The sequence below is a fragment of the Yinghuangia aomiensis genome, assembly GCF_039542225.1.
GTDB classification, from domain to species: domain Bacteria; phylum Actinomycetota; class Actinomycetes; order Streptomycetales; family Streptomycetaceae; genus Yinghuangia; species Yinghuangia aomiensis.
Genome location: NZ_BAABHS010000001.1, coordinates 345,729 through 461,071 on the forward strand (window position 1 = coordinate 345,729; position 115,343 = coordinate 461,071).

The window sequence follows — 115,343 nt, forward strand, 5'->3', positions numbered from 1 at the left end:
GACGTCCGGGGTCGCCTCGGAGACCCGCTCGAACGTCGGCGCGAACTGGCGGCACGGACCGCACCACGCGGCCCAGAAGTCGATCACGGTCAAGCCGTCACCGCTGACCACCTCGTCGAAGTTCTCCTTGGTCAGTTCGACCGTCGCCATGTTCCTCTCCGTCCTGCGTCAGTGGGTACGGCTGTGCAACGAATCAAGCGCCCGAAGCATTCCGCACTCCGGTCCGGCGTCGCCGACCGGGGCAATCCGGAGCCTTCCGGGCGGGCCCCGCAGGCGCCCCCACCAGCCTGCCCGCTGCCGGGGCGCCGAACCCGGAATCCCGGGGGAAGGCGGCGTCACGCCTGTCACTCGAGCCCCATAGGCTGTGGGCTCATCCGTCCAAGCTCGTGCGTTCCGCAGCCGAGGAGTCCCGCCATGCGCTACACCCGCCGCAGCGTCGTCAGCCTCACACCCGCCGAACCCGGGTGGGACATCGAGGTCGTCCGGACCGGCGAGGAAGCCGTGCTGTGCCCCGTCATCGCGTGGGCCGTGGTCGTCGTCGACGCGCAGCCCGACGGCACCGCCGAGACCGCCGTGGAACCCGCGTTCGTCTACGACGGCGCGGTTTTCACCCCCGCGGAGTTCGCCCACTCGGTCGGCGAACTCGAGTACCAGCTCATCGAGCCGGAAGACTGACCTGCTCCGCCCGGTCGGCGGGCGGCGGCGGATCACCGCCCTCGCCGAACCGGGCCAGCGCGATCGCCCCCGCCACCGCAAGCAGGAACCCCGCGACCGCCACCGGCACGAAACCCGCGCGGCTGCGGTCGCCGAGGAAGACGATCCCCGCCGCGGCCGGCAGCACCGTCTCGCCGACCACCAGCGCCGCCGCGACCGCCGTCACCGCACCGCCCTGCAACGCCGTCGCATACATGAGCATCGTGACCGCTCCGGCCAGCAGCACCGTCCACGCCGCCGGATCACGCCACAGGTCGGCGATCGCCACGGTCGTGACGATCCGGCCGGCAAGCGCGATCAGCCCGAAGCCCAAGCCCGACGCCAGACCGAGCAGCCGCGAACGCCACGGCTCGGGACGGCGCGCCGCCCACATGCCGAACAGGCCGATGACGGCGACCGCGCCGAGCAGCGCGTACCGGAACGCGTCCGACGTCTCCGACGGGCCCTCGCGCCCCGCGCTCAAGCCCAGCAGCGCCAGACCCGCGCAGACCGCACCCACCGCCGTCCACTCGCGGCGGCCCAGCGCCACGCCCAGTACGGGCACCGCGATCACCGCCGTCACCGCGAGGTTCGCCGCCTGCGCCGCCTCCACGGCGAACACCGGCAGCTCCGCGAGCGCGACGAGCTGCGCCGCGAAACCGACCAGGTCCAACGCCGTTCCGGCCACGAACGGCCACGTCTTGAACACCCGCACCAGCAGCCGCGGGTCGAGCCCCGCCGCGGGACCGGCCGCCTCGGTGCGCCGGGTGCCGAGCGCCTGCAGAACGGTGGCCACGCCGTAGCAGACGGCGGCGACGGCGGCGGCGACGAGCGAGACGACCATGCCGCCACCGTACGGCCGCACCAGGGCGGCCACCGGCCGGGACACGTCCCGGCCGCACCCTCACGCCTTCGTGCGGCCCCGGCCGCGCCGGCCCACCAACTGCGCCGCGAGCACGGCCAGCACCGACACGATGAGCATCGCCGAACCGATGACGTTGATCTGCGGGGGAGTACCGCGCTGCGACGCACCCCAGACGAACATCGGAAAGGTGACGGTGTCGGGGCCGGCGTTGAAGTTCGTGATGATGAAGTCGTCGAAGGAGAGGGCGAACGCGAGCATCGCGCCCGCGGCGATGCCGGGTGCGGCCAGGGGGAGCGTCACACGGAGGAACACCTGGACGGGGGAGGCGTAGAGGTCTCGCGCGGCCTCCTCGACGTTCGCGTCCATGCCGAGCACGCGCGCTTTGACGGCGGTGATCACGAAACTCACGCAGAAGGTGATGTGCGCGATGAGGATCGTGGTGAAGCCCGCGTCCATGCCCATGCCCAGGAACAGCATGCCGATGGACGCGGCCATCACGATCTCCGGCATCGCCATCGGCAGGAAGATCAGCGAATTGACCGGGCCACGCGCCCGGAACCGGTAGCGGGCCAGCGCGAACGCCGCCAACGTGCCGAGGACCGTGGCGCCGAGGGTCGCCAGCACGGCGATCTTCAGACTGAGCGTGACCGAGTCGCACATCCCGGCGACCCCGCACGGATCGGTCCACGCGTCCGTGGAAAAGCTCGACCACTCGTAGTTGTAGCGGCCCTTCGGCTTGTTGAAGGAGAAGGCGACCACCACGACGTTCGGCGCGAGCATGTAGACGAGCGTGCCGAGGCCGGCGACGACCACGAGATTGCGCTTGAGCCAGGACCAGACGGCCGTCAAACGAGGTCCTCCGTCCCGGCGCGGCGGATGTAGACGGTGACGATCGCCAGGATGACCGCCATCAGGACGAACGAAAGCGCGGCCGCGGTCGGATAGTCGTGGACCTTCAGGTAGCGCGCCTGGATGACGTTGCCGATCATCGTCTCCTGCGGCGCGCCCAGCAGCTGCGCGTTGATGTAGTCGCCGGACGCCGGGATGAACGTCAGCAGCGTGCCCGCCACCACGCCCGGCATCGACAGCGGCAGCGTGACGCGGCGGAAGACCGCGGCGGGGCTCGCGTACAGGTCCCGCGCGGCCTCGTGCAGGCGCGGGTCGATGCGCTCGAGCGAGGCGTACAGCGGCAGGATCATGAACGGGAGGAAGTTGTACGTCAGTCCGGTCACCACCGCGAGCGGGGTCGCCAGGACGCGGTCGCCCTCGGTCAGGCCGAGCGTCGCGGTCAGGTTGGTGATGTGCAGGTCGTTGAGGTAGCCGACCACCGCGCCGTTGTCCGACAGGATCGTCTTCCAGGCGAGCGTGCGGACCAGGAAGCTCGTGAAGAACGGGGCGATGACGAGGACCAGCAGGACGTTGCGCCAGCGTCCGGCGCGGAAGGCGATCGTGTAGGCGAGCGGGTAGGCCAGGATCAGGCACAGGACCGTCGCGCTGCCGGCGTAGTAGAGCGAGCGCAGGAAGTGCTCGTCGTACTCGGAGAGCGCGTCGGAGAACGTCGACCACGACCACGTGACGCCGAACCCCGTCTCCAGGGAGCCGGACGACACCGACATCTTCGCCTGGTAGTAGACCGGGACAAGGAAGAACAGCACCAGCCACGCGATGCCGGGCAGCAGCAATAGGTAGGGGGCGCGCCGGATTTCGCGCCAGAAGGCGTGCAAGGCCCGGCGGAAGGGGGAGGCCGGGCTGGGCTTGGGCTTGGGCGTGGTCCCGGGTTCCGGTCGGGCTTCGGAATGGGCGGCCGCGGTCACCGGAGGGGCTCCGGGGCGGGTTCTTCGGCCGGCGCCTCGGCCGTTGCCGGGCTTGCTTCCGCCGCGTCCGCGGTGTCCGCGGTATCGAGGCCGAAGCCGTGCTTGGGATCCCAGTGGAGGAGGACCGGGTCGCCCACGCGCGGGCGGTAGTCGTCGCGGTTCTGGGCGAAGACGACCAGCTCGGGGCCTTGGTGGGTGCGGACGCGGTACTCGGTGGAGACGCCGATGAAGCCCGCTTCGGTGACGATGCCGGGCATGCGGTTGCGTCCTGCGGACACGGCGCGGATCTCGTCGTCGGAACCGGCCTCGGCCATGGTGATCTTCTCGGGGCGGATGCCCATGACGAAGGTGTCGCGGGTGGCGGTGCTGCGTTCGGCGGGCAGGGTCATGCGGCCGCCGAAGACGTCGAGCTGGAGATGGCCGCCGCGCCGTCCGGTGACGCGGGCCGGCAGCAGGTTGGACTGGCCGAGGAAGTTCGCCACGAAGGCGGTGCGGGGGGACTCGTACAGCTCTTCGGGGGAGCCGAGTTGTTCGATCATGCCGTCGTTCATGACCGCAATGGTGTCGGCCATGGTCATGGCTTCTTCCTGGTCGTGGGTGACGTGCACGAACGTGATGCCCACCTCGGTCTGGATGCGCTTCAGCTCGAGCTGCATCTGGCGGCGCAGCTTGAGGTCGAGCGCGCCGAGGGGCTCGTCCAGGAGGAGGACCTGCGGGCGGTTGATGAGCGCGCGGGCCAGGGCGACGCGCTGCTGCTGGCCGCCGGAGAGCTGCGCGGGCTTGCGGTCCGACAGGTGGCCGAGTTGGACGAGGCCGAGCATCTCCTTGACCGGTCCGGCGACGTCCTTGCGGCCTTTGCGGCGGAGGCCGAAGGCGACGTTCTCGGCGACGGTGAGGTGCGGGAAGAGCGCGTAGCTCTGGAAGACGGTGTTCACGGGGCGCTTGTGGGGCGGGAGCGCGGTGATGTCCTCGCCGCCCAGGCGGACGCGGCCGGAGGTCGGCTTCTCGAGTCCGGCGATCATGCGCAGGGTCGTGGTCTTGCCGCAGCCGGAGGCGCCGAGGAGGGCGAAGAAGGATCCGGCGGGGATCTCCAGGTCGAGGGGGTGGACGGCGGTGAATTTGTTGAAGGCTTTGTGGAGGGAGAGGAGTTCGACGCTGCCGGGGGCGTTGCCGGGGGTCTCATCGGGGGCGTCGCCCGGCGTGCCGGAGCCGTCCGGGCCGGGGGACTTGAGTGGCGTGGTGTCGTCCATGGCCGGTCACGCGCCTGTGAGTTTGGCGAACGCGGCCTCGTAGCGGCTTTCCTCGTCTTCGGTGAGGGCGCGGACGGCGTGGCCCTTCGCGGTGACTTCGGGTGTCGGAAGGACGAGCGGGTTGTTCGCCATGTCGGGGGATATTTTGAGGAGTTCGTCGCGGATGCCGGACACCGGCGAGATGTAGTTGATGGAGGCGACGAGCTGGGCGGCGACGGGCGGCTGGTAGTAGAAGTCGACCAGCCTCTCGGCGTTGTCCTTGTGCTGGGCCTTGATGGGGATGAGCAGTTCGTCGGTGGACGAGGCGTAGCCGTGGTCGGGGATGACGAACTCGACCTCGGGGTGCTCGGCTTTGATCTGGACGAGGTCGCCGGACCAGGCGAGGCAGGCGGCGATGTCGCCGGAGCCCAGCTCCTGCGCGTAGTCGTTGCCGGTGAAGCGGCGGATCTGCTGTTTGTCGACGGCCTTCTGGACTTTGTCGATCGCCGCGTTGAAGTCGTCGTCGGTGAACTTCTCCGGGGACTTGCCCATCGCGAGGAGCACCATGCCGATGGTGTCGCGCATTTCGGTGAGCAGCGAGACCTTGCCCTTGAGCTTCTCGTTGGTCAGCAGGTCTTCGACGGATGTGGGGCGGAAGCCGTCGGTGGCCTTGGCGTTGTAGGCGATCAACGTGGAGAGTTCGGCCCACGGGTAGGCGAATTCGCGTTGCGGGTCCCAGGAGTTGCCGCGGAAGCGCGCGTCGAGGTTCCGGGCGGCGTTGGGGACGTTGGCGGGGTTGTATTTCTGGACGTAGCCGAGCCGGACCATTTTGGCGGCGAGCCAGTTGGTGAGGACGATCAGGTCGCGCTTGGTGTCCTTGCCCTTGGCGAGCTGGGGCTGGATCTTGGCGAAGAACTCGTTGTTGTCGTTGATGTCTTCGGTGTACTTGACCTTGAGGCCGGTCTGCTGCGTGAAGGTTTCGAGGGTGGGGTGCTTGGACTTGTCCTTGTCGTCGACGTCGATGTAGAGGGGCCAGTTCGAGAAGACGACGTCGGCGTCGCTGCCGCCCCCGCTGTCACCGCAGGCGGCGGCGAAGGTGCCGGTGGCGGCGAGGAGTCCGGTGGCGGCGGTGCCGCGCAGGAGGCTTCGGCGGGAGAGCGCGCCGCGGCCGGAGGTGAGGGACCGGACGGCGGCGGCTCTGGTGGGCGGGGAGAGGCGGGAGAGGAAGGAGTGCACGTGGAGCCTCCTGGCGGATGGCAGGGGGGAGGGGGCCCTAAGGAGCTGCGGCGAACGGGCGTCGGAGGGAGTGACGGGCACACACGCGGGCGTTCACGCACGCAGGCAAGCGCACAAGCAGAAAGACGCCGGATTCGGTGCCGAAAACGCGATTGCGGTACCGGTTCCGCTTGGGCATGAACGATTCCGGCACGAGATCGCGCGAGCAATGGACATCTTGTCAATTTCGGACACAGAAATTGACGGTGTGTCAGAAACCCGTGCGTGTCGCGGACTTGATGGGCGGACACGTCCGGGATGTCCACCCTAGGGGATCGGCCCGGTCGGTTGGCGTGCGCACTGCCTCCTCGCGAGGCCAAGCGCACGAACGCCGCAGCCTGCGCACTGCTACTTGCGAGACCGCGCGGCGTCCCGCAAAGCCTCCGCGAGTCCGGTGAGGAAGCGGGCGTGGGCGTCGGGGCTCGGTGGGAGCTCCGGGTTCCACGGGAGGAGCCGGGTGCGGCCGGCGAGGGCGGGGTCCGTCGGGCCGGCGTGGGCGCGGGCGTCGGTCAGGACGATGTCCGGCTGCCAGGAGACGACTTCGTCCCATGTGGCGGTGTGCCAGTTGATGCCGGGGCCGTCGGGTGGTTCCGGCAAGGTGGCGCCGAGGGCGCGCAGGGCGGTGAGGTCGGACCAGGTGTGCGGGCGGGCGACGTAGACCTGGTCCGGGCCCGCGGATGAGACCGCGGTGATGCGTATGTCCGCGGCGGATGCCGCGGTGGCGCGGAACAGGCTTTCGGCCTCGTCGAGTTCGTGTGCCGATTCGGACCGCGCGGGTGCGCCGAGGGCGTGGGCGAGTTCGGCGAAGCGCTCCCGGATTCCGGCGAGGCCGCGGTCGGCGGCCACGGACAGTGCCACCACCGGGACGTGCTCTTCGAGGTGCTTGGCCGCCTCGGGGGCGATCGCGTAGACCGCGCTGCCGCCGTACGTGACCGCGACCAGCAGGTCCGGCTCGGCGGCCAGCAGCGTGCCGACGTCGAGCCCGGCCCCGGCGCCGAGGTACGGCACGTCGCCCATCGGAAGACGGCCGGTCTTCGCCGGATCCGCCTGTGTCTCGTCGTCGTGCGGGGATCCGAAGACGCCTGCCGGGCGGATCCCGTGGTCCCACAGTGCCGCGCCGGCCTGCACGTAGGTGACGACGCGCCGCGGGCGCTCTGGCGCGCTCGCCAACTGTGCGCGGTCGTCGAGGAATTCCCACGGTGTCCGGTCATGCGGGTGGCTCATGCTTCCCCCGATGCTCGTCCGGCGGTTTGTCCGGTATCGGTCTCCGGCCAGTCTCGGGGGTGTGCCGGGCTCGCGGCCAGCGGCTTTGTGGCCGTTGCGCCGGCGCGCGCAAAACGGCCGAAGCCGGGGTGGGTGGGGATGAACCTTCGTCAGCCGCGGGCGAGTTCGGCGACGATGGCGTCGTTGAACGGCGGCCACGCCTCGATCGCCCACGGGCCGAAGTCGCGGTCGGCCAGGGCCACGGTTGCGGCGCGGGCCTCGGGGTCGACCCACAGGAAGGTGCCGGCCTGTCCGAAGTGGCCGAAAGTCGCGGGGGAGTTGGTGGCGCCCGTCCAGTGCGGCGACTTGGTGCCGCGGATCTCGACGCCGAGGCCCCAGTTGTTGGGACGCTGCAGCCCGTAGCCGGGGACCACGCCGTCCAGGCCGGGGAACTGCACGGTCGCCGCCTCGGCGACGGTCTCCGGCGCGAGCAGCTTGGGGGCCATCAGCTCGGCGGCGAACTTCGCCAGGTCGGCGATGGTGGAGACACCGCCCGCGGCAGGCGACCCGTCGAGGCTGCTGTCCGCCATGCCGAGCGGGCGGAAGACCGCCTCGTTCAGGTAGACGCCGAACGGGATCGCGCAGGCCTGCTCGACGTGCCGGGCCAGGACCTCGAAGCCCGCGTTCGAGTAGATGCGGCGCTGTCCGGGGCGGGCCATGACCCGCTCGTGGTCGAAGGCGTAGCCGGCGGTGTGCGCCAGGAGGTGGCGGACCGTCGCGCCCTCGGGCCCCGCGGGCTCGTCCAGCTCGATGCCGCCTTCCTCGACCGCGACCAGCACGGCGTACGCGGTCAGCGGCTTGGTCACCGACGCCAGCGGGAACCGGTGCCCGGCCGGTCCGTGGACGCCCGCCACGCTCCCGTCGGCCCGGACCACCGCCGCGGCGGCATGGGGGACGGGCCAGGACTCGATCACGCGCAGGCTTTCCACGGGACGAGCTTATGCGAGCACGCCGGGGCGCCCGTCACACGTCCAGGCGCGGCAGCACGGTGGCCATCAGGCCGTCGATCTCGGCCGCGCAGGCGAGGTAGTCCTCGACCTCGCCGCCGCCGGGGTCGACGACGTCCTCCCACGCCGGATCGAGCGGCACGGTGTCCAGGGACAGCCCGGCGACGCGCTCGGCGAGCGGTGCGGGGCCGTCGGCGAGGTCCCGGGCGAGCCGGTGCAGCGTCGCGGTCTTGGCGGCCGCTTCCGGATGGTTGCGGCGGATGTACGTGACGTGCTCGCAGGCCAGCGCCACGACGACGGCGGCCTCGGCGAGGTGCTCCGCGGTCAGCTGCGTGCTGCGGTGCGCGTCCGCGGTGATGGCGAGCGTTTCGAGGGCGCGCCGGGTCCGCCAGCTGACCGGCTGCCCTTCGATGACGAACGTGCCCGCGGTGCGGACCGGCCGCGCCGGGTAGGCGCGCGCGGCCAGGACGCCGGCGATCACCGAGCGGGTGGCGTTCCCGGTGCAGATGAACAGCAGCGGCGCGGCATCGGCGGGTGCGGGCGCGGGCGAGCCGTCGGCCGGACGTTCGGACATGTCCGCAGGGTAGCGGGGCGGCCGTGCGGCATGGTGAACGGGCGTTCGAAGCGCTCGGCTGTGCGGACGCGAGGGGTGCGGCTGCGGAGGCCCGTGCGGCGAATGCGCCGTCCGGCTCACTTCCAGTTCTTGTCCTCCAGCAGGCAGGCGTTGCTGCCGTCGCAATAGGGCTGGTTGCCGCTGTGTCCGCAGCGGCACAGGGCCGCGCGGGTTTCGTGCGTGTGCTTGCCGTCGGGCGTGCGCAGCACCAGGTGGCCGCGTATCACCAGCGGGCCGCCGGGCACCGCGGTGATCGTCGTCGGGTGCTGCGGGTCCTCGGGGGCGCCGCCGGTGACCGTGTAGTGCAGTGCGCCGCTCGGGCACCGCGACACGACTTCGGCGATCTCCTCCGGGGACGCGCCGTCCGGGTCCACCCAGGGCCTTCGGCCGGTGTCGAACACCGGGGGCAGGCCGCGGACGCACTCGCCGGAGTGCAGGCAGCGGTGCGCGTCGAACGTCACCGTGACGTTCTTGCCTTCGTAGACCTTGGCGGGGGTGTCGGTCATGTCCGTGCCTCCGTGCTTTCGTGCTCGGAGCGAGGTTGTCCCGATGTATCCCGTTACCCGGGGGGCCCGCGGTAAACCGGGCCGGCGGGACGGGCGGCCGGAGCGGCGGGCGGCCGCGCTTGACCTTGGTCGCGAGGACGGCCACGATGCAGGAATCTGACGTTCCGTCAGATATCTCGAGAACGTGGAGGCGATGTCCGTGCTGAACCCCGAACCGCTGGCCGGACGTGTCGCCGTCGTCACCGGGGGCGGCGCCGGTATCGGCGGCGGCGTGTCGCGGCTGCTCGCGCAGGCGGGCGCCCTGGTCGTGATCAACGACATCGAGGCGGAATACGCGGAAGCCGCCGCGAAGGACATCACCGAAGCGGGCGGGCAGGCCATCGTCGTCGTCGGCGACATCCGCGAGCCGGAGACCGTCGTGCGGCTCCGCGACGCGGCGCTCGGCGCGGCCGGCGGCCGGATCGACGTGCTGGTCAACAACGTGGGCGACTACCGTCCGTCGTCGGTCTTCCTGCGCAGCACGGAAGAGGACTGGGCGGCTTCCCACGCGATCAACTTCGAGCACGTGCTGCGCGTGACGCACGCGATCCTGCCGACCATGGTCGAGCAGGGCTCGGGCAGCATCGTCAACGTCTCGACGGTCGAGGCGATCCGCGGGATCCCGGGATGCCCGGTGTATTCGGCGTACAACGCGGCGGTCATCGCGTTCACCAAGAGCCTCGCCGTGGACGTGGCCCGCAAGGGCGTGCGCGTCAACGCGATCGCCCCCGACATGGCGGACACCCTGCAGACCCCCGCCGAGGCGATGCTGCGCGGCCGCGACCCGAAGCTGATCGGCTCGTGGATCCCGCTCGCCCGGTTCGGGCAGCCGGAGGACTACGCACGTGTCGTGCTGTTCCTCGCCTCCGACGACTCCGGGTTCGTCACCGGGCACCTGATCCCCGTGGACGGCGGCACCATCGCGGCGAGCGGCTGGCACGGCAAGGCCAACGGCAAGGGCTGGACCAACCTGCCCGACCAGGCCTGACCGCCCCCGCACCGCCGGGACGTTTTCCGCGGGCTCGCGCGACCGCTGGTGCGGTTTGCGCGAGCCCGCGGTATTTCCGGGCCCGCCGGGGAACCACCCGCACGAGTTCGATCGTCAGGCGGGGAAACCGGGCGGCAGGGGGCGGGCGGTATGGCGCGGCGGCAGGCGTACGGGACTCCGAGACGCAGATCGTGGGCGGCGCTCGGCGCGCTGCTCGTGCTGGTCGAAGGCGTCGGCATCGGAGCGTGGATCGCGGTCCGTGAGGACGACCGGGCGGAGGTGCCGTGGCTGCTCGGCGTCTCCTGCGCGGTCGGCGGCGCCGCGGCGGTGGCGGCCTGGTGGCGGCTCACCCGGGGCGGGCGGACGGCGCAGCCGCCGTGGGACCGCCTCGGCTACGCACGCACCTCGGTCCTGCACACCCTCGGCCGGATGGATCCGGTGCGGCTCGGCGACCACGTCGCGGAGCTGTGCGCGCGCGACGGCGTGCGCGAGGTGGAGACGTCGCGGGTGGCCGGCGACGCGCGCTCGGTCGACGTGCTGGGCACGCTGGCGGACGGCACGCGCGTGGTAGTGCGCTGCCGCACCGAATCGCACGCCTCGACGGTGTCGGGGGCCGTGGTGGAACGGTTCGGGGCGGTCGCGGCCTATGCGGGGCGGACCCTCGTGCTGGCGTCCACCGCGGGCTCGTTCTCGCCGAAGGCCCGCGCGCTGGCCGGCCGCGTGCAGTTGGTCGACCAGCGGGCGCTGGCGCGGTGGCAGGTCGACGGCGAGGTACCCGCGGGGTTGGCGGCACCCGCCCCCGTGCCCGAGCCGGGCAAGGCGCGGAAGCCGGGACGCAGCCCGGCATCCTGACGCCGCGTACTGCGGTCGGGCCGCCGCGGGATTGCGCCGGCCTGGCGGCGTCAGCCGCAGCAGCCTCCGCCGCAGCACCCGCCGCCCCCGGCCGGCCGCGGCGCGGGCGCCGGAGCGGATCCGGAACCGCCGCGGGCGATCCCGACCGCGGACAGCAGCTTCACGGTGTCGTCGTGCCCCGCGGGGCAGGCCGCGGGCGCGGAGGACTCGGCCATCGGCCGGTTGACGGCGAACGTGTCGCCGCAGGCACGGCAGCGGAACTCGTAGGTGGGCATGAGGGAAGAGTAGCGAGCGGGCCCCGCTACAGTGCCACCAACCGGTCGGCCGACCTCACCGCCGAGTTCGAAGCGGACCTCGCCGACATCCGGCGGCTCGTCGAAGCGGTCGCCCGCCGCGACGCCTGACCGAGCGCCCGACCGCGACGACCTGCCGCGACGCACCGTCCGCGTCCGATCACCGCGAGCCCTGGTGCAAAGTCCCGCACGGTACTAGTTTCCTGGCATACCCGAGGGCCCACCGCCCTTGTGCGGCAGGGCTCTTCGTCGTGCGCGCCGAGGAGGACACGTGGTGTACCAACGGCCCGGAACGGCCGGCAGCGTCATCGACTTCCAGGACAGGTACGACAACTTCATCGGCGGCAAACACGTACCGCCCGTGCTCGGACAGTACTTCGCCGACGTCTCGCCGGTCACCGGGCAGCCCTACTGCGACGTCGCCCGCTCCACCGCCGAAGACGTCGAACTCGCCCTCGACGCCGCGCACGCCGCGGCCGACGGCTGGGGACGCACCAGCGCCGCGGAACGCTCCCGCGTCCTGCTGCGCATCGCCGACCGCATCGAGGAGAACCTGGAACGCCTCGCCGTGGCCGAGACCTGGGACAACGGCAAGCCGGTGCGCGAATCGCTCGCCGCCGACCTGCCCCTGGCCGTCGACCATTTCCGCTACTTCGCGGGCGTGATCCGCGGCCAGGAAGGCTCGATCGCGCAGATCGACGACGACACCGTCGCCTACCACTTCCACGAGCCGCTCGGCGTCGTCGGCCAGATCATCCCGTGGAACTTCCCGCTGCTGATGGCCACGTGGAAGCTCGCCCCGGCGCTCGCCGCGGGCAACTGCGTGGTCATCAAGCCCGCCGAGCAGACGCCCGTCACGATCCTGCTCCTCATGGACCTGATCGCGGACCTGCTGCCGCCCGGCGTCGTCAACGTCGTCAACGGCTTCGGATTCGAGGCCGGGAAGCCGCTGGCGAGCAGCAAGCGGGTCGCGAAGATCGCGTTCACCGGCGAGACCACCACCGGCCGCCTGATCATGCAGTACGCCAGCAACAACATCATTCCGGTGACGCTGGAACTGGGCGGGAAGAGCCCCAACATCTTCTGCGCCGACGTCCTCGCGGCCGACGACGACTACCTCGACAAAGCCGTCGAAGGCTTCGTGATGTTCGCGCTCAACCAGGGCGAAGTCTGCACCTGCCCGTCGCGGGCGCTCGTCCACGAGTCGATCTACGACGCGTTCATGGAGCGCGCGCTGGCCCGGACCGCGGCGATCGTGCAGGGCGATCCGCTGGACCCGGCCACCATGGTCGGCGCCCAGGCGTCCAACGACCAGCTCGAGAAGATCCTGTCCTACCTGGACATCGGGCGGCAGGAAGGCGCCGAGGTGCTGGCCGGCGGCAGCCGCAAGATCGTGCCCGGGCTGGAGGACGGTTACTACGTCGAGCCGACCGTGTTCAAGGGCACCAACGACATGCGGATCTTCCAGGAGGAGATCTTCGGGCCGGTGGTGTCCGTGGCCACCTTCCGCGACGACGCCGAGGCGCTGCGCATCGCCAACGACACCCTGTACGGGCTCGGCGCCGGGGTGTGGACGCGCGACGCGACACGTGCGTACCGCATGGGGCGCGAGATCAAGGCCGGACGCGTGTGGACGAACTGCTACCACGCCTACCCCGCGCATGCCGCGTTCGGCGGCTACAAGGCCTCCGGCATCGGCCGTGAAACGCACCGCATGATGCTCGACCACTACCAGCAGACCAAGAACCTGCTCGTCAGCTACAGCCCGAAGAAGCTGGGCTTCTTCTAAGCGCCGGGATCACGCGCACGGACCCGTCGGAGAGAGGGGCAGGGATGCCGGAGAAAGTCGCGATCACCCCGGAGGCCGCCGCGCTCGTCGGCGAACTCGTGGCGCAGCACGGGCCGCTGATGTTCCATCAGAGCGGCGGGTGCTGCGACGGGTCGTCGCCGATGTGCTACCCGCGCGGCGAGTTCCTGGTCTCGGACGCCGACGTGTACCTGGGCGAGGTCGCCGGGACGCCGTTCTACATCAGCGCCGCCCAGTACGCGTACTGGCGGCACACCCATCTGACCGTGGACGTGGTGCCCGGCCGCGGCGGCGGGTTCTCCGTCGAGGCGCCGACCGGATTGCGGTTCCTCATCCGGTCGCGCGTGTTCTCCGACGCGGAAGCCGCCGAACTGGCGGAGGAACCGGTCCGCACCGGACCGGCCGGGTGACCGAGGTCACAGAAATGGAGGAAAACGCCCCTTCCGGGCGGCGCCGCGGGTCCTCGCGACGCCGTCCGGCGCGTCCGCGGGCGGACCCTACTGCCGTGTGGCGGAACGTTTCTGACGGTCGTTCATGGATTCCGTCAAATAACCGCATACGTGGTCGCAGGGGTCGGGGAAATGCCGGATTTGCTGCGGTTCGTACGTGACGGTTCGGAGGTTGTCAACCTCTTGTCGGGCTCCACCGGGCGGGGTTAGAAACCCCTCACGGAAGAAAGGAGCCGAACCATGGCTGAACCCGTCATCGTCGAGGCGGTGCGCACTCCCGTCGGCAAGCGCGGCGGCGCGCTGTCGGCCCTGCACCCCACCGAGCTGCTCGGCCAGACCTTCCGCGAGCTGCTGGCCCGCTCCGGCGCCCAGGACGACATCGTCGAGCAGGTCGTCGGCGGCTGCGTCACGCAGGCCGGCGAGCAGAGCACCAACGTGACCCGGAACGCATGGCTGGCCGCCGGGCTGCCGTACGACACCGCGTCCACCACCGTCGACGCGCAGTGCGGCTCCGGGCAGCAGGCCGCGCACCTGCTCGCCGGGCTGATCGCGGGCGGCGTCCTGGACGTCGGCATCTCGTGCGGCGTCGAGTCGATGAGCCGGGTGCCGCTCGGCACGTCGTCGGCGGCCGGCGACGGCAGCCCGTACCCGGCGACGTGGGACATCGACCTGCCGAGCCAGTACGAGGCCGCGGAGCGCATCGCCCGCAAGTACGGCATCTCGCGCGAGGCCGCCGACGGCCTCGGCCTGCTGTCCCAGGAGCGTGCCCGCCAGGCGTGGAACAACCACCGCTTCAAGCACGAGACGTTCGGCGTCAAGGTGCCCGCCGGCGACGACGCGTGGCACCTGATCGAGGAGGACGAGGGCGTCCGCGACACGTCCTACGAGGCGCTCGCCGCGCTCCGGCCGATCCTCCCCGGCGGCATCCACACCGCCGGGACCGCGTCGCAGGTGTCCGACGGCGCGGCCGCGATCCTGTGGGCGTCGAAGAAGTCCGCCGTCGCGCTGGGCATGCGGCCGCGCGCCCGGATCGTCGCGCAGGCGCTGGTCGGCTCGGACCCGTCGCTCAACCTGGACGGCTCGATCGCGGCGACCCGGGCGGTGCTCGGGCGTGCCGGGATGAGCCTGGACGACATCGACGTGGTCGAGGTGAACGAGGCGTTCGCTTCGGTGGTGCTGGCGTGGACCCGCACGTTCGCCGCGGACATGTCGAAGGTCAACGTCAACGGCGGGTCGATCGCGCTCGGCCACCCGGTGGGCGCCACCGGCGCCCGGCTGATCACCTCGGCGCTGTCCGAATTGGAGCGCACCGACAAGGAGTTCGCCCTGATCGCGATGTGCGGCGGGGGCGGCCAGGCGTCGGGGACGATCATCCAGCGGCTCTAGGGTGGTCGCCGGACGGGGCCGACGGAACGGAGCACGCAGCTGAACGGCGGTTCGGACACGGGCACCCCGGGGGCGGGGTGCCCGTGTCCGTTGGGCTCTCAGGCCGCCGCGTAGCGGACCGGGTCGTCCGCGTTGGCCGCGCCCGCCTGGCCGCGCTTGACCAGGTGGCGCAGGTGCGCGGCGGCTTCGCTCAGCGCGATCTGCCGGTTGTGCACGCTCAGTTGCTCCCACGGCCGGTTCCAGTCCATGCCGACCGCGATCTCCCACAGGGTGAGCGGGGCGGCGACCAGCCGGGCGTGCAGCGTGGCGAGGCGCGTCTCGTGGAACGCCTTGATCTCGTCGACGCGGGCCGCGGCGTCGGCGAACCCGTGCTTGTGCGCGGGCAGGACGCCGGTGATCGGCATGGCCGCGACGCGCGACAGCGAGGCGAGGAAGTCGCCGAGCGGGTCGGCTTCCTCGGTGTCCTCGTAGAGGCCGATGTGCGGGGTGATGCCGGGCAGCAGGTGGTCGCCGGACAGCAGGCGGCCCGCGCGGGTGCCGATCTCCTCTTCGAGGTGCAGGCACACGTGGCCGGGGGTGTGGCCCGGCGTCCAGACGATGCGCACGTCGCGCCCGGCGACGTCGGCGAGTTCGCCGTGCACCAGGTTCCGGTCCGGGGTCGCCAGGGTGAAGCGCGGCTTGACGACCGACGAGGGGGAGCGCGAGCCGACCAGCTCGTCGACCGCGTCCTGCGGCGCTCCGGCGGCCTGCAGCACGGCGACGTGGTGGTCGATCCACCGGTTCCGCGGCGCGGTGTTGATGAGGTTGACGTGTGCCGCGTCGGCCTCGTGCATCGCGACCCAGGCGCCGGACGCCTCGACGACCTTGTAGGTCAGGCCGTGGTGGTCGGGGTGGTTGTGCGTCGCGATGACGCCGTGCACGTCGGCGAGCGAGGTGCCGAGCGAGGCGAGCCCGGAGGTGAGCGCGGTCAGCGAGGCCGGGTCGTCCCAGCCGGCGTCGACGAGCACCGGGCCGTTGGCGCTCTCCAGGACGTAGACCAGGGTGTAGCCGAGCGGGTTGTCCGGGATCGGGACGGGGATCGTCCATACGCCCCCGCCGAGGTCGGTCGCCACACCTTCCGGGGTTGACGTCTTGTCAGGTTCCGTTGCCGTCATGGTGGTCCTCCCCGGATCGGTGCGCGCGCAGGTCGCGCCCTGGTGCTGTCGGGCCGGTCTCGCACGTGTCATTCGGCGATGACGGGCTCCTTCGCCACCATAGAGCACCGTCTCGGCAATATAATTGACTTGGTCTAGCAGTTTGCCGCGCGATCCGCCACTCGCGTTTCTTGGGACTCCGGGTGAGACTCCAGTCTCATTCGGGCCGGGATTCCGTTGTTCCCCGGCAGCTCAACTGATATCTGTTCTACAGATCGGCACGATCGCGCGGCGCCGGACTCGCCGCGGGAGAGACAGCCACCGAGGAGGACCAGTGACGGACGTCCTGGAGTACGGCCAACTGTTCATCGACGGGCGCCTCGTCGACCCGGCGGGGTCGGACGTGATCGAGGTCGTCTCGCCGCACACCGAGCAGGTCATCGGGCGCGTCCCGCACGCCGCCAAGGCCGACGTCGACGCGGCCGTCGCCGCCGCGCGCCGCGCCTTCGACCACGGCCCCTGGCCGCGCATGGCGCTCGAGGAGCGCCTGGAGATCGTCGGCCGCATCAAGGACGCGTTCATGACGCGCTACGACGAGATCGCGCGGCTGATCAGCTCCGAGAACGGCTCGCCGTACTCGTGGAGCATCTTCGCCCAGTCGATGGGCGCCGGCATGCTCTACGACTCGGCCATCAACGCGGCCCGGAACTTCGCCTTCGAGGAGCGCCGCGCGGGCGTCCTCAACCCGCTGGTGATCCGCCGCGAGCCGGTCGGCGTGGTGGCGGCCGTCGTGCCGTGGAACGTGCCGCAGTTCGTCACCGCGGCCAAGCTCGGCCCGGCGTTCGCCGCGGGCTGCACGGTGGTCCTCAAGCCGTCCCCGGAAACCCCGCTGGACGCCTACATCCTCGCCGAGATCTGCCAGGAGGCCGGCCTCCCGGACGGCGTCCTCAACATCGTCCCGGCGGACCGCGAGGTCAGCGAATACCTGGTCGGACACCCGGACATCGACAAGGTCGCGTTCACCGGCTCGGTCAACGCCGGCAAGCGCATCATGGAGGTCGCGGCCCGCAACCTCACCCGGGTGACCCTCGAACTCGGCGGCAAGTCCGCGGCGATCATCCTGCCGGACGCCGACCTGGAGCACACCGTCGCGGGCCTGATGCCCAACGCGTTCATGAACAACGGCCAGGCGTGCGTGTCGCAGACCCGCATCCTGGTGCCGGAGTCCCGGTACGGCGAGATCTCCGAGCGCCTCGCCGCGTGGGTGTCCGAACTCGTGGTCGGCGACCCGCTCGACCCCGCCACCCAGGTCGGCCCGCTGGTCGCCGACCGGCAGCGGCAGCGCTCCCTCGACTACATCCGCATCGGCCAGGAGGAAGGCGCGAAGGTCCTGGTCGGCGGCGGCCGTCCGGAATCGCAGCCGACCGGCTGGTACGTCGAGCCGACGCTGTTCGGCGGCGTCGACAACTCGATGCGGGTCGCCCGCGAGGAGATCTTCGGCCCGGTCGTGTGCCTGATCCCCTACGGCGACGAGGCGGACGCGGTGAAGATCGCCAACGACTCGGAGTACGGGCTGTCCGGCAGCGTCTGGACCGAGGACGTCGAACGCGGCCTCGGCATCGCCCGGCAGGTGCGCACCGGCACCTACTCGGTGAACACTTACGGCGTCGACTTCAACGGCCCCTTCGGCGGGTTCAAGAACTCCGGCATCGGCCGCGAGTTCGGCCCGGAAGGCCTGGCCGCGTACGTCGAGCACAAGTCGATCGCGCTGCCCAAGGAAAGCTGACGCGGACCGGCGGCGCGGCGCCCCGCAAGGCGGCGCCGCGCCCCGGCCGCACGGCAGGCGAGACCCGCACGGAACCACGAAAGGTGAAATCCCCCATGGCCGAGGGCAAGTGGCGCGTCGAGGTCGACCGGAGCGTATGCATCGGGTCGGGCATGTGCATCGGCAGCGCGCCGGACGACTTCACGCTGGACGCCGCACGGCAGTCGCATGCGCGCCTGGAGATCCTGGACGCCTCAGACGCGATCATGGAGGCGGCGGAGAGCTGCCCGGTCGAGGCGATCAGCATCGTGAACGCGGAGACGGGGGAGACGCTGTTCCCGCCGGAGTGACCGGAAGCGGAGCGGGCTGAGGCGGCACGCCGGCGCGGACCGGCGGCCGCGGCCCCGTCGCGTGGCCGCGCCGCCCCGCCTCCCCGCCGTGACCCCCAGTCGACACGTGTCACCACCCGGGTCCCGGCGGCGCGTCCGATGATCATGAAGTGCCGGCGTCGGCCTCGTCCTCCGGCTCCGGGACCAGCCGCGCGACCGTCTCGATGTCCAGCTTGACCTGCGCGATCGACGCGCGGCCGTTGAGCCACGAGATCAGCGACGAGTGCCAGGTGTGCGTGATGACCCGCACCACCGCGAGTTCCTCGGCGCTCGGCTCGGTGCTCGCGTCCTCGTGCATCGCCTCGAGGATCATCTGCGTGGTGATCCGGCCCACGCCGTCGACCTCGGCGGAGACCGAGCGGTCGGCGAACTGCATCGCGCGCATCATCGCCTCGGTCAGGTGCGGCTCGCGCTGCATGCCGCGGAACGCCCGCAGCAGCGTGTCCACGACGCGTTCGCGCGGCGGCAGGCCCTTGTTGGGCTTGCGCCGCAGCTGCCCGCCCAGCTGCTCGAGCTGGTCGTACATCGTGGCCACCAGCAGGTGCACCTTGGACGGGAAGTACCGGTAGAGCGTGCCGAGGGCCACCTCGGACATCTCGGCCACCTCGCGCATCTGCACGGCGTCGTAGCCGCCCTGCGCCGCGAGCCGCGTCGTGGCCCGCAGAATCCTGCGTCTCCGGGCCTCCTGGCGCTCGGTCAGCGGGGTCCCCGCGGCCTTCGTGTACGTCGTCATCTTCCGCCCGTCTGTCGTCGTCCTGGGCATGCCGGACACTGCTCTTCACCTGACTGCACTTCAGATACGGCCCCGCGGTGTGTTACGGGTCACCCGGGGGCCTGTGTGACCGGTGCCCGGCGGTATCTTGCAGTCTCCGACGGGCCAATCCGCGTTGAATACTGAAACTCGTTCTAGATTACGCGACTACTATGCTCCGCCAAGAGCGTCGAAGGGGGCCATTCGTGATACGGGAGACCGTGGAGCCCGCAGGACTCGCGGACCCCGGCGCGCCTTCCGCCGCGGACACCCCCGCGGAACGGCCGCTCCGAATCGCTCTTCTGGCGTACCGCGGCGACCCGTTCTGCGGCGGCCAGGGCGTGTACGTCCGGCACCTGTCGCGTGAACTGGCCAAGCTCGGCCACCATGTCGAGGTCATCACCGGCCCGCCCTACGCCGTCGTCGACGACGTGCCCGGCAACCCGGTCAAGCTCACCAAGCTGCCCAGCCTCGACCTCTACCGCGACCCCGACCCGTTCCGGCTGCCCAAGCCGCGGGAGTACCGCGACTGGATCGACGTCCTCGAAGTCGGCGGCATGCTCACCGCGGGCTTCCCCGAGCCGCTCACCTTCTCGCTCCGCGCCGCACGCCACCTCAAGGCCCGCCGCCACGAGTTCGACGTCGTGCACGACAACCAGACCCTCGGCTACGGCCAGCTCGCGCTGCCCCGCCTGGGCTTCCCGCTGGTCACCACGATCCACCACCCGATCACCGTGGACCGCGGCCTGGAACTCGCCGAGGCCGCCACGCTGCGCCGTAAGATCACGCTGCGCCGCTGGTACGGCTTCACGACCATGCAGAAGCGCGTCTCGGTGCGCCTGCCCGAGGTCGTCACCGTCTCCGGCTCGTCGAAGACCGAGATCGTCGAACACCTCGGCGTCGCACCCGACCGGATCCACGTGATCCACGTCGGCGCGGACACCGACCTGTTCTCGCCGAGCGACGCCGTGGCCAAGGTGCCCGGCCGCATCGTCACCACGGCCAGCGCCGACGTCCCGCTGAAGGGCCTCATCTACTTGGTGGAGGCCCTCGCCAAGCTGCGCACCGAGCGCGACGCCGAACTCGTCGTGGTCGGCAGGCCCAAGGCCGACGGCCCGGTCCTCAAAGCGATCGAACGGCTGGGCCTGACCGCCTCGGTGCGGTTCGTCAGCGACATCAGCGACGCCGAACTCGTCGACCTGATCCGCAGCGCCGAGGTCGCGTGCGTGCCGTCGCTGTACGAAGGCTTCTCGCTGCCCGCCGCCGAAGCCATGAGCTGCGGCACCGCCCTGGTCGCGAGCACCGGCGGGGCGATACCCGAGGTCGCCGGACCGGACGGGGAGACCTGCCTGGCGGTGCCGCCGGGCGATGCCGAAGCCCTGCGCAAGGCCATCGGCCGAGTGCTCGACGAGCCCGAACTGCGCGCCCGGCTCGGCCGCAACGGCCGGGCCCGGGTGCTGGAGCGCTTCACCTGGCGCAACGCGGCGGTCCGCACCGCCGAGCGGTACCGCGCCGCCGTCGACGCGGCCGCGACCGGTGCGGCGAAGGCGGCCGCCCCGCGGGTCGCGGGGCCGAGAAAGCCCGCCTGACCCGGAGCCCGGCGGCGCGAAGCCGCTCCGGCGCATCGGCCTACCCTGATCCCGACGGCCCGCCCGGACCCCGATCCGCTGTTATTCCGCAGTACCCGGCACCACAGACGCAGTACCGCACAGGAGACGGAGCCGCCGACTTGCTCACCGTGGATTTCTCACGCTTCCCGCTGGCGCCGGGAGACCGGGTCCTCGACCTGGGCGCCGGCGGCGGCCGTCACTCGTTCGAAGCGTTCCGGCGCGGTGCCGACGTGGTCGCGCTGGACCGCAACGAGAAGGACGTCCGCGAGGTCAACGCGCTGTTCGCGGCCATGGCCGAGGCCGGCGAGGCCCCGGAGACAGCGTCCGCGGTCGCGGTGACCGGCGACGCCCTCGCGCTGCCGTTCCCGGACGCCAGCTTCGACAAGGTCATCATCTCCGAGGTGCTCGAGCACATCCCCGACGACAAAGGGGTGCTGGCGGAGATCCACCGGGTGCTCAAGCCGGGCGGGCTGGCCGCGATGACCGTGCCGCGGTACGGGCCGGAGAAGGTGTGCTGGGCGCTGTCCGACGCGTACCACGAGGTCGAGGGCGGGCACATCCGCATCTACCGCGGGCACGAACTCGTGGAGCGCATCGAGGCCGCCGGATTCGAGCCCTACGGGCAGCACTTCACGCACGCGCTGCACTCGCCGTACTGGTGGATCAAGTGCGCGGTGGGCGTCGACAACGACAAGGCGCTGCCGGTGCGCGCGTACCACAAGCTGCTGGTGTGGGACATCATGAAGGCGCCCAAGGCCACCCGCTGGGCCGAGAAGGCGCTGAACCCGCTGATCGGCAAGAGCCTCGTCGTGTACGCGGTCAAGCCGCGCTCCGTCGTCGGAGCGGCGGCATGACGCGCCGCGGGGCCCACGGGGGCGCGGGTCGGGAGTCGCTCGAACTCCTGGCTCTGGACGGGGTCCTGGACGTCGGTCAGATCGCCCGGACGATCGACGGGATCGCCGCGGTCCAGCGGCCGGACGGGTCGATCCCGTGGTTCGTCGGCGGCCACCTGGATCCGTGGGACCACACCGAGGCGGCCATGGCGCTCGACCTCGCGGGCCGTCACGACCTGGCCGAACGGGCTTACCGCTGGCTGGCGTCGCGGCAGAACCCGGACGGTTCCTGGTACGCCGCGTACACCGACGGCGTGGTCACCGACCACAACAAGGAAGCGAACTTCACCGCCTACCTCGCGGTCGGCCTGTGGCACCACCATCTCCTCACCGGCGACGAGGAGTTCCTCGTCCGCATGTGGCCGCACCTGAAGTCGGCGACGCAGTTCATCCTCGACCTTCAGGCGCCCGGCGGCGAGATCCGGTGGAAGCGCGAGGCCGACGGCACCGCGGTGAACGACGCGCTGCTGACCGGCTCGGCGAGCATGTACCAGGCGCTGCGCTGCGCGCTGGCGGTCGCCGACCACCTCGGGGAGCCGCAGCCGGACTGGGAGTTGGCCACCGGGCGCCTCGGCCACGCGGTCGTCGCGCACCCGGAGCGGTTCCTCGACAAGAACCGCTACTCGATGGACTGGTACTACCCGATCCTGGGCACCGCGCTGCGCGGGCCCGCCGCGGAGGCGCGCATCGCCGAGCACTGGGACACCTTCGTGGTGCCCGGCCTGGGTGCCCGGTGCGTCTCGGACCGGCCGTGGGTGACCGGTGCGGAGAGCTGCGAACTCGCCATCGCCCTGTGGGCGTTGGGGCAGAGCGACCGCGCGGTCGAGATCGTGTCGTGGGTCCAGCGCCTGCGTCACGACGACGGCCTGTACTGGACCGGGTACGTCTTCGAGGACGACGCGATATGGCCGGAGGAGCGCACGGCGTGGACCGCCGGGGCGATGATCCTGGCGACCGCGGTGCTCGGCGGCGAGCCGGCGACCACCACGGTGTTCGGGGGCGAGCCGGGCTACGCGGAGACCGGCCTGCCGATCGGTCTTGCGCCGGAAGAGGTGCGCTGCGACTCGGAGTTGTGCGTGGAGCGCGGCTGACGGCCGCCGCTTCCGCATGCGCCGTGCCCCGCGGGCGGCTGTCCTCTCGGGGCAGCCGCCCGCAGGCGTTTCAGCACTGGTCGTTGCGCCACTTTCCGGCGTCGAGGACCCACTTGTCGTCGATGCTGCGCGGGGTGCCGTCGACGATCACGACGTAGCCCGTGTCGCCGGAGTCCGGTCCGGCGTGCACGGTGAACGACGTCGGGGTGAGGCGGGACAGCTTCCCGCCGCTCTTGGCGGCGTTGTCCGCGACCTTGGCGGCGAAGTCCGGGGCCGGGAGCGCGGCCTGGCAGCGGGGCGACAGCATCGCGTAGGCGGTGTCGGCCCGGCCTTCCCAGAAGGCGGTGCGGAACGTCTTGGCGGCGTCGAGGAGGGCACCGGCGGCCGGGTCGTCGGCGGCGGCGTCCTGCGCGTCGGCGGAGCCGCCGGAGTCGGACGAGCAGCCTGCCAGCACGGCGGCCGCGGAGAGGGCGGCGACAGCGAGGGCGGGGACGGCGGGCGCGGTGGCCGTGCCACCGCGGCCGGATCTGGAACGCGGAGTCCGGACGGTCATGGCGGTCCTTTCGCGGGGTGGGAACGGGGGGTTTCCCAAGACGCCCGAAGGCGTCCAAGACGGAGGAATGGGATCGTAGGGGGCACTCGATCTGACGTTGCGTCAGGGGTCGGTTTCGGGGGCGGCGCGCGCTACGGTGGCCCTGCCAGCCGACTCGTCAGGAACGGGGAGTGACCGTGGCCGACCTGCAATATGCGTGGGATCACGCGACGTACTGCGGTTTGTTCGTGGCTCAGGCCGAGCGGCTCGCCGAGGTCGCCGCCGCCGCGGACCCCGGGACGCCGGTGCCGAGCTGCCCGGGGTGGACACTCGCGAAGCTCGTCAAGCACGTCGGGATCGCACACGCATGGGCGGCGGCCAACACACGCCAGGGCTCGGCCGGCGGCCCGGTGAACCCCAAGTCGCTCGACCTCGGCCTGCCCGACGACCCGGAGGGGCTCCCCGCCTGGCTGTCCGAGGGAGCCGAACGCTCCGCGCGGACCATCTGGGAGGCCGGGCCCGACGCGGACGCCTGGACGTTCGGCCCCCTCCCGCACGCGCGCTTCTGGGCCCGCCGGATGCTGCACGAGACGCTGATGCACCGGGTGGACGCCGAACTCGCGCTCGGCATCGAGCCGGACGTCAGCGCGGAAGCCGCCGTGGACGGCATCGACGAGCTGCTCACGATCCTGCCCGGCGGGCAGTCCGGCCGCCCGGACGCGGAAAAGCCGCACGGCCAGGGCGAGACGCTGCACATCCACACGTCGGGCGGCGTGCGGGGCGAGTGGACGGTCACGCTGACCCCCGAGGGCTACACGTGGGAGCGCGGGCACGCCAAGGGCGACGCGGCGCTGCGGGGCGACGGGTTCGCGGTGCTGGAGGCGCTGTACCGGCGGGTGCCGCTGGACCGGGCGGTCGCGGAACGCGGCGTCGAGGTGCTCGGGGACCGTGCGGTGCTGGAAGGCTGGCTGGCGCGCAGCGCGTTCTGAGGCCCCGAAGGGTCCGCACGGTGGGAAGAACGGCGCAGGCCCCGGGTCGTACGCGACGCCGGGGCCTGCGGAGTCGTGCCGCTTAGCCGTTCGCCAGGTCGGCGAGGAGCTTGAGCGCGGTGAGGTCGCGCGTGGTGACGATCATGTCGGTGACGTGCTCGTCGGCCGCCCACGCGGCGTAGCGCTCGCGGATCCGGTCGGCGGGGCCGACCAGGGCGATCTCGTCGACGAACGCGCTCGGCACCGCCGCGATGGCCTCGTCGCGCTTGCCCTCGAAGAACAGCTCCTGGATGCGGTCGGCCTCCTCGGCGTAGCCGAAGCGGCGCATCAGGTCGGCGTGGAAGTTCTTGGTCTTCGCGCCCATGCCGCCCACGTAGAAGCCCATGGCGGCCTTGATCGGGAACATGGCCTGCTCGACGTCGTCGGCGAGGACGACCTGCACCATCGGCGCGATGCGGAAGCCCTCGGGCTTGTCGCGCAGCGAGTCGGCGTAGACGCCGTGGTTGTAGGGCGACCAGTGCAGCGGCAGCCAGCCGTCGGCGATCTGCGTGGTGAGGTGGACGTTCTTCGGGCCTTCGGCGCCGAGGAACACCGGCAGGTCGGCGCGCAGCGGGTGGGTGATGGGCTTGAGCGGCTTGCCGAGGCCGCTGCCGTCCTCGCCGCGGTACGGGTGCTGCGCGTAGCGGCCGTCGAGGGCGACGGGGCCTTCGCGGCGCAGGACCTGCCGGATCACGTCGACGTACTCGCGCGTGAAGGTCAGCGGGCTCTTCGGGAACGGCCGCCCGTACCAGCCCTCGACGACCTGCGGGCCGGACAGGCCGAGGCCGAGGATCACCCGGCCGCCGGAGAGGTGGTCGAGGGTGAGCGCGTGCATCGCGGTCGCGGTGGGGGTGCGCGCGGTCATCTGCGTGACCGCGGTGCCCAGCGAGATGCGCGAGGTGTTCGCGGCGATCCAGGTGAGCGGGGTGAACGCGTCGGAGCCCCAGGATTCCGCGGTCCACACGGAATCGAAGCCGAGGCGCTCGGCTTCCTGGGCGAGTTCGACGAAGCCCGCCGAGGGGCCGCGGCCCCAGTAACCGAACGTCAGACCGAGCCGCATCGCGTATCTCCTCTGGCCGGGGGACTGCCCCTGCCGGGGCGTCGGGTTCCGCCTGGCACTGTAGAACACGTTTTACTTCGGGGGCCACGGGGGTCGTCCGACCGCGGGTCGGGGCGTCTTCCGGGAGTATCCGGAACGCGCGAAGGCGCCCGCCGGAAACCGGCGGGCGCCTTCGGCACGGGGCCGTGGTGCGTCAGGACTTCTGGATGCCCTGGACGTTCCACAGCACGCCGCGCACGCCGTCGACCTCCACGAGGAGGCCCTGGCCGTGCTGCGCCACCGCGAGGTACCAGACGCCCGGGTTGAGCGAACCGGTCGGCGCGTTGGTGTTCGCGTCGACCAGCTGGCGCTGCTCCGGCACCGAGAACCAGTACGGCTGGAACGCGTCGGTACCCGCCGGAGCGGCCGCCGGGGCACCGCCGAACGCGGCACCCGGCTGCGACGACGGGGCGCCGTAGGCACCCGGCTGCGGGGCCGGGGCGCCGCCGTACGGGCCGGGCTGGCCGTACGCGCCGGCCGGAGCCGCCGCGCCGGCGCCCGGACCGCTCAGGCCCAGCGGAGCCTTGAGGGCCGGCACGAACTCGGTCGCCACCACGGTGCCGACCAGGATGAGCGTCGCGATCAGGACGAAGATGCCGCCGAAGGCCAGCTCGAGGCCGTCCTTGCCCGCGAAGGACCAGAGCAGGTTCAGCGGGGTCACGACGATGAGCGGGACCGCCCACTGGCGCAGCGTCAGGCCCAGCACGAGCGGGGACTGGGGCATCAGGTCGCTGAGCACGTACAGCGCCGCAGCGATGATCGGAATCACGACGACCGAGGACACCAGCGGGGCCAGGTCGCCCGACCAGGCGTTGAGCTTGTAGCCGCTCGCCTCGCCTTCGCCCTGGAAGTACGCGGCGAACGAGAATCCGAAGATCAGCAGGGCTGCGACGGCGACGATCGCATCGCCGCGCGTCAACTTCTTGATATCCACTAAGGGGTCTCCTCCCGAGGGGGGTGTGGGCGCCGCCTAGAGGTTCCGGGGGCGACCCGATTGCCGCGCCGACCGCGCCCCCGCGCGCCGCCGGTGCAGTTGGTGTTTGCGTGTGTGCTGAAGTGTTCCGGTCGGACACTGTGCCAGATCCGGCCGGAGCGCCGTGGCTTACCGGTCGGGGGGCGGCTCGGCAAGCCCGGATCCACAAGCAAAAGTTAGATTTCCGTTTGCCCTCCGTTACTCTCCGCGCTGGATTCCCGCGGTGTTCCACAGGACGCCGCGCGTTCCGTCCGCTTCGACGACGAGCCCGTCGCCCGCCGCCTCCACGGCCAGATACCACGTGCCCGGCACCAGGGTCGCCACCGGGGTCTTGTCGAGGCCGCCGACGGGCAGCAGCGGACGCGCCTCGGGCACGGCCAGCCAGAACTGCTCGAACTCGCCCGCCGGGGCGGAGGACGCCGCCGCGGGAGGTGCGGACGCCACGGCCGGAGCCGGGGCGGGGGCGGCGGCCGGCACGCCCGCCGCGGGGGTCACCGGCGGCGGCATGTGTGCGATCGGGGTGCCGGGCGGCACGGACTGCATGCCCGTGGGCGGCATTCCGGGCGGGGCCGGCTGCGGGTACATGCCGGTGCCGTAGTTCGGCTGCATCGGCACGTAGCCGGGCGGGTACTGCGGCGCCGCCACGAACAGCGGGTAGGACAGCGCCGGGACGCGGTCCATGATGAGCAGCAGGACCGCCATGAGCAGGGTGAACGGCAGGATGACGAACGCGCCGAAGCCGTGCTCGCTCTCGATCGACACCGACTTCAGCGCGTCGTCCGCGACGCCGAACGCGTTGCCGCCCAGCGACCACAGCGCCGCCCAGGCCGCGACCACGCCCATGGCGGTGGCCCACTGGCGGAGCGTCAGGCCGCCGACCGGACGGTGCTCGGCGTTCTGCATGTAGCGGTGCAGCACGAGCGCCACGAACGCGAGGAGCGGCAGCAGGATCACCACGGCCATCAACGGCCAGTGCGTCTGCGCCCAGGCGTTGAAGCTGTGCGAGTCGTCGCCGCCGGAATCCGAGTCCGACGAACTGCCGCCCGCGAAGTTGGTGCCGCGGGACGACGACTGCACGGCCTTGTAGTAAGGGGCGAACGAAAAGCCGAAGATCAGGGCCACGCAGAGGAAGACAAGGCCGTCTCCCCGTGTCAGGCCTTTCTGGTTCACGGATTCTCCTCGGGTCGCGGTGGGGACGTCGTGGGCGCGCGTGTTCTCGGAGCGGGGGAGCATACGGAACTTCGTGTGCGGTTGTCGGCGCGTGCGTGCGCCGCCGTGCTCAGCGGGCCGGTCCGGACCCCGTCGTGAGGTAGTCGCGGATCCCGTATGCGATGCCCTCCGCGGCCGATTGGCGCCACGTCGGGTCGGTCATCCGGCGCGCGTCGCCGGAGTTGCGCATGTTGCCGCATTCGATGAAGACCTTCGGCACCGTCGACAGGTTGAGCCCGCCGAGGTCCTTGCGTACGTCGATGCCCGCGGTGCCGATGTAGTTGGCGGGCTTGGTGGCGGTCGCCTTCGCGAACGCCTGGACGAGCGCGTCGCCGAGCGACCGCGACGGGACGAGGATCGGCCCGGTGTCCGTGGTCCCGGCGGTGATGGTGCCGGGCACGATGACGTGGAAGCCGGTGCCGCTCGCCGCGGCCCCGTCGCCGTGGATCGACACCACCGCGTCGGCGTGCGCCTCGTTGCCTATCCGCGCCCGCTCGTCCACGCACGGCCCCCAGGCGCGGTCGTCGTCCCAGGTGAAGACGACCTTCGCGCCGAGTTCGACGAGGACGGCTCGGGTGCGGTTGGCGACGTCGAGGGTGAACTGGGCCTCGGTGTAGCCCGCGTTCGTCTCGGTGCCGGTCTCGTCGCAGTTCTTGCGGAACCCGCCCGCGTCGACCTGGCGGCCGATCTCCGCGGTGTGCTTGGAGTTGCCCGGGTTGTGGCCGGGGTCGATCACCACGGTCTTGCCGGCCAGCGGTTTCCCGCCGGGGGCCGGGGTGCCGGGCGGGGTGGCCGGGGCCACGGGGACGGTCGCCGGGGTCTGCCCGGGGCTCGCCGCGGTGGCCGGGCCGTCCGAGACCGCGGCCGGGGGCGGGGCTTGCCCGCCCGTCGCGGCGGCGGACGCCGGGTCGGCCGGCGGCACGGTCGACCCGGCGACCACTTCCACACCTCCGTCGCCTTTCGACGGCCACTCCACGGCCAAGGCGGTGCCGCCGACCAGCGCGAGGACGCCGGCGACGACCAGCACGGCGGTCCGGGTGCGGCGGCGCTGCCCCGCGGCCTGCTCGTCGCGCCGTGCCTCGTACGGGTTCCCGGGAGAGGGCGGGTTCCGGTTGCGGGGACGGGGCGGGCTGTCGAAGCTTTCCCACGGATCAGATGGCAAGATCGGTCCTCGTCGGCAGTCCGTACCGCGCGGCGATGGGGTTCCACGCCTGCACGAACGCCTGCTTGGCGGTGGTCGCGCGGGCGCTGGCGGCGTCCGCGGCGGTCTTCTGCGACTGGCCGGCGCCGCAGCCGTTGTCGGCTTGCGCCTGCGCCCAACTCGCGTACTGCGCGTCGGCGGTCGCGGACTCCTGCCACGCGGTGCGCAATTGCGCGAGCGCGGTGGCGCCGTCCGGGATCGCGTCGGTCTTGAGCGCGTCCAGTTCGCGGAGCAGCGTATTGCGTGCGTCGGCCGCTTGGGAAAGCGCGGTCACCGCGGAGGCGAGTGACGAGCAGGAATCCGCGTTGCGGACGGCGTCGACGACGGACTGCCGGGAACTGCCGCTGCGCTCCAGCAGCCCGCTCACCGACGTGGCCTGCGCGGCCGGGTCGGCGGTGGGCGGCGCGCTGGTCGTGGCGCCGGTCGGGGTGAGGCTGTCGGAGGGCCGGGCGGGCTGCGTCGCGGGCGTCCCCGGGCCCGACGGGGTGCCCGGCTGCGGGGCGTTCGACGCGGTGTCGGCGACGGTGGCGCGGTCCTTGTCGTTCTGCCACGGGTGCAGGACGACGACGGTCACCGCGCCCGCGATGAGCACGACGGCGGCGGTGATGGCGACCAGCGTGCGGGTCATCCGGCCGTCGTCGCCGGGTGCCTGCGGCGGGGCGGGAGGTGCGGGCGCGGGCGGGATGGGCGCCCACGCGGGCTGCGGCGCGCCGTGCGGCGGGGTGAGCCCGGGGGTGCCGCGCGGCGGGGTGTGCACGGCGGCGTCGGCGAACGTCGCGCCGCGCGGCATCCGCGGCGGCTCCTGACTCCGCGCGAACCACCCCGGCGCGACCTGGTCGCCCTGCGGGTCCTGGCCGCCGACGTCACCGGGCACCGGCGGCGCGTACTGCCCGGTGAGGTGCACGTCGGGCGCCTGGCGAGGCCGCGGCGGCGGCCCGGCGGCGCGGGTATCCCGCGCGGGAGGGTCGGGATCGCCCGCGACGGGCCGACCGAAGGGGTCCCCGGCGGCGGGGTGTTGAGGGTCGGCCGCAGGCAACGCCTGCTGGGTGGCCTGGAGGTGCGGGGGCAGGGCGCCGGAGGCGGTACCGCCCGGGGCGGGCGGCTGCGGGGCGTCGGCGCTCGGCGGCCACGGGGCAGGCACGGGCGCTCCCGGTTGCCGCGTGTCGGAAAACGGCCTTTGCGGTTGCGGCGGGAGCCCCTGGGCGCCCGGCGGGAGCGCTCGAGCGCCGCCGCCGGGCGGCAGGGCGGAGGGGTTCGGCGTCGCGGGGTGCGCGAGTTGTGTTTCCTGTGCGTGCGGGGCTACGGGGCCCGGGCCGGATTGCCCGGGGACGGGCCCGCCCACCGGGGGCAGTTGCCGGGTTGGGTCACCTTGCGGGCCTTGCGGGCCTTGCGGGCCTTGCGGGACCGCACCGCCCGGCGGCGGCCATGCCGCGCGCGGCGGCGCGGCCGCCGGTCCGGGCTGCTGCGGGATCGCGTCGCGGGTCGGCTGTGCGTCCACCGCCGCGGCGGCGTCGCTCGACGGCGGCCACGCGTTGCCGGCCTGCGGGGGTGCCGCGGGGGCGCGGTCCGCTGCGTCCGGGGCGTCGTCCGGCCCGCGGCGGGGTATCCAGCGGCGGGTTGCCGGATCCCAGACCCGCTCGTGCTGCTCGCCCTCGGCCATGTCGGATCCCGTCACGTGCGAACCTCGTCGGGGCACATAGTTTCCCGCCTCGGACACGGCCGTGTCACGGGCTTAGTTGATGTTTGGCGGACTTCCCTCACCGCCCGGGCGCGCATTGTCGACGAAGAGTCAGATCCCGTCCCCGGTGCGCCGCAGCACGCGCAGCGACCCGTGGCCCGGCTGCTCGGTGAACGCCCCCGAAGCCAGCGCCCGCAAGTAGACCCGGTACGGCGCCTGGCCGCCTTCCTCCGGGTTCGGGAACACGTCGTGGATCACCAGCAGGCCGCCCTTGGCGACGTGCCCGGCCCACCCCTCGTAGTCCCCGTTCGCGTGCTCGTCGGTGTGCCCGCCGTCGATGAACACCATCCCGGCCGGCGTGTTCCACAGCGGGGCGACGGTGCGCGACTGTCCGACCAGCGCGACGACGTAGTCCTCCAGACCGGCCTTGAACAGCGTGCGGCGGAACGTCGGCAGCGTGTCCATCACGCCGACCTCCGGGTCGACGAGCGTCGGGTCGTGGTACTCCCAGCCCGGCTGCTGCTCTTCCGACCCGCGGTGGTGGTCCAGCGTCACGACCACCGTCCCGGCGTCCCGCGCCACCGCGGCGAGCAGGATCGTGGACCGCCCGCAGTAGGTGCCCAGCTCGACCAGCGGCCCGACCTTGGCCGCCTCGACGGCCGCCGCATACAGCGCCGCACCCTCGTCGGCGGGCATGAAGCCGACCGCCGAGTGGAAGGCGTCGAGCACGCGCGGATCGATCCCGCCGGCGTCCGTGGTCATGCGTCCCCTGCCCTGAGCCGTCCGTGCCCCGCCGACCGCGGGGCGTGTCGGCGCACATCCTGCCGCACCGCCGGGTCCGGTTGCCGTGTCGAAAGCCACATCCGGCGGTGCGGGAGCGGTTCGCACTCCCCAACAAGTGAAACGGGTTCTACTATCGCGACCGTCGGACCGCGGAACAGTGGAGAGGTCACATGGCGATCGGGATCACGGAGGAGCACCGCGCGCTGGAGGGTTCGGTGCGCGGTTGGGTGCAACGCGTTGCACCGATCGGCGAGGTGCGCCGGGCACTGGAGGCGGAGGCCGAAGCGCGCCCCGCGTACTGGGGGGGCCTGGCCGAGCAGGGCCTGCTGGGCATGCACATCGCCGAGGAGCACGGCGGCGCCGGATACGGCCTCGTCGAGTCCGTGGTCGCGATCGAGCAGGCGGGGCACGGCCTGCTGCCCGGCCCGTTCCTCCCCACGGTCCTGGCCTCGGCGGTCGTCGGCGCGTCGGCGAGCGCCGAACTGGCCAAGGAACTGCTGCCCGGCATCGCGGAGGGCGCGACGATCGCCGCGATCGCGCTGGAGCCGTCCGGGCTGACCGCGGCCGCGGCCGACGGCGGGGTCACGGTCTCCGGCACCGCCAAGGCGGTGCTCGGCGCGGTCAACGCCGACCTGCTGGTGCTGAGCGCCCGTCAGGCGGACGGCGGCCAGGTGTGGTTCGTGCTGGACGCGGGCGACGCCGCGGTCCGCGAGCTGAAGAGCGTCGACCCCACGCGCCGCAGCGCCGAGGTCGTGCTGGACGCGGTCACCGTCCCCGCGTCGCGGGTGCTGGCGGGCGTGGACGCCGACCTGGTGCGCGACTACGCGTCGGTCCTGCTGTCCGCCGAGGCGTGCGGCGTGGCCGCGTGGGCGCTGGAGTGCGCGACCGAGTACGCCAAGGTCCGCGAGCAGTTCGGCCGCCCCATCGGCCAGTTCCAGGGCATCAAGCACCTGTGCGCGGACATGCTGGTGCGCGTCGAGCAGTCCCGCGCCGTGACGTGGGACGCCGCGCGCGCGATCGGCGAGGACGCGCAGACCCGCGGCCTGGCCGCCGCGATCGCCGCGACGTACGCGATCGAAGCCGCGTTCACCACCACCAAGGACTGCGTGCAGATCCTCGGCGGCATCGGCTTCACGTGGGAGCACGACGCGCACATCTACTTGCGCCGCGCCCTGACGCTGCGCCAGTACGCGGGCCCGGCCGCCGCGCACAAGCTGCGGGTCACCGAACTCGCCGTCGCCGGCGCCCGCCGGGAACTGGTCCTCGACCTGCCCGAAGGCGCCGACGAGCTGCGCGAGCGGACCCGTGAGGCGCTCGCCCCGGCGGCCGGGCTGGGTCCGGACGAGGCACGCGCCGCGCTGGCCGCGACCGGGTACGCCGCGCCGTACCTGCCCGCCCCGCACGGCCTCGGCGCGGGTGCGATCGAACAGCTCGTGATCCAGCAGGAGATGAAGGCCGCGGGCATCCGCCTGAAGGACATCACCATGGGCAACTGGGTGCTGCCCTCGGTGCTCGCGTACGGCACGCCGGAGCAGCAGGAGAAGTTCGCGCTGCCCACGCTGCGCGGCGAGATCCAGTGGTGCCAGATGTTCTCCGAGCCGGGTGCCGGCTCCGACCTGGCGTCGCTGACCACCCGCGCCACGAAGGTCGACGGCGGCTGGCTGCTCAACGGCCAGAAGGTGTGGACGTCGCGGGCCCGCGAGTCGGAGTGGGGCATCATGCTGGCGCGCACGTCGCCGGAGAAGCCCAAGCACGACGGCCTGACGTACTTCATCGTCGACATGACTTCGCCGGGGCTGGACATCCGGCCGCTGAAGGAGATCAGCGGCCTGGCGATGTTCAACGAGATCTTCGTGGAAGACCTGTTCGTGCCCGACGCGATGGTCGTCGGCGAGGTCGACGGCGGCTGGCAGGTCGCCCGCAACACGCTCGGCAACGAGCGCGTGCACATGGGCGCCGAGTCGTCGTTCGGCGCGGGCATCGCGAACCTGGTCGCCGCGGTCGGCGGTCCGGCGGGCGAGTTCGTCGACGGCGGTTACCGCGAGCGGCTCGGCGCGCTGATCGCCGAGGCGTCGTCGCTGGCGCTGATCGGGCTGCGCACGACCATGGCGCAGATCTCCGGCCTGGAGGCGGGCCCGGGCGCGTCGGTGCGCAAGCTGGTCGGCACCCCGCACCAGCAGCGCGAGTCGGAGCTGAGCCTGGAGATCCTCGGCGCGCTCGGCGCCGTGGACGAAGGCGCGGGTGCGCAGGCCTCGTTCGGGTTCCTGATGAGCCGCTGCCTGACCATTGCGGGCGGCACCACGCAGGTGCAGCTCAACGTCGTCGGCGAGCGGATCCTGGGCCTGCCGCGCGACCCGGCGCCGACCGAGAAGTAATTTGATCGTGTCTAGTATTTCTGGTGCGGGATCCACGGGAACCAGCGGAAAGCGGGGCAACAGCAATGGCTAACAAGGCGTTCATCGTCGGCGTCGGCATGACCAAGTTCGAGAAGCCGGAATCGCGCGACTGGAACTACTTCGACATGGCCAAGGAGGCGGGCACCAAGGCGCTCGCCGACGCCGGCATCGCGTACGACCTGGTCGAGCAGGCCCCGGTCGGCTACTGCTTCGGCTCGTCGACGCAGGGCCAGCGCGCGATCTACGAACTGGGCCTGACCGGCATTCCGGTCTACAACGTCAACAACAACTGCGCCACCGGCTCGACGGCGCTCATGATGGCCCGCCAGTTCGTCGAGGGCGGCCTCAACGACTGCGTCCTCGCGCTCGGCTTCGAGAAGATGAGCAAGGGCGCCATGGGCGGCGACGCGGGCGCCGGCGGCTTCGCGGCCAGCCCGGTCGGCCGCCACTACGGCATCATGGCGGCGAAGTACCCGTTCGTCATGGCCCCGCCGACCGCGCAGATCTTCGGCAACGCCGCCCGCGAGCACATGGAGCGCTACGGCACCACCGAAGAGCAGCTCGCGCTGGTCGCGGTGAAGAACCACCGGCACTCGGTCAACAACCCGTACGCGCAGTTCCAGGACGAGTACTCCCTGGAGGAGATCCTCGCCGCCCGCGAGATCCACGCGCCGCTCACCAAGTTCCAGTGCTCGCCGACCTCGGACGGCGCCGCCGCCGCGGTCGTGGTGAGCGAGCGGTTCGTCATCGAACACGGCCTCCAGGACAAGGCGGTCGAGATCGTCGCGCAGACGATGACCACCGACACCGAGGAAGCCTTCGACGGGTCGATCATCAACGTCGTCGGCAAGCCGATGTCGCGCCTGGCCGCGCAGCAGATCTACGCGGCGTCCGGCCTCGGCATCGAGGACGTCGACGTCATCGAACTGCACGACTGCTTCTCCATCAACGAGATCCTCACGTACGAGGCGCTCGGCATGGCCGCGGACGGCGAGGGCGGCAAGCTCATCGCCGACGGCGCCACCACCTACGGCGGCAAGTGGGTCGTCAACCCGTCCGGCGGCCTGATCTCCAAGGGCCACCCGCTCGGCGCCACCGGCCTCGCGCAGGCCGCCGAGATCACCTGGCAGCTGCGCGGCGAGGCGGACGCCCGTCAGGTCGCGGACGCCAAGGTCGGCCTGACGCACAACATCGGGCTCGGCGGCGCGGCGGTCATGGGCGTGTACCGCAAGGGGCAGTTCTGACCGGCTGACCCGGGCTCCGGCCCGGATCCCGTCGAGGCGCGCGGCAGATTCTGCCGCGCGCCTCGCGCGTTTCGGGGGCGGTTCGAGGTGTGCGGCGCCGGTGGCTCTCGGGCGGCGGGTGCCCGGAGCCGGGACGTTCGACCCGGGTCCGCGACCGGGACATCCGGCTCAGGACGGCGGGACGTCCCGCGCGGGAAAGTCGTCCCGCCCCGGACTTCCCGAAGGCCCCCGACGCCTCCGACGACCAGGAGTTCCCATGTCCCGCAAGATCCGCCGCGCCGTCCTCGGCGCCCTGCTGTCCGCCGGCGCGACCGCCGGCCTCCTCGCCGGCACCGCGGGCACCGCGCACGCCGCGGGCGGCCCGGTGTACGCGGTCAACCTCAACTGGATCAACGTCGTGGACAACCAGGACAACAACTCCGTCGACGAGGTCTACATCAAGGTCAACGGCAGCACCGTGTGGTCGAAGGACCTGCACTGGAACACCCCGGAGAACCTCAACATCTCGCTGCCGCGCACCTTCTACTTCGACGGCGTCACGTCGATGAAGATCGAATTCTGGGACCAGGACCCGGGCCGCGACGACCGCGTCGGCACCATCTCGCTGTCCGCGGCGGCGCCGAACGTCGGCCCGAACGCGGCCGACCTGCGCGGCGCGGACGGCGAGTACGTCGTCTACTACACGGTCACGCAGATCGCCTAGCGGTATCCCGGAGTTGCCGTGGACGGGCCGATCGCAAAGCCGATCGGCCCGTCCACGACAATGACCCCCGACGGACGTTCCCCGCGCACCGCGCGCGCGGGAGCCGCGCCACTCGGGGGGAAACCATGGCTCCGATCGACCGTCCTGCCGGCACGGCCGCCTGCACCTCCGTTCCCGCCCCGACCGTGCTGCATCCGCCGCGGGCGATCGCTTTCGCGGGCGGCGCGCTCGCGTCGACCGCGCTGGCCCTGGAGCGGATCGCCCCGGTGCGCAGCACGCTGGACGGCAGCGGCGACCTGGTCGCCGCCTGCGCGCTCGTCGGCGTACTCGTCGCCCTGGCACCGCGCCGGGGCCCGTGGGCGGCGCCGGCCGTTCCGGCACTGGTGCTCGCGCTGTCCCCGTGGGCGGGGCTGCTGCTGGCGCCCGCGCTGGCGGTGCTCGCGGTGGCGCTCGTGCGGGCGGCACCCGCGCAGTGGTACCACGTCCCGGCCGCGGGCCTGGCCGGCAGCGCCGCCGCGGCGGGCTACCTGGCACCGCGCCCGCTGCTGCCCGGCGCCGTCACGGTGGCCGTGACGGTGGTGTTCCTGCTGACTCCGCCGCTCGCCGTCCTGGTCGCCGGGGTCACCGGCCGCTCGGCCGAACTCGACCGGTTCACCCGGCGGTTGATCCTGCGGGTGCCGATCGCCGCGCTCACGGTGGTGGCGTGCCTGGTGCTCGCGTCGCTGCTGCGCCCGCTGCTGCCGGCATCCGGGCTGCTCGTCGTCGGCGCCGCTGCGGCCGTACACGTCGCCGTCGCTCTGTGGTCCCACGCGCGCGGCCGCCGGCTCGCCGAACAGGCGGCCCGGCACGAAGCCGTCCTCGAGACGGCCATCCTCGTCCTCGCCGACGAATCCGCCGCGCCCGACGCAGCACTGCGGCAGGTCGCCGAGTCGGTCACCCGTGATCTCGGCGTCGCCGGGGTCTCGGTGGAACTCGACACGGTGTCCGCCCGCTTCGGTGACGATGTGCAACCCGCCGTGGACGTGGCGCTGGTCTGCCGGGGCCAGGACCTGGGACGTCTGCACATCCACAGCGAACGGCCCCTCGACACCCGCACCCTCGGCACCGTCGACCGGCTCGCCCGGCAACTCGCCGCGTTCGGCTACGCCGTCCGCCGCCTCGACGCCGCCCGCAACGCGGAACGCGACCACCTGCGCCGCGAACTCCACGACGGCGTAGGCCACGCGCTCGCCTCCGCGGTCATGCGCCTGGACCCGAAACGGCACCCGGAGCACCTGCGCACCACACTCGCCCCCGCGCACGCGCAGGTGCGGACCGCCCTCGACGACCTCCGCTCCATCGTCCGCGGCACCCCGCCTCCCCAGCTGACCCGCGACGGACTCGCCGATGCGTTAAGGGCGTTGACCCGCGACCCGGACGGCCCCGCGGTTCTGCTGACCTTCCACGGAGACTGCGCGGCGGTGAGCGCACCCGTGCAGCGCGATGTCTACCGGATCGTGCAGGAAGCGCTGACGAACGCCCGGCGCCATGCCGACGCCACGGCGGTCTACGTCGCCGTCGGCACGTCCGCCGACCACCTGCATGTCGAAATCGCGGACAACGGACGCGGGTTGCCGACAAGCTTTGTGCCCGGGACCGGCCTGGGGTCGATCCGCGCCCGGGTGCAGGGACTGGGCGGCACGTGCGCGATCGGCCGGGGGGCGGGGGGTGGGACTCGGGTGGCGTTCGAGGTGCCGTTGGGGGACGACGGGACCGGTGGCTTCGGGGGCGTGAGCGGGCCGGAGGGCGTGCGTGCTCCGAGCCGTTCCGGAGGCTCGGGCAGCCCGGACGCGGGCGGCGCCGGCGCAGGTACTTCGGTCGAGTGCCCGGTGGTGGGGGCGTCGTGACGTCGCCTCAGCGTCGTGGCGATGCCGCGGGAGACGCCGGATCCGGGGCCGCGGGGGCTCCCGCCGTGCCGGCGGAAGCCGGCTCCGTGGGGCCGCGCTTCGGCGATGGCATGGGGACCCGCATCTCCGGCACGACGCCGCCCCGCGGGCCGATCCGCGCCCTGCTCGCCGACGACCACCCCGCCTTCCGGGCCGGGCTGCGCGCCATCCTCGCCGACGTCCCGTACCCCGGCGTCGACATCGTCGGCGAAGCCGCGGGCGGCCCCGCCGCGGTCGCCCTCGCCGCCGAACTCCGGCCGGACCTGGTCCTCATGGACCTGCAGATGTCCGGCCGCGACGACACCGACGGCATCGACGCGACGCGCCGCATCACCGCGGCGTCCCCCGCCACGGGCGTGCTCGTGGTCAGCGTCTTCTCCGACCCGGCGGGCGTCCGCGCCGCCCTCGCCGCGGGCGCCCGCGGCTACGTCCTCAAGGGCGCCGCCGCGGGCGAAATCGTCGGCGCCGTCCGCGCGGTCGCCTCCGGCTGCGCGTTCCTCGGCACCGGTGTGGCCGCCCTCCTGACCACCCTCGCCGACGAGACCCGCCCGACCCCGCGCCCCGGCATCCCCGGCCTGACCGAACGCGAGTCCGACGTCCTCCGCCTCCTCAGCACCGGCCTCGGCACCGGCGACATAGCCCGCAACCTCCGCCTCACCCCGAAAACCGTCCGCAACCACATGTCCAACCTCTTCGCCAAGCTGGGCGTCACCAACCGCCCCCAGGCCGTCATCCGAGCCCGCGAGGCGGGCTTGACGGGGGAGCGGTGAGACCCGCCCGGTCGGGGAGCGGCGGCACGCGAGGCCGAGGGGGCGGTCGTCGACGGCCAGGGGCGCGCTGCGGCTCTCGCGCCCCGGCGGGTCTGCCACCACATTCCCGCCCCTACCCTCTGCCATCGACCGAAACCCGCCGCCGTTGCGGGCCACGGACAACCCCGCAGCCGGCCGTCCGGCAATGCTCGTGGACAGGCGGTCACCATGGCAGGGTGTGGGCATGGCCGTCATCCACCACACCACCCTCACCCCCACGAAGTTCGAGCTGCTTGCGGCGTGGTTGCCGGGGCGGAGCTGGTATCGCGGCGGGTCCGCGCCCGAGTTGGTGCGGCGCGGGGGCGGGTTTCGGCTCGACGATCCGGCCGGGGAGGTCGGGGTCGAGTTCGCCGTGGTGGCCGAGGCGTCGGGGGAGGGCGTGGTCACCTACCTTGTGCCGATGAGCTACCGGGGTGCGCCATTGGAGGGTGGCGAAGGCGGACTGATCGGGACGATGGAGCACGGGGTGCTGGGGAGGCGGTGGGCGTACGACAGCCTCCACGATCCGGTGCTGGTCGCGGAGCTGGTGGCGCTGTTGGGCGGGCGGGCGGAGGCCCAGCATCAGCACTTGAGCGACACGGCGGCGTCCGGGCTCGTCGTGACGCCCGGGGGCACGGTGATCGACGCCGGACGGTTTGCGGCGGCGCGGGTCGAGGACGACAGCCAAGGCACCACGTTGACCGCGTCCGACGGCGCGGTGCTGCGGCTGCACCGGGTCCTGCCTCCCGGTGACGCCGCCGTTTTCGTGGAGTTGCGCGATGCCTCCGGGCGCGCCGTGGCGACGCTCACCGGTCCGGTGGAATCAGTCCCTCACCCTTGACCAGGCGGATGACGGTCGTCGACTCCACCGACGTCACCGCGGTCAACGCGGCGATACGGGTCGTCAAATAGCGGTACAGGTCGGCTTCGTCGCGGAGGAGGGCGGAGGCGGTGATGTTGGTCGTGCCGGTGGTCGCGGCGGCGAAGACGACTTCCGGGTGGGTGGACAGCTCGGTGAGGACCCCGGCGAGGTGGGTCGGCGGGACCGACATGTGCAGCCAGACGTTGATGCGGTGGCCGAGCAGCCCCGGAGCGACCTCCATCTCGAAGAACAGCACGCCTTCGCGGCGCAGTTGTTCGACGCGGCGGCGGACCGCGGACTCCGACAGGCCGGTGGCCGCGGCCAGGTCCGGGTAGCCCGCGCGGCCGTCGCGGCCGAGGTGGGCGAACAGGGCGTCGTCGGCGGCGTCGAGGTGGATCGGGCCGTCGGCGGTCACCGGCGGGCGCGCGTCGCGGAGCGCGGCGGCCTGGGCCTCGGTCAGGGCGTCCATCTTGCCCATCCAGCCCCCGGGGCCGCCGAAGGCGATGTGCAGGACGCATTGCGCTTGGATCCCGGCGACCTTCGGAGTGCGGGGGAGTTTGCGCAGCAGCAGGTCGTCGCCGCTGTTCGGGCCGCGGTTGCGGACGAGGCAGTGCACTTCGGTGCCGCCGGAGGTGATCTCCACCCAGGACGTGTCCGGCCGCCGGGCCAGCGCCTCCGCGATCGCGGTCGCCGCGTCCGACATCGTCTTGATGCGCACGAGCCACGTCACCGCGGCGATGCGCCGCGGGTCGACGCGCCCTACCACCCGCGCCCGGTGGTCCTCGGCCAGCCGCCGGTACCGCCGCGCCACGGTCTGCTCCGAGACGCCGAGTACCGCGGCGATCCGGCTGAACGGGGCCCGGCCGTCGATCTCCAGCGCGTGGACGACCGCGCGGTCGAGGCCGTCGAGCGGCAGGCGAGGCGAGACGGAGGAGGATTCCATCAGGCAAGGCTAGTGGGTGGCGGATTCCGGCGTGGGGAGTCGAGATGCTGGTGATTCGGGGCGCGGCGATTGGATTGTGGGTCCGTCGCAGTACGTACTCGCGACACCTCTCCCTCCAGTGCACGTCCCCGCCGAAAGGACACCTCCGTCATGCGCAAATGGGGTCCGCTCATCGCCGTCTCCCTCGGCGCGTTCATGCTGCTCATCGATACGACCATCGTGATCGTCGCGCTGCCCGAGATAGGCCGCGCCAACGGGTCGAGCTATGCCGACCTGCAATGGGTCATGGACGGCTACGCGTTGGCCCTCGCCGCGCTCCTGCTCGGCGCCGGTGCGCTGGCCGACATCGTCGGGCGCAAACGCGTGTACCTCGTCGGACTCGTGCTGTTCACCGCCGCCTCGCTGCTGTGCGGCCTGGCCCCGGGCACCGGGACGCTGGTCGGTGCCCGCGTGCTGCAAGGCGTCGGCGGCGCGGCCATGCTGGCGACCGCGATCGCGCTGCTGGGCGACGCGTACCAGGGCCGGGACCGCGGCATCGCCTTCGGCGTGTGGGGTGCGGTATCCGGCGCGTCGGCCGCGCTCGGGCCGATTCTCGGCGGGCTGCTGACCGAACACGTGGGCTGGCGCGCGATCTTCCTCGTCAACCTGCCCGCGGGCGCGGTGACGCTGTTCCTGGCCGGGCGGATGCTGCGCGAGTCGTACGGCAAGCGCGACGCGCGCGTCGACGTCCCCGGCGCGGCGGCGTTCACCGTCGCCGCGGGTGCGGCCACCTACGCCCTGATCCGCGCGGGCGGCCACGGCTGGTCGGACCGCGGCGTGTGGGCGGCGGTCGCCGCATCGGCCCTTGCCGTCGTGGCGTTCTGCGTCGTCGAGAGCCGCTCGGCGGCGCCGATGCTGGACCTCCGGCTGCTCGCCAACCGTTCCTTCACCGGAATCCTCGTCGGCGGCATGGCCATGCAGTTCGCCGCGTTCGGCTGGGTGGCGCTCGCCTCGGTGTGGTTGCAGGGCGTGCTCGACCACGGGGCGGTGCAGGCCGGGCTGATGCTGTCGCCGCTGGCGGTGGTGGCGTTCGTGGTGTCGGCGCTGTCCGGACGGCTGCTGCACGGGGTTTCGCCGCGCTGGATCATCGGCGGGGGACTGCTGTTCATCGGCGCCGGGGTGCTGCTGCTGAGCCGCGTGGATGCCGGGTCGGACTGGACGGCGCTCGTCCCGGGCCTGCTGGTCACCGGCATCGGCGTCGGGCTGGGCGCGCCGTCGCTGGCCGGGGCGGTCCTCGGCACGGTGCCGCCCGCACAGGCCGGGATGGCCGGCGGCGCGGTCAACACGTTCCGGCAGCTCGGCTTCGCGTTCGGGGTGGCGGTGACGGGTGTGCTGTTCCGCGACAAGGCCGAGTCGATGCTGGACGGCGCGGGGCTCGCGCGCCCGGGTGCGGCGGCCGAGGCGCTCGCGGGCGGACGGGTGGCGCCGGGTGCCGCGGGCCGCGCGGCTTCGGAGTCGGCGTTCGCGTCCGGCCTGGACACGGCGGTCACGGTCTGCGGCCTGGTGGGGCTCGCCGCGGGCGTGCTGGTGATCCTGCTGGTGCGGACGTCCGGCCCCGCGGCGGCGGCCCCGCGGGAAGCCGCGGTGGAGCGCCCCCGGGTCGCCGCGAACTGATCGATCGCGCGCGGGGCTTGACCATGGGCCCGGACCGGGCTGGGATACCGGGCACGACGAACCTCAGGAGGACCTCTCGTGTTTCGTCTGCCCGGCCCGGTCTCCGTCCCCTTGCGCGCGTCCGTGGACGCGGCCGGCCGCGCGCTCACCCGCGCCGGGGCCGGGCCCGCGACGGAGTCGAATGCGCTGTTCCTGCCCGGCCGCGGCCTTCGGCTCACCGGCGGGCCGACCCGCTTCGAGGCGTGGTCGGGGGATACCCGCGTGCTGCACGTCGACGTGGACGAGGCGGCGCGCACCGCGGTCATGGCCGGCGACTGGTGGTACCGCGGCACGTACCGGATCCACGAGCGGGGTGGCGCGGCGTGGGTGGAGTACCGGGTGGAGAACGTCGCGGAGCGGGGGCGCTGGGCGGTGCCGTGGGCGAACAAGCTGTTCGCCGGGTACCGCGGCACGATGCTCGGCACGGCGGTCATCGTCGCCTCGCGCATCGCCAAGGCGGTGGACGCCGAGCAGGCGCCCGAGGACGGCGGCGAAGCCGCCGGCTGAACCGGCCGGACTGCACACCCGGACTGCACACCCGGACCACTTGACTTGGTCAAATGCCCGGGTGAGACTCGCAGGCCAGCACGCCATGAACTTCGCAGGAGGCCGTCCGTGCCGGTGCCCAGCCCGCTCGACGAGTACCCGATCCACCAAGTGCCGCTCTTCATGAGCGAAGTCGGCACCAGCGACCGCAACTTCTACGACCGCTGCATCTACCACGCGTACACCCGCGACGGCTCGGTGCAGGTGGCGACCGGGTTCGGCGTGTACCCCAACCTCGGGGTGGTGGACGCCTACGTGGTGGTCCGCAAGGACGGCAAGCAGCACGCCGTCCGCACGTCCGGCGCGCTCGGGCCGGACCGCATGGTGCAGGAGGTCGGGCCGTACCGCATCGAGGTGCTCGAGCCGCTGCGCAAGCTGCGCGTGGTCTGCGACGCGCCCGAACAGGGCATCGAGATGGATGTCGTCTTCGAATCCCCGTTCGAGCCGATCGCTGAGCCGCGGCACATCCAGCGCAGCGCCCACAAGACGATCCTCGACGCCTCGCGCTTCGTGCAGATAGGCCGCTGGACCGGCACCATCCGGCTGGACGGCGAGGAGCTGACGCTCACCCACGAGGGCTGGGGCGGGTCCCGTGACCGGTCGTGGGGCATCCGCCCGTCGGGCGAAGCCGTCCCGGACGGGCGTCCCGCGGCCTCCGAGGGCTTCTGGTGGAACTGGATCCCGATCGACCTCGGCGACCAGGCACTCATGGTCATCGCCCAGGAGAACGCCGACGGGCAGCGCTTCCTCAACGAAGCCATCCGGGTCTTCGCCGACGGCCGCAAGCCCGAGCAGCTCGGCTGGCCCGAATTCGAGGTCCGCTACGCCTCCGGCACCCGCCGCCCGGTCGGCGCCACCCTGCACCTCACCGACCGGCAGCGCCGCCCCCTGCGCCTGCACCTCGACAACCACGGCTACATCGCCCTCAACGTCGGGGCCGGCTACGGCGGCGACCCGGACTGGAACCACGGCCTGTGGAAGGGCGACAAATACCTCGAAGGCGCGGTCTACGACCAGGCCGACGAGGCGGTCGCCCGCCGCAGCGCATACTCCGTGATCGACCACGTCGCAACCGCACGCCTCGAAGGCCCCGACGGCACCGAAGCCGAAGGCGTCGGCATCTTCGAACACGGCACCTTCGGCCGCCACGACCCCAGTGGCTTCGACGGCTGGACCTCGGTCGCCCCCTGACGCCGTTCCACCGGCCGATCACGCCGCACATGCACAGCCCCGGGCCGCCGCGGAGACACCTCCGCGGCGGCCCGGTGGCGCTTGACCCCGTCCGGCTCGACAGGACGATCACCGCGCCCGCGGCTACCGTGGATCAACGGGTCAGTTTTCCTCCTGCTTGTATCGGAGGGCCGTTGCCATGCTTTCGGCACGCGACATTCTGCAAGAGATCCACCGGGACGATCGGGCGTTCGCGCTGTTCTGCAGTATTGCCGCCAAGGGCGAGAGCCAAGGCGGTTGGGAGAACGCCCGGATCGCCGCGCTGGTGGACGATCCCGAGTTGGCCCCCAAGGTGGCCCGGCACGGGGCCGACGAGGACAAGCACGGGCGGATCTTCGCCTCGATGCTGCGGCGCCGCGGGCTCGACCCGGTCGACGTCCCGCCCGAGGCCGACTACTGCATGCTGCTCGAACGCCAAGGCATCGGCCTTGCTCACGAACGGCTGCGCCGCGACGAGCGGATGACGGAAGCGGACATCGTCGAGTACCTCGTGCACAGCCGCGTCACCGAGCAGCGGGCCGCCGAGGATATGCGGCTGCTGCGCCGCTATCTCGGCGACGACCCGGTCATCGGCCGCGGCATCCGCATGATCTGCGACGACGAGGAGAACCACCTCGCCTACTGCCACGAGGAGTTGCTGCGGCTCTCCGGCAACGGGCAGGACCCCGCGGCGATTCGCGGCGCGCTGGAGAAGACCGCGCTCGCCGAGATCAAGGTCAACCGGGACGTCAGCCTGGCCGTGATGGACCGCATGGGTGCGATCCTCGGCTGGTCGAAGGCCCGGCAGTTGGCCCTCAAGGCGGGCATCCACGCGACCTACGCCTACGACCGGGTCTGGGGCACACGCCGCATGGTGCGCCTCAGCCCGCCCAAGCGCCGCAACGCGATGGGGCCGCGGCCGGGGCCGCAGCCCATGGCCGCGTAGCGGGAGAACGGGTCAGGGCTTGCGCGCCACCAAGCCGTAGCACCCGATGGTGCCCGGGTCCGGGAGTGCGGACCCGGGCTCCGGCTTCCAGTGGGACACCACCTCGACGCCCGGGTCGAGCAGTTCCCAGCCCGCGGGGACCAGGGCCTCGACCTCGGCGCGGCTGCGCAGCTGCATCGGGATGCCGGACTTGCGGTAGACCGCGGCGCCGGAGTCGTTCGCGACCGGGTCGAAGTCCGCGGTGAGGTGCGACAGGATCAGGCAACTGCCGGACGGCAGGCGGTCGGTCAGTCGGCCCAGGATGTCGGACGGCTTGTCCTCGTCCGGGACGAAGTGGAAGATCGCCAGCGTCATGAGGGCGAGCGGACGGCCCAGGTCGAGGGTTTCGGTGAGCGACGGGTGCGCGAGGATCGCGTCCGGGTCGTGCACGTCGGCGGCGATGTAGGCGGTGACCCCGTCGGTGTGGCCGGACAGCAGCGCCCGGGCGTGCGCGAGGACGATCGGGTCGTTGTCGACGTACACCACCCGCGACTCGGGGGCCACCGCCTGCGCGGCGTCGTGGGTGTTGCGGCCTTCGACGGGAATGCCCGTACCGACGTCGAGGAACTGCCGGATGCCGAGCCGGGCGACGTGGTCGACGGCGCGGAGCAGGAAGGCCCGGTTGGCGCGTGCGGCCGTGCGGGCGTTGGGGACGACGGCGAGCGTCTTCTCGGCGGCTTCCCGGTCGACGGGGAAGTTCGTTTTGCCGCCGAGGAAGTAGTCGTACATGCGCGCCGAATGCGGCTTGGTGGTGTCGATCTCCGGAGGGGTCCAGCCCTGGATCAGGGCCTGCTGCTCCGGCGTACGGTCGAACGCGGATTCCGGCATGGGTGTTGCCCCCGTTTCGCGCCAAGCAGGAACGTGCCTGCAACGCCGGTCGGTTGATCACGTCAAGCGGTTCAGATGCTAGCGCCCGACCACCGTGTCCGGGCGGGTGGGAAGCATCACCGGGCAGCGGGAAGCGTTCCGCTGATCGGCGGAGTTTCGCGTCGGGAGGCGTGGCGGCGTGCCGGTCGGGCAGAGTGCCTCGTGTGACCGACATCCGCCGCGTCCGCGTGCTCGTTTCCGGCCTTGTCCAAGGTGTGTATTTCCGCGTGACGTGTGCGCGCGAGGCGGCCGCGGCCGGGGTGGCCGGGTGGGTGCGGAACCTGCCGGACGACCGGGTCGAGGCGGTGTTCGAGGGCGACGGCAAGGCCGTGGACCGCATGCTGGCGTGGGCCCGCCAAGGTCCGCCGGGGGCGGTGGTGCGGCGCGTGGAGGTGCAGGGCGAGCCGGCCGAGGGCCTGGTCGGCTTCGAGGTGCTGCGCACCGAATGAAAACCGGGCGGGAAGAGCGATCCCGACGAACCCCCGGCCGAACGGTCAGTCCCGGGTGTGGGGTTGGGCGAGCGCGTCGCCGAGAGCCGTCCGGTAGTACAGCACCGAGCGTCCCGCCCGGCGCCGGTTCGCCAGCCCGGCCTCGCGCAGCAGCTTGAGGTGCCGGCCGACCGAGCCGAGCGGTTGCCCGGTCAGCTCCACCAGGTGGGTGGTGCTCAGCGGCGTGCCGAGCAGGACCAGCACGTCGGCGCGCGCCGGGCCGAGCAGGCGGCGGAGCGGGGCCGCGGCGCGGACCGTGCCGGTCTCGGCGAGGAGGCCGGAGCACGGGTAGATGACGGCGTACCGGTGCGGCTCGTCCCAGGCGACGTGGCTGGTATGGAACGTCACGGGCAGGAACGAGAGTTCGGCTCCGGAGATGTCGCGCGGCGGGTAGTCGTAGGTATTGATCTGCAGGCGTCCGTCGCCCAGCCAGCGGATGCCGGGCTTCATGCCGCTGAGGGCCGCCGCCCAACCGCCCTGGGTCAGTTGCGTGGTGCGGGCCACGATGTCCGCGGTGAGGATGCGGCGGCGCCGCTCCCAGGTGGGCAGCACGGCCTCCCGCCATACCCAGGCGAACAAGTCGGCGGCGCGGTCGGCGAGATCGGTGCGTCCGCGCAACTCGGCCGGGAGAGGGCCGTGCAGGGTCACTTCCAGGTCGTGCCACACGGTCTCGGGCGGGGTGGCGCGCAACACGGCGAGTTCGGCGGCGAACGTCGGCTCGGCCGTCGTCGGCGGCCGCGGGCCGAAGAAGTCCGCCGTCCACCGGGGCGCGGTCGCGGCGCGCAGCAGGCGTTCGGTGAGGGGATCGTCGGCCAGGCGCCGGAGGAAGGCGGGGCGGTGCGTCGCCACCCACCGCTCGATACCGCCCTGCGTGCAGTTGATGCCGGCCAGCGTCCGCAGGGCGGCGTTGGTCTCGGCGAGCGGCGAGACGGCGAAGCGGCTGCCGGCGAGGGTGTCGGCGTTGACCTTCCAGAAGCCCACGGCGGCCTCCCCGCACGGGTGGTTGTTTCGCGTCTCCGCGAAACTGTAACCCGGGTCACGGACCCCGCCGGAAACTCGACTCCGTGCGTACCTACCGAGAACTCTTCCGAACCCCCGAATTCACGCCGCTGTTGGTGGCGTCCGGCGCGCACGGTGTCGCCATGGTCGTCGCCGACCTGGGGTTGGCCACGCTGGTCTACGACGCGACGGGATCGCCGCTGCTGTCCGCCCTCAGCATGTTCGGCGCGTCGATCATGCAGGTCCTCGGCGCGACGCTGCTGCTGTCCGCGGCCGACCGGGTGCCGCCGCGCGCCGCCACGACCGGGCTCGCGCTGCTGTTCGGTGCCGCGTCCGCACTCCAGGCGCTGCCCGGGATGCCGGTGTGGGCGATGTTCGCGATCCTGCTCGCCGTCGGCCCGGTCGCCGCCCTCGGCGGCGGCGTCCGCTACGGGCTGCTCAACGAAATCCTCCCGCCCGACGGCTTCCTCCTCGGCCGCTCGGTCCTCAACATGGCCAACGGCGCCGCGCAGATCGGCGGCTTCGCGGTGGGCGGCATGCTCGTCGTGGCGCTGTCGCCGCGCGGCGCGCTGCTGACCGGCGCAGGCCTGGACGCGGTGGCGGCCGCGGCCGCGTGGTTCGGGCTGAGCGCCCGCCCGCCGCGCGCCGCCGGACGGCCGTCGGCACGCGAGACCTGGCGGGTCAACCGCGTCCTGTGGGCGTCCGTACCGCGGCGCTACGTCTTCCTGGCGCTGTGGGTGCCGAACGGCCTCGTCGTCGGCGCCGAGGCGCTCTACGTGCCCTACGCCCCCGACCACGCCGGCATCCTGTTCGCCTGCGCCGCGGCCGGCATGCTCGTCGGGGACACCCTGTGCGGGCGGTTCGTCGTGCCGCGCCTGCGTGAGCGGCTCGGGCCCGGGCTGCGGCTCCTGCTGGCCGCGCCGTACCTCGTCTTCGTGTTCCGCCCGCCGCTGCCGCTCGCCGCGGTGCTGGTCGTGCTCGCCTCGGTCGGCTACGCCGCCTCGCTGCTGCTCACCGAACGCCTCATGGCACTCACCCCGTCCGGCATGAGCGGGCAGGCGCTCGGCCTGCACAGCTCCGGCATGCTCGCCATGCAGGGCGTCGGGGCCGCGATCGCGGGCGGGATCGCGCAGGTGACGTCGCCGGCGGCGGCCATGACGATCGTCGCGGCCGCGTCGGTCGGCGTCACACTCGCCCTGGCACCCGGGTTGCGCGGCACGGTTCCCGCTTCGGCCGCCGAAATCCCGTTTGCCGACGCCGCGTCGGCCGACTCGGAACGCAAAACTCCGGATTCCGTCGCGGAACCTGGGATCGTGTCGGGAAACGGTGGTTCCTTGCCGGAGACGGATGTGACTTCCGAGCGTTTGGGCTAGCGTCTTCTCGCATGCGAGACCTGGAGCCGGGGGATCCGCGGCGGTTGGGCGACCACACGGTGGTCGGCGTGCTCGGTTCCGGCGGGTTCGGGCGGGTCTATGCGGCGCGCGCCTCCGCCGACCGGATGCTCGCCGCGAAGGTGCTCCACCCGCAACTGCTGCGCGCCGACCCGGACATCGCGGCCCGGTTCGGGGGGGTGATGGCCGAACTCTCCCGGGTCCGCAACCTGCGCGGCGGCCGCATCGTGCAGTGGGACACCGAACCGTGGCCGTGGTACGTCCGGCACTACATCCCGGGCGCCACCCTGACCGAACTCATTGCGCTCGGCGCTCCGTTGGACGCCGCCCTGGTCACCCAGATCGGCGCGCAGACCGCCACCCGGCTCGCCGCGATGCACGCCGCGGGCATCGCGCACGGCGGGGTGACCGCCAACAACGTGCTGGTCACCTCGCGCACCGTCCGGCTCGTCGACGGCGGACTCATCGGGCTGCTCGGGGCGGGCACACCCGTCGCGCGCGGCGTATACGCGGCACCGGAAGGCGCCGACGGGACGATCGCGGCCGACCTGCACGCGCTCGGCGCCCTGCTCGTCCTGTGCGCCCGCGGACGGCTGCCCACCGGGCGCGACGACGCCGACGCGCTGCCGGAATCCGCCGCCCGGACGATCCGGGCCCTGCTCGCTCCCGATCCCGCGGACCGCCCCTCGGCCGCCCGGGTCGCCCGCGAACTCCGGCCCCAGCACACCACCATCCGCGGCTTACTCCCGCGCGAACTCGCCCACGCCGTCGCCGCCCACCGCCCCGCGGTGTGGGACCCGCTGCGCGCCGCCGCGCTCGCGGAGCGCGCATCCGTGCCGTCGGGTGCACCGCGGATCCCCGCGCAGCAGACCGCCACCCCCGCCGTTGCGGTGAAGGCGGCGAAGGCGGTGAAGGCGGTGAAGGCCGGCCCGCCGGAAGCACCCGTTGTCCCGGCCGCCGCTCCGCGTCCGTTGGCCCGCGCGCGGACCCTGTGGCGCCACGACATCCCGGGCGTGCAGGCCCTCTACGTGTCCGACGGCCTGGTCTTCGCGGGCGGTGAGGAAGTCACCGCGATGGACCTGCGCACCGGCGACGTGCGCTGGTCGAAGCCCGGGTGGTACCTGCCCGCGGCACCGTTCGAAGGCCGGGTGTGCTGCACGCAGGGCACGCGCGTGGCCCTGGTGGACGCCGCGACCGGGCGCGAGATCTGGCGCACCGATGTCGCCGCGGTGCGCGGCCTGTGGGCGCGCAGCACCGGCCGCCTGGCCCGCGCCGAACGCGCGTTCCGTATGCACAGCGTCTACCGGCCGACCGCCGGCGTGCTCGTCGCGGTGGGCGGGCACAGCGAACTGTTCGGGCTGGCCGCCGAGACCGGCGAACTCCTGTGGAACCGCCGGGAACCGCGCCGCACCACGTTCACCCGCGACGGCGCGGGCGCGGTGTACCTGAGCGGCGACCGGCGCGAACCCGTGCGCGCGCTCGATCCGGTGACCGGCACGGTGGCGTGGGAGGACGCGACCGGCGACTCGATCGTCGTCGCGGTCGGCCGCAACCACGTCGCGTGCGGCCGATTCCGGCCGGACACCGCGGATTTGGCGCAGTACGTCGTGCACTCCGCCGCCGACGGCCTCCGGGTCCGCGAAGCGGCCCCGGGCGAGGCGGCGTTCCTGGACGACGACGGCGTGCTCTACGTGGTCGGCGGCGACGGCCGCCACGACCGGTTCCGGGCCGTGCTCGACGGCGGGAAGTGGACGCTGCCGTGGCACGGCGCCGCCGGCGTCACCGTCGCCCCGTCCGGCGACGAGGCATATCTGCGCAACGAGACCGGCAAGGTGTACGCCATCGACCTGGTCGGCCGGGCGGTGCGCTGGGTGAGCGAGCCGCCGCGCCGCATCGTCGACCCGGTGGGCGGTCAGCTCGACCGCTCGCTCGCGGTCACCGTCGACGACGACCTGGTCTACGTGCGCTGCCACGGCGACCCGGCGCTCGTCGCCCTGGACCGCGCCGACGGCCGCGAACGCTGGCACCGTCCGGCGCTGTACGGCACCTTCACGATGGTCGACCCGGCCGCCGAATCCGGCCGGGTCTGCGTCGTGGCCGACGACACGGTGATGGCGCTGACCGCACCGGACGGCGCCTGAGCCAGGGCGTGTCCTACCGGGGCAGCACCGCGTCGAGGCTCTTGCCGAGATCGTGCAGGGCTTCGTCGGCGGCGGGGAGCATTCCGGCCATCACCTGGAACACGTGCCACAGATCCGGGTACTCGGTGTGCTCGACGGCGGCGCCGAACTCGCGCGCCCGTTCCGCGAACGCCGCGCCCTCCGGGGCGAGGATGTCGTCGGTGCCGTTCTGCACGATCGTCGGCGGCAGACCGGACAGGTCGGCGCCGCGGGCGGGGGAGAGGGCGTCGCGGTCCCCGCCGGGCGCGTAGGCGGCCGCGCAGCGGGACAGCCATCCGGTGCGCAGCACCGGGTCGCGGTGGTAGCGCGGCTCGAACGGCCAGGGACGCAGCGGATCCAGCCACGGGGAGACGAGGACCAGGGCGTCCGGGGCGCGGGCCTTGCCGCCGCGCAAGCCGAGTGCCGTGGTCAGGGCGAGTCCGCCGCCCGCGGAGTCGCCGGTGAGGATCATCGGGGTGTCGGCCGGCGTCCGGTCGGCGAGCCGGTGCCAGGCGTTGGCGGTGTCGTCGAGCGCGGCCGGGTGGGGGTGTTCGGGAGCGCGGCGGTAGTCGAGGGCGTAGACGACCGAGCGGGTGGCGGCGGCGAGGTGGGCGGCGAAGGCACGGTGCGAGCGCGACGAGCCGACGACGTAGCCGCCGCCGTGCAGGTAGAGCATCACGCGGGTCGGCGCTGCCGGGCCGACCGTGATCCGCAGGGCCGGGACACCGCCCGGCGCGCAGCGTTCGGTGCGGGTGCCGGGCGGCAGCGGGCCGCCCATCGCGGCCACCCACGCGCGCTGCGCGGGGACCGGGACGCCGGGTCTGAGGACGGGCCGCAGGACGCGGCGGGCAAGGGTGCGGGCGAGGGGTACGGAGAGCCGGGGCACGGCGACCTCCCGAGGTCATCCATGGGTTTCCGCGGGTTTTCCCTGGTGCTTCCGTGCGGTGGTGCCTGATGCATTCATGCCGCTTTCGGACGGATTTCATGCCGCGCCCGAACCGCCCGCGTGCACCCTTCGATCTTCCGCGTTGCCCCCCTTCAAGCTACGTTGCGTCCCGGCACGAGGGTTCCACGGAGTTGCACGAGGGTTCTGGTTCGAGGGAGTTGCGCATGGCCGGCCGGTGGTCCGTCACGATGAACGACCTGGTGCGGCGCCGCGTCGGGGACACGTCCCCGGGCGTCCGGGCCGGCGACAGGGTGTGGACGTGGGACGAGCACGTCAAGCTGTCCGCGGAGCGCGCGGCGTTCCTGGAGAAGTTCCGCGCCGACGGGCAGCCGTTCCACATAGGCATCCTGCTCGAGAACGTTCCGGAGTTCTCCTTCCTGCTGGCGTCCGCGGCGGTGTCCGGCGCGGTCGTGGTCGGCCTGAACCCGACCCGGCAGGGCGCCGAGCTGGCCCGCGACATCCAGCACACCGGCTGCACGGTGCTCATCACCGGGGACGCCCACCTCGCGCAGCTGCGCGAAGCGGTGCCGGACTTCCCGGCGGACCGCATGTTCAACGTCGACGACGCCGCGTGGGCGGAAGGCCTGGAGCCCTATGCGGGCGCCGAACTCCCGGACACCGTCCCGGCCACCGACGACCCCTTCATGCTCATCCTGACCTCGGGCACCACGGGTCACCCGAAGGCGGTCATCTGCTCGCAGGGGAAGATCGCCACGCAGGGCGGCAGCGTGGTGGCGATGCACGAGCTGACCGGCGAGGACGTCGCATACTGCGCGATGCCGCTGTTCCACTCGAACGCGATGATCACGTGCTGGACGCCGACGGTCGCGTCCGGGGCCGAACTCGTGCTGCGGCGGCGGTTCTCCGCGTCGGGCTTCCTGCCGGACGTGCGGAAGTACGGCGTGACCTACGCCAACTACGTCGGCAAGCCGCTGTCCTACATCCTCGCCACCCCCGAGCAGCCCGACGACGCCGACAACCCGCTCACCCGGGTCTTCGGCAACGAGGGCGGCCCGCAGGACGTCGAGCGGTTCGCGAAGCGCTTCGGCTGCGTCGTGCGTGACGGGTTCGGGTCCACCGAAGGCGGCCTGTCGTTCGTGCCGGTGCCCGGCATGCCCCCGGGCGCGCTCGGCAAGCCGAGCGGCAACATCAAGATCCTCGACCCGGAGACACGCCGCGAGTGCCCGCCCGGGCGGTTCGACGACGCGGGACGACTGCTCAACGCCGACGAGGCCGTCGGCGAACTGGTCAACCTGGACGGCGCGGGCTCGTTCGAGGGCTACTGGAACAACGCCGCGGCGACCGCCGAGCGGCTGCGCGAAGGCTGGTACTGGAGCGGCGACCTGGCCTACCGGGACGCCGCGGGCCTGGTGTTCTTCGCGGGCCGCAGCGGCGAGTGGGTGCGGGTCGGCGGCGAGAACTTCGGCTCCGCGCCGGTCGCGCGCATCCTCGCCCGGCACCCCGACGTGGTGCTGGTGTCGCTCTACGGCGTGCCCGACGAGGCGGCGGGCGACCAGGCGATGGCCGCGGTCGTGCTCCGCGAGGACGCCGCGTTCGATCCGGCCGAGTTCGCTGCGTGGCAGGCCGCGCAGCCGGACCTGTCGCCGACGTGGCAGCCGCGGTACGTGCGCGTCGCCACCGAACTGCCGCACACCCAGACGAACAAGGTGCTGGTCCGCGTGCTGTCCCGCCAAGCGTGGTACCCGGCGGGCGACCCGGTGTGGTGGCGGCCCGGCAAGGACGGCGCCTACCAGCCGCTGACCGCGGCGGACGTGGCCGCGCTGGAGGCGCGGTTCGCCGAGCACGGGCGCGGGCACGTGCTCGACCTGCTCGACCGCGGCTGACCGGACGTCAGACGGTGGGCTCCGGTTCCGGCTCCGGCCGGACCGGGGCCTCCGCGACGGGCTCGGCCGCGACTGGGGCGACCGCGATCGGGTTGACGGCGACGGGGTTGACCGCGATCGGGTTGACGGCGACCGTGTCGGCCGGGAGCGATGCCGCCGGGACCGCGGCCGACCGGGCGAGGGCCCGCCTGGTCTGACGGGACTGCCGCAGCGCGTCGGCGCTCAGCACCACCAGCGCGCCCCAGATCAGGCCGAAGCCCGCCCAGCGCGACCCGGGCATCTCCTCGTGGTCGATCCACACGCCGACCGAGAACTGCAGGATCGGGCCCAGGTATTGGAGCATCCCGATGGTGGACAGCGGGACGCGCACGGTGGCCGCGCCGAAGCACAGCAGCGGGATCGCGGTCACGATGCCGGTGCCGAGCAGCAGCAGCGTGTGCCCGACCGAGACGGTGCCGAGGGTTCCTTCGCCGGTCCAGGACAGGTAGGCGAGGTAGCCCGCGGTCGGCAGGAACATGACCGCGGTCTCGGCGGTCAGCGATTCGGTGGGGGCCAGGCCGACGGTCTTCTTGACGTAGCCGTAGATGGTGAAGCTGGTGGCCAGCACGAGCGCCAGCCACGGCAGGCGGCCGTAGGCGACGGTCAGCACGACCACCGCCGCGACGCCGAGGCCGACCGCGACCCACTGGGCGTTGCGCAACCGTTCGCCGAGCACGAGCACGCCGATCGCGATGAACGCGAGCGGGTTGATGAAGTAGCCGAGCGAGGTCTCCACGACCTGGTGGCTGTTGACGCCCCAGATGTACAGGCCCCAGTTGGCCGTGATGACGATGCCGGCCACGACGATCTTCGCCAGCCGCGCCCGGTCGCGCAGGAGCACGCGGATCCACGACCAGCGGCGCAGCACGGCCAGCACCAGCAGCATGAACACGAGCGACCACACCATGCGGTGGGCGAGGATCTCCACCGCGCCCGCGGGCTTGAGATGCGGCCAGTAGAGCGGGAACAGGCCCCACATGACGTAGGCGGCGACGCCCAGCCACAGGCCGCGGCGTTCTTCGCCTCCCGGAGTTGCGACGGTTCCGACGGCTCTTCCACGCGTTTCGGGCACGGCCGGACCCTAATCCGGGGTGGGCGCTTTGTCCCGGGCCAATTCGGCGCCGGTGGACCGGACCTCTTGTCGGTCTCCGCCGCCGCCCGCCGGTCGGATTGGCCACCGGCCGGTTGGTAAACGGTCAACCCCTGCGAAGCAAATGTTTATGACGCGAAATCGTTATATGACGATGCGTCAGATTGTCTCCAATCCGCTGCTAGCTTGACCGGATCCACCACCCCGGTAGCGCCAGGAGCAGTTTTGCGTCACGAACGACTCCGTTACCCCCGCTTGATTGCCGCGGTCGCCGGTGCCGCGGCGCTGGCCCTCACGGCCACGGCATGCGGAGGCGACGACAAGAAAAGCGACAAGTCGAGCAACGGCAGCGCCGCTCCCGGCGGCGCGGGCACCGGCGGTGACCTGACCGTGCTCATCACGCAGGAGACCCGCGGCATCGACCCGGCCATCTCCACGGTGTCCTCGGTCAACGGCGGCACCCAGGCCGCCGCGGTCTTCGACGTCCTGTTCTACATCGACCCGAAGACCGGCAAGGTCCAGCCGCAGCTCGCCGAGTCCGCCACCGCCTCCGACGGCGGCTCGGTCTGGAACATCAAGCTGCGTCCGAACGTGACCTTCACCGACGGCACGCCGCTGGACGCCGAAGCCCTCAAGTTCAACTGGGAGCGGCACCAGGACCCGGCCGTCCGCTCGGTCGCCGCGGTGGCCGCGAAGGACCTCAAGTTCGAGGTCGTCGACCCGACGAACCTCAAGGTCACGCTGCCCGCCCCGAACCCGCACTTCGACCAGCTCGTGGCGCACAACCTCGCGTTCGTCGGCTCGCCGACCGCGATCAAGGCGGACCCGAAGGGCTTCTCGGCCAAGCCGGTCGGCGCCGGGCCGTTCAAGGTCAAGTCCTGGGTGCGCGACAACGCGCTCACGCTGGAGCGCAACACCGCGTACTGGAACAAGGACCGCCCGCTGCTGAACTCGGTCACGCTGAAGCCGGTCATGGACCAGACCCAGCGGCTGAACTCGCTGGTCAGCGGCCAGGGCGACCTGGTCACCACGATCAACTTCAAGATGGTCAACGAGGCCCGTGAAAAGGGCCTGACGGTCGCCTACGACGACAAAAACGGCGGCTTCATGACCATGTTCAAGACCGACCGTCCGCCGTTCGACGACCCGCGGGCGCGCCGCGCCTACGTCCTGATCATGGACGGCGGGGACCGCAACAAGGTCATCCAGGGCCCGGCGGGCGCCGGCCAGACGCTGACCACCTTCTTCGCGCCGACCTCGCCGTTCGTCGACCCGTCGGCGACGATGCCGAAGCAGAACAAGGAAGAGGCGCAGAAGCTCCTCGACGAGCTGGCCGCCGCGGGCAAGCCGCTGGAGTTCACCTACACCACGAACAGCAGCGCGGCCGCGAAGGCGTCGGCGGAGTACTGGCAGGCCCAGACCCGCGGCATGAAGAACATCAAGATGAACACGGAGTTCCTGGACGGCTCGGCGTACGCGAGCAAGGTCATGATCTCCAAGGACTTCCAGGCCGCCGAGTTCAACGCGTTCTTCGACGACCCGGAGCCGGTGCTCTACAACCTGCTGTACTCGAAGGGCGCCGAGAACCGCACCGGGTACAACAACCCGGCCGTGGACGCCGCGCTCGACAAGGCGCGCGCGACGACGGACGAGAACGAGCGCAAGGCGCAGTACGCGATCGTGCAGCAGGCGATCGTGAACGACCTGCCGTTCTGGTCGTACGAGAAGGGCTTCGCCGCCGCCATCCAGGGCAAGCGCGGCAAGGTCGAGGGGATCCAGCTGTTCGAGGACGGCCTGATCCTGTTCGACCGGGTGAGCGTCAAGTAGTCCGGCGTTCTGCCGGGTGCCCGGCCGCGGATCCTCCGCGGCCGGGCTTCCGGCGTGTCCGGACGGTGCGTCAGACGGCCCGGGCCCGGATGAACAGCCCCTCGCCGTCGGCCACCAGCACGCCGTCGGCGTACGAGCGGGCCTCCACCCATGCCTTGCGGCCCTCGACGCGGACCACCTCGGCCTCGTAGTCGATCCGCTGGTGGAGCGGTGTGCCGCGCTTCATGCGCACCGTGAGGTACGCCGTCATGCCCAGCGCCCCGGCGCCGGACTGGGCGACGCCCATCACCTCGTCGAACGCGGCAGCCACATAGCCGCCGTGCACGCGGCCCATCGGACCTTCGTAGGCCGCGCCGAAGACCGCGTGGGCGCGCACCACCGGCCCGTCGGCCTCCAGCTCCATGGGCGGCGCGAGCGGGTTCGCGGCGCCCACGAACGGGCTGCGCTCGTGCAGCTGGAGGTCCTCGAACGACGGTGTGCGCTGTTCCACACTCGGCAGCGCGGCGATCCGGGCTGCCAAATCTGATACCTCGTCAGCTACGCTGCCGAGAGCGTCCGCGTCGCCTTCCGGGTCGACCAGCTTGACCGCCTCGATCAGGCGGCGGGCGGCTTCGGCCAGGCGGTGGCGCTCCGCACGGCCCGCGCTGTCCGGCTCGGGCCGCGGCAGCCATGTGCTGCGCAGCTCGGCGAGGACGTCCGCCGGTACGTCGGGAACGCCGGCGAGCGGCGGAGCCGCCTCCGCGGCGGGCAGCGGTTCGGTCGTGGACATGGCGGCCCCTCGGCTGTCGGTGCTCGATGTGCATTGCAGGGAAACGAAAACAAGTTCTAGTTTGTGAGCGCTGCCGGATCAACCACCGGAGCGCATCACGGACTCGACACCCCACACCAGGGGTACACCAGGGAGGAGACGTCATGCCCATCGACGTCGCAGTGGCCACCGGCGCCGAGCCCCGCAAGGGCGAGATCAGCTGGACGCACAAAGATGTGATCCTCTACCACCTGGGCGTGGGTGCGGGCACCCCGGCGACCGGCGCCGACGAGCTGCGCTACACGTACGAGAAGAACCTCCAGGTCCTGCCGACCTTCTGCACCGTGGCGGGCACCAAGGTGGGCGGCAGCATGGCGACCCTGCCGGGCATCGACATCAACCTGCGCGCCGTGCTGCACGGCGGCCAGGAAGTGATCATCCACAACCCGCTGCCGGCCAAGGCCAAGAACATCCAGGCCACCAGCCGCGTCGCGGACGTGTGGGACAAGGGCAAGGCCGCCGTCATCGTGCTGGAGTCCTCGGCCACGCTGGAGGACGGCACCCCGCTGTACGACTCGCGCGCCGAGATCTTCGTGCGCGGCGAGGGCGGCTTCGGCGGCGACCGCGGCCCGACCACCAAGATCGACGTCCCGGAGCGCGACGCCGACCACACCATCGAGGTCAAGACCACCGAGGACCAGGCGCTGCTCTACCGCCTCTCCGGCGACTGGAACCCGCTGCACGCCGACCCGGACTTCGCCAAGGCAGCCGGCTTCGACACCCCGATCCTGCACGGCCTCTGCTCCTACGGCCTGACCCTCAAGGCGGTCGTCGACACCGTCCTCGGCGGCGACGTCACCCGCGTCACCCGCTACCGCACCAAGTTCGCCGGCATCTTCTTCCCGGGCGAGACCATGCGCATCCGCGTGTGGGACGAGGACGGCAAGCTCTACGTCCAGACCTCCTCGGTCGAGCGCGACGACGCGGTGGTGCTGTCGGACACGGTGGTCGAGTACACCGGCTGACACCTGAGCCGACACCGTCTCCGGACGTGTGCATGCGGGCCCTTCCCGGGATCGGGAGGGGCCCGCAGGCGTTTCCGCGCCCGCTGCGGCCGGTCGCGGTCGCGTTGCGTAACCGTCCGGTTGCGCACGATGGCACGGTCGGTCGGGCCTCTTGTGTTCTTTGGCTCAGAACACTTATGCGTGTGCGGGCGAGCAGATAGCTTGACCTTGTCATCGACCTTGTCGAAAACAAGAACGCGTTATATTTTCGCCGCGGCGGTGACGCCCCCCGAACGGGCCCACCAGGGCGCCGGTAGCGGCTAGGACGAGGAGCAAGCAAACATGCGCGCAGCCATCCTGCACGAGACGGGACAGGACAAGCTCGAAGTCCGCGACGACGTCGAGGCCGTCGGCATGGGGCCCGGCCGGGTGCGCGTCAAGTTGCACGTGACCGGCGTGTGCCACTCCGACCTGTCGGCGATGACCGGTGTCCTGCCGCAGCCCGCGCCGTTCGTCCCCGGCCACGAGGGAGCCGGGGAGGTCGTCGAGGTCGGCGACGGGGTGACCTCGGTCGCGGTCGGCGACAAGGTCGTCATCTGCTGGGCCCCGCCGTGCGGCGCCTGCAACTTCTGCACGGGCGGCCAGTCGAACCTGTGCCTGTCCGGCTTCATGAACGCCGGCACCCAGAACTTCACCTTCGGCGGCACCCCGGCGTTCGGCTTCACCGGCACCGGCACGTTCACCGAAGAGGTCGTCGTCGCCGCGCCGTGCGCCATCAAGGTGCCGTCCGACGTGCCCTACGAGGTCGCCTCGCTCATCGGCTGCGGTGTCACCACCGGCGTCGGCGCGGTGTTCAACAGCGCCAAGATCGAGCCCGGTGCGTCCTGCGCGGTGGTCGGCGCGGGCGGTGTCGGCATCGCCGTCATCCAGGCGCTGCGCGCCGCGGGCGCCGCGGAGATCGTGGCGATCGACCCGGCGCAGAGCAAGCACGAATGGGCGAAGAAGTTCGGCGCCACCCACGCGGTCACCCCGGACGAGGCGCAGGCCGCCAAGAACGACCTGACCGCAGGCCAGGGCTTCGACTACGTCTTCGAGGTCGTCGGCAAGTCGTTCACCGCGCGCAGCGCCTACGAGCTGACGCGCCGCGGCGGCAACGTCGTCATCGTCGGCGCGGGCGCCATGGACGACAACGTCCAGTTCAACATGTTCGAGCTGTTCTTCGACCAGAAGCAGATCATCGGCAGCATCTACGGCGGCGGCGACATCGTCCGCGAGTACAACCGCATCATCCGCATGTGGCGCGCCGGCCGGCTCGACCTGGAGGCGATGATCACCCACCGCCTCGACCTCGCGAACATCAACGAGGCCTTCGACCTGATGAAGAGCGGCGAGTCGATCCGCACCATCGTCACGCTCGCCTGACCCGACGTCATGTGCCGGGCCGCGCACGGCAGTCGCGCGGCCCGGCCGCCCTCGCACCAACCCCCGATACCGGAGAACAGCACATGACTACGTCCCTCGCAGGCAAGGTTGCCGTCATCACCGGCGCCGGCGGCGGCCTCGGCCGCGCCGAGGCGCTCGCGCTCGCCAAGCAGGGAGCGAAGGTCGTCGTCAACGACTTCGCCCCCGAGGGCGCCCCGAACCCGGCCCAGGCGGTCGTCGACGAGATCGTCGCGGCCGGCGGCGAGGCCGTCGCGCACCGCGGCGACATCTCGAGCTTCGAGGTCGGCGGCGAACTCGTCCAGCTCGCGATCGACACCTTCGGTTCGATCGACATCCTCGTGAACAACGCGGGCGTGCTGCGCGACCGCATGCTGTTCTCGATGAGCGAGGCCGAGTGGGACCTGGTCCTGGCGGTGCACGCCAAGGGCACCTTCAACACCTGCCACCACGCGGCGAAGTACTGGCGCGACAAGTCCAAGGCCGAAGGCGGCCCGGTGTACGCGCGCATCATCAACACCGCGTCCGAGGCGTTCCTCGCCGGCTCGCCGGGCCAGCCGAACTACGCCGCCGCCAAGTCGGCGATCGTCGGTCTGACCATGAGCACCGCGAACGGCACCCACCGCTACGGCATCCGCGCCAACGCGATCGCCCCGCGCGCGCTCACCAACATGACCAGCAACGTGTTCAACGCCAAGGAAGACCTGGCGGACGGCGAGCTGGACCCGCTGTCGCCCGAGCACGTCGCGCCGCTCGTCGCGTTCCTCGCCAGCCCGGCCGCGGACAACATCTCCGGCCAGGTCTTCGTGGTGCACGGCGGCTTCGTCGCCGTCGTCGAACGCCCGACGCTGCAGGCCAAGTTCGACTCCAAGCAGGCCACGTTCACGCCGGACGAGCTGGAGCAGGTCCTGGTGCCGCACTACGCGGACAAGAAGCTCAACGCGGGCTTCTCGGCGACCGACCTGCTGTACCTCAAGCGCGAGCGCTGAGCACCGGCGGCATGCGGGGCACCCGGGCGGGTGCCCCGCATGCCGTGCCCGCAGAGTGACACGTGTCACCCCTGCCGGCGCGCCCCGACTCCGCCGCGGACCCGTGCCGCGGCACGCACGACCTGCCGACCCGCATCAGCCGACCAGTCGCTGCCCGACCCAGAAGGGGGCCGCCGCGTGCTCACTCCCGCGGACGATTTTCCGATCCACCAGACGCCCGAACCGATCGCCCACCCGGCCACGTCGGACAAGAACGCGTACGACCGCTACTGGTTCAACGGCTACGACCGCGACGGCGCCTTCTACTTCGCGTTCGCGCACGGCCTCTACCCGAACCGCTTCGTCGCCGACGCGCACTTCACGATCTCGGTGGACGGCGTGCAGTACAGCCTGCACGGCTCCCGGCGCGCTCCGCAGGACCGTTTCGACCTGACCGTGGGCCCCCTCGGCATCGAGGTCGTCGAGCCCCTCAAGGTCATCCGCATCTACGCGGAGGACAACGAGACCGGCCTGACCTGCGACCTGACGTTCACCGCGCGCGCCGCGGTCATCGAGGAGCCGCGCGTCACCACCCGGGTCGGCCACCACGTCATCATGGACTCGACGCGGCTGACCCAGCTCGGCGTCTGGTCCGGCACGGTCACGCTGCCCGGCGGCCGCGAGATCGCCGTCGACCCGGCCCGCACCCTCGCCACCCGCGACCGCTCCTGGGGCGTCCGCCCGGTCGGCGAGCGCGAGAACGGCGGCGCGCCGAAGCCGTTCAACCCGCTGATGTGGCTGTGGGCGCCGCTGCACTGGGAGAACGAAGTCACGCTGTGGGGCTCCTACGAGCGGGCCGACGGCGACATGTACCAGAAGGACGGCCACCGCATGGCCGCCCAGCCGCTGGGCTCCGTTCCGGACACCGCCGCGATAGCGGTCCCGACCGACGGCGCCGAGGCGATCGGCTACGAGGAACTCCACCCGGTGCGCCACGAGCTGACGTTCCACCCGGGCACCCGCCGGGTCTCCGGCGGCGAAATGTGGCTGGCGGACGCCTCCGGCAAGGAATTCGGCTACCGCATCGAACCGATCGGCGCGCGCGGCTACCTCGCCGGCCTCGGCTACATGCACGGCACCTGGGCGCACGGCGTGTGGCAGGGCGAACTCAAGGTCGAAGGCGAAAGCTGGGTCATCGACGAACTCGACCCGCTGGCGTTCGACCGCCAGCACTGCCAGCAGGTCATCCGCGTCACCGAGATCGGCGGCGAAGGCCGGGTCGGCGTGGGCGTGCTGGAGCAGATCGTCTTCGGCCCGCACCAGCGGTACGGGTTCAAGGAGCTGATGGACGGGTGGGCGGCCGAGTAGGCCACTGCCGGACGTCCGAACGCGGGCACGGTCCCGGAACCCGGGTTCCGGGACCGCGCCCGCGGCGTGTCCGAAGCCGTGTCCGACGTCGTGCCTGAGGTCGTGCCTGAGGTCAGCGGATGTCCGCTGTCCCCAGGTACACCGTCACCCCCGTCAGCACCCCCGCCGACGTCCCCGCCGGGGGATCGGTGCGCACGACGACGTTGTACTTGGTGCGGTCGCCGACGGCCACGGTGGTGAACCTGGCGGCCAGTCCCGCGTCGCGGAGGGTGGTGCGGGCGGTCTCCTGGTCCATGCCGGCGACGTTCGGGACCGTCGTGTTGCCGTCGTGGACGCGCACGACGACGGTGCTGCCCTCGCCGACGATCTCGCCGCCGGCCGGGTAGGTGTCGATCACCGCGCCCTGCGGGCCGCGGCTGTTGGGGACCGGCTGGATGCTCGGCGCGAGGCCGGCCTTGGTGATCGTGTCCTTGGCTTCCTGGGTCGTCATGCCCGACGTGTTCGGCACCACGAAGTCCCGGCGTGCGGTGGGGGGAGTCGTGCCCGGGCCGGGCTTGCCGCCGTCGCCCGCGTTCGCGCCGGACCCCGCGATGCCGCCGCCCCGGCCGGAGGTCGTGCCGCCGTTCTCGCCGTTCGAGCCGCCGGAGTTGTCGGATCCGCCCGTGTCCCCGCCGCGGCCCGTGCCGCCCGCGCCCGGGTCGACGCTTGCCACGGTGACCGCTTCCACACTCGACCCCGGCGCGGCCGTCGTGCCGCCGTCGCCCGAACCCCCCAGCGCCACCGCGGCCACCACCGCGAGGGCGACGACCACCGCGGCCGCGCCGACTCCGGCGAGCAGCTTGGGCCGCACGCCGCCGCGCGGGCCGCCGCGGTTCGGGTCGTACTGGAAGCGGCGCGGGACGTCCATGGCGAACGCCGCGCCCGCGGCGGCGCGCGTCGTGCCGCCGGTGGAGACGATCCGCAGGGCGACGCCGAAACGGCCGCCGCGCATCTCAACGGCGCGGCCCGCGGCGTCCGCGCCGGGGATGCCGAAGCGCGAGGCGATGTCGATGCCGAAGCCGATGTGGTCGCGCGGCGGGGTGTAGCGCAGGACGACCACGCGCGACTCGCCGGGCGCCAGCGTGTAGGTGAGCGACGCGGCGTCGAAGTCCAGGCGTCCGGCGACCTGTTCGATCGGCTCCACACGGTACGTGTCCGGCCGCCGCCCCGCGTTGCGGACGGTGAGCCGTACCGTCACCGCCTCGCCGGGCTCGCCGCGCTGCCGCGCGGGCTCGCACCACGCCTGCACACCGGTTTCGGCGTCGCCGGCGAAGCGCTGGTCGGCACCGCACTGTTCGCCCGGGCAGTACGTGCCCAGGCGTTCCCGGCCATCGGTCCGGGTGCCGCACAAGCGGCAGAAGAGCCTCATGTCGGTCCCCCCTGGGATACGAGCTGAACCCTGGGACGGAACGCGCGGGCGGCCGGTTCCCGCTCGCGGCGGGTTCCGCGGTGCTACGGGTGCCGCTGAGGGTCATCCCTGAGGACGCAAGCGCATTGCCCAGGTCAGCGGGCTGTGTGGACGCCCTGCCAATGCCCCGTCAAGTCCGCGTACAGCGCCGACCGGTCCATCAGTTCCTCGTGCGTCCCCACGGCCGGGATGTGCCCGTCGAGGACGAGCACCCGGTCGGCGCGCCGTGCCGAGTCCATCCGGTGCGCGATCACCACCAGAGCGCCCGGCCGGGCGGCGAAGGCGCGTTCGGCGAGGGCTTCGGTGGCCGGGTCGAGGTGGCAGGTGGCTTCGTCGAGGATGACGAGGCGAGCCGGGGAGACGAACGTGCGGGCAAGCGCGACGAGTTGCCGTTCGCCCGCGGACAGTGCCGTCGGGTCGGGGATGCCGGCTTCGTAGCCGCCGAGCCGGGCGACCAGGTCGCGGCAGCCGACCAGGCGTACTGCGCGGTCGAGTTCGGCTTCGGTGGCGGCCGGGTGGAGGTAGGTGAGGTTTTCGCGGACGGTTCCGGCGAAGACGTAGGCCTCTTGCGGCACCACCGCCACGTCGCGCCGCAGCCGCGCCGGATCCAGCGCCGCGACCGGGATCCCGTACAGCGCGACGCCGCCCGCGTCGGGCGCCAGCAGCCCGGCGAGCAGCGCGGCCAGCGTGGACTTGCCGACGCCGCTCGGCCCGACGACCGCGAGGTGGCCGCGGTCCGGGACGGTGAGCGTCAGATCGGCCACCACGGGGGCGGCGTGCGGCCCGTAGGCGAACGTCACGCCGTACACGTCCAACGCGGCGGGCCGCGGCGACGGCGCCCGCACGGGACCGGCCGCAGGCTGCGCCGGCTCGGCGTCCTCCCGGGGTGCGGTGGCCTCGGCCAAACGGCCCGTGACGACGCCGAGTTCCAGGATCCAGTCGCCGACGGTCGCGGTCAGTGCACGCAGCGCGGGGCCGAGTTCCTTGACGAGGTAGAGCACGGCGCCCGCGACTTCGCCCGGGGTGAGCATGCCGTGGCGGATCAGCACCGGGGCCGCGGCCACCAGCAGCACGACCGGGAGTTGCGCGCCGACGCCGACCACCAGCAGCCGCAGTGCGGATGCGCGGGCGAGCTGCCGGGTGGCGTGCGCCTGCGCGTCGATCGCCGTGCCGAGGTCGCCCAGGACGCGCTCTTGCGCGCCGAGCGCCACGATGTCGCGCAGCCCGGCGACCGTCCGCCCGGTCTCGGCGGCGATCCGCTCGTCGGCGAGCAGCAGGTCGCGGCGGCGTCGCGCGAGCGGCCCCAACAGCCGGACGAACAGCCACCCGGCGGGCACCAGCGGGATCAGCACCAACGGCAGCGCGAGCGGGGCGAGCACCGCCAAACCGACCAAAGCGGCGACCACGGTCACCGCGAGTTGGCGCAGCGTCCGCAGCAGCGACGCCGTCAGATTCCGGCAGCTCTCGACCTGCTCGGTCAACCGGGCGACGGCGGCCGCCGGATCGGTTCGCCGTGCGCCGCCCCCCTGCTCGGCGAGCGCGGTGTCCAGGGCGTCGCCGACCACGCGCCGCACCAAGGCGTCACGCAGCGGCTCGACGACGGAGGCGAGGTGCGGGAACATCGCGTACGTCGCGAGCACCCGCAGCAGCATCGCGAGCCCCAGCATTCCGAGCAGCGCGAAACCGACGCCGGGACGACCGGCCAGGAACCCCTGGTCGATCGCCGCCGCGACCAGCGCACCCGACAGCAGCGCCGGCACGCCCTCCAGCACCGACCAGCCCAGAACCCGGACCAACGCGGGCTTGCGCGGGCGCAGTTCGGCGGCGAGCAGGGACCAGCCCGCACGCATGCCGCCGGGGTCGGACGCCGCCGCGGCGTGCCGCGGCTGTTCGCGGCGGATCACGCGGCACCCCCGGCGAACACCGCGCGGTAGTCGGCGTCGTCCCACAAGTCGTCGTGGGTGCCGACGGCGCGGACGCGGCCGCGGTCGAGCCACACCACCAGGTCCGCGGAAGCCGCCGCGGTCGCCCGGTAGGCCACCACGACGCGGGTACGGCCGCCCAAGCGGCGCGCGAACGCGTCCATCACCTGGTGCTCGGTCACCATGTCCAGCCCGGACGTCGCATCGTCCAGCACGATCACCCGGGCGTCCTGCGCGACCGCGCGGGCCAGGCCCAGGCGTTGGACTTCGCCGCCGGAGAGGCCGAGGCCGTCGATCGGGGTGGCGTAGCCGTCCGGGAGACGGCGCACGAAGTCGTCGGCGTGGGCGACGGCGGCGGCGTGGACGAGCGCGGATGCATCGGCGCCGGGCTTTCCGAAGCCGATCGCCTCGCGCACGTCGCGCCCCAGCAGCGTGGGGCGCGGAAACGCGTAGGCCACCGCGCGCCGCAACTCGCCGCGGGCCAGCGCCGCGACCGGGAGTCCGTCGATCGCCACGGAACCCGCGTCCGGGTCCCGCAGCCGCCCCGGCAGCGCGGCCAGCAGCGACTTGCCGGACCCGCTCGCCCCCACCACCGCGCAGCACGCGCCGGCCGGGACGGCCAGGTCCACGCGGTCGAGCAGCAGCCGCCCGCGGTCCCGGACGGTCACGCCGCGGAAGACCAACTCGCCCGCACCGGCGGGCAGTATCCGTTTCGCACCGTGCGGGGCAGCGGGGACGCCGAACAGTTCCTCCGTCCGCCGCAGCCCCGCACGGGCGTGTGCGACACCGACCAGGCTCTCCAGCTGCTCCAGGAAGCCCAGCCCCAATGCCGCGTATCCCGCGGCTGCCACCATGCCGCCCGGGGGGATCCGCCCCTCCGACAGACCCCAGCCGGCGACCGACAGCACCGCGATTTCCACCACGGGCGCGAGCAGCAGAACCCGGGCGACCGCACGACGTTGTGCGTGCCACAGGCCGTGCCCGACGGTGGAAAGCTCCGTCAACGGGCCCAGCACGCGGTCGTGTTCCCGATCGCGCGTGCCGCAGGCCCGGATGGTGCGCAGGCCCGCCAACGCATCGGCGAGCCGCGCGGAGATCCGCGCTTGGATCTCCTGGTAACGCTCGAACAAGTGCGTGGCGTCCGCCATGAACGCCCTGACGACCACCAGCCCCGGCAGCAGCCCGCCGACGAACGCGACGGCCAGCCAGGGGTCGAGCAGCCCCAGCGCGACGATGCCGCCGAGCGACGTCGCCAACGCCCCGATGGTCCCGATCAACGCGGGCACGAGCCGCGCCGCGTCGGGTGCGGATCCGACCAGCCGCCCGGCGATGTCCCCGGCGGGGTACGGGTTGCGGCCCCCGGTGCCGAGCGCGACGGCGTGCTCGGCGATACGCCGCCGCAAGCGCGCGGTGAGCGCGGCGGTGAGTCCGGGCCCCGCCAACTCGCCGACGAGCCCCGCGACGAGCCCGAGCAGCAGCACCCCGGCCAGCGGCAGCACCGCCCGAGCCGTCCCCCCGCCGTCGAGCAGTGTGTCGACCGCCCCGGAAGCCGCCGCGGGCAGCAGCAACGCGGCAGCGGACGCGGCGGGGACGGAGAACCCGAGGGCCAGGGTGGCCCCGGGCGCGGCCCGCCATGCGGCACGGAAGCCGGCGGCGGGGACGGGCTTGCGGGGGCGTTCGGTGGTCGATTCCGGCTCCCCGACCCGGCCCGACCCGCCTATGCCGTCGCTCGGCCCCGAACCCGGGCTCGGGGTGTCGCGCGTGGTGCCGGGCACGGGGCGGTCCTTCCGTCGGGTCGGGTCGGCCAGGGGGCGGTGGTGCGTGGTGGCAGGGCCGGGCGGGGATGCGTCGTAGGCGCTGCTCGGCGCCCGTCCGCCGAAGGACGCGGGGTGTTTCCGATGCCGCACCCGGCCGGAGCCGCGCGTCCCCACCGCACCGGTCCCGCGGCCCTTCAGGTTCCCGCCCGGCCCTGCCACACTGTCCCGTCACCGGGAGTTCCTGATTGCGCCAGGAACTCCCGGGTCCGGAATCTGCCGCTGGTCAGCCGCCGATCGTGAAGATCAGGCAGGTGACGATGAGGCAGGTGAACTGGCAGCCGCCGCCGCCACCGCCGTGGCCGCCGCCCAGCTCGACCGACTCGGTCTCGGGCAGGCGCTGCAGGGCGGCGAGGTCCGTCTCGAGGTTCTGCATGGTCGTGTCCTTTCGTGGCACGGACCGCCCCCCATGGGTTGTCCGTGGTCGTTCCGCACCGGAGGGTTCCGGCGCGGGGCGGTACCGGGGCTCTCAGACCACGGCCGTCGTCAGGAACGACGTCAGCCGCGGATACAGCTCGGGAGCCCCGTCCCCGGCGAAGACCTCGTGGCCTCGGCCGGGAAGCTCCAGGTAGCGGAAGTCGCTGCCTTCCGCGCGGCCCAGTTGCAGCAGCCGGTGGCGCAGCGCCCGCGACTGCCCGACCGGGATCACGTCGTCCCGGTCGCCGTGCACGACCAGCAGCGGGGCACGCATGCCCTCCGCCAGCCGCAGGACGTCGCGCGGGCCGAGCGCGTCGTCGAGTTCCAGGTCCCCGCCCAAGCGGGTCATCAGCGCCCGGACCGGCAGCGACGCTTCCGCGATCAGCCGCGGGCCGGACAGGAACGGCGCGATGGCGAGCACACCCGACCACGCGTCGGGCGACGTGCACGCCGCGAGCAGCGCCAGGTAGCCGCCGTAGCTGGTGCCGAGCAGCATCGGCTTCGGCAGGCCGGCCGCGGTGCGCTCGCCGCCGAGCGTGCGGGCGATTGCGGCGACGTCCTCCAGGTCCGGGCCGCCCCACGCGCCGTGCAGGCATGACGCGTAGGCCTCCCCGTAGCCGATGCTGCCGCGCTGGTTCGGTGCCACGACGGCGATGCCGTGTGCCGCCAAGTGCTGCAGCACCGGGGAGAATTCGAACCGCCACGCGGCGGCGGGGCCGCCGTGCAGGGCCACCACGAGGTGGTCGGCGGTACGCCAGTCCAGGCCGCCGTACACGATCGACTCGACCGGCCCGGCGTCCCCGACGAGCGTCTCCAAGTGCGCGGAGTGCCAGACGGGCCGGCCCGAGGCGGCGGCCGGCGTCTCGAGGCTCCCCGCGAATCCGAAGCGGCCCGGCCGCTCCGGCTGCACGGTCGCCAAGCCCCCCGGCCGGTCCGGCGCGGAGAAGGGAATGTGCAGGCCCGCTGCCGTCCACCGGCCGACGCCGCCGAGGCAGCCTTCCGGCATCTTGATGTCGAGGAGCGTGCCTTCTTCCGGCGTCCACACGGCCAGCCGCGAGGTGGCTCCCCGGTCGAACTGGAGCGCGACGCGCTCGCCGTCGGGGGCGATCGCCACCGGGCGCACCGTGGTGTTCGGCAGGTGCACCATCTCCGGGAAGCGCACCCGGCCGGCCGGCTCGTCGCGGTTCTCCGGCAGCCGGATCCACCCGAGCCGGTCCCCGCCCGGCGCGTCGCTGGAGATCACCAGCAATCCGCCCGTGGGGTCGCACAGTTGCAGCCGGTCGTTGCTCTCCTCGGTCATCTCCAGCAGCGGGCTGAGCACGGCCGAACGGACGTCCAGCACGGCCGTCTTCACCCGGCCGTCGCGGACCGCGTCCAGCGCCAGCCGGTGTCCTTGCGTGTCCAGCCACACGCCGCCGCCGAACAGGCCCGGCAGTTCGGCGAGGATCTCCAACGCGCCCAGCGTCCGCGGGATGCGCCACACGGTCGTGGTCGGCGTGGTGTCCGTCGCCAGCACGAGCGCGAGGCCGTCGGCGCCGGGGTAAGGGAGCAGCCGCAGGCCGGGGGTGCGCACGGTGCCGATCACCGTCTCGCCGTCCGCGTCCGCCCCGGGGCCGCCGAGCAGCACCAGGTCGTGGCGGCCCGGCTCGTGCCGGCAGGCGAGGACCGAGCCGTCGGGCAGCGCGAGGAGCTGGGTGTGCAGGTGCTCCGGGCGGCCGAGCATGCGCCGCGGCGCCGCGGTCGCGGCGTCCGGGCCGCCGGTGCCCAGCGCCCAGGACTCGACCTGCCAGGTTCCGTCGCCGGGGGTGGCCAGGCACGCGGCGTGTGCGCCGTCGAGCGAGAACGAGTAGCTGACGCGGCGCAGCGGCGGCGCGCCGACGGTCGTGGTCATGCGGCGTGTCCCCCTTCGGTGGTGCCGGACATCGGGCGCGGGGCCGTGTCGTCGACCGCGTCGTCTGTCGGGTGGTCGTCGCCGGGCGGCAGCGGTTCGTCCGCCGACGCGGGGCTCGCCGCGTCGACCGGATCGACCCACAGGCGCGGGCCGCCGTGCCGCAGGCGGAGCAGGAAGCCGACCACGCCCGCAAGTCCGGTGCCGTAGGACGCGGATACACCGACGGTGCTCTCGTCGCACGGAATCAGGCGCCCGGAGATCCGCGCGCTGCGCGCCCCGAGGAGTTCCGCGCACTCTTCGGCCTGCGCACGGTACAAGTCGTCCGCGCCAGGCTCGACCAAGTCGGCGATGTCCAGCAGGAACTCGCCGTTGCCGGCCAGCCCGTGGCAGGCCGTCGTGCCGGAGTGCCAGCGGGCACGGCGCACCGCGACCGCGGCCTGCTCGGCGAGGTCGCGCAGATAGGGGTCGCCGGTGCAGTGCCACAAGCGGATCAGGAACGTGCCGACGCCGGACGCCCCGCTGCACCAGTGCGCGAGCCGCACACCCGGCGGGTCGGCCGGGCCCTGCGCCCACCACGCGGCGCCGTTGTCGGTGCGTACCGTGCGGGCCAGCGTGCGCCCGGCGGCAAGGGCCGCGTCCAGGTACGCGCCGCGCCCGGTCGCGCGTCCCGCGGCGAGCAGGAACGCGCCGACCCCCGCGACGCCGTGCGCGTATCCGAGATGCGCGGCACCGGCCAGCGCGGAGTCGAAGTCGCGCGGGACCTGCCACAGCATCAGGTCGCCGTGCTCGCGGGCGGCCGCGAGCAGGCCGTCGGCGCTCGCCACCACGCGCTGCCGGAACCGGTCGTCGTGCGTGGCGTTCCAGAAGCGCAGCTGGGTGAATCCGGCGCCCGCGGCGCCGTGGCAGACGTCCGGGTTCGGCCAGCGGGTCGGCACCGACAGGGCCAACTCGTCGGCGTGTGCCAAGAGTTCCTTGTCGCCCAGGCTCTCGCCCGCTTCGCGGAGCGCCCACGCGGTGCCTGCGCGGCCGAAGTGCAGGCCGGGCAGCAGCACCGGTTCGCGGGCGGCGCGTTCGCGGACCCACGCGGCCGCGGCGGCGACGGTGTCGGCCAAGCCGTCGGGTGCGGCGAGGGTCGGGGTGGCGGCCGCACGGGCGAGGACGGCGAGCACGCCGGCCGCGCCGTACTGCACGCCGCACGGGTCCATCGCCGCGCCGCCGGGGGTGACCTGCCAGACGGTGTCCGCGCGGTCCGGAGCCGCGGTCGCGACGAGGTGCGCGAGGCCGTCGGCGAGCAGCCGGTCGACGAGTGCCGGGCCGACGGGCTCGGCGGCGGACGGTGCGGCACGCCACGGGTGCGGGCGGGCGATGTCGCGGACCCGGCCCGGGGCGGGGACGGGGCCGCCGCGCCGCTCGACGGCGTCGAGGTGCGCGCGTACCTGGTCCAGGCTCCAGCGCGACTCCGGCTCGTCGCGCAGCAGCCCGCGGACGGCGGGGGCGAGCAGCCGGGCGGTGCGGCCGCTGCGCGCGGCCAGGTCCAGCCAGGGTCCCAGGCGTTCGGCCGTAGGCCGGAAGACGTGGTCGGGCTCGGGCACGTCGTCCGGCAGTCCGGGGTCGGCGCCGGTGGCGAGCAGGAAGAACAGCGCGCCGAGGCTGTAGAGGTCGGCCTCGGGGGCCACCGGGTGGACGCCGCGGGCGTGCTTGGAGCGCGAGGCGGCGCGCTGCTCCGGGGCACGGTAGCCGGGGGTGCCCGCGGCACCCGCGAAGCTGCCGATGTCGGCGGCGAGTTCCAGGTCGACGAGGCGGAGTTCGCCGCTCGGCGCGACCATGACGTTCGTGGGGGCGAGGTCGCGGACGACCAGGCCTTCGCGGTGCATGCCCGCGACGACGCGGACCAGTTCGGCGGCGACGTTGCGGGCGAGCGGCCACGGCACGTCCGGCGTTCCGGAGCCGTCGCCGTCGTCGGAGCCGGCGTGCCGGAGGACCCAGGCGCGCAGCGACACCCCGGGGACGCGTTCCTGGGCGAGGAACAGCGTGCCGTCCTGCTCGACCAGCGCGACGTGGCGCGGGGTCAGGCCGGTGTGCGCGAGCCGTTCCAGCAGCGCCGATTCGTGCCGGAGGGCTTCGCGGGCGTCGCGGCCGGAGTGGTCGATCTCGACGTGCGCGCGGGCCTGCTTGACGACGACCTCGCCGCCGTCGCGGGTGTCCGTGCCGACGAACACGCCGCCTTTGGTGGAGTGCCGGATGGCCGCGGTGACCGCGAACCGGTCGGCGATCAGGACGCCGCCGGGGCCGGACGCGCCCTGCTGCCGGGCGTGCCGGTCGGCGAGCGGGTCGGGCGCCCACGGGGGCGGCGTGAACCACGCTTCCCGGGAGTCGACGACCTGGCTGCCGTCCGGCGCGGTCAGCACCGGGCGGTAGGCGCCGTCGTTGCCGAGGCGGGCGCGCTCGGTGAAGCCGCCGTACCGGTAGTGCACGATGCTGCCGGGGCGGCACGCGCGGTCCGACATCACGCCGGGACCGCTCAGCCCGCGGGTGGCCGCGTCGAGGGCGTCGACGAGATCGACGAAGTCCATGTCGTCGTGCGGATAGACGGTGATGAACTTGGCCGACGAACTCCGCTCGGCTTCCCGCGAGTTGAGCATGCGCAGGAACTCCGTGCCGGCGGCGCACTTGAAGGCGGCCCGGCGCGGCACGAGCACGTCGCACACCCGGTCGAGCACCTCGGCGGCGCCGTCGGTCGCGGAGCTGACGTGGATCTTCCAGCCTTGTTTGGGGAGTTCCACGCCGATCGGGGTGGCGGTGCACCACAGGTCGTCGACGCGGAGGTCCCACGTGGAGGCCTCGTAACGGTCGAGTGCCGCACGGACGCGCTCGACCAGGGTGCCCTCGGGCACGTCACGGACGACGCCGTGGTGCGGTACGGCGTGGTGCCCGCGAACTCGTGGTGCAGACAAAACCCTGATACCCCCCTCGCGTCCGGTCCGGCGGATTGAGCCGTCCGCCGGGCCGGCGCCCGGAACCCGCCGCCGACCTCCGGAAACACCGGCGGTCGACTTGAACTGCCCGACAGGGAACCGGTGTTGCCTTGGTGGAGCGGCAGTCCCGGTCGGAACGAGAACGACCGTACGAGCCGCGTTCGGGTGCTCTCAACGAGTTACGGGGCGGTTCACCCGCATGGGTGAAGTAACCTCGGAATCAGGATCTGACGGGGCGTTGGGGCGGTATTGGGATAAACGTACGAGGCGCCGGGCGGAGAGCCCGACGCCTCGTGTGACGTGCGGATTTGCCGGTGCGGCCGCTGCGCGCGCCGACCGCGTGCCGGGCCGGAATCGGCCCGGACCGGGGCTACTTCGGCTGGAATCGGATTCCGCCGTCGAGCCGGATCACCTCGGCGTTGAGGTAGCTGTTGGTCAGCAGTTCGTACGCGAGGCTCGCGAACTCCTCCGGCACACCCATGCGCTTGGGGAAGAGCACGGCCGCCCCCAGCGTGTCCTTGACCGTCTGCGGGGCGAGGTCGAACAGTGCGGTGTCCATGGTGCCCGGGGCGATCGTGTTGACGCGCACGCCGACCGCGGACAGGTCGCGCGCGACCGGCAGCGTCATGCCGGCCACGGCGGCCTTGGAGGCGCCGTAGGCGGCCTGGCCGATCTGGCCGTCGAACGCGGCGACGGAAGCGGTGCAGACGATCGCGCCGCGCTCGTTGTCGGCTTGCGGCTCGTTCTTCGCCATCGCGGCGGCCGCGATGCGGATCGCGTTGAACGTGCCGATGAGGTTGAGCTTGACGATGAACTCGAAGGGGGCGAGCGGGTGCGGGCTGCCGTCGCGGCCGACGGTGCGGGCCGCGTAGCCGGTGCCGGCGCACGCGACGAGCGCGCGCAGCGGCGCGGCCGCGACGGCGGCGTCGACGGCGGCTTGGACCTGGGCTTCGTCGGTGACGTCGGTGTTGGCGAAGATGCCGCCGATCTCGGCGGCGACCTTGGTGCCGCGCTCTTCGTTCTTGTCCGCGACGACGACGGTGGCCCCGCCGGCGGCCAGGCGCCGGGCGGTAGCCTCGCCGAGCCCGGAGGCACCCCCGGTGACGACGGCGGACGCTGCGGAGAGATCGAGCATGGTGGGCCCCCTCGGACGAGTCCTTGACTGAGACAAGTGCATTCCTGGGGTGGAGCATGGCACGACGGGGGTGGGGAGGCGCAACGGGGCCCGGGGCACCGGGGCTGCAGCCCGGCCGTCCTCGCCTCAGCCTTCCGCCGACACCTGCACCGCGACTCCGGCCCCCGCCGGGGTGCTCGGCGGCTGGTAGCCGATCGTCAGCGCCACGCGGGTACGTGCCGGGACCTGCGCGCCGGCGTCCGGCGACTGGGCGACGACGACGCAGCCGGGCGCGTTGAAGTTCCGCGCGCACGGGGACTTCGCGTCCGCGACCTGGGCGCTCGCCCGGAGCCCGGCGCCGTCGATCTCCCCGGCCGCAGCGGCGTATCCGTCCCCGATCACGCCCGGCACGGTCACCAGCGCCGGCGCCTGCGAGGACGGCGGTGCGGTGGTGCCCGGCGCTGTCGTCCGCGGCGGCGCCGACGCGGTCGTGGCCGGAGCCGTGGTCCGCGTGCGGGTCGCCGTCGCCGTCGCCGTGCGGGTGCGGCTCGCCGACGTGCTCGGGGCCGCCTCCGTCGTCGTCACGTCCGTCGGAGGGCCGCCGTCCGCGGGAGTCGCCGACACCGTGTCCGAGGCCGTCGACGACGGCGCCGTCGAGGTCGCGGCCACCGCCCGCGTCGGGTTCTTCTTCCCGCCGCCTCCCGACCCGGCCGCGGCCATCCCCACGATCAGCGCGGCGACGACCGCCACCGCCGCGACCGCGCCGGCGGCCATCATCCGGGTGCGCCGGGACCGCTGCGCCGCCGCCGCGGCGGCGCGCGAGCCCCGGGTCGGAACCGGGTCCGCGGCGCCGGGCGGCCGGACGACCACCCACGCCGCGGCGGCGATCCGCCGGTCGCGTGTCGACACCACCCGCAGCGGCAGTTCGATCTCGTCGTCGGCGCGCGCGTCCGCGGCCGTCCCCGCGCCGTCCGCGCCCGGGTCGCCGAACCAGCCGCCGACCCCGGTGAGCGCGCCGGACGGATCCCAGTCCCACGGCACCGCGTACCGCACCGTCCAGACGGAATCGCCCCCGGGCGAGGTCTCGCCGGGGGCGCCGTGGCGTTCGACCGTGACCCGGTCGCCTATCTCGCGTCGCAGTTCGAGGACGTACTTGTCCGGCTCGCTGCCCGCGTTGCGGACGGTCAGCCGTATCTCCACCGTGTCGCCGGGCCGCGCGAGCACTTCGTCCGGGGCGGCGGCGACTTGCACGGCCAGTGCCGGATCCCCTTCGCGCCGGCCTTCGAGATCCGCGCCGCAGCCGTACCCCGCGCAATACCGGTACCCCGGCTCGTTGTCGGTCCCGCAGAGGATGCAGTGCACCATCTGTTCCCGCCCCCTGTACGGATAGCGGGAGCCCGGGCCGTGGGTCGGCCCCGGTCGCCCCCGTGACGCTCCGGGTCGGACGCCGTTGTCGCGACGCTGCGGCGCGAGCCACCCCTGCCACACCCCGGGAAAGGGCGGCGGCCGCGTCGCCGGTCCTACACCTTCTGCCGGACGGTTGGGGGTAGTTGGCGGAACCGCCGCGCGAATCGTGGACCGCGGTGTGAGGTTTCTCCGCGTTGCAGGGGGTTGGTCGAGCCCTCCGATTGCTGATAGATAAGGTAAGCCTTACCGAAGATTTGCGGTGTCGGGTCGATGTCGGCCGTCCGCGCCCGTTCGATCCCCTGGAGCCTTCATGCGACCCACCCGCCGCACAGCCGCGCTCGTCGCCCTCGCCGCCTCCGCGGCCCTCGTCGTGACCGCCTGCGGCGACGACGGCAAGAAGAAGACCGACCAGTCCTCGGTGGCCGCGGGCGGCAAGGACTTCGGCGGGGCCGGCCAGGCCACCTCCGAGATGGGCACCGACGCCAAGCCCGGGCAGTTCCCGCGCACCGTGCGCACCGCGATGGGCGACGTCGTGGTCAAGGAGAAGCCCAAGCGCGTCGTCGTCCTCGACTCCGGCGAACTCGACAACGTCGTCGCGCTCGGCATACAGCCGGTCGGCGTCGCGTACACCGAAGGCTCGCCGCAGATGCCCGCGTACCTCGCGGACAAGGCGGGCAAGCCGGCGAACGTCGGCACCACCAACGCGCTCAACCTCGAGGCGATCAACAACCTCAAGCCCGACCTGATCCTGGGCAGCAAGCTGCGCGCCGAACAGCAGTACCCGCAGCTGTCCCAGATCGCCCCGACGGTGTTCTCCGTGCGCCCCGGCTTCACGTGGAAGGAGAACTTCCGCCTGAACGCCGCCGCGCTCGACAAGGTCGACGAGGCGAACAAGCAGCTCTCCGACTACGAAGCGCGCGCCAAGGCGCTCGGCGAGAAGCTCGGGCCGAACAAGCCGACCGTCACGATGGTCCGCTTCATGCCCGGCAAGATCCGCCTGTACGCGAACAAGTCGCTCATCGGCACCGTCCTCCAGGACGTCGGCCTCCCGCGCCCGGCCAACCAGAACATCGACGACCTCGCCGTCGAGGTCAGCGAAGAGCGCATCACCGAGGCGGACGCCGACCGCATCTTCGTCGGCACCTACGGCCCGGCGGACAAGACCGCCATCGCGAAGGTCACCGACAACCCGCTGTGGAAGAACCTCAACGCGGTCAAGAACGGCAAGGCCGTGACGGTCTCCGACGAGACGTGGTTCCTCGGCCTCGGCGTGGAGGCGGCCAACCGCATCCTCGACGACCTGGAGAAGAACCTCGCGGTGTGACCTCCGCGTAGCCCGCCCGTTCGTCCACAGGCCCGGTCTCCTCCGCCAAGGGGACCGGGCCTGTCACGGTAATCTCGACGCGTGCCCACGCTCTCCGACGTCCTCGCCGTCCTCCACCGCCTCTACGACCCCGCCTGGGCCGAGTCGTGGGATGCCGTCGGCCTGGTCTGCGGCGATCCGGACGCCGAGGTGCGCAAGGTGATGTTCGCCGTCGACCCCGTGCAGGCGGTCGCCGACGAAGCCCTCGCGTGGGGCGCCGACCTGCTGGTCACCCACCACCCGCTGTTCCTGCGCGGCGTGCACTCGGTCGCCGCGACCGGCTTCAAGGGCCGCGTCGTGCACCGCCTGATCAAGGGCGACTGCGCCCTCGCCGTCGCGCACACCAACGCCGACTCCGCCGACCCCGGCGTCTCCGACGCGCTCGCCGCCGCCCTCGGCCTCACGGTGACCGGCCCGCTCGACCCGAGCGCCGCCGACCCGGAGGGCTGCCGCGGCATCGGCCGGGTCGGCACCCTCCCCGAGCCGGAGACCCTCGCCGCGTTCGCCGCCCGCGCCGCCAAAGCGCTGCCCGCGACCGCGCAGGGCATCCGCGTCGCGGGCGACCCGGACCGCCTCGTGCACACCGTCGCGGTGTGCGGCGGCGCCGGCGACAGCCTGTTCGCGGCCGCCCGCCGCAGCGGCGCCGACGTGTACCTCACCGCCGACCTGCGCCACCACCCCGCGTCCGAAGCCGTCGAGGCGGGCAGCCCCGCCCTCGTCGACGCCGCGCACTGGGCCACCGAGTGGCCGTGGCTCGACCAGGCCGCCCGGGAACTGACCGCCGCGGCCGCCGCGTCCGGCGCTACCGTGGAGACGTACGTCTCCCGACTGCCCACCGACCCGTGGGTGTTCCACGTGCCCAGCCCCACCTGACCCGACACGGCCGGGTCGTTCGCTCGGTGCCCGACGCGACCCGTCCGGCCCGCCGCGCAGCCCGCCCGGCAGGCGGCCGCCGATGCCTCGGCCGCGCCGCCCGACCCGCAGCACCACGGGGCCGACCGGCCCCCGGCCCGAAGCACTTGGGCCTGAAACACTCGCGTGAAGGAGATCCCGCTGAACGCCGCGCCCGCCGACCAGCTCCGCCTGCTCGACCTGCAGGCCCTCGACTCGCGTCTGGACCGGCTCGCCCACCGCCGCCGGACGCTCCCCGAGCACGAGGAGATCGACCGCCTCGGCGGTCGCCTCACCACGCTCCGCGACCTCGTCGTGGCCGCGGAGACCGAGGACAGCGACGCCGCCCGCGAGCAGACCAAGGCCGAGCAGGACGTCGACCAGGTCCGCACCCGCGCCGTCCGCGACCAGCAGCGCCTCGACTCCGGGCACATCACCAACCCGAAGGAGCTGGAGAACCTCCAGCACGAGATCACCTCGCTCGCCAAGCGCCAGGGCGACCTCGAAGAGGTCGTGCTGGAGGTCATGGAGCGCCGCGAGGAGATCCAGGGCCGCCTCGCCGGCCTCGTCGCGGAGCGCGACGCCGCCCAGAGCGAGCGCGACGCCGCCGCGGCCCGACGCGACGCCGCGATCGCCGAGATCGACACGGAGAGCGCCGGCGACGCCAAGCAGCGCGACGTCATCGCCGCGGCCGTCCCCGCCGACCTGCGTGCGCTCTACGAGAAGATCCGCGAGCAGGCGCACGGCGTCGGCGCCGCGGCGCTCTACCAGCGCCGCTGCGAAGGCTGCCGCCTGGAACTCGGCATCACCGACCTGAACGCCATCCGCGGCGCCGCGCCGGACGCGGTCGTGCGCTGCGACAACTGCCGCCGGATCCTCGTCCGCACCGCAGAGTCGGGCCTTTGAGCACCCGGCGGTTCATCGTCGAGGCGGACGGCGGGTCGCGCGGGAACCCGGGGCCCGCGGCATACGGCGCGCTGGTCCGCGACGCCGCGACCGGCACGGTGCTGTGGGAGCGCGGCGAGTCCATCGGCAAGGCGACCAACAACGTCGCCGAATACCGCGGTGTGCTGGCCGGCCTCCTCGCGGCCCGCGGCCTCGACCCGGACGCCCCGGTCGAGGTCCGTGCCGACTCCAAGCTGGTCGTCGAACAGATGTCGGGCCGCTGGAAGATCAAGCACCCCGACATGAAGGTCCTCGCCGACGAAGCCCGCGCGGTCTACCCGCCCGGCCGGGTGACCTACACGTGGGTGCCGCGCGCCAAGAACGCGCACGCCGACCGCCTCGCCAACGAGGCGATGGACGCGGCGGCGCAGGGCAGGGAATGGGAGCCGAAGAAGCCGGTCGTGGCGGCGGACGAGGCCGAGGAAGCGTCGAACGCGGCGCCGGCGATGTCGGCGGCCGACGCCAGGGCGGCGGCTCGGGCTGCGGCGGCGGGGAGCCGTGCGGCGGGATCGAGCGCGGCGGACTCGGGTGCGGCGGGTTCGGGTGCGGCGGGTTCGGGCGCCGCGGGTTCGGGTTCGGGTGCGGCGGGGGCTTCGACTGCTTCGCTGGACGAGCCCGAGCTGCCCAAGTCCGTTCCGCCGCCCACTGGTTGGGGCCCGGACCTGGGGACGCCCACCACCGTGGTGCTGCTGCGGCACGGCGAGACGCCGCTGACCCCGCAGAAGCGCTTCTCGGGCGTGGGCGGCGACCCGGAGCTGTCCGAACGCGGCCGGTGGCAGGCCGAGCGCGCCGCCGAGCTGCTGGCCGCGCGCGGCACGATCCAGGCGATCGTGTCGTCGCCGCTGTCCCGCTGCCGGCAGACCGCGGACGCCGCGGCCCGCCGCCTCGGGCTCGACGTCCGGGTGGAAGAGGGCTTCCGGGAAACCGACTTCGGCGCCTGGGAAGGCCTCACCTTCGGCGAGGTCCGCGAGCGCTGGCCCGACGAGCTGTCCGAATGGCTGGTCTCGCCGGACTTCGCGCCGCCCGGCGGGGAGAGCTTCACCGAGGTCGCCCGCCGCGTCGTCGTCGCCCGCGACAAGGTCCTGGCCCACTACCCGGGCCAGACCGTGCTGATCGTCACGCACGTGACGCCGATCAAGACGCTCGTCCGGCTCGCCCTGGACGCGCCCGCGCAGTCGATGTTCCGCATGGAGCTGTCGGCGGCGGCCCTCACCGCGATCAACTGGTGGGCGGACGGGAACGCGTCGCTGCGGGTCTACAACGACACGTCGCATTTGCGCGGGGAGTAGCGCGCGGGGGAGCGGGCCCGGGGAGCAGCATTCGGGGGAGCGGGGCCGGGGAGCCGTCTCCGGGAGACCGGGACGCGGGGGGAGCGAGAACTGTTCGGCCCCGTACGCCGTTGTGCGTGCGGGGCCGAGTGCCGTCCGAGTACCTCCCGGGGCCTTCCGGTCGGGCGGCCGGCGTTCCGCGGGTGGCGGGCGCCGCTCAGATCTCGGCGACGACCACGTCGAGCGCCCAGGCCGAGTTGCGCTTGGCCGGTGCCTTGACCTCGACCGTCCACCCCAAGTCTTGCAGGGCCTCAGCGAGTTCCGCGGGGTTCCGGGGCTCGGTGCCGGTCTCCAGGAGCTGCCGGGTCAGCCGCCCCTTCGTCGCCTTGTTGAAGTGGCTCACCACCGACCGCTTCAACACACCGTCGACCGCGCGCTCGTGCAGCACCCGCACCGTGGCCGTGCGCGCCGCGACCTCGCCCTCCGGCCGCCACGCCGCCGCGTACGCGGCCGACCGCAGGTCCAACACCAGCCCGTCCCCGGCCCGTTGCGGCAGCGGCTTGGCCATCGCCTCGCGCCACAGACCGGGCAGGGCGTCGAGGCCCGGCAGGCGCACGCCCATGGACAGCCGGTACGCCGGCACCCGGTCCGAGGGCCGCAGCGCGCCCCACAGCCCGGAGAACACCAGGACGCTGCGGTCCGCGCGCTTGGCCGCGGCCCCGTCAAGCGTGCCGAGGCCGAGGGCGTCGTACAGCACCCCCGTGTACAGCTCCGACACCGGCAGCGTCGGCGCCTCCCGCAGCTCCAAGTTGCGCAGCACCTCGCCGCGCAGCTTGGGGCCGAGGCCGAGCACCTCCAAGGCCCCCATCTCGTCGCCCTCGCACAGCGTGATCAGCGAGTCGACGATGCGCTCGCGCGTCGCGTTGAGGTCGGGCAGGGAGAGCCCGGCGACGTCGAGCACGGGCCCCGTACTCCCGGCGGCCTTGCCTTCCGAGGGGGGCAGGAGGACGAGCACGGACGGAACTCCCAAGGCGTGCGGACGGACTGAGTGACGGACGTGACCGGATCGACGGGCGTGACCGACGGGACTGCCGGGACCGCCGCAACGGCGGCCCGACCGCGGATCCGACGGTGCGACGAACACCGGCACCGGGCGACGAGGCGTCCGGCGCGGCGACTTCGCGTCGGCGCGGCGTCCCTACCTTATGACCCGCCGTGACCGGCAACGCTCCGGATGGGCCACGTCGGTTTCCGCGTCGCCGTTCCCGGCCGCTTCTTCCCGGCCGGGTCCGTTTCCTCCGCTTTCTTTTCCGCGAACAGGCCTAAGCTCGCCCTGTGCCCCGACGCCATCTGCACCTCAAAGCCGCCGACGGCGAGCGGCTGCGTGCCGGGTTCGCCGCGCTCCGCGCCGACCTCGGATTGCCCGGCGCGTTCCCGCCCGCCGCCCTCGCCGAAGCCGACGCGGCGGCGGTGACCGGGGCCCGCACGGTCCCCGGCGGCCGGACCCGCCGCGACGCGACCGACCTGCCGTTCCTCACCATCGACCCGGCCGGGTCCCGGGACCTCGACCAGGCCATGCACCTCGAACGGCGCGGCACCGGCTACCGCGTCCACTACGCCATCGCCGACGTCGCCGCCTGGGTCACTCCCGGCGGCGCCATCGACACCGAGGCGATGCGCCGTGTCGAAACCCTGTACCTGCCCGACGGCAGCATCCCGCTGCACCCGCCGGTGCTCTCCGAAGGCCCGGCCAGTCTGCTCCCCGGCCAAGACGCCCCCGCACTCCTGTGGATCCTCGACCTGGACGCCGACGGCGAACTCGTCGGCACGGACGTGCACCGCGCCACCGTCCGCTCCCGCCGCCGCTTCGACTACCGCGAAGTCCAGCGCGCCGTCGACGCCGGCACCGCCGAAGAACCCCTCGCCCTGCTCCGCGACATCGGCCTCCTCCGCGAACGCGCCGAACGCGACCGCGGCGGCATCAGCCTGCCCATCCCGGAACAGGAAGTCGTCGAAGCCCGCGGCACCTGGCACCTGGAATTCCGCGCCCCGATCCCGGCCGAAGGCTGGAACGCGCAGATCTCCCTGCTCACCGGCATGGCCGCCGCCGACCTCATGACGTACGCGGGCGTCGGCATCCTCCGCACCCTCCCCGACGCCCCGGCCACCGCCCTCGCGCAACTCCGCCGGGTCGCGCGGGCGCTGGAGGTGGACTGGCCGGACGGGACCACGTACGGCGACGTCATCCGCGCACTCGACCCGGCCCGCCCCAACAACGCCGCGTTCCTCCAGGAAGCCACCGGCCTGCTCCGCGGCGCCGGCTACACCGCCTTCGACGCGGGCGTCCCCGAACTGGCCACCCACGCCGCGGTCGCCGACGAGTACACCCACGTCACCGCGCCCCTCCGCCGCCTCGTCGACCGCTTCGCCGGGGAGGTCTGCGCCGCCCTGGTCGCGGGCACGGACATCCCCGACTGGGTGATGGGCCGCCTCCACGAACTCCCCAAAGCCATGGAAACCGGCGACCGCAAGGCCCACGAAGTCGAACGCGAGTGCGTGGACCTGGTCGAGGCCGCGGTCCTGGAGCCCTACGTCGGCGAACACTTCGACGGCATCGTGGTCGACCTCAACGACCGCCAGGACGCGGGGACGGTACAGCTGCGCCGCCCCGCCGTCCGCGCGAAATTCGCGGGCCCCGGGCTGAAGCTCGGCGCACCGGCCCGGGTACGGCTGACGGACGCGGACCTGGGACGCCGGAGGGTACGGTTCGCGCCGGGGTGAGGGGGCGCCGACGGGGGGCGGGCTGCGGCGCGGGGTGCTGACGAGTTTCGGGCTCGAAGGCTTCGCCATCATCGCCCTCCGAGCCGCCGTGAGCTGGGGCGGATCTCTGCCTTTGGTGCGGTTGCGGGTGTGCAAGCGGTTGTCGGTCTTGCCGCGGGGTTGCGCGGCGCCGCCAAGGCGGCGCCGCGCCTACGAACACCCGCGTGGTTCGAGGGCAGCGGCTGGGGCTTGAGGACGGCACAGGGTTGCGCGCCGCGGCAAGCCGCGGCGCGCTGTCGGACCCGGGCTCGATGGCGTGGACGCCATCCTCGCCCGTGCTCCTCCAGCTTGTGTGGCAGTGGATCGGTCGTTGGTTGTGGCTGTTCGGCTGTGGTTGCAAGAGCCCTTCTGGGTTGCGCGCGCCGCCAGGGCGGCGCGCGCAGGCAGACTCGGGCTCGAAGGCTTCGCCATCATCGCCGCCAGGCCAAAGCGGGGTGGGGCGGATCGGCGTCTTCGGTGCGGCAGCAGGTTGTGTGTCCGTCGTCGGTCTTGCCGCAGGGTTGCGCGGCGCCGCCGAGGCCGCGCCGCGCCCACGAACACCAGCGTTGTTCGACGGCGAAGGCTGGGGACGGCACAGGGTTGCGCGCCGCGGCAAGCCGGGCGCACTGGCAGACCCGGGCTCGATGGCGTGGACGCCATCCTCGCCCGCCGATCATCAACCACGTGCGGCAGCGGCCCGGTCGTGGTTCCGGTCGATCGGATGTCGTTGCCGGAACCCGTCAGGGTTGCGCGCGCCGCCAAGGCGGCGCGCGCGATTCGACCCGGGTTCGAAGGCTTCGCCATCATCGTCCGCGATCAATTGCGTCCTGCGGTGCTGTCGATGTCATGGTGCAGTTGACGATGGCGTGTGCCTCACACCCCGCGGAGCCGGTGCAGCAGCAGAAGTCCAGTGACGGCATTGGCCGAGCGGACCTCGCCTCGGGCGATCATGTCGGGGGCGTCCTTGAGGGGCACCCAGTCGATGCGGTCCGACTCGAAGTCGTCGACGGGTGGACCGGTGTACTCACCGTGTTCAGCCCAGTAGACGTGGTGGACCGAGTCCGAGAAACCGTTCTGCGGTTCCACGGTGACCAGGTGCCGCAGCTCGTCGGCGCGCCAGCCCGTCTCCTCGAGCATCTCGCGTCGCGCCGCGTCCTCGATCGACTCGCCCGGCTCGACCGCGCCGGCCGCGAACTCGTAGCTCCACGTGTCGGTGATGAATCGGTGGCGCCACAGCATCAGGACACGGTCCTGCTCGTCGACGATCGTCGCGACCACCGTGGGAGAGTGCCGCAACAAGTAGTGGTCCAAGTGCCGGCCGTCGGGCAGTTCCACGTCGGCGAGCCTGAGACTGAACCACGTGGTGGTGAAGACATCCTTCTCGTCGAGGTTCCGCCACTGCATGCGTGGAGCTTCCTTTCGTCGACCTAGAACGGCATCGCCAACGTCGTCTCTACCCGGTCCAGCACGTCACGGACCGCCGCCGCGTCGGCATGTCTGCCGAGTTGCCGTTGCACCCGCCGCAGATGCTCGTGCAGCCGTCGGGACTCCATGCCTTGGAGCGCATCGAGCATCAAGTTGGTCGTCACGGCAGCGCGGTCGAGTTCGCCGCGGGCCAGTGCAACGCGTGCGACGGTGCCCAGCCGATGCACCTTGCCGCGGGCGTGCGCGTCGAGACGCATGGATTCCTCGGCGTACGCCTGGGCAGCCGAGGTGTCGTTGAGCCGCAGCAGCGCCTCGGCGCACTGGGCCTCGACCAGTCCTGGCTGGACGTAGCCGGTCTCCGGCGGCTCTTCGGTGCGGCGGATTGTCGCGGCGCGGGCCTCCGCCTCGCGCATCGCGTCGTGGGTGCCGGCCTTGTCGTGTATCCGGGCGTGCGCGTTGGCCTGCATGGCGAACAAGTCGGCGGCGAGCGCGGGCGACAGATGCGGGCCGGCCGTCCTGACGCCTGCTTGAACGAACGCCATTGCTTGCCGGTACTCGCGGAGGTGGAGTGCCTGGTTGACGAGCAGGGCGATGACGTATCCACCGAACGCGCGGTCACCGCCGGCCTTGGCCATCCGCAATGCCTGGTGGAAGTACTGCTGCGCCGTTCGTTGCCGATCGGAGTCGTACGCGCAGATGCCCGCGATTGCCACTACTCCGCCGACAGCACGGAGCAGTTCGCGGCCGGTCTCGTCGGAGTAGCTGCCGCGGATGGCAGGTGCGGCATAGTCGTTCAGGAATGCGACCACCCGGCGATGCGTAGCGGGTCCGCCGGCCTGCCGGTACATCGCCTCGTAGTGGGTGCGTGCGCCGCGCAGCACTTCGAGGTCGCCGTCGTCCACGCGAACATGCCCGCGGTGCGAAACGTCGAGGTCGTGCGGCGGGTTCTCCCACTGCCACACCGCGGCGACCGCCGAAAGACCCCTCAGCGCGTCGGGGTCGCGGTCCTCGTCGGGGCGATGGCGGTCGGCTTTCCACATTGCAGGCGCGCGCTCGATGTAGGCAGAGAGTGGTACGGCCGTCGGGTCTGTCTCTCCGGCCCGAGACATGCCCACATCCTCCGGGCACACCGGCCGCCGCAATCGGGCGGCCAGCACCTGGCACACCAACTCGACAGCCCACTCCCTGGGTCGCTGCCCACGAAGCCACCGGCCGACCGCCGTGTGGTCGTACTGCGCCTTCCGGCCTTGCACGTCGGCAAGTTCGTTTACCCGCATGGCCAGACTTCGTCGCGACATTCCGGCTTCGTCCATCACGACGCCCAGCAAGCTGTTCGGGCTCATCACGCCCCCACCCGATCGGCCCGTAGTCGACTTCATGCCGAGAGTAACGACATAGCGTTCACACCATGTGTGAATCGCGTGCCCTGGCCGGATCCACGCACATCTCCCAGTGGCGTCGTCGAGGCGCGACGCTCAATGTCCCAAACCGCGCCTGCGCCCGCGGAGGGACACCACCGAGATGACCACCAAGAACCGCAGCGGCTCGTTGCTCGTAAGGACGGAATGATGACCGCCGACCGGCACCGGGGCCCACGCGCCCCCATCGTGGAGCCCCCAATCCCGCCCCCACCTCCGCCACCTCCGCCACCGACACCACCGAACTGACCAGCCGAGCGGTACGACACGGAAAGGAGCGCCAGATGCCGGAGCCCGACCCGAACCCGCGGCCGAGTCTGCCGCCGGGGAAGCCGGAGCAGGATGGGACCCCGCCGACCGGACCCGGGAAACGCAGGAAAGATGACGAGTAAGGAACAGGTGGGCGGGGTCGGGGAGAACATCTCCTTGGCCCTGCTCGGCCGTGACCGCGCCCCATTCATCCCGGCCGTCTTCCACGACGATGTCCTCGTCGACCGGGCGGTCGATGCGGAGCGGTGGCGCGCCGCGGTGAATGCGGACGCGGTGATTGTCACGCAGTGGAACGACGGGGTCGAAGACGCGGCCGGGGAGCGTGTGGCGACCTGCTCGTGTTCGATGCCGACGACGGTGCGGAAGATGGTGGACGCTCTTGATGTCCGAGAGGGCCATCGGGTGCTGGAAGTCGGCACTGGGACGGGCTACACCGCGGCACTGCTGCGGGACCGCGTCGGGCCCACCGGCCATGTCGTCTCCGTCGAGGTCGACGAGGGCCTCGCCCGCATCGCGCGGGAGAACCTCGCTGCGGTTGGCGTCGACGTCCAGGCCGTCAGCGGTGACGGACTTGACGGTTATGCCGAAGGGGGGCCGTACGACCGGGTGTTCGTTACCTGCGGGATCCGCACGGTACCGGCCGCATGGCTGTCCCAAGCGGTGACCGGAGCACGGATCGTCATGCCGTGGGGGACGCAGTTCATGCCGTCACACGATGTGTTGGTGGCTCTGGTGAAGGCAGCCGACGGCAGTGCGTCCGGCCGGTTCGCCGAAGGGCTGAGCTATATGAAAGCCCGGTCGCAGCGGACCGCGTGGCCGACGTTCCCCGAAGGGTGGATTGCGGCTGCCAGGTCGGGCGAGTCGGACGTGCCGGCCTCGACCGTGGACATCGGGAGCGTCGGATTCATGCCGTTGGTCGTCGGCTTCGCGCTGCCCGACGTCATGACGACCGTGCTGGAGAACGACGGATCGACGACCCGCTACCTGTACCGCAATGGATCGGACGGCGAGTCTTGCGCGGCGGTGACGTACGCGGACGGGTCGCCGACCGCCACGTACACGTACGGTCCGGACGACTTGGCGGGCAAGTTCATCGCTGCTGCCGAGTGGTTCCGGGATCACGGTCGCCCGGAGCCGGAAGGCTTCGGCCTCACGGTGACCCCGGACGGGCAGCGCGTGTGGTTCGGGACGCCCTATGGACCGACCTCGCCGAAGCGCCCCGCGGCAGGCTGAAACGCCTCGCACGCCCGAAACGACGGAGGATCTCGGTCCTGGTTCTCCGGGTTGCCCCCAGGACCGAGATCCGGTCTGTGGAGCCGACCTCCAGTGGTTCCCTGCGCAGACGATGAAGGCAGCCCAGGGCTTCACTGTCGCCCGCGACCGCGAACGAGCCCTCGGCGAAGCCGGGCTCGTCCTGTGCGCGACCGGCGACCACGCTCTCCGCGGCGATGACTTCCCCATGCTCCGCAACGGCGCGTACGTCGCCACCGTCACCAGCAGCGAGGACGAACTCGAACTCGCCGGCCTGCCCGACAGCTACAGCCGTGTGACCGCAGGACCGTACGTGCCCCGTCACCAGACCACGGGCCACTACTTCTACCTGCTGAACAACGGCGACGCCGTCAACTTCCTGCACGGTGCTGCCGTGGGGCCGTTCATCTTCCTGGTCCAGGCCGAGATCCTGGCGGGTTTGGCGATGCTCGCCCGCGTCGGCTGGGATGCCGGTATGCGTGAAGTCGGGACCTCCGACCGGGCTGTCATCGCAGCCGCATGGCTCAACACCTTCAACCGATAGGGAGCCCCCATGCCCATCACGAACGAGCACATCCGCGCCACCGTCGACAGCTACCTCCACGTCCATCCCGGCGAGAGGAAGAGCCTCGCCCTCGTCCTCGACCTGTTAGAACAAGGGGTCGAACTGGCGTCCCGCAAGGAGTTCCGCGGGCACGTGACCGCCGGAGTCGTCCTGATCGGTGCGGACGGCCGCGTTCTCCAAATCCGCCACGTCGCCCTCGACAAGTGGCTGTTCCCGGGCGGGCACGTCGAGGCCGAGGACACCACCCTCGCCGACGCCGCGCTTCGCGAGCTGGTCGAAGAGACCGGCATCGACGGCGCGAACGTCGTCCTCACGGGTGAACTTCCCGCCCACATCGACGTGCACCCCATCCCCGCGAACATCAACAAGAACGAACCGGATCACTGGCACATCGACTTCCGGTTCCTGTTCCGCACGACCAGCGACATCGGGAACCTCCAGACCGAGGACGTCGACGACTTCTGCTGGAGGTCTCGCGGCGCCATCAGCGACGGCGAACTCAGGGCACACATCGAAGCCGCACTGAAGCCGGCGACAGCCTGAACGGAAGAGGCCGCCCCACCCGGCTCCTCGCGGAACCCGGGTGGGGCGCGGTGCGGCGCGACCGGAACAAGATGCCGTGCCTGCGCTTGACCGCGTGTTGGGTCGTTCGACCGGATATGCCTGTGTGTGTGGGGGGCTAGCGGAACCTGGATGCGCACAGCGGTCGGCTGCCCGCGACAGCGCGTGCGGCCGAGGGGCGCCGTGGAGTCAGGGCCGGGGTGTCTTGTGTCCGTGGACGGTGGTGTACTCCGCCGCCAGCCACGGACCGAGGTCTTCGATGAGCATCGTGAGGACCGCCGGGTCCGAGGAGGCCGTGCGGGCCACGGTCGCTGCCTGGTGCATCTGCTCGGCGCGCTGCGGGTAGTAGCGGCCGAACACCTCGGCTGACTGGGGGAGGTCGCTGGTCCAGCCGCCCCAGCGCGGCATCACCAAGGTGAGGCCGGTCCGGACGATTCGGCGTGCGACGCCGCGGCTGAGAGCGCGGCGCTCTGCGGGGCTGTCGGCCGAGGCCGCCTGTGCGCGCCAAGGCGCGAGCGCGAGCTCCAGGTCGCCGTTGGTCTCGCGGGCGAGGAGGGCGTCGGGGCGGTAGCGGGGCAGTTCAGGGGCGAGATCGGTACCGAGCAGGGGGGTGCACAGGCAGGCGACGAACCAGCCCAGGTCGTGGCGTTCGAGGTCGCTCAGCAGCGTGCCGACGCTGAAGAGGAGCACGCCGGCTCCGTCGATCTGCGCAAAGGCGGCGTCGAGCGAGGATCCGAGCCTGTCGGCGTCCTCCCGGTCGGCTCGGGAGGGTTCCCTGCGTAGCGCGAGGAGAAGGTCGAGGTCGGAGACCCCGGGGATGGAGGTGCCCCGGGGGATGCTGCCGTAGAGGTAGGCGCTGTGCAGCCGGTCGGCTCCGAAGACCTCGGCGATGCGCGTGCCGGCGGCGGCGACCACTGGCGCGAACACCTCGTTCACACCGTCCAGCGAGGGCACGCACCAGCTCATCAAGGGTGAACCAACATGAATGAGACGCCCTCTCAGATGATTCGGCGATGCGTCGCGTCGCGGAACCGGTTGCGCACCCGCTGGCGAGGACCGCGGATCGGCGATGGCCTTCCAGTTATCCGGCGTGCGGTTCCATGGCGAGTTGCTGGCCCCCTCGTTGGCGCGATCGCCGTGCGGGCAGATCCATCGCGTCGCCGAGCGAGAATGCGGTTGCTTCTGGTGAGCGCGGGCTTTGGCACGGGACAGTCAGGCGTGTCAGGGGAGGCATCCCGATCGCGGCTGCGGAGACTGCGGCCAATTCCGGTGTGTCCGCCAGGCGCGACGGCTGGGCTGTGGGCGCTTCTGTGCGATTCGACATGCCGTACGGCGCCAACGACCGTGCCAGGGCGGGGCCGGCCGCGGCGAACGCCCGCTGTTCTTCCCTCGGTTGGTCCGCCATCCTGGCCAGGCGCCGCCACACCGGTGCCGCGGACGGACTGTCCACGCTCATGCGCGACAGGGCCGCGTCCAGGTCCTGGATGACGCGCCGGTTGCTCCGCGACACCAAGGCGTCGAACAGCTCGGCAACGTCAGGTGCGAGTCCGGGATCACGGGCGACCCACGCGCGGGCCACCCTCGTGAACCGGTCCTGGCCGCTGCGCAGGATGCCGAGCCAATCGCGGCCTGCGTCGCGGTCGGTCGCCGCATCGGTCGCCGCGTCGCGCACCGCTAAGAGCCCGGCGGACTTCACCGCTTCGCGCACCAGCGGGTCCCTATAGCGCTCGGACACCAAGACTGGGTTGATCCCGTCCAACGGTTTCGGATTGAACCGGTGATTTCGCTGCCGGGGCCCCTGGTCGTCGATCCCGATCGGGGTGTCTTTCGGGCCGTGCAGCGTCTCCTCGATCGTGTACAGCGCGTCTGAACTGCCGAACGTCAGACCCACCTCGGACGGCAGATATGACTTGGGAGTTCCCTGCCACGTCTCATCGGCGTGCAGATGCAGGGCGTAGCCCTGCTTGTTCCCGGGGTGCAGGTCGTGCGGAGATGCGGCGAAGAACGTGTACCTCCCGTGGAAGTCGACTTCGGGGTACAAGCCGGCCAGCATCTCCTGAATCGTGCCCTTGTACCCGTCGTCGACCAGGGTCACCGCGCCGCCGGCACCACCCACGGCCACACCCTCGCGGCGCAGGTAGGCGGTCAGCCGCTCGGACGCGCCATCGACCAATGCCCGGTCGACCCGGTCCGCCACACGGAGGCGGAAATAGTCGAGCCCGGGGAACCGGGCCCGGTGGTTGCGCTCGCGATCCTGCAGGGCGGACTCGACGACAACACGCGAGAGCACCACTTCAGTGCAATGCGCGGCGAAGAACTCCGGGTCCAGGACACGCGCCGCGATCGCGAGGGGATGACCGTCGCGACCGACGAACACGATTCTCCGGGAAGGGTCTTGCTCAACGTCGTGGCGCAGGTCCGGAAGCATCTGCGCCACGACGGAGACGATGAACGGCGCGTTGGTACCGCGGAAGATCCTGTGGGCCCGTGTGACGGTGTCGCGCTGCCCGGACGACTCCAGACGGCACGCGTCGATGACGCCCGCCACGTCGGCGAAGCCCGCAACGAGCGATTCCAACGTTCCCCCAGCGCGCCACGGTCGCCGCAATGTCGACGCGGCAAGGACAGCGAAAATCACCGCAGAACGATGATCGCTCGTACGCCAGGCTACGGAACACCGCCATCCGACTGCGCCCCGGTCAGCCTGCCGATCGATAACCACCGCTCACCGAACTTGAGCAGGTTGCTTTGGTCGGGGACGCGCCAGGACGCCGGTCCGTGGAGGAGAAAGCAGTCGCCGGAGTAGATCGCCGAGCCTGGGACCGGGTCGAGTTGGAGAGGGCATGTGGTGTCCGTTTCCAGTCCGTTCGCCCTGCGGCCGTGGACACCGTCCAGGACGGTGGTGTTCGGTGGAGGCGGGAGTCCGACCGGAGCCGGGGGAATCAGCCGTGGACAGTGAGGGCTGGCTCGAAGATTGGTACCGCAGGGCCGGCGCCGGGTGGGGCGGATGGGACGAAAGGGCGGGGGTCGTCGGTTGCCTCGCTGCCGCCGTGGTGTTCGTGCTCTCGGGTGTGGCGGTCGTGGTGGCGGTGACGGGTCCCGCGTCCTGGAAGTCTCCGATCGTGGTGTCCGCAGGATTGTGCTGGTACGCAGTGCTCGTCGTCGGCGCCCACCTCATGGCGTTCTGGATGGTGGTCGAGGGCGGTGCCGACGCGTGGCGGCCTGCGCTCCGGAGGCGCCGCGAAGTCCGCGCCGCAGTCGCGGGACTGAGCCTTCTGCGGCGCCTCCGGGTCGCACGGCAGGTTCGCCGGCGCCAGTGGGAGGAGCGCCGGGCGGGGTGGGCGCGGGAGTCGTGGACGAAGCCGGACGGCCCGACCGGATGGTGCGCGGTCGTGGTGTACTCCAGCGCGCCCGTCGCCTATGCGGGCACCGCCGCGGTCTTGGTCGCGCACGGTGCCGCAGTGTCGGCGGTCGGCTGGGTCAAGCTGACAGCTCTCCCTTTCGTAGCGGCCGGGGGTGCCGTGCTGGCTTGCGGCATGCTGCTGTGGCCGTTCGACCCGCGTCACCGCTGACACCCTGGGGTGCGGTCACAGGAGGTGGCGGCCGAGGAGTTCGGAGCGGACGTAGTCCAGGAGTTCGGCGGTGAACGCGTGCCATGCCCGGCTGTCGTGCAAGGACGGGGCCGATGCTGCGAGGTGGTCGATCAGCGTGGTCCACCCCGGGCTTGCGGGTGGGCCGCGGTGCGGCCCGGGGCTCGTGTCCGGCGGGCGGGGCCTGCTGCCGCGCAGGTGGGGGAAGGGGTCGGGCGGGGGCTCACCCCGCCAGTCGGCGAGCACGTCCCCGACAAGCTCGCGGTGGGTATAGACGCGTGTGCCAGCCGCGTAGGAGCGCATCTCGTGGTGGTAGTCCCGCAAGGAGGGTGCGATAGCTTCGACTTCCCGCCACACGTCGTCCGACCACGGGCCGAGTCCCACCGTGGCGGCCAGGACCATGCGCTGCCGCTCCCGGACCGCCCGGTCGATCGCGAACAGAACGGCGCCGAGCCGCGGGGTCAAGGCGCGCCCGACCGCAGTGTGGCCGAGCGGCCACCAAACCGGGACCCGGAGGGGTTTCGCGTCCGTCGACAGATGGATCGTCATCGATCCGAACCCCGGCCGGTGCTCGCCGTCGGGCGCGTCCAGCTCGGTGCCGATGATCTCCGCGAGAGGAAGACGCCGCGTCCGCAGCCAGGGCAGAAGGCGCCACCAGCGGGTCAGGAACACAGTGTCCCCATCGAAGCCGAGCGTCCCGAAAAAGGCCCGCGCGGTCACCCGCGTCCCGACCACCCCAAGCCGCGCTTCCCGTGATCCGTCCATCAGGCCCCGTCCGACGACGCGACGACGTCGGACCACTTTGGCGCACACGGGAGTGCACCCGCAACGCGCACACGACGGCCACCTGCTCGGCGGCGGCGTCGAGCACGACCGCCGACGCGCGCGCCCGGGGACCCGCTCGAACCCCTCGGCCGTTCCCGCGGTCGCACCGCTGCACGCTGCCCGGTAACGGGGCGTTGCGCGGCCGGGAGTGTCTCCCGGGGGCGCGGCCGGCCCCGATCAGGGGCGGGCCGGGTCAAGGGCGCATCTGGTACCGCGCGGACCCGATGCCGGCGCGGAGGGGGGCTGGTCGGCGGTCCCGGCTCGGTGCCCAGATCCGCGACCGCACCCGGTAGCGGCCGCTCGCCTTGCACCGCCAGACCGACCTGGAACAGCGCCCACTCGACGCCGTAGGCCACAGCCATGCCGAGCACAACGACATCGGCCGCGACAGCAATCGTGTCGACGACGAGCACCGTCACCACGTCCAGCGCGAGGACACGGCCGGTAGGCATCAACGGATCCGACATGAGGTCACCGCGCGGAAACTCGCCGACTGGGGCGCCGAGGGGCTGGCGATCACCGCCGAACTCATCGTCAGCGAACTGGTCACCAACAGCGTGCGCTACGCCCCCGGAGCAGTCGAACTGCGCCTCATTCTCCGCGAGAACACCCTGGCCTGCGAAGTCACCGACACCAACAGCGCGGCGCCACGCCTGCGCCGCGCCCACGACGACGACGAAGGCGGACGCGGCCTGTTCCTCGTCGCACAGCTCGCCCAGGACTGGGGAGCCCGCTGGAACCCCCACGGCAAGACCATCTGGGCAGAACTCCCCCTGATGGCTGACGAGTCCGACACCGCGCGCGCGCTTCCGGGCGCGCCACGGACGCATTGATGCGAGCGGGTCGGGTCAGCGGCCGAGCGCGCCGCCGCACCGCATCATCCCGGCCGACGGTGAGTCCGTCGTCGTCGTGACCGCACAGGTTCGTCCGGGTTGCTGTTGCTGTGAAGTGCTCGATGATGCTGATGTGCCGGTGTGCATCAGCGATACTGGGCCAGGCCGTCCGCGAGTTCTTCTTCGTCGCCGTCGCGGATGGCGTAGAGGGCTTGCTGCAGGGCGAATGTGCCGCGGATCGCGGCGATGCGGGTGAGGAGTCCGTGGTTTGACCAGCTGCCCAGTGCGAGCACCCGCTCCAACAGCTCAGGGCCGTAGCTGGCACCGATGGCTGCGAGGTCCTCGGCCGGGTCGCCGAGTGTGACGTCGTCCCAGTCGAGTACTCCGGAGAGGCGCGGCAGGCCGTGCGTCCACTCCCACAGGACGTTTTCGGCACCGAGGTCGCCATGCACTACTGCTCGGGTGACGTGGGGAAGGCTGTCGAGTGCCGCGAGTTCCCTCCCGGCCCGCAGGCATCCGCTGTCGGACATGAGCGGGAACAACTCCGCGCGCACGTTCTCCGCGAACCGCCGCCACCGGCCTTCTGCTGCCGCAGGGAGAACTGCTCGTACCGTCTCGTCGGTGCCGACACGGGCCAGACCGGACAGCAGGGTGGCGTACTGCGCCGCCACGGTGTCGGCCACGTGGGCATCGTTGAGGGCGCCGGTCTGCAGCGGTTCCCCGGGAATGCGGCTGAGTACGAGGAACGGCGCCTCGTCGGTACCGTGGGCGCCACCCTGCAGCAGTGGCTCAGGCGTGCGGAAGCCGAGGCCGAGGCCGGCGAGTGCGTGTAGCGCGGCCACCCGCTGGGGCAACCGGGCGGCCGCTGCCCGGGTGCGAGGCAGGCACACGACGCGGTCTGAGCCGATGACCACGATGTGGAATTGCCCCTGACGTACGGCAAGGTCGCCCGGTTTGTCGTCGGGCAGTAGACGGCTCAGCAGAGCGCGATGCGTCGTACGGATGCTCAACGAACGTGTCCTCTTGATCCTTGTCGGTCAGTCTGTGCACCCGCACAGGCTCGGCCGCCACATCTCCAGCACTCAGAACGGACGTCACCGCCCATCCAACCGCTCCAACTACCGACCCGGCGAACCTATTCGGTCACCGCACCAGGGCGCGTATTGAGTCGTGACCACTGCGGGATAGGCCTTCGCGGAGGGGGCCTGATCTGGGAGACCGTCTTGCATGACACGAGCCCAACTGACCACCCCGGAAGCCGATTCCGATGGCGGGCGGGGCCGCAATGACATCGGCCTTCCAAGGCCGATACCAGAGGCCTGATGTGGGCCCGAAGGGCCTGTGGCTGACGTTCGTGGACGTGGAGTACAACCACGACGCCACCAAGGTCGTCGCCCGCTACCCAGGACGTGTAGATGCCTGGACGTGGGTACAGGTCGACGGCCTGAGATGGCACAAGGTCGAATCGGACTGGTTCCTGATGGTCGATTTAGGGAGCCATCGGCCAACGCCCGCCGCATCCAGGCACCTGTGCCCGGAAGGGAATCTGTCGCGTCGCCAGTGGCGGGAGTTCTCCGTCCGCGTCGCCGAGGCCATCGGTGGGCGCGTGACACTCCACCCGGCCGTGCCAGAGCACCCGCGACCGTGGTGGGGGCGACCGCACGACCTCAGCGCCCCCAGATGCTTCTAGGCCCTGTACTGCGTTGTGATCACTGACTGTTCCGGGCGAGGTCCTTGATCCAGATCATGGCGGCTCGGAGGTGGAGTGCGGCCAGGTAGCTCGCGGGGGGGCTTGTCGTATCTCGTGGCGGTGCCCCGCCAGGCCTTGAGCTTGGTGATCAGTCGCTCGACGGTGCTGCGCTCTCTGTAGAGGACGGCGTCGTGGCTGACGGGCCGGCCGCCTCGGCTGCCCTTCTCCTTGCGGGGGACATCTGGCCCGCATCGGCGAGGAGGTCGGCGCCGTCCACGCCTCCGGGCACCACCGCCCGTGCGGCGACCGCGTCCCCGGAACCCGGCGCCCGCGAGCGGTCGATGCAAGCCCTCCTCGACGCGCTGACCACGCTGATCGCCCCGAACGGCGACGACCCGACCGACCCCGCCAACGGCGGCACCGACCACCCGCTGTGCCCGCGCGGGCTGTTCTTCACCGACGAAGCCCGCAACCTGTACGAGGCCATATCCCCGGCCTGAACGGGCCTCGGACCAACTCGGCCTGGACGGCTCACCGCACTTCCACCGGCCCTTCGACCGGGGCGGACGCGTCCGTGTGGGAGGCAAGGCGTGTGCGCAGTGTGGCGGCGAACTCCTCGGCGCGGGCGAGTTGGACGCGCAGACGCTCCACCTGCTCGGTCGCGGCCCGCTCGTACGTCGCGATGCGCCCCAGCAGGTCGGCGTGCTCGGCGGGCCCGACCTCGGAACCGCCGTCGAGCTGGTCGGTGGCCGCCAGGAGGTCGCGCATCTGGTCCAGGGAGAAGCCGAGGGGCTTCATCCGGCGGATCACCATGAGCCGCGCGACGTCGGCCTCGGTATAGAGCCGGAACCCGCCCTGCGAGCGGGCGGAGGGGACCACCAGGCCGGTTTCCTCGTAGTGCCGGATGGTGCGCAGCGACAGCTCGGTACGCGCCGCCACCTCGCCGATCTGCATGTGCCCGTCCACGCCGCTCCCGACCCCATCCCACCTGTGCCCGGCCCGTTGCCTGACCATTGTCCGGCCTGTCGCCCGACCCGCCGCCGAGCCGGTTCCCGAGAGGCGGGGCGCCCCGGGTTCGATCTCTACCCTAACGTCACGGTAGAGTCGTTGATCGCGAGGGTCGCCCGTCCCGGCGGCCCGGTGCGTCAGGCGTGCACCCCCTAGGGTGCCGCGTGGAGGCGCCGGAAGCCGACCGTATCCGGCCGCCGGTCCGATGCTCCAGGGAGGCAGCATGCGCGCGTCGATGTCGACGGCGCCGGTCGCTGCTGCCTGCCCGCCGTGATCCGCCGCCCCGCCTGACCCGCGATGCGTCATCGCGTCGCCCCATGCTTCCGGCCCGCCGCGCGGGCCGACCGCGGAGTGCCGCCCGGCGCGTCCGCGCCGTCCCCCGCACGCCCCGGTTCCCCTTGGACCAAGCGTCCCCCGGCGTGCCCGCACAGGGAACAGGTACTCCTGCGTTGTCCTCTTCCGCACCGGCGTCCGCGCCGCTGGCATCTGCCCCGAACGCCGCGGCGCGTCTGCGCGCCCTCAAGCCCGACTGGTTGCGTGATCCGAAGGTGTGGCGCACCGAGGTCCTCGCGGGCCTGGTCGTCGCACTCGCGCTGATCCCCGAGGCGATCTCCTTCTCGATCATCGCCGACGTCGACCCGGCGGTCGGCCTGTTCGCCTCGTTCACGATGGCCGTGGTCATCTCGATCGTCGGCGGCCGCCGCGCGATGATCTCCGCCGCCACCGGTGCGGTCGCCCTGGTCATCGCTCCGTTGAACCGCGACCACGGGTTCGGGTACCTGGTCGCTGCGGTCATCCTCGCCGGTGTCTTCCAGATCGTGCTGGGCTCGCTGGGGGTGGCCAAGCTGATGCGGTTCGTGCCCCGCTCGGTGATGGTCGGGTTCGTCAACTCCCTCGCCATCCTGATCTTCATGGCGCAGGTGCCCGAGATGCACGACGTGCCCTGGGAGGTGTACCCGCTCATCGCCGGCGGGCTGGCGCTGATGGTGCTCTTCCCCAAGGTCAGCAAGGTCGTTCCCGCGCCGCTGGTGTCCATCGTCATCCTCACCGTGATCACCGTCGCCGCCGGGATCGCGGTGCCGACCGTCGGCGACAAGGGCGACCTGCCGTCCTCGCTGCCCACCCCCGGCCTGCCGGACGTGCCGTTCACGTTCGAGACGCTGAAGATCATCGCCCCGTACGCCCTCGCCATGGCTCTGGTTGGGCTGATGGAGTCACTGATGACCGCCAAGCTCGTCGACGACATCACCGACACCCGCTCCAACAAGACCCGCGAATCGATCGGCCAGGGCGTCGCGAATGTGGTCACCGGCTTCTTCGGCGGCATGGGCGGCTGCGCCATGATCGGCCAGACCATGATCAACGTGAAGGTCTCCGGCGCCCGCACCCGCCTGTCGACGTTCCTGGCCGGCAGCTTCCTGATGGTGCTGTGCGTGGTGTTCGGGCCGGTCGTCTCCGACATCCCCATGGCCGCGCTCGTCGCCGTGATGGTCATGGTGTCGGTCGCCACCTTCGACTGGCACTCCATCACCCCGAAGACCCTCAAGCGCATGCCCGCCGGCGAGACCACCGTCATGGTCGTCACCGTCGCCTGCGTGGTCGCCACCCACAACCTCGCCATCGGCGTCATCGTCGGCTCCCTGACCGCAATGGTCATCTTCGCGAAACGCGTCGCCCACCTCGCGAACGTGACCGGCGTCGTCGACCCGGACAAGAAGCACGTCGTATATGCCGTGACCGGCCAGCTGTTCTTCGCCTCGTCGAACGATCTGGTCTACCAGTTCGACTACCGCGGCGACCCCGACGACGTGGTCATCGACCTGTCCGACGCCCGCATCTGGGACGCCTCCTCTGTCGCCGCCCTCGACGCCGTCGAGACCAAGTACGCCGCGCTCGGCAAGAAGGTCACCATCATCGGCCTCGACGCACCCAGCGCGCAGTTCCACGACAACCTCAGCGGCGAACTCACCCGCCACTGACGCCCCTCCGACCCACCGCCGACACCGGACGCCCGCACACGCCAAGCGCCAGGCCCGCGAGCAGCCCACCCAGCGGATCACGGGACCGGCGGCCACCGGGGCACGGGTGCCCCGCGAGTTGCGCCTGTTGCCGACCCGGCGCCGGGTCGGCTGCAGGCATCCCGAATCTCCATCGATCTCACGGCCACCAGCCAGCCCGCTGGACACGTCGCCGGCCTGTCGCTTCATCACGCGCCCCGATGAGTTCCGAACGCTGTGCCGCACCTGAACTACCCGCCGGCGAGCGGTCCGCAGGTGCTTCGGTCTTCTCCGGGACCCCGGAGGGCGCAGTGTCCGATCGGGCCTCGGGTGGGATTCATCGCCGGGACAGGGCAGGACTCTGCGTGCCTTGTCGTGTGTCGGCTCCGGCCTGGCCGCGGTGTCATCGCGGACGAGATTCACGCCCGGCGAAAGCGACTCCGGACCGCTCTCCACGGCCGCACAATCACCACGGCGCAGGCCGAACACCCGGAAACAGTTACCAAGAGTGAGCAATGGTCGTGGCGCATCCAGGAGCAAGAAGGGCCTGCTGACCTGCGAAAACGCAGGTCAGCAGGCCCTTTCTCAAGCCGGCGGTGGACGAGTCGGCTTATACGCCGGGCACTGTCTCCTCATGGGCAGCGACCTGCGGAAACGTCTGTGAGCGGTGCCGGATCGCCACGCGATCGCCACACTCGTGGTGTCTGCGTCTGTCAGGTGGCATCGTCGTCGACCTCGATCGTAGAGGGTACGTCGACGTCCGCGGTCTCCTCGAAGAATACGGCCTCGAGGGCGTTGCGGTCGCGCGCAGCTGCTCCCTTCACCTGGTGGTGGTAAACGTCGTTCAGAACGTCCTCCGAGGCATGCCCGAGGTAGAGCTGAACAGTTGCCTTCGGGATGCCTTGGTCCAAGGCATGCGAGGCGAACGTATGGCGAAGGTCGTGGTACCGGAACGTCGGCGGCAGGCCTGCTGCAGCAAGGGCCTTCTTGAACCACTTGTAGAAGCCATCCCTGCGGAGCAGATTCCCCCGTGACGACGGAAACACCACGTGTTCGCCCTGGGGTGTTACCAGCACGGCGTGGGCATCCAGATGATCCCGCAGGGCCCGGTGGGCGAAGGCTGGGAGAGGAACCTCGCGTTCGTGAGAAGTGAACGTCTTGTTGTAGTCGACAAGGTGTGGCTTCGACCGCACCTTGATGACCTGCCGACGAACGACCAGCACGCCCGCCTCGAAATCGATCACGTCTTGGCAGAGGCCGAACGCTTCGCCCGAGCGCAGCCCGCAGCCTGCACCGACCATGATCAAGGCACGAAGATGTGCGGGCATCGCCTCGTACAGTGCCCAGACTTGCTCACGGGTGGCGGGAACGATGTGCTTGCGCCTGACCTCCGGCAAATCGACGTCCACGCACGGCGAGTGCTGGAGTACGCGCTTGCGCACCGCGCTGTTGATGCAGGCGCGGAATGTCTTGTAGATGAGGTGAACGGTTCGGGGTGCCAAGCCGCTTTGCGACAGCCCGACGACCCACGCCTGGACGTCCTTGGGCTCGATGCGGTGAAGGCGCATCCCCCCGAACGCGGGCTGCATGTGCCTTCGCACGTTCCGCGTGTAGGACTCCTCGGTCCCAGGCCGGCGTGCTTTGGAAGACAGCCACTCCTCGGACCACTCCAGGAATGTGATTCGAAGATTCTTGGGCCGGGTCACGACGCCGAGCGACTTGGCCTCCAAGACCTTGCGCTCGTACACCAGCGCATCTGTCTTCTTGGCGAAGGTCATGTCCGCGGGCTCGCCGTTGGCGTCCCTCACCCGGGCGGTCCACCCGTGCGCGCAATCCACCCGCTCGCACTGGCACTTCGCGAGGCATGGGCACTTCTCTGCCTGCTTGTGCCTACATGAACTTGAGCATATGCAAGGGCACTTGCATCGCTTGCCTATGGCCACGTCGATCCCCCGTTCTTGTTCCGGCCGTACCTGACGGCGGGTCGGCAAACCAATCGCGGCGCGCTCAACTGGGCGCCGCGGTCCTCGGCACGCCGGGCGTGGCTTGACTGCCGGGAGGTCTTCGGTCCTGCACCCTGCAACTGGGCAGGGGGGACGCGATGGTCACCGCCCATTCAAGAGCGACAGCTGCTTGCGGCAGCAACTCTTGGACGTGCTGGGCTATTTGCCCGTCGACGCGGCGACCGCTGGGTTGTACGCGGCCACTCGTGTTTGAACGCAAGTCGCGTCTGGGGCGCGTCGACCTAGGGCAGGACGAACCTGCTGTTGACCGTTCGCGCGCTGAGGTGGGCTGCGGCGGAGTCGACGCGAAGCTGCTCAGGCCGCCTGCTGGTCAAACCATCGTTCGAGGTCGCTGGGGCGGCAGCGCAGTTGGTTGCCGACCTTGCGGAAGGGCATGCCTTGCGGCCGCCAGTTTGCATATACCCACGACACCGGTTTGTCGAGGTAGTCGGACACCTCGACGATCGTCAGCATCTTGATCGGCCTGTCGGCCACGGGCCTTCCTTTCGACTTGCACTCACTCAGGGAACCTTGGCGCCATGCGGACTTCGTGCGTCCGTACGAGCGCAGCTTCGGCAGCGGGTCTCTACCTTGCTGAGCTCAGGCGCTTGCATCTGAGCGTGCGTCGTGCTCCCAAACGGCTGCGAGCCGAGGCGGTAGCGGCGCCGGGACGAGTCCGTCCTGGAGCATGGCTTCGCGCATCTCAAGGAGGCAGCGCACGTCGTCGGCGAGCATCGCGTCCGCATAGGCCATATTGGCGCCAGGCTGCCGCCGACGGTCCTCACGGATGCGCAGCGACACCAAAGCGGTATGCACCGCCGCAGCGTGAGCGCGGTACCGGTCGATGACCGCCCGGGGGCCGCTGATCGGAGCAGCATCCTCGCGGACCTGCTCGTCGGTAAACCAAGCCACCGCGTCCCAAGCGGCGACGTTGTGGCCTGGAAGAACTTCGACCTCGTCCTCCCCGCCGAGTGGGAACAGCAGGCTGATCGGGGCGACCTTCAAGGCGCGCGCGAGGACTAGCAGATCGGTGACGGGCAGGGCTCCTCGTCGGCCGGTCTCCAGGTTTGTCAGCGCCCGCGACGGCACCTCAGCCCCAAGGGCCGCGCACGCCGCCGACAATTCGTCCGCAGTAAGGCCCCGAGCGTTGCGGACCCGGCGGATCTCCTGGCCAACCGCGAGCGTGAACGCGGCAGGCCATTCCGAAGTACTCATGGTGATCATCATGCATGGAAGACAGTGTGCAATTCAAGCATTCTCAGGCATTGAACTTGTGAAAATCTACGATCATCGCGCCTCTAGTGCCCACGGTGAGCGCCCTCCGGGAACTGGGACGTTCCGGGGCCGCCGGTGCGTGCGCAGTGACGGACGCGCAAAGCCTTCGAAAATCAACGATGCTTGATCAGGGGCCGACTTGAGCGGCTGGCGGCTGCGATATGCGATGGGACGCGATGCCGCGGCGGGCCCTGAGTGCAGCGACCCTCTTCTGGCGATAGGCCGGTGACTCGCCGGCAGCTTGTGTGCCCTGCATGGGCTCGTCGGCTGGCGCATGACGACTCGCGTCGGGCTGGGCTGCCTGATTCGGTGGTTGACGGCCGCGGCAAGGTGGCACGATTTCTGCCATGCCGGACTACGACTTGACCCGTCTCGGACCGCGGGCGTTCGAACAGCTTACGGTTGCGCTCGCCCGTTGCGAGTTGGGGCCAGGCGTAGAGGCGTTCGGGGACGGGCGTGATGGCGGTCGCGAGGCGACGTTCGACGGCACCATCGACTGGTCCAAGACGGCGAACCCAGGTGCCGGTCATCCGGACTCCTGGAGCGGCTACACGGTCCTTCAGGCGAAGTTCCAGGTCAAGCCCAAGGCGCAGCCTCACGACAACGCCGTGTGGTTCCAGAACGAGGTCGGCAAGGAGATCGCGTCTTGGCGTAGGGCCGCGCGTGCGGACACGCGGACGCGGCTGCCTGACTATCTGATCTTCGTGACGAATGTGGACCTTTCGCCGGTCGCGCGGACAGGGGGCTTGGATACGGTCACTGCCTTCGTGCAGAAGCAGTTGTCCGATGGTGAGACGCATCGTGATGGGCTGCACGTTCGAGGGTTCCGGATCTGGCACGCAGACCAGATTCGCTCGATGCTGGACGCCCACCAAGGGGTGCGGTGGGCGTACCCGGGGCTTCTGACCGTCGGCGATGTGCTGTCGATGCTCGGTCGAGACGTGGTCAGCATGGGTTCGCTCGAGGTGCGCGACCCTGTCCGTGAGGAGTTGTTGCAGGCACTGAAGGCGGACCGGTGGATTCGCCTGAGTCAGTCGGGGGGGCCTGGGGACGCGAAGCTCTGGCTGGACGATGTCGCCATCGATTTGCCGGCCACAGCGGATGAACCGGAGGCGACGACGGTTCAGACGGTCCGGCACATCCTGGACCTCGGCGACATTGTGCTTCGGCGTCGCCAGCCAGGTCGTGAAGTTCGCTCCAACGTGGTCCTTGTTGGCGGACCGGGACAAGGGAAATCGACACTCAGCCAGCTCATCGCGCAGGCCTACCGGGTGGCCATGCTGACCGATGCGGATCTTGCGTCCAGCACGGCTGAGATTGTCGGTGGTACACGGGCAGCGCTGGGGAGGCTCGGGCTCCGAGTCCCCGGGAACCGCCGCTGGCCGGTCCGCATCGATCTCGCTAAGTACGCCGAAGAGCTGGCTACCGGCAGCGAGACGGGGTTGCTGCGGTGGATCTCGACACAGGTATCGAAGCGCACGACCGTTCCCGTTCCGCCTAAGGACCTGCACGGGTGGCTGCGATCGTGGCCGTGGGCGCTGATCCTGGATGGCCTTGACGAGGTTCCCTCACTGGAAGCCCGCCGCTTGGTATACGCGAAGCTCGACGAACTCCTGACCACGGCGGAGGACATCGACGCAGACCTCATGGTCGTGGTCACGACACGGCCCACAGGGTACGACGAGCGCTTTCCATCGGACCGGTTCCAGCACTTGAATCTTCAACGGCTGCCGCCGGCTGCCGCGGCGTCGTTTGCGCGTCGTATTACCGCCAAGCGCTTCGTCGACGACGACGACATGCGGATCCTGGTGGCTGAGCGCATGACCGAGGCCTCGCGAGACCCTGTGACCGTCCGGTTGATGGAGACTCCGTTGCAGGTGACCATCATGTCTCTGATCGTGGAGAAGTACCCAACGCTGCCACCGGACCGTTACAGCTTGTTCAACCTGTACTACGAGACGATGTGCGAGAGGGAGATCGCGAAGGGCATTGCCCTGTCGCGTTTCATTTCCACACATCGGAAGCAGGTCAATCGCCTGCATGAGCAGGTTGGCCTCGCCCTGCAAGTGGCCTCCGAAACTGCCAAGAATGCAGAAGCGGTGCTAAGTCCGGACGAACTCAACGAGTTGGCCGTGGATCGCTTCGCCAGCAGCGGCTTCGACCCCGAAGATGCACAGACACATGCCACCACGTTGGTCAACGCCGCGACCGAGCGCTTGGTCCTCCTCGTGCCCCGTGACGCGGGGATTGGCTTCGATATCAGGACCCTTCAGGAGCTCATGGCAGCACGGTCGATCACTGAAGGGGACGATTCTCAAGTCCTCGAGCGACTCCGGCTGGTAGCCCATCACCCGCACTGGCGCAACACATTCCTGCTCGCTGTCGGACACCTACAAGTGGTGTCGGATCGTTTCGAGAACCACCTGCTCAACCTGCTCACCACACTGGATGTCGATCCACGGCGCCTGGGTCCGCGATTTCCATCGGCGCCTGCCTTGGCAGCAGACATCCTGGAGGACAATCTCGCCGCCCACCGCCCGGCCTTCGAGCGAGGTTTGGTCCACGTGGTGTGCTCGGCACTCGACCACCCCCCGGTGGTTGACCTTTCACGGTTGGCGGCAGCGCTGTTGCGCATCTCGAGCACCGGACATCGCAGGACTACCTTTGACCGCATCGCCTCTGCCGTGACGGCCGGCGCATCCCGACGCGCAGCAGCAGCGCTGCTTCTTCACGAGATGCGTCGAGGCACGCGGGACAATGGCCCGCTCACCAGCATCCGCATTGCCCTCGAGAACCTCAAGTTGTCAACTGCCGAAGTCGCGGCAGTGGATGCTTGGGAGCAACTGCGCCGGGACGTCTTGCCGTTGCCTGGCGCTTTGGTCGGTTCAGAACGCGATGTTGCGTCCTATCTGAACCTGCTTGTGGGGACACTGGATCTCGGACCCGATGACGCGGTTGCGCTGGTGGAAGGCCTTGCTGTCTTGGCAGGGGTCCACTATCGCCTGGACGGGCCACCTCCTGAGACAGCTGTGGTCACGCGATACATGGCGAACGTCAACCCCGAGCCGCTTCTGCAGGCACTCGACAGCTACGAAACAGCCCGCGCGCTCGCCTTTGCCCTTGACACCGTGCCTGCGTCCCACTGGGCGATCGAGAGCGCGCTCGGCTATGTCCTTGTTCCGGCGCGCAACAGGCAGGCCGTGGGAGGCGAACTGCGGCGCGTAGTCGCGGAAGCGCGGGCATCGACCTTGGGGCCGCCGTGGTGACCTGCTGGGACCGCACGTCAACTCGGCAACACGTCAAGGACGAACTTCCCGACCATATCCTCTGGTTAGCGCGGCGCGCGTTCGGATCGCGGTCAACCGGTCCCCGCATGGCAGCGCGCGGCAGCACAAGGCAGTTAAAGGCGGGCGCGGTCGAATGCGGTGAACACGAGTGCCAGCAGGCCGACCAGCGCGGCACCGAAGCCGGGTGACAGGCAGATCGGCCAGTCCGGCGCGTCTTGCAGCTCTGGCATGGTTCGGCGAAGGCTTGCCCCTCAGGCGACGGCTTCGTCCGTCACGTGTTGGGCCTCGACGACCATGCTGGTTCGCGGCTGGTGGATGCTGTGGACCCGGTCAGTCCACAGCATCGAGCCTGTGCTGGAGTACCCAGTTGGCCGCGGTAGCAGTCTCGTTGCCGAGCCACGCCGCCGGCCGGACCGCCCCGTCGCGGGTGAGGTGGGGAACCTCGACCATGCCGTAGTTCTGGACGAGGTCCCCGAGCAGCTCGGCGGCCGCGGAGACCAGAGGCCCGCGGCCGTCGGCGAGGTCGTCGATCAGCGCCCGGGACTCGCCGGTGGCGAGCCACCGGCGCTCGGGTGCGACAGCCTCGTACTCGGGCTTCCCCGCCGAGAGGCGCTGCATCAGGTACGCCCAGTTGCCCTCTGCGAGCCGCTTATCGACCGCAGGCCACTGGTCTTGTTCGAGATAGAGATGGGCATCCACGCAGGCCTGCACACGCAGCGCAGCGGTCCCTGAACACCCTGCGGTGAAGGCGGCGTGCCGGGCGAGATGTCCGAGGGCGCTGGCCACGGTGTGCACCAGAGTGTCCAGATCGAAGCCGCTGTCGGTGCCGCCATAGGGGTGCGCACGCGTGGAGACGCGGTTGACCCAGCGACCCCAGGAACCGGACCCGTCGGTGTGAAGCTCGGCATGGAACTCGTTGCGGCCACGGGGGCCGTCACTGGTGTGTACGACGCGCCGGTGACCGACCGCTGTATGGCGGAACACCAGGTGCTGCCTGCCGACGAGCGGCCGGTCGTCGGCCGCACTGCGGCGGAGCCGTTCGACGGTCTGCTGGTCCAAGGTGAGATTGCCGGGCAGATCCGGCACCAGGCTCACTGTGATGAGTGGTCCGGAACTGCTGCGGGCACGGGCCCGGAACACGTCGCTCTCGACTTGGTCGAGCCGCGCGGCGCGGTCGGCCTGCGCGGCGTGGCGGCGCCGATAGGCGGTGTCGATCTCGTGCTCCTTGAGCTGGACGGTGGTGGTCCCGTGCCGCCGCGGGTAGCCCGCCGGTTCGCCGCTGGCCAGGATCTGGTGCGGGGCGCCAGGGCTGGGGGCGACCACGATCAGCAGGATCCCTTCGTGGTCGGCTGGGTCCACCTTCTTCTCCAGCAGCGCGATGCCCGCCGGGACCGGCAGGATGTTCCGCGTGGCGGTCGCGGTGATCTTGGTGAGGCTGTGGTCGGTGACGTCGACGGGGCGCACCCGAGTCGGCAGGCGGGTGCGTCGGTCCTCGTCCATGCCCAGGACCAGCACGCCGCCGACGTGGTTCGCGAACGCCGCGATGTCCTTGGCAAGTTCCGCGCGGCCCTCGTTGGTGGTGCCGTAGTGGGCGCGCTTGTAGTCCAGGTCCTCCGCCTCGGCGGCATCGGGGTTGCCGATCAGCGCGACCAGTTCCGCTTACGTCACTTTGTCCAGGGTGGCCCCGCCGAACAGGGCCTCGATCCGGGGTAGGCGGATGGTCATGGCGTGACGCTAGCCGGTGTCTATGCGGGTACGCCTGCGGATTTCGCGCAGGCAGCTACCAGCACCGGCCGTGATGCGGTGGGTCGGCAGTCACAGGCCACCCACGCCGCGAGGCTCTGTCGCTCCGCCTCGCCCCGTTCGGGCGCGGGTCGGCAGGAAGGGACGGGTTCGGTCGGCCTCGGTTGTGGGTTGTGGGGATCTACGGATGTGCTGGGTGGCGTTGGCGGGGCGAGCGCTGGGGAGCGGCAAGAGAGGCGTGGTGCATGGGGACCTCCGGGAGCCCGGTTGGTCCGCAGCGTCTACCCGCACTCCGACCTTGGGGTGGTGGGAGCGCCTCGCGTCGAGGGCGTCGTCCTCCTCGGCTGCGCGATGACACAAGGTTGTGTGCGCGTTCTCCGGTGGGGTGTCGGTGGTGTCGGTCATGCTGGCGGGTCACGACACACGCTTGGTGGGATGCATGGGAACTGGGTTCGACCTCTCTCGGCGTATTCATCGGCCAGCCGATCTGCTCGACCTCATCTACACGATCCGCGACGGGAACATCGACGAGGGCATCTGGCTGGAGTGGAAGTCCGGGCTGGACTTGAAGGCCAAGGCCGGGCAGTTCCACGTGGCGCGAGCGGTCGTCGGGATGGCGAACCGCATGCCGGAGACTGCGGCCCGCTTCTGCGAGGGGCACGGGTATCTGCTGGTCGGGGTGGAACGTGGCCAGGTCGGCGGGATCGCCGAGGTGGATTCGATCGACCTGGGGCGCTGGGTGGAGGCGTATGCGGGGGACGGGCCGCGGTGGTCGCCGCGGTACATCCGCGCCGAGTCCGCGGACGGGTCGTCGGTGGATGTGTTGGTGGTGGAGGTCGAGCCGCCCCGCTGGGGCGATCCGATCCACTGCTTCCGCAAGATGTACGACTACGCGGCGGACGGGACGGTGTTCGTGCGCCGTCTCTCCGAGACCGCGCCGGCAAAGTCACGTGAGATCAACGCGTTGTCGCAGCGGCTCCTGGCGAGCCGCAACCAGCTTCAGATCGGCGTCGAGGTCGCTGGCGGCGTGCCGCTGGGAGCTGTGGACGTCGGCGAACGCGATCTCGGAGCCTGGGTCGTGCGGGCCGCGGCCGACGCGTTGGAGCCTCTCGAACGGGCGGAGGTGCGGGAGGCGGCCCGGGCCGCATCCGGCGGAGTCGTCGACCTCGACGCAGATCCCGACTTTCAGGTGCGTCGCGCGTCGCGGGTCTCTCGGGCCCGAGAGGTCGCCGAGAGTTCCGCCGCGGTCAGCGCGGCCCAGGCGGCGGCGCAGGAGCTGGAACGCAGAAAGGCCGCCGTCTTCGAGCAGCCGGGTGTGATGGGGTGGTTGGCGGGAAGCGAGCCGGATCCGCGGACTGGTGCGCAGTACCGTGCGGAGGTCGCCGCCTATACCCGGGAGCTTGCGGAGGCACTGCCCGAGGCCGTTCGCGTCGGCGCTTCGTGGCTGGTCGCGCCGCTGGAGCTGCGGCTTTCGAACCCGACCGATGGCCATCTCAAACTTGTCGAGGTCGAGTTGTACGTGCCGGGCGAGGTCGAGTCCGTGGTCCCCGAGGCGAACGAAGCCGCGTTGCCGGAGCCCCCGCGGCCGTACGGTCCACGGTTGCGCGCCGCGACCTTCGGTTCGATCCCGGTGCCCGGAGGTCTGTACATGAACGCTTCCGTTCTCGCCGCTGGGAACGCGTCGCCTTCGTACCGGGGTCCGGTGATCCGCAACGGGGGTTCGACGACGGTCGTGTTCCCCGCGACCGACCTGCGCGCCCGGGAGATCTTGGACCTGGACCCCGTCGTCCTGGTCGTCTACGCGCCGGCACCGCGCGTGATCCACGCGCAGTGGAAGGCCACCTGCACCAACCGCGACGGCGTGGTGTCCGGGACCCTCGAGCTCCCGGTGTCACAAGCCCCGGGCCTCGACCTCGCCGCGATCCTGGCGGACTGAACACGGGGTACGGGTCAACGCCAGGGCCGGTCCTGCGTGGGCCCTACCCGAACACCGGTGCGGGGCCGGTGGATGGACGGATTCGGCGGCCCCGCCCCGATGTTCGGAACGCCGGGGGACTGGTCGATGCGACCCCCACGCCCACCCATCAAGCGGGTCCGGGAGTGACGGCCGTCATCGTCCGGGCCCGGCGACCGGAGCACCGGTGACTGCGCCCGCCGCCTGCACCGTCGAGGGCATGCGACCCGAACATGCCGGGCAGGTCCTGGCGATCTACCAGGTCGGCATCGACACCGGCCATGCGACCTTCGAGACCGCCGCCCCGGCATGGGGCCACTTCGACACGTCCAGGCTTCCCGGCCACCGCTTCGTCGCGCTCGACGAAGGAGACGGTGTCCTCCGCTGGGTCGCGGTCTCCGACCACTGCGTGTACACCGGGGTCGTCGAACACTCCGTCTACGTCCACCCCAACGCCCAGGGCCGAGGCATCGGCCGTATCCTGCTCGAGGCCCCGATCCCCTCCACCGAAGCCGCCGGCGCCTGGACCGTTCAGTCCGGTGTCTTCCCCCGAGAACACCGCCAGCCGCTGCCTGCACCGCAGCGTGGGCTTCCGCACCGTCGGGGTGCGCGAACGCGTAGGCCGGCACCACGGCAGCTGGCGCGACGTCGTCCTGATCGAGCGCCGCAGTCCGATCTTGTGAGCGCCCGCGCCCTGCGTCACCTGGTGCTGGCGGCCCCTCGTGGTCAGTCGTCGGCCCACCGGTTCTCGAACATCCACGCCGACGCGAGGTCGTCGACCACGGTGCCGTTGCGCTCGTATGTGCACACGATGCACCGGCCCCGTCCGATGCCCACGCCGTAGTCGTCGATCGCGGTGACCTGCAGCGTCTCGTACCCGCACACCGGGCATTCCTGGAAGTCGTACCCCTCCGGGCTGTGCTTGGGGTGGTAGCCCTCGTACTGGTTCACGTTGGCCGAGCGCCGCGCCGCCTCCTCGTCCCCGATCTGCTCCAGGACCGCGAGCGCCAACGCCTGGGAACGCCGGTCCTCTTCGCGCGCACCGGCCCAGTGCCGGTCGCCCCGTTCGCTGTCCAGGCATCGCAGGCTCCGGTGCTCGTCCAGCGCGAACAGCGCATCGACGTGCCGACGCTCGAGCCCCCCAGGCCCGCGGGCGTGCCGGACGGCCTGGGTGCGGGCGATGCCGTCGCGCAGAACCGCCGCATCGATACGGACGTCCCACGGCTCGTACGGACCGTCGCCGAACATGGCATGATGCGCCTCGCCGCGGACGCGGTCCTCCTCGGGCTCGGGGATGACGCACACGCCGCCGACCGGCGGGATCCGCTCCTCGATCACGTCCAGGAGCTGGGCGGCGGACCGCACCCGTCCCTTCCGATCGTGCTCCTCGCCCGGCCATTCCGAAGCAACGACTGCAGCTAGGGCATTGGACAGCGCCTGGTCGAACGTCCCGTCCCCCGCTTCGAGATCGCTCTCCAAAGCCATGCAGGACGCGGCAAACGTGGACTCCCGTTGGAGCCTCAAAGCATCGGCGGGTGACAGCGGCGGCAACTCAAGGTTCACCGCAGAATCGTCCCCCACCCGGACGGCGATCCGCCTTCCCATTTCCGGGGGCGCGCTGGCCGGCCGCCCCCACCAGGCCAGAGCCGAGGAAGGCGCAAAGAACACACAGGCTCAAGGCCTTCGTTTGCAGCACTTGAGAATCCGCAGGTAAAGGGGGCCTGTCGGAACAAGTGTGCACGCGTACGGACATGCATCACAACGGACAAAGCCGCCTCCTCGAATCTGGCAAAGCGGCTCTGGCCTGCGGTTTTACGAGCGGGTGACGAGCATCGAACTCGGGCTCTGAGCTTGGGACTTACATGATCGATTTCGCGTAGCTGCAGGTCAGCGGCTCGCGGGTGCCGATCGGCTGCACGCAGCGGGCTCGGCTTAGGCCGCGGTTGACCGTGTGTTACCACTCTTACTGGTGCGCCAGTGATGTGGACGCCTTGAACGCCTCCTTTCGTCGTCACTGCGGGGCATGGTGGTCTTCGCGGGGCGGGAGGGCTGCCTCGGCCAGGGACCCTGCGATCGTCGTGGTGTCGATGGTGACGGTTCCGTGTGCGGTGCCATGCACGTCGGTGGCGGCGGCGGTTGCGTTCCAATGGATGGTGACGGGCCCGGGCGCTGTGCATGCGAGGACGACCGGCGGGAGCTGCACGGTCTTGTTTGCGCGTAGATCGACTGCGTTGTACGTGATGGTCAGGCGACCCTTGTCGTGTGCGATGTGGGGGCCGTCGAGTACGGACAGGTCGAAGGGCTGATGGAGGTCCGCGTAGAGCGATGACGGCGCAGCGTTTGGAATCATCCAGCGGGGGCCGGATTGGTACGCCGTCGGACGCGGCAGGGTGGAGCCGTAAGGGCGGGGTCGGCGCGGCCAGCGGATTGAGGGCGCAGCGATGGCGGGGCGTGGCGGGCGTACGGCGTAGATTTCTGACGGCAGGCTGAGTTCGAGTTCGATGCCGGCCAGGTAAGCGGGGGTGAGGCTGACCAGGTGCACCGTCGTCGGGGGCAAGGCGTCGATGTATTGGTCGATTTCCTGGGCCATCGCGGTGCGGCAGGCGTCCATGTAGGCGGCGGCCTCATTCCGGTACTGCTGCGGGGTGCGCGAGTCGGGAGGCGGTCGTTCGGCGAGTGGGGAAAACGCGGCGAGCGCCGCGGCAGCCGAATCGCAGATGTCGAGCCAGGCGGCCAGGGAATGTTGCTCCTCCTCGTCGAGGTCCTCGCCGGCGCGGCCGCGGTCGGCCAGTTCCGCCCATTCGTCGAGGGTGCGGCTGCGTTCGCCGGGAACGCTCGGGATGTCGTCGAGGTTAAGCACCGAATCCTGGGCAGGTTGCGGTGCGGCGCGTTCGTGGGCTTCCACCGAGGCGAGGACTGCGCGTTCTTCGGCATGGAACCAGGCCCGGATTGCGTCGGCACCGAGGTCGTACTGGACTAGCGGACCGCACTGCACGTCCACGGCCCCCTGGAGGCCGACGGGGGAGTACGTGGGGGACGCGGCAGTCTTCCGTGTCCCACGGTCCGGAATCGTGTGTCCGTTTTCCGGCTCGGCTGGCGTCTGCGCCTGCTCGAGAAGGACGAGCAGCGGGTGCGGGTCGAGCCGGAGCGTGTTGGCGAGCAGGCGCACGGTGGCTTCGGTGATCGTCCCGCCGTTGAGCGCTTGACTGACCGTCGTCCGGCCCAGGCCTGCGAGTTCGGCGAGTCGTTTCGTTGCCAGTCTGCGTCGCAGCTGGGCTGCGCGCAGGCGCTCGATCAATTCGGCCTTCGCCTTCGCCGCCTCGTCCACGCCGTCCCGTCCGTTTGCTCGCCCGCCGTCGAGGTGTTCAGTCATGCACGGATTCGTGTTCGGCGAACACGGCCGAACATCACCGCCTTCAGTGTGGACGCCACGGAGCCGTCCTATCCGAGGTTTTGGAGTTCAGCTGTGACCACTCCCGTCGTCGTGATCGTCATCCTGGGCATCACTGTCGCCCTGCTCAGCGCCGCCCTGATTGCGGGGGCGGCGGCGGTGCTCGCCCGGGCGGACGGCGCCACCCGGGCAGCGGCTGCGGCCTGTGCCGGTCGTGCTTTCGCTGGCACCTGCTTGGTCCTCGCCGCCGCGGTCGGGACGGTTGCGGCGCTGGTGACCTGATGCTTGTTGTCGTCCCGGGCAGACGAGTTTGGCGGCGAAGGTCGCCACCGGGATGAACTCTTCGTCGGGCAGCGCGGCGTAACCGTGTCTGCGTTGTGCGCTCGTGCACTGGTGGCGCAGGGCGGCTGCGGTGGTGGCGTGATCGCTGTGCTGTTGGACGTCGCTAGCGGTGGCGCCGTGGGCGTACAGAAACACCGCCGACGCGGTGCGCAGGTCAGGCCAGCCGGCGGCCTGGCGTGCGCTTGCGAACGACTGCTGGCGCTGGGTGCCGCCCGTGCCGCCCGGCTGCGCCCCCGCTTGAGACCCTCAGCGCCCGCCTACACCCAGGATCTCGGCAAGGGCGAGGCACGGGAAAGCAGCATCGTCGCCGACGAACTCCATGCGCGACATCGCGGCCACCATCCAGGCCAAGCAGGACAACCTCGTGCGCGCGGACCTCGGAGGCGGGCGGGTGTGGCGGATCAGCCGCGACGGCTGCGCAGGCGGCGGTCACCAGGGGGATCACCGCGGCTTTGACCGCCAGGTGCGACCGCGCCAGAATACTGCCCATTTGCCGTACCTAGGCGCGCTTGGGTCCCCGTGGAGATCTTGCCTGGTTGCGGCATGGTGGTCGCGGAAGCCGACCGCCATCACCCTGCGGCCATGGCCGTGATGGAACTGAGGGTGTCGCTGCACTGTGGCTGCACCGATGCGCTCAGGAAGGGCATTGCGCGCGGTGTGTGAGGCGAGGGAGCAGGCGCCGGACAGACTCTGGTCTGCGGTCCTCGCGGCCGTCACGGAGAGCGTGACGGCCGCGGTGTGACCGTGGGTGACGGACCGGGCACTTAGGCCACGGCTCACTCTGCGAACGAGCCTTCACCCGACTCCTACTTAACCCGTCGCGGCTTAGAGGTCCTAACAAAGACGTAGTACGTGTCGGTGTGTGATGAGGCAGGTGGCGAGGCCGAGGAAGGCTTCGTGGATGTCGTCGCGGCGTTCCCAGCGGATGCGTAGGCGGCGGAAGCCGTGGAGCCAGGCGATGGTGCGTTCGACGACCCAGCGGAGTTTGCCGAGGCCGGAGCCATGTTCGGTGCCGCGGCGGGCGATGCGGTGGCCGATGCCGCGTTTGCGGAGCAGGCGGCGGTACTTGTCGTGGTCGTAGCCGCGGTCGGCGAGGACTTCGGTCGGTCTGTGGCGGGGTCGGCCTGGGCGGCCGTTGCGGACGGGTGGGACTTTGTCGAGGAGCGGCAGCAGTTGGGTGACGTCGTTGCGGTTGCCGCCGGTCAGTGAGACCGCAAGCGGGATGCCCTGGCCGTCGGTGAGGATGTGGTGCTTGCTGCCCGGTCGGGCTCGGTCGACCGGGCTGGGTCCGCTTTTGGGCCTCTTCGGGCGGCCCGGACGTGGGTGGAGTCGATCACCGCCCGGGACCAGTCGAGCTTGCCGGCGGCGTGAAGCCTGTCCAGCAGGATCGCGTGCAGCCGGTCCCAGACGCCGGCTTCGTTCCATGCGGCCAGCCGACGCCAGCAGGTCATGCCGGAGCCGAAGCCGAGCTCCTGGGGCAGGTACTCCCATTGGATGCCGGTGTGTAGCACGAACAGGATCCCGCACAGCGCCTGCCGGTCCGGCACCCGAGGCCGGCCCGGCACCTGCTTGAACTGCGGGACCGGCAGCAGCGGCTCGACCAGCTCCCACAACTCGTCCGAGACAATCCACGGACGCAACTCCCCTTTGCGCACGCACCGTTCAACGAGCCGCACGCACAGAAGTCACCCTCACAAACGACGTTCTGTTAGGACCTCTTAGCGGCTGGGGGCTGTGACAGTGACGTCGAGACCGTCGTCTGCGGTCCGGAGTGCGCTGACGCCGAGGCGGGCCCACATGTCCGCGATTCGTTCTCCGGCGGACTGGATGTCGCGGTCGATCCGGGCGAAGTCGTTGCGGTGAGGGATGCCGGGGTTGGCTCGGAGAAGGTCTCGGATGGGGTACCAAGCGGGTCCGAGATAGCGGCTGACAGCGCGGTGGCCGTGCTCAGGCGCGTCAGGCGCCAGCAGTGCCCCGCGGGCATGGTCGACGGAGGTTGTGTGTGCGGCGAGTTTGAGGACTTGGTCGGTGCTGCCGATGAGGCGGTTGACCATGTCCTCCAGAGTGAGTTCGTGGGTGCGGTAGGCGTCGACGAGGTCGGGCCAGCCGGGGTACACCGTCGAGTCCAGGGCTTTGAGGTACGCCTGGTGGTAATCGCCTTCGAAGAGATCGCCCAGGTGGAGAGGGCGCCGTCCGCCGTCGGTGGTGATGAGGGTGGTGCCAAGCACGTCATTTGACAGGATGTTGCACCGGTATTCGTCGGCCGCCTCGTAGGCCAGGATGCGCGCCATTTCCGTAAACGTCTGGGGGCGGGTGGGCCGTGGTGGACGGGTACCGGTATCGGCGCGGAGTCGGCTGAGGAGCAGGTGTCCGTGTTCGTGCGCGGTGATATGGAGGAAGTTCAGGAGGTCAAAATCATCATTGTCGGGGACACCCACCACGATGACCGTGTCTGTGAAATCGCGGCGTTGGGGGAGCGTCTTGCCGGCAACGGTTCCGCCGAGGCGCTCGGGCTGGAAGCCTGGTTCGCCGTATCGCTGCACTGAGGCGGTGATGTCACCGGTGAGCACGACGGTCAGGCTGAAGCTGGGCACGTCGCACTCCGCGGCGATAGCCCAGACGACGTCTTGAACGTGCTCGACCGCGGTGATGAGTCCCGGCTTCGGGTTGCGTTCTTCGACGATCTGCACAGCGAAGGGGGTGGTCACGGGCATCCTCGGGTTTCGAAGTGCTGAATGGCGGGACGATACCCAGCCGTTGCGACATCGCTGTGTGCCGCCGACGTGCTGTCCAGAGCGGGAGATCTGCATCCGTCCCGGACTGCGCGCCCCGCGGCCGCGTACCAGTCGGCGCTGGCGTCTCAACGGCGAGGGAACCATGGGTGAACGATGCTGCCTGTGTCCGAGAAGGTAGGCCGGGCGTTGGCACGCTGCTCGATGTCTGACCGTCTTGCCATGCGAAGGGGGCCCGTGTGTCAGGGGGCTCGGACATGCTGAAGATGCGCCAACACTCCTGAGATGAAGAGCTGTTAGGTCTGGCCCCGATTCGCACGGGCAGGTTGGACCTGCGGTCCGCTCGTGTGATCAATGCGTTCGTGGGAGATATGCATGCGTGAGGACGTGCGGCTCATGGCGGACTGGTCGCCGTGGGTTCCGCTGCTGGGCGTCGAGGCACCCCGCCTGCCAGGTGTGTACTTGGCCCGTTGGGGAGCGGACGGCCCCGTGGTGTACGTCGGAAAGGCCGGCGACCGAGACGGCAACGGGACTAAACCGAAGCAAGGGCTGCACGGTCGTCTACGCCGCTACACCTCGGGAAAGGCTTTGGCCTCGGGATTGGGTGAGGCCGTGTTCGACCGTGCCTTGGCGGACGCCAAGTGGGTGCGCGAACGACTGACCGCTATCGAGTCGGGCCACCCGGAGCGCGCCACGGACTGGGGGAAAGCTGCGCTCGCATGGGCCGACCTGCAGGTCTGCTGGGCCACCACCGCCGACGCGAGTACTGCGGCTGCGCTGGAGAAGGAGGTGCTGGCCGCATTCGCCGCCACAGGCGTGTGGAACCGGGCCGTCTGACGCTAGGCCGCGAGGCCAATATGGTGGCAAGCAGGATCACTATGGCCTTCGGGCCGCACACTTTGACGAGCAAGGACACCCCCGACTGATGGCAGTGACCCAGCAGGAGATCGAGAGCCGGTTGTGGGACGCCGCGGACGAGCTGCGCGTGGCGATGCCCGAAGCGCAGTACTCCTCGGTCGTCTTCCCGCTGATGTTCTGGAAGTACCTGTCGGACACCTGGGAGCACCAGCACCAGGAGTTCCTGGCCGACAACGAGGGCCTGGACAACCTCTCCGCCGAGGAAGCCCACGAGATCGAGTACCGCGACTACCAGTCGTTCGAGATCCCGTTCATCCACTCCGGTACTGTCCAGAAGCGTCGCGCCTCCTGGTCGTCCATCCTCGCCACCGTGACCCAGCCCAAGCTCGGCGAGCGTGTCCGCACCTCCCTGCAGGCCATCGAGACCGCCAACCCCGACAAGTTCTC

The 115,343-nt window shown here is 71.6% G+C and carries 96 protein-coding genes and 4 pseudogenes (2 of these 100 cut by a window edge); 50 read left to right on the top strand and 50 right to left on the bottom strand.

Going from position 1 to position 115,343, the window contains the following annotated elements; genetic code table 11:
- Positions 1-153: pseudogene (trxA, locus tag ABEA93_RS01455) on the bottom strand (thioredoxin) (its annotated part extends 258 nt beyond the left edge of the window); the annotation flags it as partial.
- Positions 154-414: 261 nt separating this feature from the next.
- Here trxA and ABEA93_RS01460 point away from each other — a divergent pair.
- A complete protein-coding gene (locus ABEA93_RS01460) occupies positions 415-675 on the top strand; it encodes a hypothetical protein (protein ID WP_345673351.1) in 261 nt (86 codons plus the stop codon).
- On the opposite strand, the gene ABEA93_RS01465 is transcribed toward ABEA93_RS01460, so the two are convergent.
- From ABEA93_RS01465 to ABEA93_RS01505, 9 genes are all read right to left on the bottom strand, one after another.
- Complete coding sequence (locus ABEA93_RS01465; protein WP_345673352.1) at positions 656-1,537, bottom strand: hypothetical protein; 882 nt, start codon at positions 1,535-1,537, stop codon at positions 656-658. The genes ABEA93_RS01460 and ABEA93_RS01465 overlap by 20 nt on opposite strands.
- A 60-nt stretch (positions 1,538-1,597) precedes the next feature.
- A complete protein-coding gene (locus tag ABEA93_RS01470) occupies positions 1,598-2,338 on the bottom strand; it encodes an ABC transporter permease (protein ID WP_345673546.1) in 741 nt (246 codons plus the stop codon).
- 65 nt (positions 2,339-2,403) lie between these two features.
- Positions 2,404-3,372, bottom strand: a complete 969-nt coding sequence (locus ABEA93_RS01475) for an ABC transporter permease (RefSeq protein WP_425584769.1) — start codon at positions 3,370-3,372, stop codon at positions 2,404-2,406.
- Positions 3,369-4,622 (bottom strand): ABC transporter ATP-binding protein, encoded by a 1,254-nt coding sequence (locus ABEA93_RS01480; protein ID WP_345673353.1) that lies wholly within the window; start codon positions 4,620-4,622, stop codon positions 3,369-3,371. The genes ABEA93_RS01475 and ABEA93_RS01480 overlap by 4 nt, the downstream gene beginning before the upstream one ends.
- Positions 4,623-4,628: 6 nt before the next feature.
- A complete protein-coding gene (locus ABEA93_RS01485; protein ID WP_345673354.1) occupies positions 4,629-5,837 on the bottom strand; it encodes an ABC transporter substrate-binding protein in 1,209 nt (402 codons plus the stop codon).
- A gap of 387 nt (positions 5,838-6,224) precedes the next feature.
- The gene (locus ABEA93_RS01490) at positions 6,225-7,100 is read right to left on the bottom strand and encodes an ABC transporter substrate-binding protein (RefSeq protein ID WP_345673355.1); all 876 of its coding nucleotides are present in this window, start codon (positions 7,098-7,100) and stop codon (positions 6,225-6,227) included.
- A 149-nt stretch (positions 7,101-7,249) separates the two neighbouring features.
- On the bottom strand, positions 7,250-8,068 hold the full coding sequence (locus tag ABEA93_RS01495) for a serine hydrolase domain-containing protein (RefSeq protein WP_345673356.1): 819 nt from the start codon (positions 8,066-8,068) through the stop codon (positions 7,250-7,252).
- Between the two features lie 34 nt (positions 8,069-8,102).
- A complete protein-coding gene (locus ABEA93_RS01500) occupies positions 8,103-8,660 on the bottom strand; it encodes an arsenate reductase/protein-tyrosine-phosphatase family protein (RefSeq protein WP_345673357.1) in 558 nt (185 codons plus the stop codon).
- A 116-nt stretch (positions 8,661-8,776) separates the two neighbouring features.
- Positions 8,777-9,205, bottom strand: coding sequence for a (4Fe-4S)-binding protein (locus ABEA93_RS01505; RefSeq protein WP_345673358.1), 429 nt, complete (start codon positions 9,203-9,205; stop codon positions 8,777-8,779).
- Positions 9,206-9,398: 193 nt separating this feature from the next.
- Here ABEA93_RS01505 and ABEA93_RS01510 point away from each other — a divergent pair, with 193 nt between their 5' ends.
- Positions 9,399-10,232 (top strand): SDR family NAD(P)-dependent oxidoreductase, encoded by an 834-nt coding sequence (locus ABEA93_RS01510; RefSeq protein ID WP_345673359.1) that lies wholly within the window; start codon positions 9,399-9,401, stop codon positions 10,230-10,232.
- 150 nt (positions 10,233-10,382) lie between these two features.
- Positions 10,383-11,084 (top strand): restriction endonuclease, encoded by a 702-nt coding sequence (locus ABEA93_RS01515; protein WP_345673360.1) that lies wholly within the window; start codon positions 10,383-10,385, stop codon positions 11,082-11,084.
- Positions 11,085-11,134: 50 nt separating this feature from the next.
- Here ABEA93_RS01515 and ABEA93_RS01520 read toward each other — a convergent pair whose 3' ends face one another.
- On the bottom strand, positions 11,135-11,359 hold the full coding sequence (locus ABEA93_RS01520) for an FmdB family zinc ribbon protein (RefSeq protein WP_345673361.1): 225 nt from the start codon (positions 11,357-11,359) through the stop codon (positions 11,135-11,137).
- Positions 11,360-11,648: 289 nt separating this feature from the next.
- Here ABEA93_RS01520 and adh point away from each other — a divergent pair, with 289 nt between their 5' ends.
- From adh to ABEA93_RS01535, 3 genes are all read left to right on the top strand, one after another.
- The gene (gene adh, locus ABEA93_RS01525; RefSeq protein WP_345673362.1) at positions 11,649-13,166 is read left to right on the top strand and encodes an aldehyde dehydrogenase; all 1,518 of its coding nucleotides are present in this window, start codon (positions 11,649-11,651) and stop codon (positions 13,164-13,166) included.
- Between the two features lie 44 nt (positions 13,167-13,210).
- Positions 13,211-13,594 carry a DUF779 domain-containing protein gene (locus tag ABEA93_RS01530; RefSeq protein ID WP_345673363.1) on the top strand — a complete coding sequence of 128 codons (384 nt, stop codon included), beginning with the start codon at positions 13,211-13,213 and terminating at the stop codon, positions 13,592-13,594.
- A gap of 279 nt (positions 13,595-13,873) precedes the next feature.
- Positions 13,874-15,019, top strand: a complete 1,146-nt coding sequence (locus ABEA93_RS01535; RefSeq protein ID WP_345673364.1) for a steroid 3-ketoacyl-CoA thiolase — start codon at positions 13,874-13,876, stop codon at positions 15,017-15,019.
- 98 nt (positions 15,020-15,117) lie between these two features.
- Here ABEA93_RS01535 and ABEA93_RS01540 read toward each other — a convergent pair whose 3' ends face one another.
- Positions 15,118-16,173 (bottom strand): MBL fold metallo-hydrolase, encoded by a 1,056-nt coding sequence (locus ABEA93_RS01540; protein ID WP_345673365.1) that lies wholly within the window; start codon positions 16,171-16,173, stop codon positions 15,118-15,120.
- A 313-nt stretch (positions 16,174-16,486) separates the two neighbouring features.
- Here ABEA93_RS01540 and ABEA93_RS01545 point away from each other — a divergent pair, with 313 nt between their 5' ends.
- Complete coding sequence (locus ABEA93_RS01545) at positions 16,487-17,938, top strand: aldehyde dehydrogenase (RefSeq protein WP_345673366.1); 1,452 nt, start codon at positions 16,487-16,489, stop codon at positions 17,936-17,938.
- Between the two features lie 95 nt (positions 17,939-18,033).
- Positions 18,034-18,267, top strand: coding sequence for a ferredoxin (locus ABEA93_RS01550; RefSeq protein ID WP_345673367.1), 234 nt, complete (start codon positions 18,034-18,036; stop codon positions 18,265-18,267).
- Positions 18,268-18,409: 142 nt separating this feature from the next.
- Here ABEA93_RS01550 and ABEA93_RS01555 read toward each other — a convergent pair whose 3' ends face one another.
- Positions 18,410-19,039, bottom strand: coding sequence for a TetR family transcriptional regulator (locus ABEA93_RS01555; protein ID WP_345673368.1), 630 nt, complete (start codon positions 19,037-19,039; stop codon positions 18,410-18,412).
- 191 nt (positions 19,040-19,230) lie between these two features.
- Here ABEA93_RS01555 and ABEA93_RS01560 point away from each other — a divergent pair, with 191 nt between their 5' ends.
- The 3 genes from ABEA93_RS01560 (at position 19,231) to ABEA93_RS01570 (ending at position 22,651) form a co-directional block, all read left to right on the top strand.
- Positions 19,231-20,646: a glycosyltransferase family 4 protein gene (locus ABEA93_RS01560; RefSeq protein WP_345673369.1), complete on the top strand. Its 1,416-nt coding sequence runs from the start codon at positions 19,231-19,233 to the stop codon at positions 20,644-20,646.
- A 140-nt stretch (positions 20,647-20,786) separates the two neighbouring features.
- Complete coding sequence (locus ABEA93_RS01565; RefSeq protein WP_345673370.1) at positions 20,787-21,521, top strand: class I SAM-dependent methyltransferase; 735 nt, start codon at positions 20,787-20,789, stop codon at positions 21,519-21,521.
- Positions 21,518-22,651 carry a prenyltransferase/squalene oxidase repeat-containing protein gene (locus ABEA93_RS01570; RefSeq protein ID WP_345673371.1) on the top strand — a complete coding sequence of 378 codons (1,134 nt, stop codon included), beginning with the start codon at positions 21,518-21,520 and terminating at the stop codon, positions 22,649-22,651. Before ABEA93_RS01565 ends, ABEA93_RS01570 begins: the two co-directional genes overlap by 4 nt.
- 70 nt (positions 22,652-22,721) lie before the next feature.
- On the opposite strand, the gene ABEA93_RS01575 is transcribed toward ABEA93_RS01570, so the two are convergent.
- Complete coding sequence (locus tag ABEA93_RS01575) at positions 22,722-23,204, bottom strand: hypothetical protein (protein WP_345673372.1); 483 nt, start codon at positions 23,202-23,204, stop codon at positions 22,722-22,724.
- A gap of 176 nt (positions 23,205-23,380) precedes the next feature.
- On the opposite strand from ABEA93_RS01575, the gene ABEA93_RS01580 reads away from it, so the two are divergent.
- Positions 23,381-24,172 (top strand): maleylpyruvate isomerase family mycothiol-dependent enzyme, encoded by a 792-nt coding sequence (locus ABEA93_RS01580; RefSeq protein ID WP_345673373.1) that lies wholly within the window; start codon positions 23,381-23,383, stop codon positions 24,170-24,172.
- 82 nt (positions 24,173-24,254) lie between these two features.
- Here ABEA93_RS01580 and ABEA93_RS01585 read toward each other — a convergent pair whose 3' ends face one another.
- The 6 genes from ABEA93_RS01585 to ABEA93_RS01610 all read right to left on the bottom strand — a co-directional run bounded on the left by ABEA93_RS01585 (position 24,255) and on the right by ABEA93_RS01610 (position 31,133).
- The gene (locus tag ABEA93_RS01585) at positions 24,255-25,271 is read right to left on the bottom strand and encodes an LLM class F420-dependent oxidoreductase (RefSeq protein ID WP_345673374.1); all 1,017 of its coding nucleotides are present in this window, start codon (positions 25,269-25,271) and stop codon (positions 24,255-24,257) included.
- Positions 25,272-25,464: 193 nt separating this feature from the next.
- On the bottom strand, positions 25,465-26,244 hold the full coding sequence (locus tag ABEA93_RS01590) for a hypothetical protein (protein ID WP_345673375.1): 780 nt from the start codon (positions 26,242-26,244) through the stop codon (positions 25,465-25,467).
- A gap of 237 nt (positions 26,245-26,481) precedes the next feature.
- Positions 26,482-27,453, bottom strand: a complete 972-nt coding sequence (locus tag ABEA93_RS01595; RefSeq protein ID WP_345673376.1) for a hypothetical protein — start codon at positions 27,451-27,453, stop codon at positions 26,482-26,484.
- 109 nt (positions 27,454-27,562) lie between these two features.
- Positions 27,563-28,654 (bottom strand): N-acetylmuramoyl-L-alanine amidase, encoded by a 1,092-nt coding sequence (locus ABEA93_RS01600; RefSeq protein ID WP_345673377.1) that lies wholly within the window; start codon positions 28,652-28,654, stop codon positions 27,563-27,565.
- Positions 28,644-29,834 (bottom strand): hypothetical protein, encoded by a 1,191-nt coding sequence (locus ABEA93_RS01605; RefSeq protein WP_345673378.1) that lies wholly within the window; start codon positions 29,832-29,834, stop codon positions 28,644-28,646. The genes ABEA93_RS01600 and ABEA93_RS01605 overlap by 11 nt, the downstream gene beginning before the upstream one ends.
- A 648-nt stretch (positions 29,835-30,482) precedes the next feature.
- Positions 30,483-31,133, bottom strand: coding sequence for a class I SAM-dependent methyltransferase (locus ABEA93_RS01610; protein ID WP_345673379.1), 651 nt, complete (start codon positions 31,131-31,133; stop codon positions 30,483-30,485).
- A gap of 191 nt (positions 31,134-31,324) precedes the next feature.
- Here ABEA93_RS01610 and ABEA93_RS01615 point away from each other — a divergent pair, with 191 nt between their 5' ends.
- The 6 genes from ABEA93_RS01615 (at position 31,325) to ABEA93_RS01640 (ending at position 39,051) form a co-directional block, all read left to right on the top strand.
- Positions 31,325-33,529: an acyl-CoA dehydrogenase family protein gene (locus tag ABEA93_RS01615; protein WP_345673380.1), complete on the top strand. Its 2,205-nt coding sequence runs from the start codon at positions 31,325-31,327 to the stop codon at positions 33,527-33,529.
- A gap of 65 nt (positions 33,530-33,594) precedes the next feature.
- The gene (locus tag ABEA93_RS01620) at positions 33,595-34,794 is read left to right on the top strand and encodes a lipid-transfer protein (RefSeq protein WP_345673381.1); all 1,200 of its coding nucleotides are present in this window, start codon (positions 33,595-33,597) and stop codon (positions 34,792-34,794) included.
- Positions 34,795-35,050: 256 nt separating this feature from the next.
- Positions 35,051-35,497 (top strand): hypothetical protein, encoded by a 447-nt coding sequence (locus tag ABEA93_RS01625; protein ID WP_345673382.1) that lies wholly within the window; start codon positions 35,051-35,053, stop codon positions 35,495-35,497.
- 125 nt (positions 35,498-35,622) lie between these two features.
- Positions 35,623-37,383 (top strand): sensor histidine kinase, encoded by a 1,761-nt coding sequence (locus ABEA93_RS01630; RefSeq protein ID WP_345673383.1) that lies wholly within the window; start codon positions 35,623-35,625, stop codon positions 37,381-37,383.
- A 110-nt stretch (positions 37,384-37,493) separates the two neighbouring features.
- Complete coding sequence (locus ABEA93_RS01635; protein WP_345673384.1) at positions 37,494-38,192, top strand: response regulator transcription factor; 699 nt, start codon at positions 37,494-37,496, stop codon at positions 38,190-38,192.
- 223 nt (positions 38,193-38,415) lie between these two features.
- Positions 38,416-39,051, top strand: coding sequence for a maltokinase N-terminal cap-like domain-containing protein (locus ABEA93_RS01640; protein WP_345673385.1), 636 nt, complete (start codon positions 38,416-38,418; stop codon positions 39,049-39,051).
- Here ABEA93_RS01640 and ABEA93_RS01645 read toward each other — a convergent pair.
- Positions 39,017-40,015 carry an Lrp/AsnC family transcriptional regulator gene (locus ABEA93_RS01645; protein ID WP_345673386.1) on the bottom strand — a complete coding sequence of 333 codons (999 nt, stop codon included), beginning with the start codon at positions 40,013-40,015 and terminating at the stop codon, positions 39,017-39,019. The two genes, ABEA93_RS01640 and ABEA93_RS01645, sit on opposite strands and share 35 nt — an antisense overlap.
- A 150-nt stretch (positions 40,016-40,165) precedes the next feature.
- On the opposite strand from ABEA93_RS01645, the gene ABEA93_RS01650 reads away from it, so the two are divergent.
- The 4 genes from ABEA93_RS01650 to ABEA93_RS01665 all read left to right on the top strand — a co-directional run bounded on the left by ABEA93_RS01650 (position 40,166) and on the right by ABEA93_RS01665 (position 44,408).
- Positions 40,166-41,668 (top strand): MFS transporter, encoded by a 1,503-nt coding sequence (locus ABEA93_RS01650; protein ID WP_345673387.1) that lies wholly within the window; start codon positions 40,166-40,168, stop codon positions 41,666-41,668.
- Positions 41,669-41,746: 78 nt separating this feature from the next.
- A complete protein-coding gene (locus ABEA93_RS01655) occupies positions 41,747-42,214 on the top strand; it encodes a hypothetical protein (protein ID WP_345673388.1) in 468 nt (155 codons plus the stop codon).
- A 108-nt stretch (positions 42,215-42,322) separates the two neighbouring features.
- Positions 42,323-43,444, top strand: coding sequence for an Rv3169 family protein (locus tag ABEA93_RS01660; RefSeq protein WP_345673389.1), 1,122 nt, complete (start codon positions 42,323-42,325; stop codon positions 43,442-43,444).
- Positions 43,445-43,622: 178 nt separating this feature from the next.
- The gene (locus tag ABEA93_RS01665) at positions 43,623-44,408 is read left to right on the top strand and encodes a ferritin-like domain-containing protein (RefSeq protein ID WP_345673390.1); all 786 of its coding nucleotides are present in this window, start codon (positions 43,623-43,625) and stop codon (positions 44,406-44,408) included.
- Positions 44,409-44,420: 12 nt separating this feature from the next.
- On the opposite strand, the gene ABEA93_RS01670 is transcribed toward ABEA93_RS01665, so the two are convergent.
- A complete protein-coding gene (locus tag ABEA93_RS01670) occupies positions 44,421-45,275 on the bottom strand; it encodes an SAM-dependent methyltransferase (protein WP_345673391.1) in 855 nt (284 codons plus the stop codon).
- Between the two features lie 203 nt (positions 45,276-45,478).
- Here ABEA93_RS01670 and ABEA93_RS01675 point away from each other — a divergent pair, with 203 nt between their 5' ends.
- A complete protein-coding gene (locus ABEA93_RS01675; protein WP_345673392.1) occupies positions 45,479-45,763 on the top strand; it encodes an acylphosphatase in 285 nt (94 codons plus the stop codon).
- A gap of 45 nt (positions 45,764-45,808) precedes the next feature.
- On the opposite strand, the gene ABEA93_RS01680 is transcribed toward ABEA93_RS01675, so the two are convergent.
- Entirely contained in the window at positions 45,809-46,783 is a 975-nt protein-coding gene (locus ABEA93_RS01680) for an ArsR/SmtB family transcription factor (RefSeq protein ID WP_345673393.1), read from the bottom strand.
- 83 nt (positions 46,784-46,866) lie between these two features.
- Here ABEA93_RS01680 and ABEA93_RS01685 point away from each other — a divergent pair, with 83 nt between their 5' ends.
- Together ABEA93_RS01685 and ABEA93_RS01690 are read left to right on the top strand one after the other, a co-directional pair.
- On the top strand, positions 46,867-48,174 hold the full coding sequence (locus ABEA93_RS01685) for an MFS transporter (RefSeq protein WP_345673394.1): 1,308 nt from the start codon (positions 46,867-46,869) through the stop codon (positions 48,172-48,174).
- A gap of 11 nt (positions 48,175-48,185) precedes the next feature.
- Positions 48,186-50,333 carry an outer membrane protein assembly factor BamB family protein gene (locus ABEA93_RS01690; RefSeq protein ID WP_345673395.1) on the top strand — a complete coding sequence of 716 codons (2,148 nt, stop codon included), beginning with the start codon at positions 48,186-48,188 and terminating at the stop codon, positions 50,331-50,333.
- Between the two features lie 13 nt (positions 50,334-50,346).
- Here the strand turns inward: ABEA93_RS01690 and ABEA93_RS01695 are convergent, their stop codons facing one another.
- Complete coding sequence (locus ABEA93_RS01695) at positions 50,347-51,237, bottom strand: alpha/beta hydrolase (RefSeq protein ID WP_345673396.1); 891 nt, start codon at positions 51,235-51,237, stop codon at positions 50,347-50,349.
- Positions 51,238-51,461: 224 nt separating this feature from the next.
- Between ABEA93_RS01695 and ABEA93_RS01700 the strand changes: the two genes are divergently transcribed.
- The gene (locus tag ABEA93_RS01700) at positions 51,462-53,141 is read left to right on the top strand and encodes a long-chain-fatty-acid--CoA ligase (RefSeq protein WP_345673397.1); all 1,680 of its coding nucleotides are present in this window, start codon (positions 51,462-51,464) and stop codon (positions 53,139-53,141) included.
- 7 nt (positions 53,142-53,148) lie between these two features.
- Here the strand turns inward: ABEA93_RS01700 and rarD are convergent, their stop codons facing one another.
- Positions 53,149-54,159 (bottom strand): EamA family transporter RarD, encoded by a 1,011-nt coding sequence (rarD, locus tag ABEA93_RS01705; protein ID WP_425584778.1) that lies wholly within the window; start codon positions 54,157-54,159, stop codon positions 53,149-53,151.
- Between the two features lie 336 nt (positions 54,160-54,495).
- On the opposite strand from rarD, the gene ABEA93_RS01710 reads away from it, so the two are divergent.
- Positions 54,496-56,097: an ABC transporter substrate-binding protein gene (locus ABEA93_RS01710; protein ID WP_345673399.1), complete on the top strand. Its 1,602-nt coding sequence runs from the start codon at positions 54,496-54,498 to the stop codon at positions 56,095-56,097.
- 70 nt (positions 56,098-56,167) lie between these two features.
- On the opposite strand, the gene ABEA93_RS01715 is transcribed toward ABEA93_RS01710, so the two are convergent.
- The gene (locus ABEA93_RS01715; RefSeq protein ID WP_345673400.1) at positions 56,168-56,866 is read right to left on the bottom strand and encodes a PaaI family thioesterase; all 699 of its coding nucleotides are present in this window, start codon (positions 56,864-56,866) and stop codon (positions 56,168-56,170) included.
- Positions 56,867-57,009: 143 nt separating this feature from the next.
- Between ABEA93_RS01715 and ABEA93_RS01720 the strand changes: the two genes are divergently transcribed.
- From ABEA93_RS01720 to ABEA93_RS01735, 4 genes are all read left to right on the top strand, one after another.
- Positions 57,010-57,870 (top strand): MaoC/PaaZ C-terminal domain-containing protein, encoded by an 861-nt coding sequence (locus tag ABEA93_RS01720; protein WP_345673401.1) that lies wholly within the window; start codon positions 57,010-57,012, stop codon positions 57,868-57,870.
- Between the two features lie 321 nt (positions 57,871-58,191).
- Positions 58,192-59,271: a Zn-dependent alcohol dehydrogenase gene (locus tag ABEA93_RS01725; protein ID WP_345673402.1), complete on the top strand. Its 1,080-nt coding sequence runs from the start codon at positions 58,192-58,194 to the stop codon at positions 59,269-59,271.
- Between the two features lie 83 nt (positions 59,272-59,354).
- Entirely contained in the window at positions 59,355-60,278 is a 924-nt protein-coding gene (locus ABEA93_RS01730) for a 3-oxoacyl-ACP reductase (RefSeq protein WP_345673403.1), read from the top strand.
- A 177-nt stretch (positions 60,279-60,455) separates the two neighbouring features.
- Positions 60,456-61,625 carry an Rv3169 family protein gene (locus ABEA93_RS01735; protein WP_345673404.1) on the top strand — a complete coding sequence of 390 codons (1,170 nt, stop codon included), beginning with the start codon at positions 60,456-60,458 and terminating at the stop codon, positions 61,623-61,625.
- 112 nt (positions 61,626-61,737) lie between these two features.
- Here the strand turns inward: ABEA93_RS01735 and ABEA93_RS01740 are convergent, their stop codons facing one another.
- From ABEA93_RS01740 to ABEA93_RS01775, 8 genes are all read right to left on the bottom strand, one after another.
- Positions 61,738-63,033, bottom strand: a complete 1,296-nt coding sequence (locus ABEA93_RS01740; RefSeq protein WP_345673405.1) for a PASTA domain-containing protein — start codon at positions 63,031-63,033, stop codon at positions 61,738-61,740.
- A 134-nt stretch (positions 63,034-63,167) separates the two neighbouring features.
- A complete protein-coding gene (locus tag ABEA93_RS01745; protein ID WP_345673406.1) occupies positions 63,168-64,976 on the bottom strand; it encodes an ATP-binding cassette domain-containing protein in 1,809 nt (602 codons plus the stop codon).
- The gene (locus tag ABEA93_RS01750) at positions 64,973-66,769 is read right to left on the bottom strand and encodes an ATP-binding cassette domain-containing protein (protein ID WP_345673407.1); all 1,797 of its coding nucleotides are present in this window, start codon (positions 66,767-66,769) and stop codon (positions 64,973-64,975) included. The genes ABEA93_RS01745 and ABEA93_RS01750 overlap by 4 nt, the downstream gene beginning before the upstream one ends.
- 265 nt (positions 66,770-67,034) lie before the next feature.
- Complete coding sequence (locus ABEA93_RS01755) at positions 67,035-67,184, bottom strand: VenA family class IV lanthipeptide (RefSeq protein ID WP_345673408.1); 150 nt, start codon at positions 67,182-67,184, stop codon at positions 67,035-67,037.
- A 93-nt stretch (positions 67,185-67,277) separates the two neighbouring features.
- A complete protein-coding gene (locus tag ABEA93_RS01760; protein ID WP_345673409.1) occupies positions 67,278-69,116 on the bottom strand; it encodes an alpha/beta hydrolase family protein in 1,839 nt (612 codons plus the stop codon).
- Positions 69,113-72,010 carry a class IV lanthionine synthetase LanL gene (lanL, locus tag ABEA93_RS01765; RefSeq protein WP_345673410.1) on the bottom strand — a complete coding sequence of 966 codons (2,898 nt, stop codon included), beginning with the start codon at positions 72,008-72,010 and terminating at the stop codon, positions 69,113-69,115. The genes ABEA93_RS01760 and lanL overlap by 4 nt, the downstream gene beginning before the upstream one ends.
- A 451-nt stretch (positions 72,011-72,461) precedes the next feature.
- Entirely contained in the window at positions 72,462-73,226 is a 765-nt protein-coding gene (locus ABEA93_RS01770; protein WP_345673411.1) for an SDR family NAD(P)-dependent oxidoreductase, read from the bottom strand.
- A 126-nt stretch (positions 73,227-73,352) separates the two neighbouring features.
- Complete coding sequence (locus ABEA93_RS01775) at positions 73,353-74,570, bottom strand: PASTA domain-containing protein (RefSeq protein WP_345673412.1); 1,218 nt, start codon at positions 74,568-74,570, stop codon at positions 73,353-73,355.
- A gap of 352 nt (positions 74,571-74,922) precedes the next feature.
- Between ABEA93_RS01775 and ABEA93_RS01780 the strand changes: the two genes are divergently transcribed.
- The 4 genes from ABEA93_RS01780 (at position 74,923) to ABEA93_RS01795 (ending at position 79,100) form a co-directional block, all read left to right on the top strand.
- The gene (locus tag ABEA93_RS01780) at positions 74,923-75,936 is read left to right on the top strand and encodes an ABC transporter substrate-binding protein (RefSeq protein WP_345673413.1); all 1,014 of its coding nucleotides are present in this window, start codon (positions 74,923-74,925) and stop codon (positions 75,934-75,936) included.
- 81 nt (positions 75,937-76,017) lie between these two features.
- The gene (locus ABEA93_RS01785; RefSeq protein ID WP_345673414.1) at positions 76,018-76,848 is read left to right on the top strand and encodes a Nif3-like dinuclear metal center hexameric protein; all 831 of its coding nucleotides are present in this window, start codon (positions 76,018-76,020) and stop codon (positions 76,846-76,848) included.
- A 180-nt stretch (positions 76,849-77,028) separates the two neighbouring features.
- Positions 77,029-77,772, top strand: coding sequence for a zinc ribbon domain-containing protein (locus ABEA93_RS01790; protein ID WP_345673548.1), 744 nt, complete (start codon positions 77,029-77,031; stop codon positions 77,770-77,772).
- Complete coding sequence (locus ABEA93_RS01795) at positions 77,769-79,100, top strand: bifunctional RNase H/acid phosphatase (RefSeq protein WP_345673415.1); 1,332 nt, start codon at positions 77,769-77,771, stop codon at positions 79,098-79,100. The genes ABEA93_RS01790 and ABEA93_RS01795 overlap by 4 nt, the downstream gene beginning before the upstream one ends.
- Before the next feature lie 196 nt (positions 79,101-79,296).
- Here the strand turns inward: ABEA93_RS01795 and yaaA are convergent, their stop codons facing one another.
- Positions 79,297-80,094, bottom strand: a complete 798-nt coding sequence (gene yaaA / locus ABEA93_RS01800; RefSeq protein WP_345673416.1) for a peroxide stress protein YaaA — start codon at positions 80,092-80,094, stop codon at positions 79,297-79,299.
- 320 nt (positions 80,095-80,414) lie between these two features.
- Between yaaA and ABEA93_RS01805 the strand changes: the two genes are divergently transcribed.
- Both ABEA93_RS01805 and ABEA93_RS01810 read left to right on the top strand, forming a co-directional pair.
- On the top strand, positions 80,415-81,860 hold the full coding sequence (locus ABEA93_RS01805; RefSeq protein WP_345673417.1) for an RNB domain-containing ribonuclease: 1,446 nt from the start codon (positions 80,415-80,417) through the stop codon (positions 81,858-81,860).
- 667 nt (positions 81,861-82,527) lie between these two features.
- A complete protein-coding gene (locus ABEA93_RS01810; RefSeq protein ID WP_345673418.1) occupies positions 82,528-82,737 on the top strand; it encodes a hypothetical protein in 210 nt (69 codons plus the stop codon).
- 14 nt (positions 82,738-82,751) lie between these two features.
- Here the strand turns inward: ABEA93_RS01810 and ABEA93_RS01815 are convergent, their stop codons facing one another.
- Positions 82,752-83,282 (bottom strand): NUDIX hydrolase, encoded by a 531-nt coding sequence (locus tag ABEA93_RS01815; RefSeq protein ID WP_345673419.1) that lies wholly within the window; start codon positions 83,280-83,282, stop codon positions 82,752-82,754.
- A 23-nt stretch (positions 83,283-83,305) separates the two neighbouring features.
- Positions 83,306-84,646, bottom strand: a complete 1,341-nt coding sequence (locus ABEA93_RS01820; RefSeq protein ID WP_425584770.1) for an NsdA family TPR-like regulatory protein — start codon at positions 84,644-84,646, stop codon at positions 83,306-83,308.
- Between the two features lie 456 nt (positions 84,647-85,102).
- Here ABEA93_RS01820 and ABEA93_RS01825 point away from each other — a divergent pair, with 456 nt between their 5' ends.
- The 3 genes from ABEA93_RS01825 to ABEA93_RS01835 all read left to right on the top strand — a co-directional run bounded on the left by ABEA93_RS01825 (position 85,103) and on the right by ABEA93_RS01835 (position 87,350).
- A complete protein-coding gene (locus ABEA93_RS01825) occupies positions 85,103-86,224 on the top strand; it encodes a methyltransferase domain-containing protein (RefSeq protein WP_345673421.1) in 1,122 nt (373 codons plus the stop codon).
- A gap of 112 nt (positions 86,225-86,336) precedes the next feature.
- On the top strand, positions 86,337-86,786 hold the full coding sequence (locus ABEA93_RS01830; RefSeq protein WP_345673422.1) for a Rossmann-fold NAD(P)-binding domain-containing protein: 450 nt from the start codon (positions 86,337-86,339) through the stop codon (positions 86,784-86,786).
- 9 nt (positions 86,787-86,795) lie between these two features.
- Entirely contained in the window at positions 86,796-87,350 is a 555-nt protein-coding gene (locus tag ABEA93_RS01835; protein WP_345673423.1) for an NUDIX hydrolase, read from the top strand.
- 207 nt (positions 87,351-87,557) lie between these two features.
- Here the strand turns inward: ABEA93_RS01835 and ABEA93_RS01840 are convergent, their stop codons facing one another.
- On the bottom strand, positions 87,558-88,334 hold the full coding sequence (locus ABEA93_RS01840) for a nucleotidyltransferase (RefSeq protein WP_425584771.1): 777 nt from the start codon (positions 88,332-88,334) through the stop codon (positions 87,558-87,560).
- A 115-nt stretch (positions 88,335-88,449) separates the two neighbouring features.
- Positions 88,450-90,006, bottom strand: a complete 1,557-nt coding sequence (locus ABEA93_RS01845) for an ABC transporter permease (protein ID WP_345673425.1) — start codon at positions 90,004-90,006, stop codon at positions 88,450-88,452.
- A 412-nt stretch (positions 90,007-90,418) separates the two neighbouring features.
- Between ABEA93_RS01845 and ABEA93_RS01850 the strand changes: the two genes are divergently transcribed.
- On the top strand, positions 90,419-90,940 hold the full coding sequence (locus tag ABEA93_RS01850; protein WP_345673426.1) for a hypothetical protein: 522 nt from the start codon (positions 90,419-90,421) through the stop codon (positions 90,938-90,940).
- A gap of 15 nt (positions 90,941-90,955) precedes the next feature.
- Here the strand turns inward: ABEA93_RS01850 and ABEA93_RS01855 are convergent, their stop codons facing one another.
- The gene (locus ABEA93_RS01855; protein WP_345673427.1) at positions 90,956-91,630 is read right to left on the bottom strand and encodes a hypothetical protein; all 675 of its coding nucleotides are present in this window, start codon (positions 91,628-91,630) and stop codon (positions 90,956-90,958) included.
- 611 nt (positions 91,631-92,241) lie between these two features.
- Here ABEA93_RS01855 and ABEA93_RS01860 point away from each other — a divergent pair.
- Positions 92,242-92,616: pseudogene (locus ABEA93_RS01860) on the top strand (ATP-binding protein); the annotation flags it as partial.
- Positions 92,617-92,762: 146 nt separating this feature from the next.
- On the opposite strand, the gene vph reads toward ABEA93_RS01860, so the two are convergent.
- Entirely contained in the window at positions 92,763-93,626 is an 864-nt protein-coding gene (gene vph, locus ABEA93_RS01865) for a viomycin phosphotransferase (RefSeq protein WP_345673428.1), read from the bottom strand.
- 871 nt (positions 93,627-94,497) lie between these two features.
- On the opposite strand from vph, the gene ABEA93_RS01875 reads away from it, so the two are divergent.
- Complete coding sequence (locus ABEA93_RS01875) at positions 94,498-94,806, top strand: hypothetical protein (protein WP_345673429.1); 309 nt, start codon at positions 94,498-94,500, stop codon at positions 94,804-94,806.
- A 31-nt stretch (positions 94,807-94,837) separates the two neighbouring features.
- Here ABEA93_RS01875 and ABEA93_RS01880 read toward each other — a convergent pair whose 3' ends face one another.
- Positions 94,838-95,260, bottom strand: a complete 423-nt coding sequence (locus ABEA93_RS01880; protein ID WP_345673549.1) for a MerR family transcriptional regulator — start codon at positions 95,258-95,260, stop codon at positions 94,838-94,840.
- A gap of 503 nt (positions 95,261-95,763) precedes the next feature.
- Here ABEA93_RS01880 and ABEA93_RS01885 point away from each other — a divergent pair.
- Positions 95,764-97,293 (top strand): SulP family inorganic anion transporter, encoded by a 1,530-nt coding sequence (locus ABEA93_RS01885; RefSeq protein WP_425584772.1) that lies wholly within the window; start codon positions 95,764-95,766, stop codon positions 97,291-97,293.
- A 731-nt stretch (positions 97,294-98,024) separates the two neighbouring features.
- On the opposite strand, the gene ABEA93_RS01890 is transcribed toward ABEA93_RS01885, so the two are convergent.
- The 3 genes from ABEA93_RS01890 to ABEA93_RS01900 form a co-directional block, all read right to left on the bottom strand.
- Positions 98,025-99,089: a tyrosine-type recombinase/integrase gene (locus ABEA93_RS01890; protein ID WP_345673430.1), complete on the bottom strand. Its 1,065-nt coding sequence runs from the start codon at positions 99,087-99,089 to the stop codon at positions 98,025-98,027.
- A gap of 540 nt (positions 99,090-99,629) precedes the next feature.
- Entirely contained in the window at positions 99,630-99,809 is a 180-nt protein-coding gene (locus ABEA93_RS01895; RefSeq protein WP_345673431.1) for a helix-turn-helix domain-containing protein, read from the bottom strand.
- A 105-nt stretch (positions 99,810-99,914) separates the two neighbouring features.
- On the bottom strand, positions 99,915-100,541 hold the full coding sequence (locus ABEA93_RS01900; protein ID WP_345673432.1) for a helix-turn-helix domain-containing protein: 627 nt from the start codon (positions 100,539-100,541) through the stop codon (positions 99,915-99,917).
- 395 nt (positions 100,542-100,936) lie between these two features.
- Between ABEA93_RS01900 and ABEA93_RS01905 the strand changes: the two genes are divergently transcribed.
- Complete coding sequence (locus ABEA93_RS01905) at positions 100,937-103,855, top strand: NACHT domain-containing protein (RefSeq protein WP_345673433.1); 2,919 nt, start codon at positions 100,937-100,939, stop codon at positions 103,853-103,855.
- A gap of 351 nt (positions 103,856-104,206) precedes the next feature.
- On the opposite strand, the gene ABEA93_RS01910 is transcribed toward ABEA93_RS01905, so the two are convergent.
- Positions 104,207-105,529, bottom strand: coding sequence for an AlbA family DNA-binding domain-containing protein (locus ABEA93_RS01910; RefSeq protein WP_345673551.1), 1,323 nt, complete (start codon positions 105,527-105,529; stop codon positions 104,207-104,209).
- Positions 105,530-106,058: 529 nt separating this feature from the next.
- Between ABEA93_RS01910 and ABEA93_RS01915 the strand changes: the two genes are divergently transcribed.
- On the top strand, positions 106,059-107,555 hold the full coding sequence (locus tag ABEA93_RS01915; protein WP_345673434.1) for an AlbA family DNA-binding domain-containing protein: 1,497 nt from the start codon (positions 106,059-106,061) through the stop codon (positions 107,553-107,555).
- Positions 107,556-107,793: 238 nt separating this feature from the next.
- Positions 107,794-108,256, top strand: a pseudogene (locus ABEA93_RS01920) (GNAT family N-acetyltransferase).
- A 43-nt stretch (positions 108,257-108,299) separates the two neighbouring features.
- On the opposite strand, the gene ABEA93_RS01925 reads toward ABEA93_RS01920, so the two are convergent.
- A complete protein-coding gene (locus tag ABEA93_RS01925) occupies positions 108,300-109,058 on the bottom strand; it encodes a hypothetical protein (protein WP_345673435.1) in 759 nt (252 codons plus the stop codon).
- Between the two features lie 526 nt (positions 109,059-109,584).
- Positions 109,585-110,946, bottom strand: coding sequence for a hypothetical protein (locus ABEA93_RS01930; RefSeq protein ID WP_345673436.1), 1,362 nt, complete (start codon positions 110,944-110,946; stop codon positions 109,585-109,587).
- A 93-nt stretch (positions 110,947-111,039) separates the two neighbouring features.
- Here ABEA93_RS01930 and ABEA93_RS01935 point away from each other — a divergent pair, with 93 nt between their 5' ends.
- Positions 111,040-111,246: a hypothetical protein gene (locus tag ABEA93_RS01935; protein ID WP_345673437.1), complete on the top strand. Its 207-nt coding sequence runs from the start codon at positions 111,040-111,042 to the stop codon at positions 111,244-111,246.
- Between the two features lie 981 nt (positions 111,247-112,227).
- Here ABEA93_RS01935 and ABEA93_RS01940 read toward each other — a convergent pair.
- Together ABEA93_RS01940 and ABEA93_RS01945 are read right to left on the bottom strand one after the other, a co-directional pair.
- Positions 112,228-112,982 (bottom strand): annotated as a pseudogene (locus ABEA93_RS01940) (IS5 family transposase); the annotation flags it as partial.
- 42 nt (positions 112,983-113,024) lie between these two features.
- The gene (locus ABEA93_RS01945) at positions 113,025-114,014 is read right to left on the bottom strand and encodes a hypothetical protein (RefSeq protein WP_345673438.1); all 990 of its coding nucleotides are present in this window, start codon (positions 114,012-114,014) and stop codon (positions 113,025-113,027) included.
- A gap of 399 nt (positions 114,015-114,413) precedes the next feature.
- Here ABEA93_RS01945 and ABEA93_RS01950 point away from each other — a divergent pair, with 399 nt between their 5' ends.
- Together ABEA93_RS01950 and ABEA93_RS01955 are read left to right on the top strand one after the other, a co-directional pair.
- Positions 114,414-114,875, top strand: coding sequence for a hypothetical protein (locus ABEA93_RS01950; RefSeq protein ID WP_345673439.1), 462 nt, complete (start codon positions 114,414-114,416; stop codon positions 114,873-114,875).
- A gap of 88 nt (positions 114,876-114,963) precedes the next feature.
- Positions 114,964-115,343, top strand: partial view of a type I restriction-modification system subunit M gene (locus ABEA93_RS01955; RefSeq protein ID WP_345673440.1) — the 5' portion only. The gene runs 1,195 nt beyond the window's last position; 380 of the gene's 1,575 nt are visible here — the first part of the coding sequence; it begins with the start codon at positions 114,964-114,966; its stop codon lies off the right edge, out of view.

Coding starts and splice junctions, on each gene's coding strand:
- ABEA93_RS01780 (WP_345673413.1), top strand. CDS start 74,923: ATGCGACCCACCCGCCGCACAGCCGCGCTCGTCGCCCTCGCCGCCTCC.
- ABEA93_RS01540 (WP_345673365.1), bottom strand. CDS start 16,173: ATGACGGCAACGGAACCTGACAAGACGTCAACCCCGGAAGGTGTGGCG.
- ABEA93_RS01550 (WP_345673367.1), top strand. CDS start 18,034: ATGGCCGAGGGCAAGTGGCGCGTCGAGGTCGACCGGAGCGTATGCATC.
- ABEA93_RS01490 (WP_345673355.1), bottom strand. CDS start 7,100: ATGAGCCACCCGCATGACCGGACACCGTGGGAATTCCTCGACGACCGC.
- ABEA93_RS01555 (WP_345673368.1), bottom strand. CDS start 19,039: ATGACGACGTACACGAAGGCCGCGGGGACCCCGCTGACCGAGCGCCAG.
- ABEA93_RS01925 (WP_345673435.1), bottom strand. CDS start 109,058: ATGGCTTTGGAGAGCGATCTCGAAGCGGGGGACGGGACGTTCGACCAG.
- ABEA93_RS01480 (WP_345673353.1), bottom strand. CDS start 4,622: ATGGACGACACCACGCCACTCAAGTCCCCCGGCCCGGACGGCTCCGGC.
- ABEA93_RS01635 (WP_345673384.1), top strand. CDS start 37,494: ATGGGGACCCGCATCTCCGGCACGACGCCGCCCCGCGGGCCGATCCGC.
- ABEA93_RS01530 (WP_345673363.1), top strand. CDS start 13,211: ATGCCGGAGAAAGTCGCGATCACCCCGGAGGCCGCCGCGCTCGTCGGC.
- ABEA93_RS01715 (WP_345673400.1), bottom strand. CDS start 56,866: ATGTCCACGACCGAACCGCTGCCCGCCGCGGAGGCGGCTCCGCCGCTC.
- ABEA93_RS01630 (WP_345673383.1), top strand. CDS start 35,623: ATGGCTCCGATCGACCGTCCTGCCGGCACGGCCGCCTGCACCTCCGTT.
- ABEA93_RS01720 (WP_345673401.1), top strand. CDS start 57,010: ATGCCCATCGACGTCGCAGTGGCCACCGGCGCCGAGCCCCGCAAGGGC.
- ABEA93_RS01890 (WP_345673430.1), bottom strand. CDS start 99,089: ATGACCTTCGCCAAGAAGACAGATGCGCTGGTGTACGAGCGCAAGGTC.
- ABEA93_RS01570 (WP_345673371.1), top strand. CDS start 21,518: ATGACGCGCCGCGGGGCCCACGGGGGCGCGGGTCGGGAGTCGCTCGAA.
- ABEA93_RS01620 (WP_345673381.1), top strand. CDS start 33,595: ATGGCTAACAAGGCGTTCATCGTCGGCGTCGGCATGACCAAGTTCGAG.
- ABEA93_RS01505 (WP_345673358.1), bottom strand. CDS start 9,205: ATGACCGACACCCCCGCCAAGGTCTACGAAGGCAAGAACGTCACGGTG.
- ABEA93_RS01900 (WP_345673432.1), bottom strand. CDS start 100,541: ATGATGATCACCATGAGTACTTCGGAATGGCCTGCCGCGTTCACGCTC.
- ABEA93_RS01560 (WP_345673369.1), top strand. CDS start 19,231: ATGCTCCGCCAAGAGCGTCGAAGGGGGCCATTCGTGATACGGGAGACC.
- ABEA93_RS01520 (WP_345673361.1), bottom strand. CDS start 11,359: ATGCCCACCTACGAGTTCCGCTGCCGTGCCTGCGGCGACACGTTCGCC.
- ABEA93_RS01690 (WP_345673395.1), top strand. CDS start 48,186: ATGCGAGACCTGGAGCCGGGGGATCCGCGGCGGTTGGGCGACCACACG.
- ABEA93_RS01835 (WP_345673423.1), top strand. CDS start 86,796: ATGCCCATCACGAACGAGCACATCCGCGCCACCGTCGACAGCTACCTC.
- ABEA93_RS01730 (WP_345673403.1), top strand. CDS start 59,355: ATGACTACGTCCCTCGCAGGCAAGGTTGCCGTCATCACCGGCGCCGGC.
- ABEA93_RS01470 (WP_345673546.1), bottom strand. CDS start 2,338: ATGCTCGCGCCGAACGTCGTGGTGGTCGCCTTCTCCTTCAACAAGCCG.
- ABEA93_RS01575 (WP_345673372.1), bottom strand. CDS start 23,204: ATGACCGTCCGGACTCCGCGTTCCAGATCCGGCCGCGGTGGCACGGCC.
- ABEA93_RS01725 (WP_345673402.1), top strand. CDS start 58,192: ATGCGCGCAGCCATCCTGCACGAGACGGGACAGGACAAGCTCGAAGTC.
- ABEA93_RS01755 (WP_345673408.1), bottom strand. CDS start 67,184: ATGCAGAACCTCGAGACGGACCTCGCCGCCCTGCAGCGCCTGCCCGAG.
- ABEA93_RS01820 (WP_425584770.1), bottom strand. CDS start 84,646: ATGAGCCCGAACAGCTTGCTGGGCGTCGTGATGGACGAAGCCGGAATG.
- ABEA93_RS01500 (WP_345673357.1), bottom strand. CDS start 8,660: ATGTCCGAACGTCCGGCCGACGGCTCGCCCGCGCCCGCACCCGCCGAT.
- ABEA93_RS01905 (WP_345673433.1), top strand. CDS start 100,937: ATGCCGGACTACGACTTGACCCGTCTCGGACCGCGGGCGTTCGAACAG.
- ABEA93_RS01740 (WP_345673405.1), bottom strand. CDS start 63,033: ATGAGGCTCTTCTGCCGCTTGTGCGGCACCCGGACCGATGGCCGGGAA.
- ABEA93_RS01585 (WP_345673374.1), bottom strand. CDS start 25,271: ATGCGGCTCGGTCTGACGTTCGGTTACTGGGGCCGCGGCCCCTCGGCG.
- ABEA93_RS01465 (WP_345673352.1), bottom strand. CDS start 1,537: ATGGTCGTCTCGCTCGTCGCCGCCGCCGTCGCCGCCGTCTGCTACGGC.
- ABEA93_RS01880 (WP_345673549.1), bottom strand. CDS start 95,260: ATGCAGATCGGCGAGGTGGCGGCGCGTACCGAGCTGTCGCTGCGCACC.
- ABEA93_RS01700 (WP_345673397.1), top strand. CDS start 51,462: ATGGCCGGCCGGTGGTCCGTCACGATGAACGACCTGGTGCGGCGCCGC.
- ABEA93_RS01610 (WP_345673379.1), bottom strand. CDS start 31,133: ATGACCACGGACGCCGGCGGGATCGATCCGCGCGTGCTCGACGCCTTC.
- ABEA93_RS01625 (WP_345673382.1), top strand. CDS start 35,051: ATGTCCCGCAAGATCCGCCGCGCCGTCCTCGGCGCCCTGCTGTCCGCC.
- ABEA93_RS01665 (WP_345673390.1), top strand. CDS start 43,623: ATGCTTTCGGCACGCGACATTCTGCAAGAGATCCACCGGGACGATCGG.
- ABEA93_RS01615 (WP_345673380.1), top strand. CDS start 31,325: ATGGCGATCGGGATCACGGAGGAGCACCGCGCGCTGGAGGGTTCGGTG.
- ABEA93_RS01535 (WP_345673364.1), top strand. CDS start 13,874: ATGGCTGAACCCGTCATCGTCGAGGCGGTGCGCACTCCCGTCGGCAAG.
- ABEA93_RS01670 (WP_345673391.1), bottom strand. CDS start 45,275: ATGCCGGAATCCGCGTTCGACCGTACGCCGGAGCAGCAGGCCCTGATC.
- ABEA93_RS01930 (WP_345673436.1), bottom strand. CDS start 110,946: ATGACTGAACACCTCGACGGCGGGCGAGCAAACGGACGGGACGGCGTG.
- ABEA93_RS01650 (WP_345673387.1), top strand. CDS start 40,166: ATGCGCAAATGGGGTCCGCTCATCGCCGTCTCCCTCGGCGCGTTCATG.
- ABEA93_RS01915 (WP_345673434.1), top strand. CDS start 106,059: ATGGGAACTGGGTTCGACCTCTCTCGGCGTATTCATCGGCCAGCCGAT.
- rarD (WP_425584778.1), bottom strand. CDS start 54,159: ATGTGGGGCCTGTTCCCGCTCTACTGGCCGCATCTCAAGCCCGCGGGC.
- ABEA93_RS01815 (WP_345673419.1), bottom strand. CDS start 83,282: ATGCAGTGGCGGAACCTCGACGAGAAGGATGTCTTCACCACCACGTGG.
- ABEA93_RS01460 (WP_345673351.1), top strand. CDS start 415: ATGCGCTACACCCGCCGCAGCGTCGTCAGCCTCACACCCGCCGAACCC.
- ABEA93_RS01775 (WP_345673412.1), bottom strand. CDS start 74,570: ATGGTGCACTGCATCCTCTGCGGGACCGACAACGAGCCGGGGTACCGG.
- ABEA93_RS01830 (WP_345673422.1), top strand. CDS start 86,337: ATGAAGGCAGCCCAGGGCTTCACTGTCGCCCGCGACCGCGAACGAGCC.
- ABEA93_RS01640 (WP_345673385.1), top strand. CDS start 38,416: ATGGCCGTCATCCACCACACCACCCTCACCCCCACGAAGTTCGAGCTG.
- ABEA93_RS01840 (WP_425584771.1), bottom strand. CDS start 88,334: ATGAGCTGGTGCGTGCCCTCGCTGGACGGTGTGAACGAGGTGTTCGCG.
- ABEA93_RS01770 (WP_345673411.1), bottom strand. CDS start 73,226: ATGCTCGATCTCTCCGCAGCGTCCGCCGTCGTCACCGGGGGTGCCTCC.
- ABEA93_RS01825 (WP_345673421.1), top strand. CDS start 85,103: ATGACGAGTAAGGAACAGGTGGGCGGGGTCGGGGAGAACATCTCCTTG.
- ABEA93_RS01760 (WP_345673409.1), bottom strand. CDS start 69,116: ATGACCACGACCGTCGGCGCGCCGCCGCTGCGCCGCGTCAGCTACTCG.
- ABEA93_RS01645 (WP_345673386.1), bottom strand. CDS start 40,015: ATGGAATCCTCCTCCGTCTCGCCTCGCCTGCCGCTCGACGGCCTCGAC.
- ABEA93_RS01515 (WP_345673360.1), top strand. CDS start 10,383: ATGGCGCGGCGGCAGGCGTACGGGACTCCGAGACGCAGATCGTGGGCG.
- ABEA93_RS01950 (WP_345673439.1), top strand. CDS start 114,414: ATGCGTGAGGACGTGCGGCTCATGGCGGACTGGTCGCCGTGGGTTCCG.
- ABEA93_RS01510 (WP_345673359.1), top strand. CDS start 9,399: ATGTCCGTGCTGAACCCCGAACCGCTGGCCGGACGTGTCGCCGTCGTC.